This window comes from Pseudarthrobacter cellobiosi (assembly GCF_023913815.1).
In the GTDB taxonomy this organism is placed as follows: domain Bacteria; phylum Actinomycetota; class Actinomycetes; order Actinomycetales; family Micrococcaceae; genus Arthrobacter; species Arthrobacter cellobiosi.
This window is the reverse complement of sequence record NZ_JAMXBK010000028.1, coordinates 227,562-338,931: the sequence shown is the minus strand read 5'-3', so window position 1 is coordinate 338,931 and position 111,370 is coordinate 227,562. Positions and strand designations below refer to the sequence as shown.

The 111,370-nt window shown below is 64.3% G+C and carries 110 protein-coding genes, 7 pseudogenes and 1 riboswitch; of the genes and pseudogenes, 73 read left to right on the top strand and 44 right to left on the bottom strand.

The genetic code is table 11. From position 1 onward, the window contains the following. Positions 1-212 precede the first annotated feature (212 nt). Together NG701_RS19750 and NG701_RS19745 are read left to right on the top strand one after the other, a co-directional pair. Positions 213-1,280 (top strand): IS110 family RNA-guided transposase, encoded by a 1,068-nt coding sequence (locus NG701_RS19750; protein ID WP_252570185.1) that lies wholly within the window; start codon positions 213-215, stop codon positions 1,278-1,280. Between the two features lie 82 nt (positions 1,281-1,362). Further along, on the top strand, positions 1,363-1,938 hold the full coding sequence (locus tag NG701_RS19745; protein ID WP_252570182.1) for an SRPBCC family protein: 576 nt from the start codon (positions 1,363-1,365) through the stop codon (positions 1,936-1,938). Between the two features lie 76 nt (positions 1,939-2,014). Here the strand turns inward: NG701_RS19745 and NG701_RS19740 are convergent, their stop codons facing one another. Then, positions 2,015-4,255, bottom strand: a complete 2,241-nt coding sequence (locus NG701_RS19740; protein WP_252570157.1) for a S9 family peptidase — start codon at positions 4,253-4,255, stop codon at positions 2,015-2,017. A 494-nt stretch (positions 4,256-4,749) separates the two neighbouring features. On the opposite strand from NG701_RS19740, the gene NG701_RS19735 reads away from it, so the two are divergent. Both NG701_RS19735 and NG701_RS19730 read left to right on the top strand, forming a co-directional pair. Then, positions 4,750-5,163: a hypothetical protein gene (locus NG701_RS19735; protein ID WP_252570154.1), complete on the top strand. Its 414-nt coding sequence runs from the start codon at positions 4,750-4,752 to the stop codon at positions 5,161-5,163. Between the two features lie 146 nt (positions 5,164-5,309). Further along, positions 5,310-5,507 carry a hypothetical protein gene (locus NG701_RS19730; protein WP_252570151.1) on the top strand — a complete coding sequence of 66 codons (198 nt, stop codon included), beginning with the start codon at positions 5,310-5,312 and terminating at the stop codon, positions 5,505-5,507. 98 nt (positions 5,508-5,605) lie between these two features. Here the strand turns inward: NG701_RS19730 and NG701_RS19725 are convergent, their stop codons facing one another. Further along, a complete protein-coding gene (locus NG701_RS19725; protein ID WP_252570149.1) occupies positions 5,606-6,715 on the bottom strand; it encodes an LCP family protein in 1,110 nt (369 codons plus the stop codon). Positions 6,716-6,863: 148 nt separating this feature from the next. On the opposite strand from NG701_RS19725, the gene NG701_RS19720 reads away from it, so the two are divergent. Further along, positions 6,864-7,265, top strand: a complete 402-nt coding sequence (locus NG701_RS19720) for a hypothetical protein (protein ID WP_252570147.1) — start codon at positions 6,864-6,866, stop codon at positions 7,263-7,265. A 21-nt stretch (positions 7,266-7,286) separates the two neighbouring features. Here the strand turns inward: NG701_RS19720 and NG701_RS19715 are convergent, their stop codons facing one another. Beyond that, on the bottom strand, positions 7,287-7,928 hold the full coding sequence (locus NG701_RS19715; protein ID WP_252570144.1) for an arsenate reductase/protein-tyrosine-phosphatase family protein: 642 nt from the start codon (positions 7,926-7,928) through the stop codon (positions 7,287-7,289). 201 nt (positions 7,929-8,129) lie between these two features. Here NG701_RS19715 and NG701_RS19710 point away from each other — a divergent pair, with 201 nt between their 5' ends. Next, positions 8,130-8,828 carry a hypothetical protein gene (locus NG701_RS19710; protein ID WP_252570142.1) on the top strand — a complete coding sequence of 233 codons (699 nt, stop codon included), beginning with the start codon at positions 8,130-8,132 and terminating at the stop codon, positions 8,826-8,828. Positions 8,829-9,467: 639 nt separating this feature from the next. Here the strand turns inward: NG701_RS19710 and NG701_RS19705 are convergent. The 3 genes and pseudogenes from NG701_RS19705 to NG701_RS19695 all read right to left on the bottom strand — a co-directional run. After that, positions 9,468-9,837: pseudogene (locus tag NG701_RS19705) on the bottom strand (heavy metal translocating P-type ATPase); the annotation flags it as partial. A gap of 140 nt (positions 9,838-9,977) precedes the next feature. After that, positions 9,978-10,337, bottom strand: coding sequence for an ArsR/SmtB family transcription factor (locus NG701_RS19700; protein WP_252570139.1), 360 nt, complete (start codon positions 10,335-10,337; stop codon positions 9,978-9,980). Positions 10,338-10,341: 4 nt separating this feature from the next. Next, positions 10,342-11,571 (bottom strand): MFS transporter, encoded by a 1,230-nt coding sequence (locus tag NG701_RS19695; protein ID WP_252570138.1) that lies wholly within the window; start codon positions 11,569-11,571, stop codon positions 10,342-10,344. A gap of 231 nt (positions 11,572-11,802) precedes the next feature. Here NG701_RS19695 and NG701_RS19690 point away from each other — a divergent pair, with 231 nt between their 5' ends. The 6 genes from NG701_RS19690 (at position 11,803) to NG701_RS19665 (ending at position 17,641) form a co-directional block, all read left to right on the top strand. Then, the gene (locus NG701_RS19690; RefSeq protein WP_252570577.1) at positions 11,803-13,209 is read left to right on the top strand and encodes a DUF6421 family protein; all 1,407 of its coding nucleotides are present in this window, start codon (positions 11,803-11,805) and stop codon (positions 13,207-13,209) included. Beyond that, positions 13,206-13,937 (top strand): SDR family NAD(P)-dependent oxidoreductase, encoded by a 732-nt coding sequence (locus NG701_RS19685; RefSeq protein WP_308291923.1) that lies wholly within the window; start codon positions 13,206-13,208, stop codon positions 13,935-13,937. Before NG701_RS19690 ends, NG701_RS19685 begins: the two co-directional genes overlap by 4 nt. A gap of 286 nt (positions 13,938-14,223) precedes the next feature. Beyond that, a complete protein-coding gene (locus NG701_RS19680; protein WP_252570136.1) occupies positions 14,224-15,015 on the top strand; it encodes an ABC transporter substrate-binding protein in 792 nt (263 codons plus the stop codon). Further along, positions 15,012-15,986, top strand: coding sequence for an amino acid ABC transporter permease (locus NG701_RS19675; RefSeq protein WP_374208717.1), 975 nt, complete (start codon positions 15,012-15,014; stop codon positions 15,984-15,986). The genes NG701_RS19680 and NG701_RS19675 overlap by 4 nt, the downstream gene beginning before the upstream one ends. 17 nt (positions 15,987-16,003) lie before the next feature. Next, positions 16,004-16,771 (top strand): amino acid ABC transporter ATP-binding protein, encoded by a 768-nt coding sequence (locus NG701_RS19670; RefSeq protein ID WP_058932985.1) that lies wholly within the window; start codon positions 16,004-16,006, stop codon positions 16,769-16,771. Positions 16,772-16,972: 201 nt separating this feature from the next. Next, complete coding sequence (locus tag NG701_RS19665; protein WP_252570134.1) at positions 16,973-17,641, top strand: DsbA family protein; 669 nt, start codon at positions 16,973-16,975, stop codon at positions 17,639-17,641. Between the two features lie 42 nt (positions 17,642-17,683). Here NG701_RS19665 and NG701_RS19660 read toward each other — a convergent pair whose 3' ends face one another. The 3 genes from NG701_RS19660 to NG701_RS19650 all read right to left on the bottom strand — a co-directional run bounded on the left by NG701_RS19660 (position 17,684) and on the right by NG701_RS19650 (position 20,023). Further along, positions 17,684-18,430: a hypothetical protein gene (locus tag NG701_RS19660; protein ID WP_252570132.1), complete on the bottom strand. Its 747-nt coding sequence runs from the start codon at positions 18,428-18,430 to the stop codon at positions 17,684-17,686. Beyond that, positions 18,397-18,822 (bottom strand): hypothetical protein, encoded by a 426-nt coding sequence (locus NG701_RS19655; RefSeq protein WP_252570130.1) that lies wholly within the window; start codon positions 18,820-18,822, stop codon positions 18,397-18,399. The genes NG701_RS19660 and NG701_RS19655 overlap by 34 nt, the downstream gene beginning before the upstream one ends. A 115-nt stretch (positions 18,823-18,937) precedes the next feature. Then, positions 18,938-20,023: a DUF8462 domain-containing protein gene (locus NG701_RS19650; protein ID WP_252570128.1), complete on the bottom strand. Its 1,086-nt coding sequence runs from the start codon at positions 20,021-20,023 to the stop codon at positions 18,938-18,940. Between the two features lie 755 nt (positions 20,024-20,778). Next, a riboswitch (glycine riboswitch) is annotated at positions 20,779-20,876 on the top strand. A gap of 160 nt (positions 20,877-21,036) precedes the next feature. On the opposite strand from NG701_RS19650, the gene gcvP reads away from it, so the two are divergent. The 9 genes from gcvP to purU all read left to right on the top strand — a co-directional run bounded on the left by gcvP (position 21,037) and on the right by purU (position 32,584). Beyond that, positions 21,037-23,889 carry an aminomethyl-transferring glycine dehydrogenase gene (gene gcvP / locus NG701_RS19645; protein ID WP_252570126.1) on the top strand — a complete coding sequence of 951 codons (2,853 nt, stop codon included), beginning with the start codon at positions 21,037-21,039 and terminating at the stop codon, positions 23,887-23,889. Between the two features lie 22 nt (positions 23,890-23,911). Next, positions 23,912-25,024: a glycine cleavage system aminomethyltransferase GcvT gene (gene gcvT / locus NG701_RS19640; RefSeq protein ID WP_252570124.1), complete on the top strand. Its 1,113-nt coding sequence runs from the start codon at positions 23,912-23,914 to the stop codon at positions 25,022-25,024. A 78-nt stretch (positions 25,025-25,102) separates the two neighbouring features. Then, positions 25,103-25,486, top strand: coding sequence for a glycine cleavage system protein GcvH (gene gcvH / locus NG701_RS19635; RefSeq protein WP_252570121.1), 384 nt, complete (start codon positions 25,103-25,105; stop codon positions 25,484-25,486). After that, entirely contained in the window at positions 25,483-26,808 is a 1,326-nt protein-coding gene (gene glyA / locus NG701_RS19630) for a serine hydroxymethyltransferase (protein WP_308291946.1), read from the top strand. The genes gcvH and glyA overlap by 4 nt, the downstream gene beginning before the upstream one ends. A 170-nt stretch (positions 26,809-26,978) precedes the next feature. Continuing rightward, positions 26,979-28,376, top strand: a complete 1,398-nt coding sequence (locus tag NG701_RS19625; protein ID WP_252570119.1) for an L-serine ammonia-lyase — start codon at positions 26,979-26,981, stop codon at positions 28,374-28,376. Between the two features lie 13 nt (positions 28,377-28,389). Beyond that, positions 28,390-29,400, top strand: a complete 1,011-nt coding sequence (lipA, locus tag NG701_RS19620; RefSeq protein ID WP_252570117.1) for a lipoyl synthase — start codon at positions 28,390-28,392, stop codon at positions 29,398-29,400. A 27-nt stretch (positions 29,401-29,427) separates the two neighbouring features. Next, entirely contained in the window at positions 29,428-30,258 is an 831-nt protein-coding gene (locus NG701_RS19615) for a methylenetetrahydrofolate reductase (protein WP_252570115.1), read from the top strand. Then, a complete protein-coding gene (gene cycA / locus NG701_RS19610) occupies positions 30,248-31,729 on the top strand; it encodes a D-serine/D-alanine/glycine transporter (protein WP_252570113.1) in 1,482 nt (493 codons plus the stop codon). Before NG701_RS19615 ends, cycA begins: the two co-directional genes overlap by 11 nt. After that, the gene (gene purU, locus NG701_RS19605) at positions 31,730-32,584 is read left to right on the top strand and encodes a formyltetrahydrofolate deformylase (protein ID WP_252570111.1); all 855 of its coding nucleotides are present in this window, start codon (positions 31,730-31,732) and stop codon (positions 32,582-32,584) included. It begins immediately after the preceding gene. Between the two features lie 150 nt (positions 32,585-32,734). Here the strand turns inward: purU and NG701_RS19600 are convergent, their stop codons facing one another. Then, a complete protein-coding gene (locus NG701_RS19600) occupies positions 32,735-33,475 on the bottom strand; it encodes an ANTAR domain-containing protein (protein WP_252570109.1) in 741 nt (246 codons plus the stop codon). Between the two features lie 163 nt (positions 33,476-33,638). Here NG701_RS19600 and NG701_RS19595 point away from each other — a divergent pair, with 163 nt between their 5' ends. Both NG701_RS19595 and NG701_RS19590 read left to right on the top strand, forming a co-directional pair. Beyond that, entirely contained in the window at positions 33,639-33,896 is a 258-nt protein-coding gene (locus NG701_RS19595; RefSeq protein ID WP_252570106.1) for a type II toxin-antitoxin system Phd/YefM family antitoxin, read from the top strand. Positions 33,897-33,898: 2 nt separating this feature from the next. Then, on the top strand, positions 33,899-34,216 hold the full coding sequence (locus NG701_RS19590) for a type II toxin-antitoxin system RelE family toxin (RefSeq protein ID WP_252570103.1): 318 nt from the start codon (positions 33,899-33,901) through the stop codon (positions 34,214-34,216). On the opposite strand, the gene NG701_RS19585 is transcribed toward NG701_RS19590, so the two are convergent. Further along, the gene (locus NG701_RS19585; protein ID WP_252570100.1) at positions 34,201-34,935 is read right to left on the bottom strand and encodes a GAF and ANTAR domain-containing protein; all 735 of its coding nucleotides are present in this window, start codon (positions 34,933-34,935) and stop codon (positions 34,201-34,203) included. The two genes, NG701_RS19590 and NG701_RS19585, sit on opposite strands and share 16 nt — an antisense overlap. Before the next feature lie 35 nt (positions 34,936-34,970). Continuing rightward, the gene (locus tag NG701_RS19580) at positions 34,971-35,186 is read right to left on the bottom strand and encodes a hypothetical protein (protein WP_252570097.1); all 216 of its coding nucleotides are present in this window, start codon (positions 35,184-35,186) and stop codon (positions 34,971-34,973) included. A 180-nt stretch (positions 35,187-35,366) separates the two neighbouring features. On the opposite strand from NG701_RS19580, the gene NG701_RS19575 reads away from it, so the two are divergent. Both NG701_RS19575 and ppsA read left to right on the top strand, forming a co-directional pair. Continuing rightward, positions 35,367-36,185 (top strand): pyruvate, water dikinase regulatory protein, encoded by an 819-nt coding sequence (locus NG701_RS19575; protein ID WP_252570095.1) that lies wholly within the window; start codon positions 35,367-35,369, stop codon positions 36,183-36,185. A gap of 151 nt (positions 36,186-36,336) precedes the next feature. Then, positions 36,337-38,739: a phosphoenolpyruvate synthase gene (gene ppsA, locus NG701_RS19570; protein ID WP_252570092.1), complete on the top strand. Its 2,403-nt coding sequence runs from the start codon at positions 36,337-36,339 to the stop codon at positions 38,737-38,739. A gap of 408 nt (positions 38,740-39,147) precedes the next feature. Here ppsA and NG701_RS19565 read toward each other — a convergent pair whose 3' ends face one another. The 5 genes from NG701_RS19565 to NG701_RS19545 all read right to left on the bottom strand — a co-directional run bounded on the left by NG701_RS19565 (position 39,148) and on the right by NG701_RS19545 (position 42,018). Then, positions 39,148-39,474 carry a hypothetical protein gene (locus NG701_RS19565; protein WP_252570090.1) on the bottom strand — a complete coding sequence of 109 codons (327 nt, stop codon included), beginning with the start codon at positions 39,472-39,474 and terminating at the stop codon, positions 39,148-39,150. Continuing rightward, on the bottom strand, positions 39,450-39,713 hold the full coding sequence (locus tag NG701_RS19560; protein WP_252570088.1) for a type IV toxin-antitoxin system AbiEi family antitoxin domain-containing protein: 264 nt from the start codon (positions 39,711-39,713) through the stop codon (positions 39,450-39,452). The genes NG701_RS19565 and NG701_RS19560 overlap by 25 nt, the downstream gene beginning before the upstream one ends. Before the next feature lie 201 nt (positions 39,714-39,914). Continuing rightward, positions 39,915-40,766: a Fic family protein gene (locus NG701_RS19555; RefSeq protein ID WP_252570086.1), complete on the bottom strand. Its 852-nt coding sequence runs from the start codon at positions 40,764-40,766 to the stop codon at positions 39,915-39,917. Beyond that, positions 40,759-41,490, bottom strand: coding sequence for a helix-turn-helix domain-containing protein (locus NG701_RS19550; protein ID WP_374208716.1), 732 nt, complete (start codon positions 41,488-41,490; stop codon positions 40,759-40,761). The genes NG701_RS19555 and NG701_RS19550 overlap by 8 nt, the downstream gene beginning before the upstream one ends. 126 nt (positions 41,491-41,616) lie before the next feature. Continuing rightward, positions 41,617-42,018 carry a VOC family protein gene (locus NG701_RS19545; protein ID WP_252570082.1) on the bottom strand — a complete coding sequence of 134 codons (402 nt, stop codon included), beginning with the start codon at positions 42,016-42,018 and terminating at the stop codon, positions 41,617-41,619. Positions 42,019-42,243: 225 nt separating this feature from the next. On the opposite strand from NG701_RS19545, the gene NG701_RS19540 reads away from it, so the two are divergent. Beyond that, positions 42,244-43,470 (top strand): ATP-binding protein, encoded by a 1,227-nt coding sequence (locus NG701_RS19540; RefSeq protein ID WP_252570079.1) that lies wholly within the window; start codon positions 42,244-42,246, stop codon positions 43,468-43,470. Positions 43,471-43,633: 163 nt separating this feature from the next. Here the strand turns inward: NG701_RS19540 and NG701_RS19535 are convergent, their stop codons facing one another. Beyond that, positions 43,634-44,059, bottom strand: a complete 426-nt coding sequence (locus NG701_RS19535) for a helix-turn-helix transcriptional regulator (RefSeq protein WP_252570077.1) — start codon at positions 44,057-44,059, stop codon at positions 43,634-43,636. A gap of 174 nt (positions 44,060-44,233) precedes the next feature. On the opposite strand from NG701_RS19535, the gene NG701_RS19530 reads away from it, so the two are divergent. Then, positions 44,234-44,440 carry a hypothetical protein gene (locus NG701_RS19530; protein WP_252570076.1) on the top strand — a complete coding sequence of 69 codons (207 nt, stop codon included), beginning with the start codon at positions 44,234-44,236 and terminating at the stop codon, positions 44,438-44,440. A gap of 180 nt (positions 44,441-44,620) precedes the next feature. Next, complete coding sequence (locus NG701_RS19525; protein ID WP_252570074.1) at positions 44,621-47,149, top strand: AMP-binding protein; 2,529 nt, start codon at positions 44,621-44,623, stop codon at positions 47,147-47,149. Between the two features lie 64 nt (positions 47,150-47,213). Here the strand turns inward: NG701_RS19525 and NG701_RS19520 are convergent, their stop codons facing one another. From NG701_RS19520 to NG701_RS19490, 6 genes and pseudogenes are all read right to left on the bottom strand, one after another. Continuing rightward, positions 47,214-48,089: a F510_1955 family glycosylhydrolase gene (locus NG701_RS19520; RefSeq protein ID WP_252570072.1), complete on the bottom strand. Its 876-nt coding sequence runs from the start codon at positions 48,087-48,089 to the stop codon at positions 47,214-47,216. A gap of 80 nt (positions 48,090-48,169) precedes the next feature. Beyond that, positions 48,170-48,772 (bottom strand): DUF305 domain-containing protein, encoded by a 603-nt coding sequence (locus tag NG701_RS19515; RefSeq protein ID WP_252570070.1) that lies wholly within the window; start codon positions 48,770-48,772, stop codon positions 48,170-48,172. A 133-nt stretch (positions 48,773-48,905) separates the two neighbouring features. Continuing rightward, positions 48,906-49,400, bottom strand: coding sequence for a hypothetical protein (locus tag NG701_RS19510; RefSeq protein ID WP_252570068.1), 495 nt, complete (start codon positions 49,398-49,400; stop codon positions 48,906-48,908). 80 nt (positions 49,401-49,480) lie between these two features. Further along, positions 49,481-49,726 (bottom strand): annotated as a pseudogene (locus tag NG701_RS19505) (heavy metal translocating P-type ATPase); the annotation flags it as partial. Between the two features lie 432 nt (positions 49,727-50,158). Next, positions 50,159-50,857, bottom strand: a pseudogene (locus tag NG701_RS19495) (cation diffusion facilitator family transporter); the annotation flags it as partial. Then, positions 50,854-51,180, bottom strand: a complete 327-nt coding sequence (locus NG701_RS19490; RefSeq protein ID WP_252570066.1) for an ArsR/SmtB family transcription factor — start codon at positions 51,178-51,180, stop codon at positions 50,854-50,856. The pseudogene NG701_RS19495 and the gene NG701_RS19490, both read right to left, overlap by 4 nt. A 172-nt stretch (positions 51,181-51,352) precedes the next feature. Here NG701_RS19490 and paaA point away from each other — a divergent pair, with 172 nt between their 5' ends. The 9 genes and pseudogenes from paaA to NG701_RS19445 all read left to right on the top strand — a co-directional run bounded on the left by paaA (position 51,353) and on the right by NG701_RS19445 (position 58,776). Continuing rightward, positions 51,353-52,345: a 1,2-phenylacetyl-CoA epoxidase subunit PaaA gene (gene paaA / locus NG701_RS19485; protein WP_252570063.1), complete on the top strand. Its 993-nt coding sequence runs from the start codon at positions 51,353-51,355 to the stop codon at positions 52,343-52,345. After that, positions 52,342-52,710: a 1,2-phenylacetyl-CoA epoxidase subunit PaaB gene (paaB, locus tag NG701_RS19480; RefSeq protein ID WP_252570061.1), complete on the top strand. Its 369-nt coding sequence runs from the start codon at positions 52,342-52,344 to the stop codon at positions 52,708-52,710. The genes paaA and paaB overlap by 4 nt, the downstream gene beginning before the upstream one ends. Continuing rightward, positions 52,707-53,543, top strand: coding sequence for a 1,2-phenylacetyl-CoA epoxidase subunit PaaC (gene paaC / locus NG701_RS19475; protein ID WP_252570059.1), 837 nt, complete (start codon positions 52,707-52,709; stop codon positions 53,541-53,543). The genes paaB and paaC overlap by 4 nt, the downstream gene beginning before the upstream one ends. Beyond that, positions 53,540-54,055: a 1,2-phenylacetyl-CoA epoxidase subunit PaaD gene (gene paaD / locus NG701_RS19470; protein WP_252570057.1), complete on the top strand. Its 516-nt coding sequence runs from the start codon at positions 53,540-53,542 to the stop codon at positions 54,053-54,055. Before paaC ends, paaD begins: the two co-directional genes overlap by 4 nt. Before the next feature lie 9 nt (positions 54,056-54,064). Beyond that, positions 54,065-55,306 (top strand): 1,2-phenylacetyl-CoA epoxidase subunit PaaE, encoded by a 1,242-nt coding sequence (gene paaE / locus NG701_RS19465; RefSeq protein WP_252570056.1) that lies wholly within the window; start codon positions 54,065-54,067, stop codon positions 55,304-55,306. Positions 55,307-55,313: 7 nt separating this feature from the next. After that, positions 55,314-56,096 (top strand): enoyl-CoA hydratase/isomerase family protein, encoded by a 783-nt coding sequence (locus NG701_RS19460; protein WP_252570053.1) that lies wholly within the window; start codon positions 55,314-55,316, stop codon positions 56,094-56,096. Between the two features lie 342 nt (positions 56,097-56,438). Next, entirely contained in the window at positions 56,439-57,266 is an 828-nt protein-coding gene (locus tag NG701_RS19455; protein ID WP_252570050.1) for a DUF8462 domain-containing protein, read from the top strand. Between the two features lie 416 nt (positions 57,267-57,682). After that, a pseudogene (locus NG701_RS19450) lies at positions 57,683-58,120 on the top strand (2Fe-2S iron-sulfur cluster-binding protein); the annotation flags it as partial. A gap of 7 nt (positions 58,121-58,127) precedes the next feature. After that, positions 58,128-58,776 (top strand): annotated as a pseudogene (locus NG701_RS19445) (enoyl-CoA hydratase/isomerase family protein). Between the two features lie 142 nt (positions 58,777-58,918). On the opposite strand, the gene NG701_RS19440 reads toward NG701_RS19445, so the two are convergent. Further along, positions 58,919-60,742 (bottom strand): hypothetical protein, encoded by a 1,824-nt coding sequence (locus tag NG701_RS19440; protein WP_252570048.1) that lies wholly within the window; start codon positions 60,740-60,742, stop codon positions 58,919-58,921. A 199-nt stretch (positions 60,743-60,941) separates the two neighbouring features. On the opposite strand from NG701_RS19440, the gene NG701_RS19435 reads away from it, so the two are divergent. The 10 genes from NG701_RS19435 to NG701_RS19390 are packed head-to-tail and all read left to right on the top strand — an operon-like array spanning position 60,942 to position 74,730. Then, positions 60,942-61,433, top strand: a complete 492-nt coding sequence (locus NG701_RS19435) for a hypothetical protein (protein ID WP_252570045.1) — start codon at positions 60,942-60,944, stop codon at positions 61,431-61,433. Between the two features lie 9 nt (positions 61,434-61,442). Continuing rightward, the gene (locus NG701_RS19430; RefSeq protein ID WP_256475933.1) at positions 61,443-62,690 is read left to right on the top strand and encodes a glycosyltransferase family 4 protein; all 1,248 of its coding nucleotides are present in this window, start codon (positions 61,443-61,445) and stop codon (positions 62,688-62,690) included. Then, positions 62,687-64,450, top strand: a complete 1,764-nt coding sequence (locus NG701_RS19425) for a glycosyltransferase family 4 protein (protein ID WP_252570039.1) — start codon at positions 62,687-62,689, stop codon at positions 64,448-64,450. The genes NG701_RS19430 and NG701_RS19425 overlap by 4 nt, the downstream gene beginning before the upstream one ends. A gap of 59 nt (positions 64,451-64,509) precedes the next feature. Continuing rightward, positions 64,510-65,337: an ABC transporter permease gene (locus NG701_RS19420; RefSeq protein WP_252570567.1), complete on the top strand. Its 828-nt coding sequence runs from the start codon at positions 64,510-64,512 to the stop codon at positions 65,335-65,337. Next, positions 65,324-66,214 (top strand): ABC transporter ATP-binding protein, encoded by an 891-nt coding sequence (locus NG701_RS19415; protein ID WP_252570036.1) that lies wholly within the window; start codon positions 65,324-65,326, stop codon positions 66,212-66,214. Before NG701_RS19420 ends, NG701_RS19415 begins: the two co-directional genes overlap by 14 nt. A gap of 1 nt (position 66,215) precedes the next feature. Then, the gene (locus NG701_RS19410; protein ID WP_252570034.1) at positions 66,216-68,120 is read left to right on the top strand and encodes a glycosyltransferase family protein; all 1,905 of its coding nucleotides are present in this window, start codon (positions 66,216-66,218) and stop codon (positions 68,118-68,120) included. A gap of 14 nt (positions 68,121-68,134) precedes the next feature. Continuing rightward, the gene (wecC, locus tag NG701_RS19405; RefSeq protein WP_252570031.1) at positions 68,135-69,388 is read left to right on the top strand and encodes a UDP-N-acetyl-D-mannosamine dehydrogenase; all 1,254 of its coding nucleotides are present in this window, start codon (positions 68,135-68,137) and stop codon (positions 69,386-69,388) included. Further along, the gene (locus NG701_RS19400) at positions 69,385-70,203 is read left to right on the top strand and encodes a hypothetical protein (protein ID WP_252570028.1); all 819 of its coding nucleotides are present in this window, start codon (positions 69,385-69,387) and stop codon (positions 70,201-70,203) included. The genes wecC and NG701_RS19400 overlap by 4 nt, the downstream gene beginning before the upstream one ends. Further along, positions 70,200-72,482: a glycosyltransferase gene (locus NG701_RS19395; protein ID WP_252570025.1), complete on the top strand. Its 2,283-nt coding sequence runs from the start codon at positions 70,200-70,202 to the stop codon at positions 72,480-72,482. The genes NG701_RS19400 and NG701_RS19395 overlap by 4 nt, the downstream gene beginning before the upstream one ends. Next, positions 72,475-74,730 (top strand): D-glucuronyl C5-epimerase family protein, encoded by a 2,256-nt coding sequence (locus NG701_RS19390; RefSeq protein ID WP_252570022.1) that lies wholly within the window; start codon positions 72,475-72,477, stop codon positions 74,728-74,730. The genes NG701_RS19395 and NG701_RS19390 overlap by 8 nt, the downstream gene beginning before the upstream one ends. A gap of 100 nt (positions 74,731-74,830) precedes the next feature. On the opposite strand, the gene wecB is transcribed toward NG701_RS19390, so the two are convergent. Continuing rightward, positions 74,831-75,985, bottom strand: coding sequence for a non-hydrolyzing UDP-N-acetylglucosamine 2-epimerase (wecB, locus tag NG701_RS19385; protein ID WP_252570020.1), 1,155 nt, complete (start codon positions 75,983-75,985; stop codon positions 74,831-74,833). A gap of 396 nt (positions 75,986-76,381) precedes the next feature. Then, complete coding sequence (locus NG701_RS19380; RefSeq protein ID WP_252570017.1) at positions 76,382-76,954, bottom strand: YdcF family protein; 573 nt, start codon at positions 76,952-76,954, stop codon at positions 76,382-76,384. Positions 76,955-77,480: 526 nt separating this feature from the next. Between NG701_RS19380 and NG701_RS19375 the strand changes: the two genes are divergently transcribed. Further along, positions 77,481-77,936, top strand: a complete 456-nt coding sequence (locus NG701_RS19375) for an acyltransferase (RefSeq protein WP_252570015.1) — start codon at positions 77,481-77,483, stop codon at positions 77,934-77,936. Positions 77,937-77,976: 40 nt separating this feature from the next. Here NG701_RS19375 and NG701_RS19370 read toward each other — a convergent pair whose 3' ends face one another. Then, positions 77,977-79,782 carry a right-handed parallel beta-helix repeat-containing protein gene (locus tag NG701_RS19370; RefSeq protein WP_252570012.1) on the bottom strand — a complete coding sequence of 602 codons (1,806 nt, stop codon included), beginning with the start codon at positions 79,780-79,782 and terminating at the stop codon, positions 77,977-77,979. Positions 79,783-80,230: 448 nt separating this feature from the next. Here NG701_RS19370 and NG701_RS19365 point away from each other — a divergent pair, with 448 nt between their 5' ends. After that, complete coding sequence (locus NG701_RS19365) at positions 80,231-81,436, top strand: acyltransferase family protein (RefSeq protein ID WP_252570009.1); 1,206 nt, start codon at positions 80,231-80,233, stop codon at positions 81,434-81,436. 69 nt (positions 81,437-81,505) lie between these two features. After that, positions 81,506-82,183 (top strand): SGNH/GDSL hydrolase family protein, encoded by a 678-nt coding sequence (locus NG701_RS19360; protein ID WP_252570006.1) that lies wholly within the window; start codon positions 81,506-81,508, stop codon positions 82,181-82,183. Positions 82,184-82,305: 122 nt separating this feature from the next. Here the strand turns inward: NG701_RS19360 and NG701_RS19355 are convergent, their stop codons facing one another. Then, a complete protein-coding gene (locus tag NG701_RS19355; RefSeq protein ID WP_141141390.1) occupies positions 82,306-82,770 on the bottom strand; it encodes an Lrp/AsnC family transcriptional regulator in 465 nt (154 codons plus the stop codon). Positions 82,771-82,929: 159 nt separating this feature from the next. Between NG701_RS19355 and NG701_RS19350 the strand changes: the two genes are divergently transcribed. The 4 genes and pseudogenes from NG701_RS19350 to NG701_RS21490 all read left to right on the top strand — a co-directional run. Continuing rightward, positions 82,930-84,147, top strand: coding sequence for a thiamine pyrophosphate-dependent dehydrogenase E1 component subunit alpha (locus tag NG701_RS19350; RefSeq protein ID WP_252570003.1), 1,218 nt, complete (start codon positions 82,930-82,932; stop codon positions 84,145-84,147). After that, complete coding sequence (locus NG701_RS19345) at positions 84,144-85,256, top strand: alpha-ketoacid dehydrogenase subunit beta (protein ID WP_252570001.1); 1,113 nt, start codon at positions 84,144-84,146, stop codon at positions 85,254-85,256. The genes NG701_RS19350 and NG701_RS19345 overlap by 4 nt, the downstream gene beginning before the upstream one ends. A 2-nt stretch (positions 85,257-85,258) precedes the next feature. Further along, entirely contained in the window at positions 85,259-86,698 is a 1,440-nt protein-coding gene (locus tag NG701_RS19340; protein ID WP_252569998.1) for a dihydrolipoamide acetyltransferase family protein, read from the top strand. Beyond that, positions 86,699-86,860 (top strand): annotated as a pseudogene (locus tag NG701_RS21490) (helix-turn-helix domain-containing protein); the annotation flags it as partial. Between the two features lie 75 nt (positions 86,861-86,935). Here the strand turns inward: NG701_RS21490 and NG701_RS21535 are convergent. The 3 genes from NG701_RS21535 to NG701_RS19325 all read right to left on the bottom strand — a co-directional run bounded on the left by NG701_RS21535 (position 86,936) and on the right by NG701_RS19325 (position 88,390). Continuing rightward, positions 86,936-87,349 (bottom strand): DUF7793 family protein, encoded by a 414-nt coding sequence (locus NG701_RS21535; RefSeq protein ID WP_252569995.1) that lies wholly within the window; start codon positions 87,347-87,349, stop codon positions 86,936-86,938. Positions 87,350-87,597: 248 nt separating this feature from the next. Next, positions 87,598-88,023 carry a DUF302 domain-containing protein gene (locus tag NG701_RS19330; RefSeq protein ID WP_252569992.1) on the bottom strand — a complete coding sequence of 142 codons (426 nt, stop codon included), beginning with the start codon at positions 88,021-88,023 and terminating at the stop codon, positions 87,598-87,600. A 109-nt stretch (positions 88,024-88,132) separates the two neighbouring features. Beyond that, positions 88,133-88,390, bottom strand: coding sequence for a metal-sensitive transcriptional regulator (locus tag NG701_RS19325; RefSeq protein WP_252569989.1), 258 nt, complete (start codon positions 88,388-88,390; stop codon positions 88,133-88,135). A gap of 121 nt (positions 88,391-88,511) precedes the next feature. On the opposite strand from NG701_RS19325, the gene NG701_RS19320 reads away from it, so the two are divergent. The 10 genes from NG701_RS19320 to NG701_RS19275 all read left to right on the top strand — a co-directional run bounded on the left by NG701_RS19320 (position 88,512) and on the right by NG701_RS19275 (position 96,167). Then, entirely contained in the window at positions 88,512-89,132 is a 621-nt protein-coding gene (locus NG701_RS19320) for a rhodanese-like domain-containing protein (protein WP_252569986.1), read from the top strand. Further along, the gene (locus NG701_RS19315) at positions 89,129-90,028 is read left to right on the top strand and encodes a sulfite exporter TauE/SafE family protein (protein WP_252569984.1); all 900 of its coding nucleotides are present in this window, start codon (positions 89,129-89,131) and stop codon (positions 90,026-90,028) included. The genes NG701_RS19320 and NG701_RS19315 overlap by 4 nt, the downstream gene beginning before the upstream one ends. Positions 90,029-90,060: 32 nt before the next feature. Continuing rightward, positions 90,061-90,402 carry a rhodanese-like domain-containing protein gene (locus tag NG701_RS19310; RefSeq protein ID WP_252569981.1) on the top strand — a complete coding sequence of 114 codons (342 nt, stop codon included), beginning with the start codon at positions 90,061-90,063 and terminating at the stop codon, positions 90,400-90,402. A 33-nt stretch (positions 90,403-90,435) separates the two neighbouring features. Then, entirely contained in the window at positions 90,436-90,732 is a 297-nt protein-coding gene (locus NG701_RS19305) for a rhodanese-like domain-containing protein (RefSeq protein ID WP_252569978.1), read from the top strand. A gap of 64 nt (positions 90,733-90,796) precedes the next feature. Further along, on the top strand, positions 90,797-91,159 hold the full coding sequence (trxA, locus tag NG701_RS19300) for a thioredoxin (protein WP_252569975.1): 363 nt from the start codon (positions 90,797-90,799) through the stop codon (positions 91,157-91,159). Positions 91,160-91,268: 109 nt separating this feature from the next. Then, on the top strand, positions 91,269-92,675 hold the full coding sequence (locus NG701_RS19295; RefSeq protein WP_252569972.1) for an MBL fold metallo-hydrolase: 1,407 nt from the start codon (positions 91,269-91,271) through the stop codon (positions 92,673-92,675). A gap of 53 nt (positions 92,676-92,728) precedes the next feature. Further along, positions 92,729-93,028: an SHOCT domain-containing protein gene (locus NG701_RS19290; RefSeq protein ID WP_308292623.1), complete on the top strand. Its 300-nt coding sequence runs from the start codon at positions 92,729-92,731 to the stop codon at positions 93,026-93,028. Beyond that, positions 93,025-94,509, top strand: a complete 1,485-nt coding sequence (locus tag NG701_RS19285; RefSeq protein ID WP_252569969.1) for a multicopper oxidase family protein — start codon at positions 93,025-93,027, stop codon at positions 94,507-94,509. The genes NG701_RS19290 and NG701_RS19285 overlap by 4 nt, the downstream gene beginning before the upstream one ends. Before the next feature lie 31 nt (positions 94,510-94,540). Beyond that, positions 94,541-95,827, top strand: a complete 1,287-nt coding sequence (locus tag NG701_RS19280) for an MFS transporter (RefSeq protein ID WP_252569967.1) — start codon at positions 94,541-94,543, stop codon at positions 95,825-95,827. Between the two features lie 25 nt (positions 95,828-95,852). Further along, on the top strand, positions 95,853-96,167 hold the full coding sequence (locus NG701_RS19275) for a hypothetical protein (protein WP_252569965.1): 315 nt from the start codon (positions 95,853-95,855) through the stop codon (positions 96,165-96,167). Positions 96,168-96,353: 186 nt separating this feature from the next. Here NG701_RS19275 and NG701_RS19270 read toward each other — a convergent pair whose 3' ends face one another. Both NG701_RS19270 and NG701_RS19265 read right to left on the bottom strand, forming a co-directional pair. Continuing rightward, positions 96,354-96,725: a hypothetical protein gene (locus NG701_RS19270; RefSeq protein ID WP_252569962.1), complete on the bottom strand. Its 372-nt coding sequence runs from the start codon at positions 96,723-96,725 to the stop codon at positions 96,354-96,356. Positions 96,726-96,911: 186 nt separating this feature from the next. Beyond that, on the bottom strand, positions 96,912-97,052 hold the full coding sequence (locus NG701_RS19265) for a hypothetical protein (protein ID WP_252569959.1): 141 nt from the start codon (positions 97,050-97,052) through the stop codon (positions 96,912-96,914). A gap of 166 nt (positions 97,053-97,218) precedes the next feature. Between NG701_RS19265 and NG701_RS19260 the strand changes: the two genes are divergently transcribed. After that, on the top strand, positions 97,219-98,034 hold the full coding sequence (locus NG701_RS19260) for an MBL fold metallo-hydrolase (RefSeq protein WP_058931525.1): 816 nt from the start codon (positions 97,219-97,221) through the stop codon (positions 98,032-98,034). A gap of 23 nt (positions 98,035-98,057) precedes the next feature. Here the strand turns inward: NG701_RS19260 and NG701_RS19255 are convergent, their stop codons facing one another. After that, entirely contained in the window at positions 98,058-98,489 is a 432-nt protein-coding gene (locus tag NG701_RS19255; protein ID WP_252569956.1) for a hypothetical protein, read from the bottom strand. Positions 98,490-98,774: 285 nt separating this feature from the next. On the opposite strand from NG701_RS19255, the gene NG701_RS19250 reads away from it, so the two are divergent. After that, positions 98,775-99,077 carry an antibiotic biosynthesis monooxygenase family protein gene (locus tag NG701_RS19250; RefSeq protein WP_252569953.1) on the top strand — a complete coding sequence of 101 codons (303 nt, stop codon included), beginning with the start codon at positions 98,775-98,777 and terminating at the stop codon, positions 99,075-99,077. A gap of 14 nt (positions 99,078-99,091) precedes the next feature. On the opposite strand, the gene NG701_RS19245 is transcribed toward NG701_RS19250, so the two are convergent. Next, on the bottom strand, positions 99,092-99,454 hold the full coding sequence (locus tag NG701_RS19245; RefSeq protein WP_252569950.1) for a DUF805 domain-containing protein: 363 nt from the start codon (positions 99,452-99,454) through the stop codon (positions 99,092-99,094). 294 nt (positions 99,455-99,748) lie between these two features. Between NG701_RS19245 and NG701_RS19240 the strand changes: the two genes are divergently transcribed. Next, on the top strand, positions 99,749-99,892 hold the full coding sequence (locus NG701_RS19240; protein WP_252569947.1) for a hypothetical protein: 144 nt from the start codon (positions 99,749-99,751) through the stop codon (positions 99,890-99,892). A gap of 283 nt (positions 99,893-100,175) precedes the next feature. Here the strand turns inward: NG701_RS19240 and NG701_RS19235 are convergent, their stop codons facing one another. The 5 genes from NG701_RS19235 to NG701_RS19215 all read right to left on the bottom strand — a co-directional run bounded on the left by NG701_RS19235 (position 100,176) and on the right by NG701_RS19215 (position 103,346). Beyond that, positions 100,176-100,511 (bottom strand): LapA family protein, encoded by a 336-nt coding sequence (locus tag NG701_RS19235; protein ID WP_308291950.1) that lies wholly within the window; start codon positions 100,509-100,511, stop codon positions 100,176-100,178. A gap of 78 nt (positions 100,512-100,589) precedes the next feature. Continuing rightward, positions 100,590-100,766, bottom strand: coding sequence for a CsbD family protein (locus NG701_RS19230; RefSeq protein ID WP_104061730.1), 177 nt, complete (start codon positions 100,764-100,766; stop codon positions 100,590-100,592). Between the two features lie 125 nt (positions 100,767-100,891). Beyond that, the gene (locus tag NG701_RS19225) at positions 100,892-101,770 is read right to left on the bottom strand and encodes a LamG domain-containing protein (RefSeq protein WP_252569944.1); all 879 of its coding nucleotides are present in this window, start codon (positions 101,768-101,770) and stop codon (positions 100,892-100,894) included. Beyond that, a complete protein-coding gene (locus tag NG701_RS19220) occupies positions 101,767-102,612 on the bottom strand; it encodes a S26 family signal peptidase (protein WP_252569942.1) in 846 nt (281 codons plus the stop codon). Before NG701_RS19220 ends, NG701_RS19225 begins: the two co-directional genes overlap by 4 nt. An 83-nt stretch (positions 102,613-102,695) precedes the next feature. Next, a complete protein-coding gene (locus NG701_RS19215; protein WP_252569939.1) occupies positions 102,696-103,346 on the bottom strand; it encodes a hypothetical protein in 651 nt (216 codons plus the stop codon). 222 nt (positions 103,347-103,568) lie between these two features. Here NG701_RS19215 and NG701_RS19210 point away from each other — a divergent pair, with 222 nt between their 5' ends. Beyond that, positions 103,569-103,796, top strand: coding sequence for a hypothetical protein (locus NG701_RS19210; protein WP_252569936.1), 228 nt, complete (start codon positions 103,569-103,571; stop codon positions 103,794-103,796). 52 nt (positions 103,797-103,848) lie between these two features. Here the strand turns inward: NG701_RS19210 and NG701_RS19205 are convergent, their stop codons facing one another. Then, entirely contained in the window at positions 103,849-104,100 is a 252-nt protein-coding gene (locus NG701_RS19205) for a hypothetical protein (RefSeq protein WP_252569933.1), read from the bottom strand. 351 nt (positions 104,101-104,451) lie between these two features. On the opposite strand from NG701_RS19205, the gene NG701_RS19200 reads away from it, so the two are divergent. Both NG701_RS19200 and NG701_RS19195 read left to right on the top strand, forming a co-directional pair. Further along, on the top strand, positions 104,452-104,964 hold the full coding sequence (locus tag NG701_RS19200; protein ID WP_252569930.1) for a MepB family protein: 513 nt from the start codon (positions 104,452-104,454) through the stop codon (positions 104,962-104,964). 659 nt (positions 104,965-105,623) lie between these two features. After that, a complete protein-coding gene (locus NG701_RS19195) occupies positions 105,624-106,928 on the top strand; it encodes a MinD/ParA family ATP-binding protein (protein ID WP_252569928.1) in 1,305 nt (434 codons plus the stop codon). A 290-nt stretch (positions 106,929-107,218) separates the two neighbouring features. Here NG701_RS19195 and NG701_RS19190 read toward each other — a convergent pair whose 3' ends face one another. Then, complete coding sequence (locus NG701_RS19190; RefSeq protein ID WP_252569926.1) at positions 107,219-107,971, bottom strand: SDR family oxidoreductase; 753 nt, start codon at positions 107,969-107,971, stop codon at positions 107,219-107,221. 571 nt (positions 107,972-108,542) lie between these two features. On the opposite strand from NG701_RS19190, the gene NG701_RS19185 reads away from it, so the two are divergent. Continuing rightward, positions 108,543-108,881, top strand: coding sequence for a hypothetical protein (locus NG701_RS19185; RefSeq protein WP_308291921.1), 339 nt, complete (start codon positions 108,543-108,545; stop codon positions 108,879-108,881). A 92-nt stretch (positions 108,882-108,973) separates the two neighbouring features. Here NG701_RS19185 and NG701_RS19180 read toward each other — a convergent pair whose 3' ends face one another. Further along, positions 108,974-109,315, bottom strand: a complete 342-nt coding sequence (locus tag NG701_RS19180; protein WP_252569923.1) for a hypothetical protein — start codon at positions 109,313-109,315, stop codon at positions 108,974-108,976. A 120-nt stretch (positions 109,316-109,435) separates the two neighbouring features. Between NG701_RS19180 and NG701_RS19175 the strand changes: the two genes are divergently transcribed. Beyond that, positions 109,436-110,653: an MFS transporter gene (locus NG701_RS19175; protein ID WP_252569921.1), complete on the top strand. Its 1,218-nt coding sequence runs from the start codon at positions 109,436-109,438 to the stop codon at positions 110,651-110,653. Between the two features lie 88 nt (positions 110,654-110,741). Further along, positions 110,742-111,181: pseudogene (locus tag NG701_RS19170) on the top strand (MFS transporter); the annotation flags it as partial. Between the last annotated feature and the right edge of the window lie 189 nt (positions 111,182-111,370).

The window sequence follows — 111,370 nt, the reverse complement described above, 5'->3', positions numbered from 1 at the left end:
TGATGTGGGGGTCGGGTTGGTCTGACTCAGAGCCTGTCTGACGCTTTGGCTGTCTTTATTTCGATGCGTCGGCCGGCCTGGTCCCCGTCACTAATTAGTGATGCGTTCAGGAATGCCGTGCATGACTTAATAGGAGCCTGACTCCAGTCCCGTTACTGACTTGTCTGTTGGCATTCCTGAACGCTGACCCTCACGAAAGGGCTTCTTCCAGCATGCCGGAAAACATTCATAAAATCATCATTGGTGTGGACACCCATAAGGACTTCCACCACGTTGCCATTATCACGACGTTGGGTGCAGCGGTCGCGGACCGCCAGTTCCCGGCGACCCCGGCCGGGTACGGGGAGGTCCTGGACTGGGTGGCCGGTCACGGGCAGGTCCTGCGTGCCGGTGTGGAAGGGACGGGTTCCTATGGTGCCGGGCTGACCAAACGATTCCGGGTTGCCGGCATCGAGGTCGTTGACGTCATTGCCCCGGATAAGCAGGAGCGGCGTCTGCGGGGCAAGACGGACAAGATTGATGCGTATTCCGCGGCCCGGGCCGTGCTCGCCCAGCGCGCCACGACGGTCCCGAAGACCCGTGAGGGCCACGTCGAGGCGATCCGGGTCCTGCACACCACCAAGCGGCTGGTCATCAAGCAGAGCACCGAAACGATGAACCAGCTCAAGGGGCTGCTGGTCTCCGCCCCGGACACGTTGCGTGAGAAGCTGGCTGGCCTGACGGGCAAGCCACTTTCCCGTGCCTGTACGCGCCTGCGCGCGCTCAAGACTGATGACCTGGTGACCCAACACAGCAAGACGGCCCTGAAAGCACTCGGGAACAGGCATCTGGCGCTGCAGGCCGAAGCCGCGGCCCTGCTGAAGGACTACGAGGCCCTGGTCAAGGACTACGCCCCGGAGCTTCTGGCCGTCCACGGCGTCGGTCCCGACGTTGCTGCGGCCCTACTGACCGTGACCGGGGAGAACGTTGACAGGATCACCAGCGAATCAGCTCTCGCCCACCTCTGCGGCGCGGCTCCGATCCCCGCGTCCTCCGGGAAAACGAACAGAAACCGGCTGAACAGAGGAGGGAACCGGCAAGGCAACGCCGCCCTCCACCGCATCATTGTCAGCCGCTTGAAAGGCCACCAAGCCACCAAGGACTACATGACCAAATCCCTGGCCCGAGGGAAGGGCAAACGCGAGGCTATGCGGCTACTCAAACGCTACGTCTGCCGCGAAATTCATCCCATCCTCATCAAGATCCAACAACGCCACCAAACCCTTCAACAAGCCGCTTGACAACCATAGGAGCGTCGAGATCCGATCGATTGCTCCGTAACGGCCCTTTTGAGCGCTGAAAACGGCGGCTATGGAGCAACCGATGGGTTATCTCAGGCCATTGACTGCCTGCTGGGCCAAGGCCAAACTGGCGTTGTGCCTAGCTGCCGGCCATGCCGCGCTGGCAACAGGCGTGTCCGAGGAGAATCCGATGCCCACCGTGGAAGAAAACGTCTACATTGCCCGCCCGCCACAGGAAGTCTTCAATTTCCTGTCAAAGGGCGAAAACATTCCAGTCTGGGACTCCTCGGCGGTCCATGCCGAAACGGTCGGGACCGAGCCTGTTGCAGTCGGCACACGGGTCAAGGGCGTCAGCAAGGTGGTGGGCAGGAAATTCGACTGGACAACGGAGGTCATCGAATTCCAGCCTCCAACCCGCCTTGTATCCCGCTCGGTGGAAGGAAAGCTGGAATTCACTGTCACCAATGCACTCGAACCTGAAGGTGACGGGACCCGCCTGAACTTCCGGATCGATGCGGCATCTGGCCTGGGCGGGGTGTTCGGCAAGCTGGCCGACCGGTTCGTGGAACAAGCCCAGGCCCGGACTGTCCGCGCCAATCTCGCGACCCTCGCCGAGTTGCTCACTGAGCACCCCGAATACGGCCGGGATGACGGCTGAGCCGCGAGATCGGATCGATTGCTCCGTAACGGCCCTTTAGGGCGCTCAAAACGGCGGTTACGGAGCAATCGATGGACTACTTTAGGCCGGCCCCCGGGAGCAGCTCCGTAGCGCCCAGTGAATCGGCGATGAACGCGTAGTCCCACGCCCGCTCGCGCCACTGGACATAGCGCCCGGACGCGCCGCCGTGCCCGCCGTCCATCTCGATCTTCATCACCACAGGCTCCGTGCCGGTGGTCTTGTTCCGCAGCTCCTGGACCCATTTGGCCGGCTCCACGTACAGGACGCGCGTGTCGTTAAAGGACGTCACCGCGGCCACCTTGGGGTAAGCAACTGAATGCACGTTCTCGTACGGCGAGTACGACTTCATGTAGGCGTACACCTTGGGATCCGTAATGGGGTTGCCCCACTCCTCCCATTCCAGCGCGGACAGCGGAAGCTCCGGGTCCAGGATGGTGGTGAGGGCATCCACGAACGGCACCTGCGCCACCACTGCGGCGTACTTTTCCGGTGCGAGGTTGGCCACGGCACCCATCAGCAGGCCGCCCGCCGAGCCGCCCAGTGCCGCAATTCGGGACGGATCCACCCACCCGGATTTGGCCAGCCAGTCGGTGGCGTCCAAAAAGTCCGTGAAGGTGTTCTTCTTGGCGAGCTTCTTGCCGTCCTCATACCAGTGCCGGCCCAGCTCGCCGCCGCCGCGGATGTGCGCGATCACAAACACCACACCGCGGTCCAACAGCGACAGCCGCGCGATGCCGAAACCGGGGTCCATGCTCAGTTCGTAGGAGCCGTACCCGTAGACCAGGCCAGCCGCCGTCGAATCCTGTTTGACGCTCTTGTGCCGCAGCACAGACAGGGGGACCCGCGTGCCGTCCGCGGCGTCGGCCCATTCGCGGGTGGCCACGTAGTCGCTGCCGTCGTAGCCGCCCAGCACCGGGCTTTCCTTGCGGAGCAGCAGTTCGCCGGCGGGCTGCGCCGCGGTGGGCAGCACAAAGTCGTAGACGCGCGACGGCGTGAAGTAGGACGTGTAGCCCAGCCGGATGACCGGTGCCTCGTAGTCCGAACCGCCGACGCCGGACGTGTACAGCTCCTCGTCGAACGCCGGTTCCACCGGAGCTTCCTGAGCGGGCGTACCGAGGCCGGCCAGTCCCAGCACCTGGACGCGTTCGATGGTGTCCTTGCGGACGGACACAATCAGGTGCGTGGAGGTGACGCCGGCACCGTTGACGCGGACGTCGTCGGAATGCTCGACGACGGTGCTCCAGTGCTGCTCGGCCAGCGGCTTGGTGAGCTCGGCGGGGTCCGCCAAGGAGACCATGGAGTTGATGGCACCGCGGTTGTGCGTGAGCAGAATGCGCTCTGATTTTTCGCCGTCAGGACCGGTGAGGAGGAACGGTTCGGCCTCGTAGAGGACGCGCTCGTCCCGTGAAATCACGGTGGTGAGGGCCGCCGTCGGGTCATCAAAACGCAGCAGGCGGGTCTCGCTGTACTCGGAGCAGCCGATGCCCAGCACGAGGTGGCGCCTGTCAGAGGAGAGCTCAAAGCCCAGCCACATGGCGACGTCGTCCTCCTGGTAAATCACCTCATCGTCGGTGGCCGGCGTGCCCAGGACGTGGGACTTGACCTGGTACGGGCGCCACGACTCGTCCACCACGGTGTAGAAGATACGGGTGCCGTCGGGGGAGAAGCTGACGCCGTAGAAGATGTTCTCGATGACGTCCGGCAGGAGTTCACCCGTGCGGAGGTCCTTGATGTGGAGGGTGAAACGTTCGTCGCCGGCGTTGTCCACGGCGTAGGCGTAAAGGTGCCCGTCCACCGTGACGGCCGAGCCGCCCACCGAGAAGAACGGCTTGCCTTCGGCCTCAAGGTTGCCGTCCAGCAGCACTTCCTCGCCGGGGATTTCGACGCCGGCCTCCACGGCGGGGGGAGTCCAGTCGGCCACGGGGTTGCCGGTGTCCTGGGCGCGGACGCGGCACTGGATGCCGTACTCCTTGCCCTCAACCGAGCGGCTGAAGTACCACCAGCCGTCCTTGCGGTTTGGGACAGACAGGTCTGTCTCCTGCGTGCGGCCCTTGATTTCCTGGAAAATGGCCTCGCGCAGCGGCTCCTGGTGGGCGGTGACCGCCTCCTGGTAGGCGTTCTCGGCCTTCAGATGCTCAACCACCTCGGCGGATTCCTTCTCGCGCAGCCACTCGTAGTTGTCCACGAAAGTGTCGCCATGGTGTGTCCGCTCGTGCGGGACCTTCTTGGCCACTGGGGGCGCGGGGGAGGCGGCGGCGGACGAACTGGCGGAATCCTGCAGCGGAGTCTGGGTCATGCCTTCAATATATAGAGCCGCGCCGACAAAAAGGCCGCCGTTCGCTACCGGGGTAGCCCCCTCCTGCCACGTTGATCTTTCACTTTTGGTCCCTAAGCCGGGGGCAAAGCGACTGTAAGTGATAGATCAACGGAGCCGCCAGTCGGACGGGCCGCTAAGTTACCGGCCGGAACCCCTTGAACCATCCTCCGCCGGGTGCTAGAACGGCATTACCGGGAGGATCCGGACGCGTTCTTTTTCATCTGCCTCTTAGGGCGGTTAGCCGTTTCGGCACGCCACAGCGCCAGATAGCGCATCGGCAGTCTGCGGGCGACCCTTCCGATACGGTGGCCCCCGGCCTCGCCGGGGGCCACTTTTTGGCGCCCCTTGGCTTGCTGTTGTGGCTTGCCTGGCCGTGCTTTTGCGGGTTGCCACAGAACGCGGAGCGGGACCTTGACAGGGCGTCATTATCGCGGGGTAATTGTAAGCACTCTTAGTAACTTTTGGGGGCGATGATGCGAAACCTAATTCCGAAAGGCATCCTCCGGAAGGTGCTCCTGCCGCCCACGTACGGCCTGCACCTGACACGGGGAGCTGAGTTCACGGTGCTCTCCGTCGAAGTCTGGAGCACGTGCCTGGTGGCCAACATCCACGTGGAATCCGCTGCCGGGAGGGCCATCCCGGAAATTGCCATCGAAGACCATTGGGGCACGCTCTACACCTTGCGGGATTCAGCCAGAATAGGCTCCCGGAACCTGCAGGTATTCACCCCGTCCGTCCCGCCCGGCACCAGGAGCCTGACCATCAGGTCCACCGACGACGCCGATGCGCGCCTGGTGGTGACCTTCGCCGTCCCACTGATGCGGGAAGCCGGCCAAGCAGTCAAAGCGCCGGTTTCCCGCCCGGTCCGACTGCGCCGTCCGGCCTAGAAGCAGGCCAATCAAGAACGCACTCACTGCAGGGATTGAGAGAGCGTTCGGGAAATTTCTGCAGGAAGTGAGAGAGCGTTGGTGGGCGGGCAGGCGTATCCTGATCACGCAAAGGCGTACCCGCCCAGCGTGAGAGGGGAAGTTCCATGACCATCCCGCCAGTGCACGAACCAGAGCCGTTCCCGCCGGAACCAGGCCCGGACCCCTTTAACCCGGACCCCACCCATCCCGGCCACCCGGGACCGGACAGGCCCAGCCCCATCCCGACGCCGGAACCTCCCGGCCCGCTGCCAGTCCCGGATCCGGGACCGGCACCGCTGCGCCCGGACCCCACCCGGAGCTAAGTCACCAATGGAACGGCCCCCGGCATAGCCGGGGGCCGTTCCGCTTAGTTCCCGCTGGAGCCCGGCGCTCAGTCCCCGGATGCATACCCTCCCGCGTACTACCCGCCCGCGTACTCGGGCAGCCGGCCTTCGCGCATGGCAGCCGCCACCTGGGCGATCCCGCCATAGTCCGGGAACACCACCGACGCCCCTCCTGGTGCCGTGCCCACCCCGGCTGTCGGCAACGTGAGCGAAACAACGGCGTTGGGGTCGATGCCGCGCATCGCGTATGCCAGGACCGCCACGCCCACAGGATCAAAGCCCTGGTCCACGGTGAGGTAGCCGGATGCGAAATTCACCAGGGCCCGCACCGCAGTCACGTCGTGCAGGGCGCCGTCGCTGGTGAGCCGGGCGAGGATGGCGCGGAGGAACGTCTGCTGGTTCCGGACCCGCTGGAAGTCGCCGTCGACGAAGGCGTAGCGCTCGCGGACGAATTCCAGTGCCGCCTGGCCGTCGAGGTGGTTCACCCCCGGTGTGAAGACGTGCTGCGTTTCGTGAGTGGACTGGAACGGCACGGTGACGTTCACGTCAATTCCGCCCAGCCCGTCAGTGAGCGTCTTGAAACCGTGGAAGTCCAGCATGAGGGTGTGGTCGATGTGGGTCCCCATCAGGGACTCCACCGTCCGCGTGGCCAGCGGGATGCCGCCCACCTGCAGGCTGTCGTTGATCTTGGCGAAGCCGTAGTCGGGGATGCTCACGTACAGGTCCCGCATGAGGGAGACCACGTGCACGCTGCGGCGGTCGGCCGGGATGTGGACCAGCATGAGAGTGTCGGCGCGGTGGTCCTGCGATTCGCCCGTGGCTGCGGTGACGGCCGCCTGCTCCCTGGCATTGGCGCGGCTGTCGCTGCCGATCACCAGGATGTTCATGGGCGCCGCGGGGAGTTCCGCGATGGGTTCGGGCGGCGGGGGAGGGGCCGGCGCCGGTGGCGGTGGCGGTGTCGTCTCCGAAGGAGTGGGGGTGGCGGTGTCCGTGATGATGGGCGCCGGGGCTGCAACTTCCGCGGCAGGGCGGCTGAACAGCAGGGCGGACACGGCGACGACGGCCACCAGTACCAGCGACAGCACCGCCGCGATCACGCGGTGCCGTTTCAGCGCGGCAGGCGCAGCAGGCTCGGGGCCGGAAGGGGCCGGGCCGATTGGATCAGGACCGCTTGGGGTGCTCACCATGACTTAGTGTCCGCCCTCGGAACCGATTACGGCTACATCGCGGGGCGTGTCGTTTCCATGCTGTAACGTACGACGGCGGCGCGCCGGGTTCAGTGGAAAGCCCCGCAGTGCGGGGCGCACTAGGCTCTTGGTCAGAAACGGGATATCTGTGGGGGATCTGATGGAAAATACGAAGCCGGTTCTGCTTGTCACCAGCCGGGCGGCCTGGGAGAAGCAGTACGAGCGTTACAAGCGAATGGGCAAGCGGCTGAATACGGTCCAGGGGCTGCTCTTCATCCCATTCCTGGCCAGCCTGCTGTTTCTGGCAGGTGTGCTGTTCCCCCTGGTTGCAGGGGACATTGCCTTTGGCCACCCGGGCTACTACTGGTACCGCGCGGTAAGCGACATGGGGCTGCTGATCGGCGCCATATCCTTCGTGCTCTACGCCGTGTACGGCTTTCTTCACCGGCATTTGGTGCGCCGGGCTCATCTTGCCTTGGGGCTGAAGGCAGACGGCACGTTCGTGGAAGTGCGTGAAGTTACTCCCGAGGCGGCGCCGGCCCCTCGCTAGCGCCGGCTTGCCCGGGAGCGTTTAGGCGGGAGTGTTCAGGCGCGCGTGCCGCAGGATGGAAACGATGGCAGGGGCCAGTTCGTCCTCCATCTGGCGGTAGATCTCGGGGCTGCGCCGGTAGGGGTCGATGATGTCGTTTTCGGAAGAATCCGCCGGCAGTGACAGGTGCCGGACGGACGCGGCGCGCGCTGGCAGCCCCCGCCAGAAGGCGGTGTTGGCACTGAGGGGACTGCCGCCGTCGTCCGCTACCGGAACGTTTGCGGCAATGTCCGCACGCTCGTCCAGGACGTCGAGCATCCGGGCGAACTCGCGGATGGTGAAGGTGCGCTTGAGTAGGGAGGCGTCCAGCTGGAGCACTTCGCCGCGGTGGCCGGAGGTCATGGTGAGCACCAGGTCCACGCCGCGCAGGATCTTGCTGGTCAGCTGCCGCGAGACGAAACCGTCCGGGTTCCCGCCAAAAGTGCGCACAATGTCGCCGGACAGCGGCTGCATCGGATCGCCCACCATGGCCCGGGTTCCGGCGCTGGTGACCTCAAATCCGCCCGGCCTCACCTGGTCCAGCCCGGCCTGCAGCAGCCGTTCAGCCACGGGGGAGCGGCAGATGTTGCCGGTGCAGACCGTCAGGATCCTCACGGGTGCGGGGGCAGATGCGGGGGATTCCACGGAACTTCTCTTTCCAGCCGATGCGCCGGACCGGTGCGGCCCGTCGTGTCTTTCAACTTAACACGTGCGGGTGCCGACGCCCCCAGCACCGGATGCCGCCGTCGTGATTTTTCGAGTGAAGACCCATCCTTGGAGGCATGGTGGTACGAATCACACTTGACCACCGGGATTCCCCTGTGGTCGCCGACCAAGGAGTGAATCGTGAAACGGAATACAAAGTTAGTTTTTGGTGGTGCCGGTGTGGCACTGCTTGCGGCTGCGTCGCTGGGTGCCATGCCGGTAATGGCCCAGAGCCCAAAGTCCGCGGAGAAGACGGTCACGCTGAGAGCCACCCTCACGGAGCTTAACGGCTCCGGGGCTGCGGGCACAGCCACTGCTGTTGTCCGCAACCAGAAGATCCAGCACATCGAGGTCCACGCCACCGGGTTGACGCCTGATGCCCCGCACGCCCAGCACATCCATTACGGCAACCAGGCCCTGAACGAGTGCCCCACGCTGGCGCTGGACAGCAACGGTGACGGACGGCTGAATACTGTCGAGGGTGTTCCGGCCTACGGTCCGGTTGTGGTCTCGCTCAACACCACCGGTGACACCACCCCCGCCAGTTTCCTGGACGTTTCCCGGTTCCCCGTCTCCCAGGACGGCAGCTATGACTACAGCCGGGACAACATCGAATTTACTGATGTAGCCGGGACCGGCTACCCGGGTGCCGGCGGGCTCGGTACCGCCAAGCAGATCGCTGACTCCGTCCGCGAAGGCGAGGGCGTCCTGGTGATTCACGGGCAGGACTACGACGGCAACGGAACCTACAACTTCAGCGATCCTGAAGGTGCCAGTGAGCTTGACCCGAACCTCCCGGCAGAGGCCACTGACCCCGCCGCCTGCGGCGTCCTGCGCTAAGCGCGCACTTCCCCGCCCTGCGGGCCCCAGCAAGGCTGAAACCCCAGTGCCCTGCTTGGCCTGAAGGCGGCAATGAACAGCAGCAGGTAGGGCCGGCCCGCGGAGTGCGGACCGGCCTTTCCTGGTGCCTGACGTTCGGCGCCGGCACGGATCCGGACTTCTTCAACGTCAGGCCGGCCGCGCGGGTATTTGTTGCCTTTCCGTGCGGGCCTGCCCGTAGCGGGTGAGGCCACGCGGCTTATAGACAGACAGCACTGTGGCTACCAGCAGCGCGATCAGAGCTGCGCCGGCGTCGGCGACGAGTTGGATCCTTATCCCTGTCATGTTCATGGATCCAAGGTTCGAGGCTGACGCGATCTCCGCCATCCGGGTCACTGGCTGCAGATGCACGAGCAGCAGGACACTCGCCAACGACGTGATCAGGAGTTTGATCAGGACCCAGTAATGCCGGAAGAGGCCCCAAGCGGTCCCGAGGGCCTGGACTATTCCGGAGAGCAGCGAAGCCACACTTAGCGGAAAGATGACTATCCAGCCGATGACGTTCATCCCGAGATACGCTGCCCGGACCAGCGCGGCATCGGTGGCCGACAGCCCCGCGATCGCGAGAATCAAGAACGTAGCGACTGTTTGTTCCCGTCCGACGATGGCCCGTGCGACGGGGTGTTCACTGTCGGATTCCACTGCGGCAGCCAGGGCCAGCATGCGGTCAGTATCTTCCCCTGCAAACGGCGGCGATGTCCTTCAGGTCCGGTTCGCCCGTGGTCAGGGTACCGGTCTTCTCGAAGAGGACGACGTCGATGGTCCACATACGTTCCAGGGCCATCCGGTTCTTGATCGGCACCCCGGCCCGGGCAGCCTGTTCGGCGGAGATCGCGATGACCAGCGGGATGGCCAGGTCCAGGGCGTGCGGGCACGCGATCACCAAGACGGTGACGGTGCGGGTGACGGCCTCCGGGACGCTGCCCAGCAGCGTCCAGACGATGGAGGTGATGATGCCCGCGCCGGCGGCGGCCGGAATTGCACGGGCCTGGACAAACCACTTCACTGGCAACACCCAAAGAATACCCCCATGGGTATATTCTGCAATGTGCTAATGCCCACAGCTTTGGGGGAGCGGGCGGCCGTGCGCTCGCCTTACCGCCAGGACGGTCAGCCGTGGCTGGGTTCCCCGGTGACGGTGTGGTCGGCGTGGTTCAGGCCTTCCAGGACAAGCCGGGCCAGGTGGCCGTCCGCGATGCTGTAGACCACCCTGCGGCTGACCTTTTGCGTGCTGACGAGGCCGCTGAAGCGGAGTTTGGCCAGGTGCTGGCTGACGGAGGTCCGGGAGGCCCCGGTGCGATCCACCAGTGTGGTGACGTCGGCCGGTTCCTGCGTCAGGAGCCAGAGCACGTGCAGGCGGGTGGGATCGGACAGCATGCGGAACGTGGCGGTCGCGGCATCCAGCCGGCGGGCATCGGGGAGCCGGGGGTGGTGAAGGCTCGGTGTGTTGACGGCCTGGGCCTCTGCCACCGGATCACCCCTTCCTACTGGCCGGTTCTGCGCCGGTCCTGGAGGCAGTCGGCCAGAATTTCAGGGCCGCTGCTGTACTGATCATAGCCACCATAGCCAGGACGGCTGCGGCCGCGGGCTGGCCAGCGGAGGCGCCGATCCAGCCGGCTACCGGGTAGGTGACGATGAAGCACGCGTGCGAGAGGGAGAACTGGGCGGTGAAGATGTAGGACCGGGTGCTTTCCGTCGCGGAGCGGCGCAGCAGCCGGGCCGACGGGGTGCTGATCATCGAGGTCCCGGCCCCCAGGGCAACCCAGAGCCCCAGCAGCACGAGCCACGGCCCGGCAGTGGCCAGCAGCACAAACGTGCCGGCGAGGCCAAGGCCAAGAAGCGCGGCTCCGGACATCATCAACGAACGGTCCGTGATTCGGTCCAGCGCCCTGGGTGCACTCAGCGCGGCGGCCATCGAGCCGGCGCCGTAACAGGCCAGGGCGATGGCGACGTCGGCGTTGGATCCTGCGAACAGGTCCCGGGCGTAGACCACCGTGTTGACCAGCACCAGGGCTGTTGCGGCGGCCACGGCCAGATTCAATGCGAGGAGGCCGCGCAGTTCCGGCGTCTTCGCAAAGATCCGTGCCCCGAGCGTGGTCCGCCGCCAGAGTGATCCTTCCTGACGGGGTTCCGGTGTGGCTGGCAGTCTGGTGGTCATCACGAGTGCCGCTGAGAACATAAAGCCTGCCACGGTGCCGAGGAAAAGTTCGTGGAAGGTAAGTACGGACAGGAGTGCTGCGGCCAGGGCCGGACTGATCAGGGATTCCAGGTCATAGGCGAGGCGGGAGAGTGACAAGGCCCGCGTGTACTGCCGTTCATCGGGAAGCACCACCGGGATCAGGGACTGGAAGGCGGGCGTGAACGTAGCGGAGGCGCTCTGAAGGACAAAGACCAGCATATAGATTTGCCAGGCCTGATCCACCGCGGGGAGCATCAGTGCGATGCCTCCCCGGGTCAGGTCCGCGGCCACCAGGACCGGCTTTTTTGGCAGCCGTTCGACCAGTGCCGCCATGACGGGCGCGACGAAGACGTAGGCCAGCATCTTTATGGTCAGCGCTGTCCCGAGCACGGCCCCGGCCTGTGCTCCTGCAAGGTCGAACGCCAGCAGTCCGAGGGCCACAGTCAGCAAGCCGGTCCCCAGCAACGCAACAATCTGGGCTGAGAAGAGCTGCCGGTAGGCGCGGACGGCCAGAACTTCGATCATTAGGATCCCTCAATCGAAACAATATGTGCGTACTTATGCACCTATTGTAGACGGCTAAAACCCAATGCCTGCAGGGCCAACCTCGAACGGGTGCACGGGAGATTCTTGGTCACCAGCCCTATTTTCCAAACCTAGGCTAAGACTTGCTTACTGTGCTCCTGTTTTTAGATAAAGATGTCTTTCTGTTCACTAGTGTTACGCGGGTCACAGAGAAGGAAGGACGCCGTAGCAATGACAGCAACAAAAGCACAAAACGTATCCCGCTCCTCACTAGGGGCCCTGCTTGCCTCAAACTCGTCCTGGACCGAGCTGAAACGGGCCGCCGGAGAACTGCAGCAGATCCAGGTGAAGGACGGCTCGATACCTGATCCGGGGGACCATGACCGCGCCCTGTACGAGGTCGCCACGATCACGGCTTCAATCAGGGATTTGGCCCCCTCGTTCCCGCACGATGCGGAGTATCTGGCCCGGCTCGAAGTTGACTTCGAGCGGTGGGCTGCTTCCTCGTTCGGGGTCCCGGACTTCCTGGATTCTCTGCTCGCATTCCAGCCACAACAGCACCGAATCGACGGACTGCCGCATCTGGTGGTCTTCCCTATGTATACGCAGAACGGCAGCCCGAACCGCTTCGTGGAGGCCGTGCTGTTCGAAGTAGTGTGGCCGGAGTTCATCGCTGAACTCGAAGGTGCAGAGTATTCGAACCAGTTGTTCGTACCCATCCGCTTCATCGACTTCACACCAGGCTATGACACGAACTCGGCCGTGTTGTTTCCCGAGAGCGTAGCCGTTCGTGAAACCCCGCAGTTCACCTGGGGTGGTATTTTCGCGGATCGCGAGGCTGAGCGGTTCCGGAGGGTGGTGGCCGCAGCCAGCGACATCACGTCCCTCACTCTCCCCGACGGAGCGCGGCGGCTGCTTGAAGACCCTCAGCTGGCCTTGGAAACCTTCGTGATGTGGGATCTGATCCATGACAGGACGCACATGCGCGGGGATCTGCCGTTTGATCCGTTCATGATCAAGCAGAGGATGCCGTTCTTTCTCTACACCCTGGAAGAGTTGCGGTGCGATCTGACGGCATTCCGTGAATCCGTCCGTATCGAGAGGGATGAGAACGCGCCGCCGGAGGCGCGAAACCACGCGAAACTCGTCCAGTATGCCGTTATCTTCGACCGGATTTTCCGGTTCGCGATGACAGGAAACCGGGTCCGTAATTACGACGGCCTTGGCGGTCAGCTCCTTTTCGCCTGGATGCACCAGCACAAGGTGCTTCATTGGACGGACTCGAAACTGTCCATCGACTGGTCGGAAGCGCCCGAAGTAGTTATCGAACTTGGCAAGCGGATCGAGGAGCTGTACTGGCGTTCAATTGACCGCCCGAAAACCGCTCACTGGCTTGCGGCCTATGAATTCATCAGCGCGACAGTCACCCCGAACCCCGCATCCCTCTGGGCCAAGGGGCCCGAGGCGCTGGTCCTTAACGGCCCTCCTCGGGGCCTGACCGACCAGGTGCTTGATGACGAGTTCCCACTTTCAATGTTCTACGAAGCACTGGAGAAAAAGATGAGAAACGTCATCGAATCCACGGCCGGAATCACCGGCGAGCCCAACGGCGGCAACAGCCGCAAGGACGCGGCATGATGGCTCCCGACGGACCCAGGACGGTCATGGTGGCCGGCTCCACCAGCGAGGCCGGGACCGCCGTCGTATCGGCCCTCAGCGGCGCCGGATTCCGCGTCGCCGCCGTGGACCTGGACACTGAACGCGTGCAAAACCTCGCACAGTCCTGGCCCAACGTCACCGGCTACACCTGCAACCTCGCAGAACCCGCGGCCGTCGGGGAACTGGCGTCCTCGGTCCGCCGGGACCTTGGACCCCTCGATGGCCTGATCCACCTGGTGGGCGGCTGGCGCGGCGGCGACGGCATACCGGGGCAGGAGGACTCCGACTGGGACTTTCTGCACACCAGCGTCCTGACGACACTGCGAAACACCAGCCGCGCCTTCTACGACGACCTTGAAAAGTCCCCGGCGGGACGACTGGCCATCGTGTCTGCCCAGGCAGCTGCCAATCCCTCAGCAGGTGGTGCCGCCTACGCAGCGATCAAGGCCGCTTCCGAGGCCTGGACTCTGGCGGTGGCCGACGGCTTCCGCAGCTCACAATCCGGCAGCACGGACCACCGGCAGCCGCAGCGGTCAGCTGCCGTCGTGTTCGTGGTCAAGGCCCTCGTCGACGACAAGATGAAGGCCTCCCAGCCCGACCGCAAATTCCCGGGATTCACCCATGTGAAGGATCTCGGAGCCGCTTCGGCCGCCCTGTTCAGCAGGTCCGCTGCCGAACTCAACGGATTCCGCCTACCCCTGGTCTGATCTTTCACCTATCCCGACCCGGAAGCAGGTAGGGAGATCGACCAAGCGCCAGTACAGGCGCGCCCGCACGCCGACCTGCGTGCAGGCAGTCAGTCAGTCAGTCAGAAAACAATCCCATTCATGGGCCACACCAACCAAGAGGTAAACAATGTCGTTTTCTCCGTCCAAGAGGACAAAGGCACTGGCGAGTCTCGCCATCGGCCTTCTTTCTCTGACCGGTTGCACCAATGCATCACAGACCTCGGGGGGAGCTGCCCCGGGTTCCACTGGCTTTGATCCCGCCTCTGTGGCCAGGGACGATGCCCTCGCCGCGAGCGTCCCTGAGGCCATCAGGAGCAAGGGCACCCTCACGGTGGGTGCCGACACAACGTACGCACCTGCCGAATCCCTGGGCGGCGCCGATGGCCAGACCCCGGTGGGCTACAACGTGGATTTCGCCAAGGCCATCGGGGCGACCCTCGGCCTGAAGGTCAGGGTCCAGACATCGGAATTCACGGGAATCCTGCCCGCTCTCGGTGCCAAGTACGATCTGGGAATCTCCTCCTTCACCATCAACGCGGAGCGTCTGAAGGCCGTCAACATGGTCAGCTACTTCAATGCCGGCACGTTGTGGGCCGTCCAGAAGGGCAACCCGAAGAAGTTCAGCGTCGATGACATCTGCGGCAAAACCGTGGGGGTGCAGACCGGCACCACCCAAGAGGACCCCGACGTCTCCGGCCGGTCCAAGGCATGCGCGGATGCCGGAAAACCGGGCGTCAACGTCGTCACTTTGAAAACGCAGACAGATGTGACCACCCGTCTGGTGAACGGCAGCATCGACGCAATGGCCGCCGATTCCCCCATCATCGGCTATGCCCTCTCGCAGACCGGCGGCAAGCTGGAGGCCCTGGGCGATGTTTACGCTGCGGCACCGCAAGGTATCGCGGTCGCCAAGAGCGACACCGCCCTGTCCGAGCTCATGAAAAACGTCATGAACAAACTCATCAGCGACGGGACCTACGGGAAAATCCTGGACACCTGGAGCAACACCAAGGGCGCCGTCACGAAGTCTGAAGTGAACCCGGCGGTAGGCAATTGAGCACCCTCGCACCCACTGATATCACCGACCGCAGGACCGGTGCCGCGCACCGGAAACCGGAACTGATCGACGCCGTTCCGGTCCGCCATCCAGGCCGCTGGGCCGGCGCCGTCCTCATCCTGCTGTTCGCCGCGCTGCTGGGCCAGAGCCTGGTCACCAATACCAATTTCCGCTGGGACATCGTCGGCACCTATTTCATGGACGTGCTCGTCATCCAGGGCATCGGCTGGACGCTGTTGCTGACAGTCCTCTCGATGGTGATCGCCATCGTGCTGGCCATTCTCCTGGCCTTCATGCGCCAGTCGGACAATCCCCTGTTCCGCGGCGTGAGCTGGACCTGGGTCTGGTTCTTCCGCGGCACACCGGTCTACACCCAGCTGGTGTTCTGGGGACTCATTTCTGTTCTTTATCCCAAGATCGCCCTGGGGATTCCGTTCGGACCGGAACTGTTCAGCTTCAGCACCCAGGACGTGATCACCGCCTTCATGGCAGCGATCCTGGGACTGGGGCTGAACGAGTCAGCCTATCTGGCCGAGATTTTCCGCGCCGGCCTGAAGTCCGTCGACTCCGGCCAGATGGAAGCCGCCGAGGCCCTGGGGATGCGCAAGTCCAAAATCATGTGGCGGATCATTCTGCCGCAGGCCATGCGCGTCATCGTGCCACCCACCGGCAATGAGACCATCGGGATGCTCAAGACCACCTCGCTGGTGCTCGCGGTGCCGTTCACCCTGGACCTGACATTCGCAACCAACGGCATCGCCAACCGCAGCTACCTGCCCATTCCGTTGCTGATCGTGGCCGCCCTCTGGTACCTGGTGATCACCAGCATCCTGATGGTGGGCCAGTACTACGTTGAGCGCCACTTCGGAAAGGGCGTGGACAACATCGTCCCTGCCCCGGTCAAGCCGACCCCGGCGGCCGCCGCAGCCAAAGCAGCCAAAGCACCCAAACAAGAGGATGAGCTACCGTGACCATCACCAACGACCTCATGACGAAGGAGACCCTCGTCCGGATTGACGGGGTCCACAAGTACTTCGGAGAGCACCATGTGCTCCGCGGGATCGACATGACGGTCCGGCAGGGTGAGGTTTCCGTGCTGATCGGGCCGTCCGGGTCCGGGAAGTCCACGTTGCTGCGCTGCATCAACATGCTGGAAACCATCAGCGCCGGCCGGATCCACGTCCGCGAAGAACTGATCGGCTACCGCGAGACCCGCGGCCGCCTGCATGACCTCACCATCAAAGAGATCGCCGCCCAGCGTCGGGAGATCGGCATGGTCTTCCAGCGCTTCAACCTCTTCCCGCACCGTACGGCGCTGCAGAACATTATCGAGGCGCCCACCCAAGTCAAGCGGCAATCCAAGGTGAAGGCTAGATCACGAGCGATGGAACTTCTGGACCGTGTCGGTCTCGGCAACCACGCCAACCACTATCCCGCGCAGCTCTCGGGCGGCCAGCAGCAGCGCGTGGCCATTGCCCGTGCACTGGCCATGGAACCGGAACTGATGCTCTTCGACGAGCCGACCTCGGCCCTGGACCCGGAACTCGTGGGCGAAGTGCTCAGTGTGATGAAGGACCTGGCCAAGTCCGGCATGACCATGATCGTGGTGACCCACGAGATCGGCTTCGCGCGCGAGGTCGGAGACACCCTGACGTTCATGGACGGCGGCGTCGTCGTCGAAAGCGGCAACCCGCGTGACATCATCGCCAACCCGCAGCAGGCCCGCACCCAGGAGTTCCTCTCCAAAGTTCTCTGACGGCTCAACCCACGCGGTCCGGGCGTGATGTGCGAAGCGGATCATGCCCGGACCGGCATTGGTCCACGGCCGGATCACTCGAGCCATGCCTCGGCGACGCGTAGCGCGAATCGGAGTAGCCGCAGGTCAAAGACTCCGGCGCGGTGGCGCTCTGGCTATGATCGAGGTAGTGGGTTCTGAGCTGAGGGGGAACACTGGCTGATGAGTGCCGTTACTGTCGCGCGCAACGTCCGAGCAGCTATCTGGACCATTCTGGCGGTCCTTGTGGCTGGGGGCGTGATCTGGTTCGCCGTGTTTGCCGCAAACAAACCTGCCACGCCCGTGCCCCCGGCGTCCGCAGATTCCCAGGTGGTGAGGGAAGACAGCCACCGGCTCACCAGCCCACCGGCCGAGAAAGCCCAGCTGGTTGAGTTTCTGGACTTCGAGTGCGAGGCCTGCCGCGCCGCCGAGCCTTTGGTGACGGAGCTGAAGGAGGACTACGGGGACCGGATCACCTTCGTCCAGCGCTACTTCCCCCTGCCCGGACACCTGAACTCCGGCACGGCAGCGCTCGCTGTCGAGGCCGCCGCGCGTCAGGGCCACTACGAACCGATGGTCACGAAGCTTTTCGCGACCCAGCCCGAGTGGGGCGAAAAGCAGGACTCCCAGGCCGCCCTCTTCCGGACCTACGCGGAAGGCCTCGGCCTCGACATGGCCCGGTTCGATCAGGATGTTGCCGCCGAGGACACCAAGGAACGGATCCGCCGGGACATCGCGGACGGAAAAGCCCTCGGTGTTACCGGCACCCCGACGTTCTTCCTGAACGGCGAAAAACTCGTCCTCAACACCGAAGCCCAGTTCCGGCAGTTGCTCGACGACGCCGCCCGGTAGGGCTGTGGTTAGTGCCGTGCAACATCGGGGGTGGCGCCAAACTTAAGCCCGCAACTCCCGATCAATCCGTTCCATGCGGGCCCGCACCAACTGGAAACGCGCGTCCCCCGGACCGGTCAATCGTGCCAACACGGAAGCGGCGGCCATGTCGCCCGAGCCCATATCGCTGGCGCACCAGCGTGAGATCAGGTCGGCGTCTCCGCTTGAACGGACCGAGGCCGCAACAGCCTCATTCAATTCGTCACGCATGAGCTCAACCGCCAGGTTCGTCGAGCGGTTGAGCAGGCGGGCCGGGTACGCTGCCAACGCTTCGCCGAGGCGGCCGGCCCGCAAGTACCCGGCCACAGCGTCGGCGTCGGACACCACAGTCACGCCAGCGGCAAAACGGTACGGATTGGGCTCGACCACGGCACCCAGCACCGCACGAATCCGGTGCATTTCCGTCCGAATTGTCGCGGCCGCTCCGTCCTCGCCGTGCAGCTGGTAGGCCAGCTCTTCGGCGCTCCAGCCCTGCGTTCGCGAAGCCAGCAACGCCAGTATTTCGGCGCGGGGCAGCGTGATGTGAACGCCACGGTTGCCGTCGAGCTCTGCTGTCGGCTTGTCGCCGAGCAGCCGTAGGAACAGCGTGGAGGCGGTGCTGGGACGGGAATGCCCGACGGCGGCGCGCGGACTCAGTGCCGCCGTCGGGCCCGCGGTCCGCAACAGTTCCTCGGCGAGCCGCACGCCGCAGCGCACCATCCGCAGGCTGTCCGGCGTCACGGTGTCGATCGGCCCCGAAACATCCAGCATGCCCAGTCGTGGTGTGTGCGCACCAGCTGCTCGGCCGAAAACAGCTGGGCCGGGCCCCCGGTAATAAGCGCCTCGCTGATGGCGTTGGTGCCGATGCCGGACTCGGACCAGTCGGCACCTTCAACGAACTCCAGCAAGTCCGCCTGCCGCAACGCTGACCCGCTGCCGACCCGCCACAGCACCTCCCCCTTATGGTCGGTGACGATCAGCAGGTGACGGCCGGCTGCGGACTCATCGGCGAGCAGCTGGGACAACGCCGGAACCACGGACGCCAAACGGTGGTCGGCGCCCAAAGAACGGGCCTCGGACACATCATGCAGATGCGCGGGACTGTGCTGCTCGGGATTGATGCCCAGAGCCATGGAACGGCGCGGTGTTTGAGCTTCAGGCATCGCACCACACCCGCTGATCACCACCCGCTCAGGCGACGGCTGCGCCGACATGGCGCAGCCGTCTCTGAGGCATCGAGATCAGGATGATTCTTCACGTGATAGGCCGCGGACGGCTCTACCCTCGAAGGTGTTGGCGCAGTCCGGGGATGGCAAAGTCGACCTTCCCGTAGCCGGCAGACTCGATCAGCCCGGCTGCGATGAGCCTGTTCCGGTACTTGGAGACCAGATTGGGTTTGGAATTGATGATGTTCCCGATCTGGGCAGCTGACGAAGGGCCATCCTGCTGGGCCATCGCATCGAGGAACTCTCGGTCCTTGTCGGAGATGTCCGAAAGCGCCGATTCGACAACAACCAGGGTGTTTCGTCGAAGCGCGGCTGCGATGGCAGCGCGGACCGCGCTCTCATCCAACGTCCAGCCCGACTTACCAGCCTCCATCCAGAGGTAATAGCCGACGAGCTGAATAAGGAACGGGTAGCCCTCTGTGGCCGCCGCCGCCTCGCTGATCAGCTCCGGGGAGACGCCGATGCCTCCTTCGCTGAAAAGTTCCTGGTAGGAGGCGGTGACTTCGGCGACGGCCGCTTCGTGCAGGTTGATCCTGTCGGCCCGCCGCAGGAAGGTGGCTACACCTTCGTTGAGCAGATCGGACACGGCCGAGGGGAGGCCGGCGAAGATCAGGCCGATCGGCAGGCCGTCGCGAATGAAGTGTTGGACGTCGGCAGCCAACTGCGAGATTTCTGTCCGGTCGACGGCATGGATCTCGTCAATAGTGATGACCAGGCCCGTTCGTTTCGCGTCCAGCAGTCGCAGGAGTTCCTCGCCGGTCCGCCGCCAATCCGGAAAGCGTTCCTGCGGGAGTTGCGTGGTCAACCCGAACCCTGCGGCGGAGAAAGCCGTGATCTTCCGCGTTGGCGGACCGTCTCCGAACTCGTCGGCAAGGCGGAGCATGTCGTCGCCGATCTTTGCCAGGAATCCAGGATTGGCCGTCCGGGAGATCACGGCCCAACCGTGATCTCTGGCGATCGCCTCCGCAGCGCCGAGCATTACGGTCTTGCCGATGCCCCTGGATCCCGTAATGATCGTGAGCAGCCCCGGAGCCCCCGATCCCTGTTGCAGGCCGTATTCGAACTCGTCCAGGAGCCCGGATCGGCCGATTAGGTCCGGAGGCGTGGCTCCGGCGGTGGGCTTGAAAGGATTCTGCACAGACGGCCTCCGGGTGAAACCTGGTGAAAGTGGTGAAACTGGTGAAACTTTGGCCAGCTTAGCAGTCCAGGCTACTCGGCTGCTGAGCCGACGTTAGGGGCTGGTGACGATGACGAGTTGCCGGTGGCCCGCATGTTCGGGTTCGTCCATCCTCGACCCTTTGGTGCGGTACTTCGCATGATGGTCGATTTTCGAAACGCGTGCGCGCACGGCTCTCGTCTCTTCAACCGAGCTTTCAAACGAGCGCTCTCGCTCAAGGCACACAAGACAGATGGTGACTTGCTTGCACACCTGCTCGAGCCAGGCTTCACAGCCACGCCCAAACCGCATCAAAGGCTCTATATCTATGCGGCCACCCTGGCGTTCATGCTCCGGTCACACACGAGCGGCTCTGGCTGGCATTTGACCTTCAAGACTCAGGTCAGAAAGCTCGACATCGAGCTTCGAACGCCAGACGGGTCAACTCATCTCCCCGAACGTGAGCATGGGATTTCCCGCCCACTGGGCTGAGCTGGACATCTGGAAACCAACGTCCTGACTTTGACCGGCCCCGAACCGGCGCAAGCGACCTGCGGCAAACGTCCAGCCTGAACGATTTCTCATCGATTGCTCCGTAACGGCCCTTATGGCTCCTCAAAAGGGCCGTTACGGAGCAATCGATGGTCATGTGGCGCCGGAGCCGGCGGACATCTTGCAAGCAATCCAGAATCCGGCTAATCTGTGAGACGTGTCACGGACAAAGTGGCACAAGCTTTTGATCTGCGGCGGGAGAGTCCTGCCGGTACGTTCAGCAGGCGCCGTAGGAGCAAATCCTCTCCGGGAATCTCTCAGGCCCACGTACCGCCGCGGTTAGGCAACTCTGGAAAGCAGTCCGGCAACGGGCTCACCGACGGTGCAAGCGTCACCCTGCGAAAGCGGGTGGGCGCGGAAACTCTCAGGTCCCATACAGAGCGGGGAGGAACCCGAATCAATGTGGCGTACCCAGCGCGCCACCTGAATTATGGAGTTCCTTCATGACCATCCAGTCGTCCCCTTCCACCTTTGCCGATCGGCATATTGGTGCGCGCCGCCAGGCCGATATTGACACCATGCTCAAGGCCGTCGGCTATGACAGCGTTGACGGCCTCGTGGACGTTGCCGTCCCCGACTCCATCCGCCAGGCCAAGCCGCTGGCCCTCGAGGACGCCCTCAGCGAGGTTGAGGTTCTTGCCGAGCTGCGGAAGCTCGCGGCGAAGAACAAGACGGCTGTGCAGATGATCGGCCAGGGCTACTACGACACCGTGACGCCCGCGGTCATCCGCCGGAACATCCTCGAGGCCCCGGCCTGGTACACCGCGTACACCCCGTACCAGCCGGAGATTTCCCAGGGCCGGCTTGAGGCTTTGCTGAACTTCCAGACCATGGTCCAGGACCTGGTGGGCCTGCCGATCGCGAACGCGTCGCTGCTGGATGAAGCAACCGCGGTGGCCGAGGCCGTGCTGATGATGCGCCGGGCCAACAAGAACAAAGAGGCCCGGGACGGCAAGACGGTCCTGGATGCCGACTGTCTGCCGCAGACCATCGCGATCGTGAAGGGCCGCGCCGAGGCTCTCGGTTTCGAGGTGGAGGTCGCTGACCTGTCGATGGGGCTGCCCGACGGCGTCATCAACGGGATTGTCCTGCAGCAGCCGGGCGTGTCCGGCCGCGTCTTCAACCACGCCGACGTGATCGCGGCAGCCAAGGAGCGCGGCGCCCTCGTCACGGTCGCCGCCGACCTGCTGGCGCTGACGCTGATCACCCCTCCCGGGGAGCAGGGCGCGGACATCGCCGTCGGCTCCACCCAGCGATTTGGGGTGCCGCTGTTCTTCGGCGGCCCGCACGCGGCCTACATGGCGGTGGCGAAGGGCCTGGAGCGGTCCATGCCGGGCCGCCTCGTCGGGGTGTCCAAGGACGACGCCGGGACCCCCGCGTACCGTCTGGCGCTGCAGACCCGTGAGCAGCACATCCGCCGTGAGAAGGCCACGTCCAACATCTGCACCGCGCAGGCACTGCTGGCCATCGTCTCCTCCTTCTACGCCGTCTACCACGGCCCCGACGGACTCAAGGCCATCGCCGAGCAGGTCCACCACAACGCCCGCACCCTGGCAACTACGCTGAAGGTCGCCGGCCGCGAACTGGTCACCGAGACCTTCTTCGACACCGTCACGGTCCGCGTCCCGGGCAAGGCCGCCAAGGTCATCGCCGCCGCCGAAGCGCGCGGCATCAACCTGCGCCACATCGATGAGGACACCATCGGCGTCTCCGCTGATGAAACCACGACGACGGATGTCCTCTCCGCCATCGCCGTCGCCTTCGGTGCCGGTCCGGTGGTGGACGCGAAGGGCTTTGAACTGCCCGAATCGGTGCTCCGCACCTCCGAGTACCTGCAGCACCCGGTGTTCAACACGCACCGTTCCGAGACCCAGCTGCTGCGTTACATCCGCAGGCTTTCGGATCGGGATCTGGCGCTGGACCGGACCATGATTCCGCTGGGTTCCTGCACCATGAAGCTGAACGCCACGGCAGAGATGGAAGCCATTTCCTGGCCGGAGTTCGCCTCCATCCACCCGTTCGCCCCGGACTCCCAGACCGTGGGCTGGCGCGAACTGATCAGCGGGCTGGAGAATGACCTCGCGGAAATCACCGGTTACGACCAGGTGTCCCTCCAGCCGAACGCCGGTTCCCAGGGCGAGCTCGCTGGCCTGCTGGCGATCCGCGGCTACCACCTGTCCCGCGGCGATGACCAGCGCACCGTCTGCCTGATCCCGGCTTCGGCGCACGGCACCAACGCCGCCTCCGCCGTCCTGGCCGGCATGAAGGTCGTTGTGGTCGCCACCGCCGCGGACGGCAGCATCGACCACGCGGACCTGAATGCCAAGATCGAGGCCAACAAGGACGTCCTCTCGGCCATCATGATCACCTACCCCTCCACCCACGGCGTCTACGACGCCGACGTCACCGAAATCTGCGACGCCGTGCACGCCGCCGGCGGCCAGGTCTACGTGGACGGCGCCAACCTCAACGCCCTCGTGGGTCTCGCGCAGCCGGGCAAGTTCGGCGGCGACGTCTCGCACCTGAACCTGCACAAGACCTTCTGCATCCCCCACGGCGGCGGCGGCCCCGGCGTTGGCCCGGTCGCAGCGAAGGCGCACCTCGCGCCGTTTATGCCCGGCGACGCCAACAAGGCGGCGCACGAAGCCGGCCACGGCGTGGCCATCAGTGCATCCAACTTCGGGTCCGCCGGCGTCCTGCCGATCTCCTGGGCGTATGTGAAGCTCATGGGCGCAGAAGGCCTGACCGAGGCGACCAAGTCGGCGCTGCTCGCGGCCAATTACGTTGCGGCCCGCCTGAACGAGTTCTTCCCGGTCCTCTACACGGGCGAAGGCGGTCTCGTGGCGCACGAGTGCATCCTTGACCTGCGTGACCTGTCGGCCAGGACCGGCGTCACCGCGGAGGATGTGGCCAAGCGCCTGATCGACTACGGTTTCCACGCCCCCACCCTGGCTTTCCCGGTTGCCGGCACGCTGATGGTGGAGCCCACCGAGTCCGAGGACCTGGTGGAGATCGACCGGTTCATCGACGCGATGATCACCATCCGGAAGGAAATCGACCAGGTGGCCAACGGCGACTTCAGCGTGGAGAACAGCCCGCTGCGCCATGCACCCCACACCGCGTCCGCCGTCGTATCTTCCGACTGGACCCGCGAGTACCCGCGTGAGCAGGCCGCCTTCCCGGTCCACCACCTCAAGCAGGACAAGTACTTCCCGCCCGTCGGCCGCATCGACGGCGCAGCAGGGGACCGCAACCTGATCTGCTCCTGCCCGCCCATCGAAGAATTCGCGAACTAGTTTCGTGTGAAAGGCTTTCACAATGACTGAGAACTACACCGCTCTCTACGAAGAGCACAAGAAACTCGGCGCTTCCTTCACCGATTTCGGTGGCTGGCAGATGCCCCTGAAGTACAGCTCCGAGCTGGCCGAGCACCACGCGGTGCGCAATGCTGCCGGCCTGTTCGACCTCTCCCACATGGGCGAAGTCTGGGTCTCCGGCCTGGAAGCCGGCGCGTTCCTGGACTACGCACTCGTGGGCAAGCTCTCCGCCATCGCGGACGGCAAGGCCAAGTACTCGCTCATCTGCAACGCCGACGGCGGCATCATCGATGACCTCATCGTGTACCGCTTCGGCGACGAGAAGTACCTCGTGGTCCCCAACGCGGGCAACGCCCCCACCGTCGCCGTCGCCCTGGCCGAACGCGCCGCGGCTTTCAATGTAAAGGTGGAGGACGCCTCCGCAATCACCTCGCTGATCGCGGTCCAGGGTCCCAAGGCCGAGGCCATCCTGCTCAAGCTGACCGCTGAGGCCCAGCACGCACTGGTCACCGACCTGAAGTACTACGCGTTCAACGAGCTCACCGTGGCCGGCCACAACGTCATCCTGGCCCGCACCGGTTACACCGGCGAGGACGGCTTCGAGCTCTTTGTAGCGAACGACGGCGCCGCCTCCCTGTGGGCGTCCGTCGCCGAAGCGGGGGCCGAGTTCGGCATTGTCCCGTGCGGCCTCGCCTCACGCGATTCGCTCCGCCTCGAAGCGGGCATGCCGCTGTACGGCAACGAGCTTTCCCTCGAAGGGTCACCGTTCGACGCCGGCCTGGGTGGCGTTGTGGCGCTCAAGAGCAAGGAAGGCGACTTCGTGGGCCGCTCCGCCCTGGAAGCTGCCAAGGAAGCCGGATCAAAGCGTAAGCTGGTTGGCTTGAAGGGACTGGGCCGTCGCGCCGGCCGCGGGCACTATCCGGTGCTCAAGGATGGCGCCGTGGTTGGCGAAGTCACCTCCGGCCAGCCCAGCCCCACCCTCGGCTACCCGGTGGCGATGGCCTATGTCGACGTCGAGCACGCCGAGATTGGCACCGCCCTGGACATCGATCTGCGCGGCAAGGCAGAGCCTTTCGAGGTTGTCGCCCTGCCGTTCTACAAGCGCCAGAAATAGCCCAACGCTCTCTCACTTGATGCGGTGTTTGGGCCAACGCTCTCTCACTTGTTGCACTCCAAACTTAAGGAAACACACATGGCTAAGGTTGCCGCTGAACTGAAGTACTCCGCCGAGCACGAGTGGATCTCCACTGATGGCTCTGGGCCGTCCGTTGTTGGCGTGTCCGCTGTTGCCGCTGAGGCGCTGGGCGACATCGTCTACGTGGACCTGCCGGAGGTTGGCTCCACTGTGACCGCGGGGGAGACCTGTGGCGAGATCGAGTCCACCAAGTCCGTTTCTGACCTGTACTCACCGGTGACGGGCGAGGTCACAGAGATCAACGACGACGCCGTCGGCGATCCTGCACTGATCAACTCTGATCCGTACGGTGCCGGCTGGCTGTTCAAGGTCACCGTTGAGTCCGAGGGCCCGCTGCTGTCCGCCCAGGAATACGCGGAAGTAAACGGTGGCGAACTGTGAGCGCCGCTGCAGCAGGAACCGCCGTCTTTGAACAGGTAGTCTCCGCGAGCCTGGACACCGACCTGTCGGTGCTGGACCCGGAGATCGCCGTCAAGATCGACGACGAACTGGGCCGCCAGCGTAACGGCCTGGAAATGATCGCGTCCGAGAACCACACCGCCGTTGCCGTGATGCAGGCGCAGGGCTCGGTCCTGACCAACAAGTACGCCGAGGGCTACCCGGGCAAGCGCTACTACGGTGGCTGCGAGCACGTGGACGTCATCGAGCAGCTGGCCATCGACCGGGTCAAGGCCCTGTTCGGCGCCGAGTTCGCCAACGTGCAGCCGCACTCCGGTGCCCAGGCGAACGCCTCGGTCATGCACGCGCTGATCAAGCCGGGCGATACCATCATGGGCCTGAACCTGGCCCACGGCGGCCACCTGACCCACGGCATGAAGATCAACTTCTCCGGCAAGCTCTATAACGTGGTCCCTTACCAGGTCCGCGAAGACACCCATACCATTGACATGGCCGAGGTGGAGCGCCTGGCGCTGGAGCACAAGCCGCAGCTGATCGTCGCCGGCTGGTCGGCCTACGCCCGCCAGCTGGACTTCGCAGAATTCCGCCGGATCGCTGATCTGGTGGGTGCCTTCCTGATGGTGGACATGGCGCACTTCGCCGGTCTGGTGGCAGCCGGCCTGCACCCGAGCCCTGTGCCGCACGCCCACGTCACCACGTCCACCACGCACAAGACCCTCGCCGGTCCGCGCGGCGGCATCATCCTCTCCAACGACGCCGCGATCGCCAAGAAGATCAACTCGGCTGTCTTCCCCGGACAGCAGGGCGGCCCGCTGGAGCACGTCATCGCCGGCAAGGCCGTGGCCTTCAAGATCGCAGCCACGCCGGAGTTCAAGGAACGCCAGGAGCGCGTCCTCGCCGGCGCCAGCATCCTGGCCGACCGCCTGGTCCAGCCGGACGTCACCGCCAAGGGCATCAACGTGATCTCCGGCGGCACCGACGTCCACCTGGTCCTCGTTGACCTGCGCAACTGCGAGCTGGACGGCCAGCAGGCCGAGGACCGCCTCGCCGCGATTGACATCACCGTCAACCGCAACGCCGTGCCGTTCGACCCGCGCCCTCCGATGGTCACCTCCGGCCTCCGGATCGGCACCCCCGCGCTGGCCACCCGTGGTTTCGGCGAGGCAGCCTTCCATGAAGTTGCGGACATCATCGCCGAGGCATTGATTGCCGACGCCGACGCGGACCTTTCGGGCCTGCGTCACCGGGTCGAGGCTCTCGCCGCTGCCCACCCGCTGTACCCGTCTGTCGCCAACCTCGCGTAGTGGCGCCGGCCCGGCGAGCCGGAGTTTTCACGCGTGCTGCTCCTTCGTCGCTTTGACGCACGCTTTCGAAAACCCCGGCCCGCCGGCCCTGTGGGGGAGCCCGGGCGTGCGACAGAATGCACAGGATGCCCGGCTCGATCATTAGTAAATTACTTAGTTAGGAAACGCACATGGCCGTTGGAGTCTTTGATTTGTTCTCCGTCGGGATCGGGCCGTCGAGCTCTCACACTGTGGGGCCGATGCGCGCTGCCGCAGTGTTTGCCGAGGAGCTCACGGGCTCCGGCAGCCTGGACAAGGTGGCGGGGCTGCGGGTGGACCTGTACGGGTCGCTGGCGGCAACGGGCCACGGCCACGGCACCATGACGGCCATCCTGCTGGGCCTGGAGGGTTTCCACCCCGAAAAGATCCTGCCGGCCGAGGTGGAGGAGCGGCTCGCCGCCATCGCCGAAACCGGCACCCTCCAGCTCGCCGGTTCCGTGCCCCTGCCCTACGGCGTCAAGGACATGGTCCTGCGCCCGCTGACCGTACTTCCGCGGCACACCAACGGCATGACCTTCACCGTCACTGACGAGGCAGGCGAAACTCTGCACAAGGCCACGTTCTTCTCCGTGGGCGGCGGTTTCATTGTCCGCGAAGGCGAAGAGGACGCGGCCCTGAAGGAACTCGACGAGTCCAAGAAGGAGCTGCCGCTGCCGTTCCGCACCGCCGCGGAGCTGCTGGGCCGGTGCCAGTCCAAGGGCCTGTCCATCGGCGAGGTGATGTTCGTCAATGAGCTGGCCTCCCGGTCGGAGGCGGAGATCCGCGAAGGCCTGCTGCACATCTACTCCGTCATGGAGGAGTGTGTGGCAACCAGCCTCAAGCGCGAGGGGCTGCTGCCCGGCGGACTGAAGGTCCGCCGTCGTGCTCCCGACTGGCATGAGCGGCTGGAGAAGGAGGACAAGGACCGGGACGCGAAGTACTGGCAGGAATGGGTGAACCTCATCGCCCTGGCAGTGAACGAGGAGAACGCGTCCGGCGGCCGGGTGGTCACAGCACCCACCAACGGCGCTGCGGGCATCATCCCGGCAGTCCTGTACTACGCACTGCATTTCGCACCCGGCATGGACAAAGCCACGCAGGAAGACCGCGACGACGTCGTCGTCAAGTTCCTGCTCACGGCCGGTGCCATCGGGGTGCTGTACAAGGAACAGGCGTCCATTTCGGGTGCCGAGGTGGGCTGCCAGGGCGAGGTGGGATCGGCGTCGTCCATGGCGGCCGGTGCCCTCGCCGAGGTCATGGGCGGGACACCCCAGCAGGTGGAAAACGCCGCGGAGATCGCGATGGAACACAACCTCGGCCTGACGTGCGATCCGATCGGCGGGCTGGTCCAGGTGCCGTGCATCGAGCGCAACGCGATCGCGGCGGCGAAGGCCATCAACGCCGCGAAGATGGCCCTGTGGGGGGACGGTACACACCGGGTGTCCCTGGATGAGGTGATCGTGACCATGCGCGAGACCGGCAGGGACATGAGCTCCAAGTACAAGGAAACAGCCATGGGCGGACTCGCCGTCAACGTAGTGGAATGCTAAGGGAAGAGAACTGATGACACTGGCACCAGAAGGCCGGAAGCTGCTGCGCGTTGAGCAGCGCAACTCTGCAGTACCTGTGGAGCGGAAGCCGGAGTGGATCAAGGCGAAGGTCCAGATGGGTCCGGAGTATGTCCAGCTCAAGAACCTGGTCAAGAAGGAAGGCCTGCACACGGTGTGTGAGGAGGCCGGCTGCCCGAACATTTTTGAGTGCTGGGAAGACAAGGAAGCCACGTTCCTGATCGGCGGCTCCGAGTGCACCCGGCGCTGTGATTTCTGCCAGATCGACACGGGCAAGCCGTCCCCGGTGGACATGTTTGAGCCCACGAAGGTGGCCCGCTCGGTCCTGGCCATGCAGCTGCGCTACGCCACCGTGACCGGGGTGGCCCGGGATGACCTGGCCGATGAGGGTGTGTGGCTGTACGCCGAGACGGTGAGGAAGATTCACGAGCTGAACCCGGGCACCGGCGTCGAGCTGCTGATCCCTGACTTCTCCGGCAAGCCCGAGCACATTGAGGCGATCTGCGATTCCAAGCCTGAGGTCTTCGCGCACAACGTCGAGACCGTACCCAGGATCTTCAAGCGGATCCGCCCCGCGTTCCGCTACGACCGTTCCCTGGATGTCATCACCCAGGGCCGGAAGCTGGGCATGGTGACCAAGTCCAACCTGATCCTGGGCATGGGCGAGACCCGCGAGGAGATCTCCGAGGCGCTGCGGGACCTGCACGAGGCCGGTTGCGACCTGATCACCATCACCCAGTACCTGCGCCCGTCCGAGCGGCACCTGCCGGTGGACCGCTGGGTCAAGCCGCAGGAGTTCGTGGACCTCCAGGACGAGGCCAACGAAATCGGTTTCCTCGGGGTCATGTCCGGGCCGCTGGTCCGTTCCTCCTACCGGGCCGGCCGGCTCTGGGCCACCGCGATGCGCAAGAAGGGCTGGGAAATCCCCGCCGAACTCGCCCACATCGAGTCCTCCGGCAGCACCCGCCAGGAAGCCAGCTCACTGCTGGCAGCCCACGCCAGCTGACCGCCCGATATCAGGAAAGGACCGAAGATGTTCCCTACAAGGATCGAAATCATCCCCTCAACCGGGATCGTTGAGCAGGTCCAGGCCCTGGTTCCGCTGACCACCACGCTGACCATGACGTGCCTGCCGCACCACGGCATCGAGCGGACCATGCGTACCTCGGTGGAGCTGAGCACTCTCGGCTACACCGTCATCCCGCACCTGGCCGCGCGCAGCATCCATGACCGGGCCGAGCTGACCCGGATCATGCGGGACTGCGACGGCGCCGGCATCGGCGAAGTGTTTGTGATCGGCGGCGACCGGAAGCAGCCCGCGGGACCGTACGAGTCAGCGCTCCCGCTGCTCGAGGACATCGCCCAGTACACCGGCGGCCGGATGCGCGCCGGCGTGGCAGGCTACCCGGAAGGCCACCCCACGGTGGCCGCCCTGGACCTGATCGATGCCCTGCACGACAAGAAGCACCTGGCCACGCACGTGGTCACCCAGATGTGCTTCGACGCCCCCAAAATCCTCGACTACGCGGCGCTCCTGCGCCGTGAAGGCGTGGACCTGCCCGTCTGGGCGGGCGTGGCGGGGTCCGTTCCGCGGACCAAGCTGCTGGCACTCGCCACGCAGATCGGCGTCGGAAGTTCCCTGAAGTTCCTCAGCAGCAAGGGAACGCTGGCGGGCAAGCTGCTCAGCGGCGACCGCTACTCACCCCACACCCTGGTGGCCGGGCTCGAAAGCCAGCCCGGCATCGCAGGGATCCACCTTTACAGCTTCAACAACCTCGATGCGGTCCCCAACGAAGCGGGCCTCGCATCATCCCCAACGGCACTCCAGCCAGCACTGATTCGAGGAGCAGCACGTGAGTACTAAAACCGTCACCACCCCGGGCAACACACCCCATCTTGAGCGGCAGCTCAGCAACAGGCACATCCAGCTGATCGCCATTGGCGGCGCCATCGGCACAGGCCTGTTCATGGGCTCAGGCAAAACCATCTCGGCCGCCGGCCCGTCCGTCATTTTCGTCTACATGATCATCGGCTTCATGCTGTTCTTCGTCATGCGGGCCATGGGCGAACTGCTGCTGTCCAACCTGAACTACAAGTCCTTCAGCGACTTCGCCGCTGACCTGCTGGGCCCGTGGGCCGGCTTCTTCACCGGCTGGACCTACTGGTTCTGCTGGGTGATCACCGGCATCGCGGATGTCATCGCCATCGCCGCCTACTCGGAGGAACTCTGGCCGGGGGTGCCATTGTGGATTCCGGGCATCGCCACCGTGATCATCCTTCTGGTTCTGAACCTCGCAACGGTGCGGGCGTTCGGTGAGACCGAGTTCTGGTTCGCGCTGATCAAGATCATCGCTATCGCGGCGCTGATCATTGTTGGCCTGTTTATGATTTTCAGCGGTTTCCAATCCGATGCCGGCCCGGCCACCTTCACCAACCTGTGGAGCCACGGCGGCATGTTCCCGAACGAATTCATGGGCTTTGTAGCCGGCTTCCAGATCGCCGTCTTCGCCTTTGTGGGTATTGAACTGGTAGGCACCACCGCCGCTGAGGCCAAGGACCCGGAGAAGAACCTGCCCAAGGCCATCAACTCCATCCCCATCCGCGTGCTGCTCTTCTACGTAGGCGCCCTCATCATCCTGATGTCCGTCACGCCGTGGACCCAGTTCCAGGCCGGCCACAGCCCGTTCATCGCCATGTTCTCCCTGGCGGGCCTCGGCGCCGCGGCCACTGTGGTGAACCTGGTGGTGCTCAGTTCGGCCATGTCCTCGGCCAACTCCGGCATCTACTCCACCTCCCGCATGGTGTACGGCCTGGCCCAGGAGGGCGACGCCCCCGCCGTGTTCAGCAACCTGTCCCGCCGCAAGGTCCCGCAGAACGCACTGTTCCTCTCCTGCATCCTGCTGCTCTCCGGCATCATCCTGATGTACGCCGGCAAGGACATCGGCAAGGCGTTCGACATGGTCACCACGGTCTCCGCCGTCTGCTTCGTCTTCGTCTGGTCCATCATCCTGGCCAGCTACCTGAAGTTCCGTTCACGCCGGCCGCACCTGCACGACGCGTCCAAGTACAAGATGCCCGGCGGCATCCCCATGGTCTGGGTGGTCTTCGCGTTCTTCGCCTTCGTCCTGTGGGCACTGACCACGCAGCCGGACACGCTTGTGGCGCTCCTGGTCACCCCCATTTGGTTCATCATCCTCGGCGTCGCCTGGTTCATCCTGCGCAAGCGCCCGGCCCACCTGGCCCGCTACGCGGAGTTCCAGAAGGACCTCGCCGGCGAGAAGGTCGTGGCCGACGAGAAGGCCCTGGCCGACGCGAAGGCTTCGCGGGAGAACTAAGTGGCAACCGAACATGTTCTGACCGTCAACTGCGCGGAGTCCCCGGGGATCGTCCACGCGATCACCGGGTACCTGCTGGATCACGACTGCGACATCATCGACACCAAGCACTTCGGTGACCGCCAGGCTCAGCAGTTCTTTATGCGGGTGCATTTCGCAGCCGGGAACAAGTCCTTCAGCACCGAGGACCTGCGCGGGGATTTCGAGCCGCTGGCGGCTGAGTGGGCCATGAACTGGCAGCTGGAGCCGCACGGCCGCAAGCGCCGTGTGCTGGTGATGGTGTCCAAGTTCGGGCACTGCCTCAACGACCTGCTGTTCCGGGCCCGCACGGGCGATCTTCCGGTGGAAATCGTGGCAGTGGTCTCCAACCACACGGACCACGAGGACCTGGTCAAGTGGCACGGCATCCCGTTCTTCCACCTCCCGGTCACCAAGGAGACCAAGCCGGCGCAGGAAGAGCGCCTGCTGGAGCTCGTGGATGAGTTCGAGGTGGAACTGGTGGTCCTGGCTCGCTACATGCAGGTCCTCAGCGATGAGCTGTCGGCCCAGCTGACGGGCCGGACCATCAACATCCACCACTCGTTCCTGCCGAGTTTCAAGGGCGCCAAGCCGTACCACCAGGCCTATGACCGCGGGGTGAAAACCGTGGGCGCCACGGCGCACTACGTCAACGCGGAGTTGGATGAGGGACCGATCATCGCCCAGCAGGTCATCGACGTGGACCACACGTACACGGCCGATGACCTGGTGCGCGTGGGCCGCGACGCTGAGTGCAAGGCGCTGAGCAACGCGGTGCGGTGGCACTGTGAAGGCCGGGTAATGCTCGACGGCGGGCGCACGGTCGTTCTGCGCTGACCGTCCTCCTCGTCCCCAACTGGGTAGCGCTAACTGTCGATTTGAACCTTCAGAACGACAGTTAGCGCTACTTACATTCGGGGGAGTGGGGTGGGGTGGGGCCGCGCAACCGTGTGTGGCGCCCATTAATGCTCGACGGCGGGCGCTGCCTCAGGCGCGCTGCTGGAAGTGTGTGGGCGGAACCCCGCCCGGGAGCGTGCGCAGCATCCCTTCGGCGACGTCGCGGATGGTCAGGTTCCGTTGGCTCGATGCGAGCGTAAGGATCTGGAATGCCGCCTCGTAGGAGCACCGGTTCTGGCCCATGAGCACGCCGCAGGCGATGTTGACCGCGGTGCGGCTGGCCATGGCTGCGCGGAGATCCGCGGATTGGGCCAGGCCAGCCCGGACCTGCAGTGCCAGGACCAGGCTCCTGGCCGCCACCTCGGAGAACGCCAGCGCCTGGCTGGCGACAACCGGGGTGAACACGTTCGTTTCCGCCGAATACACCGTCAGTGCGGCCCGGTAGCCGCGTTCCAGCGGCAACGGCAAAGCGACAGCGGACCGGAAGCCGGCTGCCCTGAGAACGGCCTGGTACTCATCCCAGCGCTTGTCCAAGGAGTGATCGTTGAGAATGATGGTCAGGCGGCCGCCAAGTGCCCGTGAGGTGGGACCCCGTCCGGCGAGCTGGTCCCACCGGGAAAGGTCGCCGGCGGCGTCGGTGGTTGCCGCTGTGAAGGGCGTCCCGTCCGGCCGCACGATGGTCACGGTGCCCTCCACCTCGGAGCCGGCAATGTCGCTCACGGCGGGAGCCGCGATCTGGGCAAGGGCGCACGCCGATGCCGCTTCCGAGTGTCCGCGGATATCCAGCAGGACCCCCGAGACGCGCCAGTCCACCTGTTGATCGATCATCATGCCCCAGTCCCCCATGTGTCGGTACGCCCTTATCCTAAGAGCCCCTGCCGGGGTGGCACACGAGTAGTGAGTACTCGCTTTTTGCAGGCCCGCTGAAGATTTGGTTTTCTTACGTTTCGTACGTTCTTATACTTCTATACAAAACAAGTACTAGACTGTGACTATGGAAACTGAACCCAGCTCCGTCACTGTCGGAGCTCTGCGTGAGCATCTGCCCGACGTCGTCAATAGGGCGAACTACGGGCATGAGAGAGTCCAGATCACCCGCCACGGTAAGCCTGTGGCTTTTCTCATCGGCGTCGAGGACTTCGCACGCCTGGAGGAGCTCGAAGACGCAGTGGATCTCGCCGAATTCCGGGCCGCCAAAGCCGGAGACGATGGCCGTCGAGTGAGCCTGACTGAACTTCAGGCCGAACTCTAAACGTGGCCGGCTACGCGGTCGAATTCACCGCCGGAGCAGCCAAGGAAATCCGCAAACTGCAGACTGGTACGCGCAAGCGAATCCTGGCGTCTGTCGCGGGGCTGGCAAATGATCCCCGACCAGCTGGATGCAAGAAGCTCGCTGGCGAAGAGACGGCCTGGCGAGTCCGCATTGCTGACTACCGCGTTCTCTACGAAATCCATGACGACGTTCTGACCGTCCTCGTTGTGCGGGTCGCGCACCGACGCGAGGGTCTACAAGAGGTGACGTCTGCCTGGCTGACGCGGACAACACTGACCAAGCCTTACATGTCGAAGTAGGTGGTTGATCCCTCGCCCGAGACTTTCCGGACGATCTCGTCGGCCACGTCCCGGAGCTTCTGGTTCCGGTGGCTGGAGACCTTCATCAGGATGGACATCGCCTCTGCCTGGCTGCAGCGGTTCTGGGCCATGATGATGCCGCCGGCAAGGTTGATGGCGGTGCGGCTCATCATCGCCGCGCTCAGATCATCTGCGGCGTTCTCGGCGGTTCCCACCCTGACGGCGAGGCGGACGGCACTGCCGGCGACGGCGGCGAAACTGGCTGCCTCACTGATGGTTTCCTCGGTGAATACGCCAGTGGCTGGCGCGAAGAAGTTCAGGACGGCGGCCGCGTTTTCACCGATTTCGAGGGGGACGCCGAGGACGCTGTGGATGCCCTCCTCAATCAGGCGTTCCTGATAGGTCGGCCAGCGCGGGTCAGTGCGGACGTCGGCCAGCAGGACGGGGGTCCCCGCCCGCAACGCTGCGATGCAGGGCCCTTCGCCCACAGCCTGTTCAATGCGGTCCAGGTGGATGGCGCGCTCAGTGCTCCCGCCCACCGTTGTGGTTTTCCTGGCGCGCTTGAGGGTGACCCCGCACTCCACCGTTGCGCCAGCCGAGCGGCTCAGTGCGGCGGCGGCGATGATGGAGAACCCGCCCAGGAAGTCAGCCACCGATCCTGTGCCGATAATCAGGTCCTGCAGCTCGAGGATCAGCTCTTGTTCGGGCGAATTGGTCATGCCCAAATCTAGGCCGAACGGCGGGCGCTCACAAGCTAGCCGGCCGCCTGCGGGGCCGCCACTTTGATGATCTCCAGGGCGTCAGGATCCAGCAGCTTCCGCGTGCCGGTCCTCGCGTCCCGGATCCAGATCAGTTCCAGGGAATGTACGACGTCGGTCACCCGGCCTTTGTGGAATATCTTGCCGTTGTGCCACGCCTCGATGTGGTCGCCGGGTTGGATTCTTACCGTCTGCACCTTGTCAGTGATCATGCTGTGCCCCCTGCTGGTTGTCCCCGTCTGCCCAGCATGCCCCGACCAGGTTGCCGCAGTGTTTCTGCCGGGTAAAAGCCCGGTGTTTCGTCCCCACCCGCCCCCTTACCTCGCAAGCTCGGCCAGGGAACCCGGCGGGCGTGGGCCCAGCTCAACCACCGGATAGTGCAGAATTCCTTCATGACCAATGACGAGATTCGGCCTGTCTACTTCCTTTCGGACAGCACCGGCATTACCGCGGAAACGCTCGGCAACACCCTGTTGACGCAGTTCCCCGCGAACAACTTTGACCGCATCACGGTCCCGTTCATTACCACCGTCGAACAGGCCAGAACCGTGGTGGGCACCATCGACAAACTGGTCGCCACCGGTCCGCAGCCCATCGTTTTTTCCACCGCCGTCGGCGGCGACATCAGGCAGGCCATTGCAAAGTGCCGGGGGATCATCGTGGATCTCATCGGGACGCATGTGGGTCAGCTGGAGCGGGCCCTCGGCGCGCAGGCCAGCGGTGAACCGGGCAGGGCCCACGGCCTGGGCAACGCGGAACGGTACCAATCCCGGATGGCCGCCGTCGAGTATGCCATGGAGCACGACGACGGCCAGAGCCTGCGGGCGCTGGAAAAGGCGCAGGTCATCCTGGTGGCGCCGTCCCGCTGCGGAAAAACTCCCACGACCATGTACTTGGCGCTCCAGCACGGCATCTTCGCCGCGAACTTTCCGCTGGTGGACGAGGACTTTCAGCGCGAAGGGCTGCCCAAGCCGCTGCGGCCTTTTGTGGAGAAGTGTTTCGGGCTGTCCTCCAACCCCCTGCGGCTGAGCCAGATCCGCACCGAACGGCGCCGCGGCTCGCCCTATGCGTCGCTGCGGCAGTGCGGCTTCGAGCTGCGCAGCGCCGAGCAGTTGTACGTCTCGCACCGGATTCCGTACCTTAATTCGGCCACGGTGTCAGTTGAGGAAATGGCCGCCACCATCCTGCAGCGCATGAACCTGAAACATTAGAGAAAATTTTCACAATCCCTGTGTGGCGCACATCATGTTGGAAAGGTGCTCCGGACCTGTCACTGTAGACAGGATTCGCGCCCACCAACCGGCCACAGCCGCGCGCGGGGCGGCGCCCCCGCATGCCATCATCTGCAAAGGAGCAGCAATTATGACAACAGACATCCTGTGGTTCTCAGAACTCGGACTCAAGGACCTTGACCGGGTAGGCGGCAAAAACGCCTCCCTCGGGGAGATGGTGCAGAACCTGACCTCCGCCGGCGTGCAGGTTCCGGACGGCTTCGCCACAACAGCGGACGCCTACCGCAGCTTCCTGGCTGACTCCGGCCTGGACCAGAAGATCGTGGACCGGCTGGTCGGCCTGGACACCGACGACGTGACGGCCCTCGCCGCGGCCGGCCAGGAAATCCGGACCCTCATGCGTGAGACGCCGTTCCTGCCGGACTTCGAGGCGCAGATCCGGGACTCCTACCAGCAGCTGGTGGACAAGCACGGGGGCTCCGAGGACCTGTCCTGGGCCGTCCGTTCCAGCGCGACGGCGGAAGACCTCCCGGACGCCTCCTTCGCCGGGCAGCAGGAAACCTTCCTGAACGTCCGCGGCATCGAGAACATCCTGCTCGCCATCAAGGATGTGTTCGCGTCCCTCTACAACGACCGCGCCATCGCCTACCGCGTGCACCACAAGTTCGAACACGCCGAGGTGGCACTCTCCGCCGGCATCCAGCGGATGGTGCGCTCCGACGTCGGGGCCTCCGGCGTGATGTTCACCATGGACACCGAGTCCGGGTTCCAGGACGCCGTGTTCGTCACGTCCTCCTACGGCCTGGGCGAGGCCGTGGTCCAGGGCGCCGTGAACCCCGATGAGTTCTACGTCTATAAACCCGCACTGCAGGCCGGCCGCCCCGCCATCCTCAAGCGCGGACTGGGCGAGAAGGCCCTCCAGATGACTTACACGAACAGCCAGGAGATCGGCCGGACCATCGACTTCGTGCCGGTGGAGGCCTCCTTGCGGAACCGCTTCAGCCTCAGCGACGCCGACGTCGAGCAGCTCGCCCGGCACGCCGTCGCCATCGAGAACCATTACGGCCGCCCCATGGACATCGAATGGGGCAAGGACGGGACCGACGGCGGCCTGTACATCCTGCAGGCACGCCCGGAGACGGTGCAGTCCCGCCGGGCCGCGGGCAGCCTCAGCCGTTTCCGCCTCAACGGGACCGGCCGGACGCTGGTGGAGGGCCGTGCCATCGGCCAGCGCATCGGTGCCGGCAGCGTCCGCATCCTCACCTCGATCGACCAGATGGCCGCCTTCAAGACCGGCGATGTCCTGGTCGCGGACATGACCGACCCGGACTGGGAACCGATCATGAAGCGTGCCTCCGCCATCGTCACCAACCGCGGCGGACGCACGTGCCACGCGGCCATCATCGCCCGCGAACTGGGGATCCCCGCCGTCGTCGGGACCGGAAGTGCCACGGACGCCCTCTCCGACGGCCTCGAGGTGACCGTCTCCTGCGCCGACGGCGAGACCGGCACCATTTACGAAGGGCTCCTGGACTTCAGCGTCGAGGAAACCGCCATCACCGAGCTGCCCGAGGCCCCGGTCAAGGTCATGATGAACGTGGGTACCCCGGAGCAGGCGTTCACCTTCGCGCAGCTGCCCAACCACGGCGTGGGCCTGGCCCGGCTGGAATTCATCATCAACCGCCAGATCGGCATCCACCCCAAGGCACTCCTGAACCTGGACAGCCAGCCGGCGGACGTGGCCGCGGAAATCCGGGAACGGATTGCCGCTTACGACAGCCCGCGCGAGTACTACATCAAGCGCCTGGCCGAAGGCGTGTCCACCATCGCGGCGGCGTTCGCGCCGGAGCCGGTGATTGTGCGCATGTCCGACTTCAAGTCCAACGAGTACGCCAACCTCATTGGCGGACCGGCCTACGAGCCGCACGAAGAGAACCCGATGCTCGGCTTCCGCGGTGCCTCACGGTACCTGGAGCCGTCCTTCCGGGACTGCTTCGACCTCGAGTGCGAGGCCCTGTCGTTTGTCCGTAACGAGATGGGCCTGACCAACGTCAAGCTCATGATCCCGTTCGTCCGGACCATGGACGAGGCCCGCGGCGTGATCGAGCTGCTGGCGGAGAACGGTCTGGTCCGTGGTGAGAACGGCCTCGAGGTGATCATGATGTGTGAGATCCCCTCCAACGCGCTGCTGGCGGACGACTTCCTGGACTACTTCGACGGCTTCTCCATCGGCTCCAATGACATGACCCAGCTGGCCCTGGGCCTTGACCGGGATTCGGCGATTGTCTCGGGTGGCTTCGATGAACGCGATCCTGCCGTCAAGAAGCTCCTGAGCATGGCCATCAAGGCCTGCAAGGCGCGCGGCAAGTATGTCGGCATCTGCGGCCAGGGTCCCAGCGACCACGCGGACTTCGCCGAGTGGCTGGTCCAGGAAGGCATCGATTCCGTCTCCCTGAACCCCGACACCGTGGTGGACACCTGGCTCCGGCTCGCCGGCGCCACCGGCGCCACCGCCGCCACAGCCGCGAACTAAACGCACGACGTCGGCACCCAGGTTGGGTGCCGACGTCGTCCGTTAACGTCCGGCCGGGCGCTGCGCATATTCCTTGGCGCTAGCTGAATATCGGTGGCGCCAGGGAATATGCGGGTCACGGTCGGGTTTTGCGCGTCGAAATCCGCGGAACGCGTGCGACGACGGGGCACGCCAGCCGCTGCCAGCTTGCGTTCCAGCTTCCCGGGCTCCATCAGATCGGCCCAATCCCACCTCACCACGTTGAACCCAGTGGCCTGCTTCCAATAGAAGTCGGTGTAGCCACCAGGCCGTCCCTGTCGTGGATGGCTTGCTGCAGGACCGGGGCTTCGAAGCCGGCCACGTGGATAAGGGCGCGGCTGTAGGACTCCCCTGCGGAACCGGACAAAGGGTCCGCGAAAGCCACGGCGGTCAGCACCCCTCGCCCCGCAGCAGTGGGGAGTACATAGATCCGATACCTGCCTCCAGTTCAGCCGTCGTCACGGCAGGCAGCCGCAGGGTCCGGTCTGGTCGAAGCACACGGTCCAGGGGAGCGGCAGCTTCGGTGAAAGGCCTGAACGCCGCCAGGTCCAGGACAGTGCGGATGCGGCCGGTGACGAGCAGGCCCTCCCGCCGGACCACCATCAGACCCGCCGGCGCAGCAAAGTGGCGGCGGACTCCGGCACGTGACCGGCCGCCGTCGTTCTTCATGGTGAGGGCCTGGACCGGGTGGTTCAGGCCGATGGTGGTATTCCCCACACGCTGGCGGCGGAGTGCCTGGCGAAGACCGTGGGTTTCTCGAAGGTTTCCGCAGCTGCCTGGACGCGGAGGCGATACTGCTCCCACGGCTTCAGCCCCTTCCAGACCTGCCCGTCCGTGTAGACGCCGTGCCGGACGCGGACCAGGGAACCGGCCTTTACGCGCTTGGCAAGGTCATTCGGGGTCAGCCCGTGAAGGGCGCGGTCGCGGGCCAGGAGAAGCGGTGGAAGATCCGTCATGTAGCGAAGATGCCAGCTGCGCGCCCTCGGCGCGAGGGGTAGGTGCCGCTATGTGGAGAAGTCCTGGCGACGCGCTTGTCCGTTTCCGACCCTCACCCACCTCGGCGCAACCGGAATACGGACTGCGTAGAGGAATTTCCGCCTCGAAAACGAATTTACACGTCGAAATCCCCGGGTCTCGACAAGCTGGACCACCGGCGGCTAGCCTTCAGGCCGGCAGTCGAGGATGAACTCCATGAGCGACGTTGCGTCCGCGTCCGCGTAGAGCGTCACCAGGCTCTGATTGAACTCAAGTCGGCGGCTAAACGGAATGGAGATCGCGTCGTGCCCGGAGCTCAGCAGGACACCATTCATCATCAGCCGTGAGGTGCGCTTGTTGCCGTCGAAATAGAACTGGTGCCGGGTCCCGAAGCAGAAGTAGGCGACAGCCCGTTCTATCGGATTCTTCACCGTGGAAAGGAACGCCAGTCCGCGGGTGTATTCGGCCCGCAGCTCCTCCCCGCCATCTTCGCAGCCGGTGGCTTTGAAAGTGCCGGCTTCACCCAGGTTGACCCTTCCGCCGCCCCGCAAAGAACCTTCGCCACGGAAGTGCCCTGCCTCTATCGCCTCATGGGGTGCCACTATTCCGTGAAGTCGGTCTGATAAAGGCTTGGAAAGTGCGAAGGTCCCGTCCCGAACAAGGCCGTGGAGCAGGCGGGTGGACTCGGCCAAGGCCAGGACCTGTTTCTCATCGTCGAGCCGGTGTCCGCCGACGGTGACCCCTTCCAGGAGTGTTTGGACTTCCGGGAGGGTGTAGGGGTTGCCTTCCAGGGCGGCAGCGTCCCACACATGGCCAGCCAGCTGCGCCTCGAAGCGGGCGAGGGCGCGTGGCACCTCCATACCGGGCATTTCGTCCCAGGGTATGCCAGATGAGTCCCAGGAAAAGCCAAGCTCGTCCGTCTGGTCCTTCGCTGCCGACTTGAGCAGGCCGGGGGACGGTTGCGGGCCGGGTGGCCGGGGCGGCCGCTTCTTGTACTGGTTGGAGCCGACGCCCCATCGTGCCTGCTCAGTCATGGTGCGCCCAGTCTTTCGTGAGTTCCTCGGCAAGGTCATACGTGGCCGGCATCCCGTAGCAGTCGAGGATGATTTGGATCGGGTCTGCCCAGACGATCCCTTCGTCGTTCCACGCGCCGCCTTCGCTGGCGCCGTCGAAGGGGAGCAGGAGAACCTCCACCGCGGCCGAACCGGGGCGGTTGATGATGGACGCGACCCTGGCAGGATTCTCGACGTAAAGGATGATGGGCCCGGGCGTCCCTTCTGCCCCTATCCGTGCCGCGGCCGGTGCGCCGCTGGCGGCCCAACCCTTTCTCGTGGCGGCCACGGCCGAGCAGATGCGCAGGAAATTCCAGTCACTGGTGATCTCTACGGCGCCGGGGCGGAGGGGCGGGGGAGCGGCCGCACCTGCCTCTCTGGCGAGTGACCTGGGGCGAGGGGTTCCGTCAGTGCTGGCCCAGCGCATGAGTGTCTCGATCATTACCGCGTCCGCAGCCGGATTGGAGGTGCCGTCTTCAAGGATCGTGCGGGCAGCACGAAGCGCGCGTACATCGCAGAGCGGCTCAGTCCGGGACGGAAGCTGCAGGCCGGCGGCCGCCAGGATTCGCGTCGCCATGCCAAGGGTCGGGTCGATGTCGCCTTTCTCAACCCGCGTGACAGTGGAGGCCGACACTCCGGCTCGTCTGGCAAGCTCGCGGCGGGAGAACCGGGAGTCGCGGATCGCAACCTGGACCACGTTTTGCATATAAGCAATTCTATAGTTCCTAGTGCTTATATGCAATATCCACGCAGACGCTGCGTATGAGCAACAGCTGGTCCGTCGGTGATTGAGCTTGTCCTTCGGTGGTCGAGCTTGTCGAGGCCCAGGGTGTCAGCCCTGGTTGATGCGGATCATGTTGCCGGACGGGTCGCGGAAGGCGCAGTCGCGCGGGCCCCACGGCTGGACGATGGGTTCCTGGAGAACCTCGGCGCCTGACGCCCGGAGGGTTTCGAAGGTGGCGTCGAGATCGTCCGTGTTGAACACGAGCATGGGCATCACGCCCTTGGTGACCAGCTCCTGGATGGCGTCCCCGTCGGCCTGCGAGCGGCCGGCATGCGGCGGGGACAGGACAATCTCAAGGTCGGGCTGGGCGGCGCTGCCAAGGGTGACCCAGCGCTGTCCGTCCGAGCCGACGTCGTTCCGGACTTCCAGGCCAAGGGCGTCGCGGTAGAACGCGAGGGACTCATCGAGATCGTTGACGGTGACGTGTGCGTACTTCAATGAAATGTTCATGTCTCCCACGCTAGGGGAGTGGCAGCGGCGAGGCTTCTTCAATCCTGCTCGGTTTGCGCAAGGGCCGGGTGTGCTGCCGGGCCGCGGTGGCCGCCGTGGGCGTGGCTTTTACTTTCAGCAAAAAGGCGCGCGCCTGCAGGCGCGGGACTGGCCACCCAGACATGGTTACCGTAGCAAGTGTATTGATGGTTTATTAACTTTTAATAAAGCACTACTATTCTTGCTATGGACCCACTTGAGAACCCTTACACCCCGAACGCCGGCGCGAATCCGCCAGTCCTGGTGGGCCGCACCGATGAGCTTGCCTCATTCAAGCTTCTGCTGGCACGGCTGGCTCGGGGGCGTAGCGAGCAGTCCATGATCATCACGGGACTTCGCGGGGTCGGCAAAACGGTATTGCTCGGTGCCTTCCGTAAAGAGGCGATTTCCGCTGATTGGGCTGTGATCGAAATCGAGGTCAGCAAGCACGATGACGGAGACTTCCGGCGCCAATTGGCGGTGGAGTTCCGGAAAGCCCTCCTCGAGATTTCGCCCCGGGCAAAGTGGACGGATCGCGCTCGACGGGCAGCCGGAGTCCTGCGATCCTTCACAGTCTCCGTAGACCCCGAAGGTAAGTTCACGGCCGGCTTCGACGTTGAACCAGTGGAAGGTCAGGCCGATAGCGGTCATTTGGGGGTGGACCTCACAGATCTCTTCCTTGCCCTGGGTGAGGCTGCGCAGGACCATGAAACCGGCTTAGTGCTTCTTTTTGACGAGGTCCAGTTCCTGTCGAAGGTCCAACTGGAAGCCTTGATCGCCGCACTGCACAAAACGGTCCAGCGCGAACTGCCGATTACCCTGGTCGGGGCCGGACTGCCCCAGATCGCAGAACTTGCCGGGGAGGCTAAATCCTACTCCGAGCGACTCTTCAAATTTCCAAGAATCGAGATGCTCGACGACGACGACGCCATCGAGGCCATCACCCGCCCGGCTCTCGATAGTGGAGTGATTTTCGAGAAAGACGCTATTGCGGAAGCCGTGGCCCTCACGGGAGGCTACCCCTATTTCCTCCAGGAAATGGGATCAGCGGTCTGGAATCTAGCGGAAGATAACGTAATTACGGCCCGGGATGTGAAGGATGCTCACCGCTATGTTGAGGAGAAGCTGGACGGCAGTTTCTTCCGCGTCCGGCTTGACCGGACAACGGAGCTGGAACAGGCCTACTTGCGGGCAATGGCTCAGCTGGGGCCAGAACCCCAGCTGGCCAGCGACGTCGCGACCCTTCTAAATCGCACCTCCCAGCAAGTTAGTCCTACGCGGTCGCAGCTGATTGACAAGGGGCTGCTCTACACGCCGAACCACGGTTATGCGGCCTTCACCGTTCCGCATTTCGACCGGTTCATGCTCCGGGCCGTTCCGGAATTGAATGTGCCGGAGTTGCGTCAGCGACGAGGCAGGCATACCGCCGGCTGACCCCTGCGGTGGGGCCGGACGGCCCAATGATTGAGCTTGTCGAAATCCGTCACTCCTAGTTGATGCGATCATGTTGCCCGACGGGTCCCGGAAGGCATAGCCGCGCGGGCTCCGGTTGGACTAGCACTTGGTGAGCAGCGCTTGGCGCTCGATGTGTCACCGGCTAGGAGGAAGTTTCTTCAATCCTGCTCGGTTTGCGCGAGGGCCGGGTGTGCTGCCGGGCGATGCACGTGGGCATTGCTTTCACGGCGTGGTGTTCGCGGGCGCGGTAGGCGCTGGGCGTTATGCCGACGATCTCGGTGAACCGCGAGCTGAAGGAACCCAGGGACGTGGAGCCCACTTCCATGCACGCGTCGGTCACGCTGGCACCGGCGCGCAGCAGCGCCATGGCACGTTCGATCCGCCGGGTCATGAGGTAGTTGTAGGGCGTCTCACCGTAGGCGGCCTTGAACTGGCGGGAGAAGTGCGCCGCTGACATGAGGGCCCCGGCGGCCATGGTGGGCACGTCCAGCGGCCGGGCGTACCCGCGGTCAATCAGGTCACGGGCCCGGCGCAAGTGGGCCAAGTTTGTCAGCTCCTGCGGTGTCATGAGGCAAGTCTAGTAGCGCTCCACGCCCGGTGGTTGATCCTGTCCGCCCAGTGATTGAGCCTGCGAAATCCCCCGACGCGGAAACGGCATGGCGCTACGGAAACGGCCTGGCGACACCCGAAATGCTCGGGCAGCCGTGCCGGATAGACAGCTGCGCATGGAGCATACTAAGGCATGACTGACCGCGACGACTTCCTAGCCTGGGTAAAGTCCGCGCTTTACGAAGCGGAACTAGCCCTTCACAACGGCGATTCGGCCCCGCACCGGGCAATCTGGTCACGTAACGAACCCGTGAGCATCCTGGGTGCGTGGCGCAACGCCTATGGCCAGCATGAGCTGGACGGGCTGTTGTCGAGTGACGGTGCCAGGCGCGTCGCGTGAACCGGGTAGTGATCCGTTGCCGGGCGTCGAACCGACGTTAGGCACAGGCGGGACACGGCCTTTTACGCCAGAAGGTGGAGAAATAGGGTACGTTTTGTTTTCTTAATTCACCCACGCCCGGTGTACTCTTCCAAGGTTAGGCTTCCCTAAATCGCCGAAGACTCCTATGGACCACACGCTATGAGCACCCAACTTGACCTTCAACGCCTGTCGTTTGCCGCGAACCTCGCGAATTACGGGGACAGGACTGCCGTTGCCACCAGCAATGGTGTCTTGACGTATCGGGAACTGGCCGACCGGGTTGAGGAGGTGGGCCGGCGACTCGGTAGCGAACGTCGCCTGGTGGCCCTGACGGCCGGTAACGATGTTGAATCCCTGGTGGGTTACCTGGCGGCCATGGCGGCCGGTCATCCGCTGATCCTCCTGCCCGCGGACAAGCCTGCCGCCCTGGAGTCCCTGGTCGCGGCCTACGATCCGGACGTTATCCTTAGTTCCGCGAACGGCCGGACAGTATTGGAGGAGCGACGGCCTGGCACCGGACACACCCTGCACCCGGACCTGGCCCTTCTGTTGAGCACCTCAGGTTCCACCGGTTCGCCCAAGCTTGTGCGGTTGTCCTATGAAAACCTCCAGGCGAACGCAGAGTCCATCGCGGAATACCTCGGCATCACCGAGTATGACCGGGCTATGACCACGCTGCCCATGTCCTACTGCTATGGACTGTCAGTGATCAACAGCCACCTGCTGCGTGGTGCCAGCCTGGTCCTGACCGATCTGTCCGTGGTGGACCCCTGCTTCTGGGATCTGTTCCACCGCGAGGGTGCCACATCGTTCGCAGCCGTTCCCTACACCTTCGAGTTGCTCGAGCGGGTGGGGTTCGCCGCGATGAACCTGCCCAGGCTCAGGTATGTGACCCAGGCTGGCGGCAGGCTCGGCCCGGACCTGGTCCGGCGTTACGCAGAACTGGGCGCAAGGAGCGGCTGGGATCTCTTTGTGATGTACGGCCAGACGGAGGCCACGGCACGCATGGCCTACCTCCCTCCGCGGCTGGCGGGTACGGCGCCCGGGGCCATCGGAATTCCCATCCCCGGCGGCGCCTTCCGGATAGACCCGGTCCCTGGACTGGAGCATGGGGAGCTGGTCTATTCAGGGCCCAACGTGATGCTGGGTTACGCCCAGACGCCGGAGGACCTCGGCCTCGGGCGGACGGTGGATGAACTCCGCACCGGAGACCTGGCACGCCAGAACGCAGACGGACTGTACGAGGTAGTGGGACGGCGCAGCCGGTTCGTCAAGATCGTCGGCCTGCGCGTCGACCTTGGACAAGTGGAACGGATCCTTGCAGATCTTGGTATTCAGGCGGCGAGCGCCGGCACGGACCAGGGACTCGTGGTCGCCGTCGAGGGTGAACACGACACTGCGTTGCTGGGCAAGATCCTCCCCCAGGGCATAGGCCTGCCCCGCGCTGCCCTGCACGTCCAGGCGGTGCCGGAGCTCCCGCGTCTGGCGTCCGGCAAGCTGGACTACCCGGCCGTCCTGGCGCTCGCCAAACCCACAGTTCAAGACCAGCCTTCCAGCGCGAACTCCGGAGCTGGCCCGCGGGACAGTGTGGTGCGCATTTTTGAGGACACGCTGGAGCTGGACGACATTTCCGACGACGACACGTTCGTTTCGCTGGGCGGGGACTCGCTTTCGTATGTGGCAGCGTCGGTGCGGCTTGAGCAGGCGTTGGGGCATTTGCCCCCGGACTGGCACATCACCCCGGTGGGGGTGCTTGGGGCCCGCCATGAACAGCCGCGGCCGCGGAAGCGCCGCATGTTCGCCCGGCTTGAAACCAGCATCGTGCTGCGGGCGGTCTCCATTTTCCTGATCGTCAGCACCCACATCGGATTCCTGCACTGGCAGGGTGCCGCCCACGTGCTTATGGCTGTGGCGGGGTTCAACTTCGCCCGGTTCCAGCTGTCCGGGGAACGTATGCCGCGGCTGCGGAAACAAGCCGCCAGCCTGGCCAGGGTCATGATCCCCAGCATGGCCTTCATCGGCTTCGCCTACCTGATCACCGACAGATACAGCCTGGAGAATATCGTCCTCCTCCACGCCATTATCGGGCCCGAGGAGGTGACCACCCGGTCGCATTTCTGGTTCATCGAGGTGCTCGTCTACCTGCTGGTCAGCATGACGGCGTTGCTCGCCCTGCCCTGGGTCAGCCGGGCCGAAAGGCGCTTCCCGTTCCTCTTTCCGCTGGTGCTGCTCGCCGCCGGACTCCTTACCCGGTATGAGCTTTTTGAGCCGGGAATTCCCCACACGACGCCGGCCCTCTGGCTCTTCGCGCTGGGATGGGCGGTTGCCAGGGCCCGTCACATCCTTCAGCGAGGCGCCGTCAGTGTCGTTGCCGCTTTGACTATCCCGGGGTTCTTCGACAACCCCGCCCGTGAACTGACTGTCCTGGCCGGGATACTCCTGCTCCTGTGGCTGCCCAGCCTTCCCGTCCCGGCCGGGCTCCGGCGCCTCACCGTTCTGCTGGCCAGCGCGTCCCTGCACATCTATCTGGTGCATTGGCTGGTCTACCCGCTGCTGGTTGAGCTCAGCCCCGCGCTCGCCGTCGTGGCCTCACTGGCCGCAGGCTCCGCGTACTGGGCACTCTGCAGCCTGGCGCCGACGGCCATCGGCCGCGCCAGAACCTGGAGATTGAGCCCGTCGAAATCGTGACGCTCCCGCCCCGCCGGCGGCCCCTCCCGGACATTGAGTCCGCACTGAACGGCGGAAGGTGGGGCTATCCCGCGTCCGCAGGCCGGAATGTCGTTCCTCCGTCCGTGGAGACAACGATCCCGTCGGCGGTAGCGGCCCAGATCCATGGTCTGCCGTCGGCGCCCTTGACTGCGGCGATTGCCATGACCTGGGCGTCGATGCGGCCCATTTTTGTCCAAGTCTCTCCGGCATCGGCAGAGTAGTGCACCGTACCGTCGGGTTCAACGCCCACAGCCTCGGCTGGGTGCGCGAACGCGGCGAACTGAACTACCGGGCCGTCTTTCACAGGCTCCCATGTGCTGCCGGCGTCGGTGGAACGCTGGACCCCGTCGGGCGTGGTCGCCAGGAGGGTTCTGCTGCCCGGATGACCGGCGAGGACGGCGGGGGCGAAGTCAGCGGGAATAGTGTTCCAGGTCTCGCCGTCGGCGCTGGTCCGCAGTGTCCCGTCGAAGGCCACGATCCCCGCTTGGGTGGTGGTCATGGCATGGAAGTCCGATTCACCCTGGCGCGAGAGCTGCTCCCACGTAGTGCCGCCGTCGGAGGATTTGAGCAGGCCCATGGGGTTGGGCAGGTCGGAGCCGGGCCCCGGGTGGCCCGAAGCGTAGAAGACCCCGTCGGCGGGGCCGGCGGTGAATCCCATCAGGTCGTTGGTGCCACCGATTTTTTTCGCCGGGCTGGTGGTGACGTCGAAGAGGCCGTCGTGGGTGGCGAGCAGTACCTGGCCGGTGTCACCGCTGACGGTGAGTCCGTGGACGTGTGCGCTGGGAAGGGGGCTCCCGGCTGCCGTCGTGTGCGGCGTGGTCTGGTTTGTCGCCGGTGCGCAGCCGGCAATAGCGAGAAGGGTGGCCGCGGCGCCGGCCAGGACTGCGCCGCGTCTGATCATGTGGGAGAGGAAAAACATGGCTAACTCCAAAGGGTGAAGGGAAATCAGGGACAATGTGGCGCCGGCCCGGTCAGGCCGGCGCCAACGTGATCGACTCGTCAGAGCGTGGTGAGGAGGCCCTGCATTTCCTTGATTTCCGCTTCCTGCGCAGACACGATTTGGTTGCCCAGGTCCACGGCATTGGGGTCTTTGCCGCCGGTCTTTTCAGTGTTGGCCATCATGATGGCGCCTTCGTGGTGGGCGATCATCTGCTTCAGGAACAGTTTGGCGGCCCCGGTGCCCTGCGCGGCGTCGAGTTCCTTCAGCGAGGCGTCGTCCAGCATGCCGTCCATGGAGTGCCCGGCGTGGCCGGAGGCCATTTCCGTTGGTTCGTTCCAGTCATCAAGCCAGCCGGTCATGGTCCGGATCTCCGGGCCCTGCGCTTCCTTGATTTTGGTGGCCAGCGCGGTGACGGGGGCGGGGATGTCCTTTTTCGCGAGGATCATTTCTGCCATCTCTACCGCCTGGGCATGGTGGGGGATCATCATCTGGGCGAACGTCACGTCAGCGGAGTTGTGTCCCGCTGACGGTGCCGGTGCGTTGCTGGAGCTGCCGTGGTTCATTCCGGGCGTGCTCCCGGATCCGGAACCGGATGAGCACCCGGCCAAGGCAATGGCAGCCGCAATGGCCGTTGTTGAAAGGGTCAATAGCTTCTTATTCATGGGAAGTCAGGTCCTTCAAATCTCGACCGCAGGGGGCCGGTGAGCGGGGGAGCATCCTTGCAGATGCCGGGAAGCGTCTGTTGGGCTCGCTTCATGACGGGGCTGTGCCGTGGGGACGGCGGTGTGCCCAGTTCTACGTCCGGCTGATGGACAGCTCACCCGGTGAAGGACCGCCGGGCAGATAGGCGTAGGAAGAACCGACCGTGTCGGGCAGCCCGCCATGGCCATCCAGGGTTCGGGTGCCCTGCGCGGGTTCAGGGGCGGCCAGTGTCCCTGTCTGGGCTGAGGGGGTGCATGCTGCGCTCATCGCCTGGATGCTGGCGCAGTCAGCAGAGCACGTGCACGACGCCGGGCCTGCGGCAACAGCCTCAGAGCCCCGATGTCCCGCGGCCGCCGCTGTTGTTGAGGCAACCGGTTCCGCGTGGGGCGCCGTGGTTTTGTGGTTGGCGTGCCTGTCCCCGACACTCACGGCCGGGGCCGGTGTGTGCCCGGCGGCGGGGGAGTGCATGGAGTGATTGCCGGTCATGACGTGCATGCCGAAAATCCCGGCGAGGATGGCCAGGATGGCGGTGATGATGCCGGCGCGGAGCAGGAACGCCGTGACGGGGCCGCGGAGCACTGCGGTCATGGCGTTCCTCCTTCCGTGTTGGTCTGATCCGTCTTCAAGGCTACCGTCCGGGTCCTTTCCGGCCGGTCAGCGCTTCTGGTTCAACGTACGCGGGAGGGATTGAGTTTCACCCTCCGCAGCAACTGCGCATTCAGGGCCACCACGATCGTGGACGCTGACATGAGCACGGCACCGGCCGCGGGCGAGAGCACCACCCCGGCAAACGCCAGGACGCCGGCGGCCAGCGGCACCGACAGGATGTTGTAACCGGTGGCCCAAATCAGGTTCTGCCACATCTTCGCGTAGCTCGCCCGGGACAGGTCCACCATGGACAGCACCGCCTGCCCGGACATGCCACTTCACTGACAACACCCCAAGATATACCCCCTGGGGGTATGTCAGTCAAGAGATCGCGCGCCGGTACTCCGAGGGAGGTCGGATCGCAGGCCACGGCCGGTCAGTGCCTCCACTACCTGGTCGATGGTCGGAGCGCCTGCGAGACCGCCGGGGGTGGGGTAGATCCGGCACGCGAGTTCACTCGTCGGGGTTCCGTTAGGGAAGATGTCGGCCCCGTCTGCAGTGATGGTCGGCGAACCGGCAAATCGGGTCCCGGCCGTATCTGCCGGAGTCCTGATGGACCGCAAATTGACCGGGATGTCCCGGCGCCCCATGGCGACGAGGGCAGCTTCCACCTGCTTGAGTGCTTTTGCTGTGTTTGGGCAGTCATCGATGTGGAGTAGTTCTATTCTCATGTGGTCCCTGTCCGGCTCGCCGGTGCACGGTTCAGGGGCGGCGCAGCAATCATCAGCTTTCCCATCGCGTCCTGCCCCGGCTCGGGCCCCGGCCCGTGGGGCGGCACAGCAGGCGTCCCCTTTCCAGGCGTTAATGCCCTCACGGACGGCGATCCCGGCGATGACCAGCGCCGCGCCGGCATCCGCCCACCACCATCCCAAGGCGCTGTTGAGGACCAGGCCCACCAGCAGGGCGGCGGAGAGATAGGTGCACAGCAGGGTCTGTTTCGAATCTGCGACGGCGGTGCGGGAGCCAAGTTCACGGCCCGCGCGGCGTTGAAGCCAGGACAGGGCGGGCATGATGGCCAGGCTTAGGGCGGCGATCACGATGCCCGGAGTGGAAGGCTGTGCCTCGCCGCCTCCGGACAGTGACCTGACCGAGTCCGCGGCGACGAACAGCGCGAGGGCGAAGAAGGATATCGCGATGATCCGCAGGGTTAGGTGTTCGCGCCGTTCCGGGTTCTTCGCGGAAAACTGCCAGGACAGGGCGGCCGCGGAAGCGACTTCAATCACCGAATCAAGGCCGAAGCCGATGAGGGCCGAGGAGTGGGCCACGTTGCCTGCCCAGAGCGCGACGGCGGCCTCGACGACGTTGTAGGTGATGGTCGCGGCCGCGAACAGCCGGATGCGGCGGCCCAGGACGGCACGGCGGGCGGGCGTAGATGCAAGCTGAACCGTGGTGGTCATGTCAGGCATGTCCCGTCCGGGGCGCAGCAGGCAGGATCCACAGCCAGCACCACACCGAGCAGATCCCTGATCGCGTGGCCCAGCCTGGCGTCAGCGAGCTCATACCGGGTCCGCCGGCCATCCGGGACAGCCGCCACGAGGCCGCAGCCCCGCAAGCACGTCAAGTGATTGGACATGCTCTGCCGCGAAACCCCCAGCAATTCGGCCAGGTCCGACGGGTACGTGGGCGCATCTGCCAAGGCCAGCAGAATCCGCGCCCGGGTAGGGTCGGAGACCGCGTAGCCGAACCGGGCCAGCACTGGGGCATGCGTAAGGGTTTCCATAAGAGCCAAAGTACATCAGTGCGTGTATTCAGGCAATTATGTATTGCGGCCGTATCGGCTCCAACCTGATTGAGCCCGTCGAAATCTTGACGCCCTCCGCACTCCGCGCATATCCTGAACGAACGGTCGGTAAATAAATGCGACCAATCCAGGCAGGTGCATAGGAGCAACCATGGAAGCCAACGCCCAGCGCGACACGGACAGCCAGGCCAAGGACCGCCAAGACGCGGACGGTCAGGCCAACTTTGACCGCGTGATCGCCGAGGACTCCCGCATTGAACCAAAAGACTGGATGCCGGACGCCTACCGCAAGACCCTCCTGCGCCAGATCTCCCAGCACGCCCACTCCGAGATCATCGGGATGCAGCCGGAAGCCAACTGGATTTCCCGCGCCCCGAGCCTGAAGCGCAAGGCCATCCTGATGGCGAAGGTCCAGGACGAGGCCGGCCACGGGCTCTACCTGTACTCCGCCGCCGAGACGCTCGGTCAAACAAGGGACAAGATGATGGCCGACCTCATCGCCGGCAAGGCCCGCTACTCCAGCATCTTCAACTACCCGGCCCTGACCTGGGCGGACATGGGTGCCATCGGCTGGCTGGTGGACGGCGCCGCCATCTGCAACCAGGTGCCGCTGTGCCGCGCCTCCTACGGCCCCTACGGCCGCGCCATGGTGCGCGTCTGCAAGGAAGAGTCGTTCCACCAGCGCCAGGGCTTCGAGATCCTGCTGGAGCTCGCCCACGGCACCCCGGAGCAGAAGGAGATGGCGCAGGACGCCGTGAACCGCTGGTACGCCCCGGCGCTGATGATGTTCGGCCCGCCGGACGACGATTCGCCCAACTCCCGCCAGTCCATGGCCTGGAACATCAAGCGCTTCAGCAACGACGAACTACGCAGCCGCTTCGTGGGAATGATGGTGGAACAGGTCCGCGTGCTGGGCCTCACCCTCCCGGACAGCGAGATCCGCTTCAACGAGGACACTAAAAAGTGGGAGCACGGTCCGCTGGACTGGAACGAGTTCCACGAAGTCCTCGCCGGCCGCGGCCCCTGCAACGCCCAGCGCCTTGAGCGCCGGAGGGAAGCGCACGACGACGGCGCCTGGGTCCGCGAAGCAGCCGCGGCGTACGCAGCAAAGCAGTCACTGAAGACAAAGGAATACGCAGCATGATCCCCACCGACTCCCCAACCTCGCAAGCTCGGCCAGGGACCCCTGTCGGCGTGGCCCCAGAGGTGCTCGAGCCTGCCACCGACCGCAACGCCTGGGGCCTGTGGGAGGTCTTCGTCCGCTCCAGCCGCGGCCTCTCCCACGTCCACGCCGGGTCCCTGCACGCGCCGGATGCCGCCATGGCCCTGCGCAACGCCCGCGACCTCTACACCCGCCGCAACGAGGGTGTGTCCATCTGGGTGGTCCCGGCCGACGCCATCGCCGCCAGCGACCCCGACTCCAAGGGTTCGTTCTTCGAGTCCCCGCAGGGCAAGGACTACCGGCACGCCACGTATTACACCAAGAGCGAAGGCGTGAAGCACCTGTGAGCAACGAATCCACCACCCGCATCACCCCCGGCAACGCCCTGCGCCCGGAGGACATCGCCTTGGAGGTCCGCACCGGACTGGCCAAGCCCACAGAGGACGTGGCCGAGTACGCGCTGCGCCTGGGGGACGACGGCCTGGTCCTCGCGCAGCGCCTGGGCCACTGGATCTCCCGCGGCCCCGAGCTGGAGGAGGACGTGGCTCTGGGCAACATCGCACTGGACCAGCTGGGCCATGCCCGGAGCTTCCTCACGTACGCGGGCGGCGCCTGGGACAAAACCGAGGACGAGCTGGCGTATTTCCGACGGGAGCCAGAGTTCCGCTCCGCCCACATCTTTGAGCAGCCCAACGGCGACTTCGCGGCCACCATCGCCCGGCAGTTCGTGGTGAGCTACTACCAGTTCGATCTCTACCGCCGCCTCACGGAATCCACAGACGCCACCCTGGCCGCCATCGCCGCCAAGGCCGTGAAGGAAGTGGACTACCACCGGGACCACAGCGCCCAGTGGGTCCTTCGCCTGGCCGGCGGCACCGAGGAATCCCGTACCAGGATGATCCAAGGCCTGAAGCAGATGTGGCCCTACGTCGCCGAGCTCTTCCAGGACGACGAGCTGACCACGCGCCTGGCTGAAACCGGCGCCGCAGTCGAGCCTTCCAGCCTGCGCGCAGACTTTGACCGACTGACCGGGGAGATCCTGGCCGAAGCGGGGCTGGGAGTGCCGGACGGGCCGGCTGCCCCCGGCGGCGGTCGGCACGGCCGGCACTCCGAGCACCTGGGCTACCTCCTCGCGGAGATGCAGGTGCTCGCCCGGGAGTACCCCGGAGCAAGCTGGTGACCGCCGTGGCCGTCGAGCAACTGACAGAGCAGCAGCAGGTGTGGGACATCGCCGCCACGGTCTGCGACCCGGAAATCCCCGTGCTGACCATCGAGGACCTGGGCATCCTCCGCGACGTGCAGGTGACAGACGAACAAAGTGTGCGGGTCACCATCACGCCCACCTACTCGGGCTGCCCGGCCATGGACGCCATCCGCGATGACCTGAAAAAAGCGTTCGCCACAGAGGGCTACACAGCAGAAGTGGACCTGGTGCTCGCCCCGGCCTGGACCACGGACTGGATGACGGAGGCCGGCAAGGCCAAGCTGCAGGAGTACGGCATCGCCCCGCCGTCGGGCATGGCAGCCGCCGCCCGCCACGCCGGGCCCATCCGGCTCAAAATGGCCGTGAAATGCCCCCAGTGCTCCAGCCTGAACACCAAGGAGCTCACCCGGTTTGGCTCCACGTCCTGCAAGGCGCTGTACGTCTGCAAGGACTGCCTGGAACCGTTCGACTACTTCAAAGTCCTGTAAGGAAGCCCCATGCCTGTTGTGCGCCAGACCGCCGCCGAATCGGCGCTAGCCAGCGGCCGCCGTCGTCCGTCCTTCCACACCCTCACCGTCGCGGAGGTACGCCGGCTGACCGAGGACGCCATCGAAGTGACCTTCGGAGTACCCCAACAGCTCGCCGGCCAGTTCGATTACCTGCCCGGCCAGTACGTGGCCCTGCGCACCACGCTGCAGGATGAGAACGGCGAGCCGCATGAGGTGCGCCGCAGCTACTCCATCTGCGCCGAACCGCGGAGCTTCCCGGACGGCAGCAGCGAGATCCGGGTGGCCGTGAAGCAGGACCTGGGCGGGCTGTTCTCCACGTGGGCCAACGCGGAGCTGAAGGCGGGGGACACCCTGGACGTCATGAGCCCCATGGGCGCGTTTGTGTCCAAGCACGGCCGGGACGGCAAGGCCGTGGAGCAGAACGTTATGAACTCCATGAACCACCCGGAGGAGCTCGCGGGGGAGGCAGCCTCCAATGGGGCGGGCACCTTTGTGGCCATCGCGGCGGGGAGCGGCATCACCCCGGTGATCGCCATCGCCCGCACGCTGCTGGCGGCCAACCCGGAGACCCGCTTTGACCTGATCTACGCGAATAAGGCCGCCATGGACGTGATGTTCCTGGAGGAGCTGGCGGATCTGAAGGACAGGTATCCGCAGCGGCTGGCCATCCACCACGTGCTGTCCCGCGAGCAGCGGATCGCGCCGCTCCTCAGCGGGAGGATCGACGCCGAAAAGCTCCAGCAGCTCTTGGGCACCGCCATCCACGCGGACGATGTGGACGAGTGGTTCCTGTGCGGGCCGTTTGAGCTGGTGCAGTTGTGTCGGGACACCCTGGCCGAGCGCGGCGTGAAGCCGGAGCACGTGCGGTTCGAGCTGTTCACGTCCGGCAAGCCGGACCGCCCGGAGGGCCACGCCGGCCGGCCCGTGGTGGTGGATGAGTCCCAGGAGACGTACAGGATCACGTTCAAGCTGGACGGCCTGCAGGGCGAGGTGGCCAGCCCCACGCACGCCCGCGAGTCAATCCTGAACGCGGCGCTGCGGGTCAGGGCGGATGTGCCGTTCGCGTGCGCCGGGGGAGTGTGCGGCACGTGCCGCGCCAAACTGGTCACCGGCACCGTGACCATGGACGAAAACTACGCGCTGGAGCAGGATGAACTGGACAAGGGGTACGTCCTGACCTGCCAGAGCCACCCCACCAGCAAAGACGTAACAGTCGACTTCGACGTGTAAGGAACCCATGATCTCCCTCTCCATCGCCAACAATGTCGCCGAAGTGATCCTGGACGCGCCGTACAAGCTGAACTCCCTTGACGAGCAGGCGCTCGCGGATTTAACACAGGCGTACGACGACGCCGCTGCCGCCGCCTCGCGCGGTGAGGTGCGGGCGCTGCTGCTGAGGGGAGAGGGCCGCGCCTTCTGCGCGGGCCGGGACATTTCGGCCGTGACACCGGAGACGGACGACGCCGAGGCATACCTGGGTGGGCTGGTGCAGCCGTTGCTGAAGAGGATGAGCGCGTTCCCGGCGCCGACGTTCGCCGCGGCACACGGTGCCTGCCTGGGCGTGGGTCTGGGGCTGCTGCTGGCCACGGACGTGGTGTACGTGGCGGAGAACGCGAAGTTCGGCTCGCCGTTCGCCAAGCTGGGCGCGACGCTGGATTCGGGAGGGCACTGGTACTTCACCGAGCGGCTGGGCATGCACCGGACGTTGGATCTGATCTACACGGCCGAACTCATCTCGGGGACGGAGGCCGTGGCGCAGGGGATGTTCAGCCGGGCTATGCCTGCGGATGAACTTCTGGAAAACACCCGGGCAATTGTGTCGAAGGTTGCCGCAGGGGCCACGGGCGCCTTCACGGCGAGCAAGGAGTTGGTGGCGCACATCCGCGACCAGCGACTGGGCCTGTGGGACGCCATGGCCGAGGAAAATGCCGAGCAGGCCCGGCTATGTAAAACCGATGATTATGCCGAGGGCTTCCGGGCATTCCAGGAGAAGCGGGCACCCGTCTTCGAAGGCCGGTGAAATTTTTCCGGACAAAGGGGGCAGGGTGAAGCCGTTCGAGCCCTTCGATGCTGGAACGCAGTGCGTCCGGCGGCGTCGCCGAATATTGCTCCGCTGCCGGCGTCCACTCGCACCGTCTGCCGCGCAGCGACACGAGGTTCAAGCATGCGCAGGACGTGATGAGCATGCGCATTACTTGATGGGCATTGGTCTACGAGCCTTGGGGCGCGACCGGAACGCTTCGCCCTCTCCTTGCTGCCCTGGTGTGTTCTCACGCCGCTGGTAACGAAAGATATGGCCTTATAACAAAAACTGTTATATATCGTTAGAAGTAGGTCAGCCTGGAGCTTTCTGCAGAATGCCTTGAACAGCATCGGCAACATCTCAGCGAGTTTGGGGGTTGCCGGCGTCTCCGCGTCGGTGACGACCAAACAAGGGCGCGCCGATTCAGGCAACCTGGACATCGACCTCGAGGAACTTGTCGAGGATGTATCACTCGCGATGCGAAAAGCCAGGGGCGGGTTCGGCTTGTTCATTGACGAAATGCAAGACCTGGACGAAGAGCTCCTGACCATACTGTTGTCCGTTCAGCACCTTGCGGGCCAGCGCGGATGGCCTTTTTACATCATCGGTGCGGGCCTACCCAACCTGCCCGGCAAGATCTCGGAGGCCAGGACCTATGGTGAGCGGCTGTTTCTCTACAGGACCATAGGCCAGGTCAATGAAGAGGCCGCCTCGGAAGCCCTCGCCTTGCCCATCAACAGGCTTGGCGCCTCCTTGGCGCCTGATGCGCTGTCACTCCTGCTCTCTGCCGCGAACGGCTACCCCTTCTTCCTTCAGGTCTACGGACGCGCCGCCTGGGAAGCCGCATCGGAGAAGATCATCAGCGCTGACGACGCGCACGTGGCAGTCCGCCACGGCACCAACGACCTGGACCATGGCTTCTTCGAGGCCAGATGGCAGCGTGCCACCAATGCAGAACGCCTCTACCTCAGGGCTATGGCCCAGGACAGCGATACCCCTTCCTCGACTGGAGAAATCGCCGAACGCCTTGGTAAGTCGACCAGCAAACTTGCCGTCATCCGCTCACGACTCATCGCCAAGGGTGTCGTGTATGCACCCGAATATGGCTCTATTCAGTTCACGGTGCCCGGAATGGCTGCCTTCATCGGGCGCCAGACCGAGGACTGACATGCGCTAGTTTTAGGGCTCGGCTGATTCAGGCGGGTCAGCGTCCGGCGCCAGGCGGCCAAGGAGCTACGTAGGCAATCACGTGTGCAGGGGCGGAAGAGTCCTGAAGCCCGACGTGTTCGTCGGCTCCGGCACCGTCGAAGCCGGCTGCAATGCCATCGTCGGCCAACGCCTCAAACTCTCCGGCATGCGCTGGTCCGGGTTGCAGCATTCCTGTGTTGAATCCTGGGTCCGTGACAAGTCCCAGCGGGCACTACGCGCAGTGAGGGGGCTGACGCTTGGATTGGCTTGCTGGGGGCTGCCGGCAGACCATCGTGTCGGAGACCTGCTCATTTTGGGTAGTGATTCCCTTCGCCGGTCATGGTGGTGGGGGCCGGTGATTTCGAACCAGGCAACGATCGCCCCGGCCCGCACGTCCCGGAGGCCTGGTGCAGCTGTGCCGGGACACCCTGGCCGAGCGCGGCGTGAAGCCGGAGCACGTGCGGTTCGAGCTGTTCACGTCCGGTAAGCCGGACCGTCCGGAGGGCCACGCCGGCCGTCCCGTGGTGGTGGACGAGTCCCAGGAGACGTACAGGATCACGTTCAAGCTGGACGGCCTGCAGGGCGAGGTGGCCAGCCCCACGCACGCCCGTGAGTCCATCCTGAACGCAGCGTTGCGGGTCCGGGCGGATGTGCCGTTCGCGTGCGCCGGGGGAGTGTGCGGCACGTGCCGCGCCAAACTGGTCACCGGCACCGGCACCGTGACCATGGACGAAAACTACGCCCTGGAGCAGGATGAACTGGACAAGGGGTACGTCCTGACCTGCCAGAGCCACCCCACGAGCAAAGAAGTGACAGTCGACTTCGACGTCTAAGGAACCCATGATCTCCCTCTCCATCGCCAACAACGTCGCCGAAGTGGTCCTGGACGCCCCGCACAAGCTGAACTCCCTCGACGAGCAGGCCCTCGCTGATTTAACACAGGCGTACGACGACGCCGCTGCCGCCGCCTCGCGCGGTGAAGTGCGGGCGCTGCTGCTGAGGGGAGAGGGCCGCGCGTTCTGCGCGGGACGGGACATTTCGGGCGTGACGCCGGAGACGGACGACGCCGAAGCGTACCTGGGCGGGCTGGTGCAGCCGCTGCTGAGGAAGATGAGCGCGTTCCCGGCTCCGACGTTTGCCGCGGCACATGGCGCCTGCCTGGGGGTGGGGCTGGGGCTGTTGTTGGCGACGGACGTGGTGTACGTGGCGGAGAATGCGAAGTTCGGCTCGCCGTTCGCCAAGCTGGGCGCCACGCTGGATTCGGGCGGGCACTGGTACCAGGGAAATTGTGACGAAGGTTGCCGCCGGGGCCACAGGCGCCTTCACGGCGAGCAAGGAGCTGGTGGCGCACATCCGTGACCAGCGGCTGGGCCTGTGGGATGCCATGGCCGAGGAGAACGCCGAACAGGCGCGGCTCTGCAAGAGCGCGGACTACGCCGAGGGCTTCCGGGCGTTCCAGGAGAAACGCGAGCCAAAGTTCAGAGGGTAGCCATTTCTAACTTCACGCCTTAATTGCATGGTTCCTTTGGCTATGGACTTGGATGAAGGGTTTCGTCAGCGTGCTGACACAGACTTAACGAACTTCGGGCCTTCGCGAAAGCGGGGCCCGAAGATCGAATGGTGCGCGGTGTTTAGTAGCTGAAGCTCAGGACAGTCACTGTACCGGCCGTTAATGCTATGGACTGCTCGGTGGATCCGTACTTGAAGCCGGGAACCGTGAGCCGCTGCGATGCCGGCACCGGACCGGTCGCAACGCCGTCAATTACGGTCTTCTTTTCGGCCTCGTAGCTGGGACCGGTGAGTTGCGCCATGGTTCCAGTAACAGGCCTTCCCGGTAGCGTGAGCGTCACTTCAGTCTGCGAAGCCACTTTGGGGTCGTTCTGGTTGACTACCACCACTGTGGTGCTGCCGTCGGGATTCTTCAGAGCGTAGTTGTACACGAGGCCCCCTCCGGAACTCTGCAACTCAAGGAACCTCCCATCCTCAAGATCCGAAACTATGGCGAGTCCCAAGAAGTTGGCGTGCCCCGTGTACTCGCCATTCGGCTTGAGGTACGGGCCGTCGCTGCAGAGCACAGACATGGGTGGGCCGCCTGTGCAGGTCTGGAGGGAGCTGTGAAAGCCGATCCGGGTGATACCCAACTTGGCAGCGTTGAGAACATAGTCCGCTGTCCATAGGGCTGAGGCGTGGGTACGGGAGGTTTCGTTCGATCCGGGGCAAGCAGCGATGCCAGTCTCCGGAAGCCACGTTTCAAGTCCTGCTTCCTTGGCCGCTGCGATGGCAGCTTTCTGGTAATCCTCTCCACGCTGATGCATCAGCGGTGACATGAGGTTCGCCAGGGTCGGTGAGGCTTTGGGGTCCACGGAGCCGTCACAGCTGTAGAGCGGATAGTTGTGGAAGGTGAAGATTTTCTTCTGCGGAATATCAGCAGCGATGAACGGCCGCCACCAGGCCTCGCTGTACGTGCCGGGACCAGCGATGGGAACGTTGGGCGCCAAGGCGAATATTGCCTTGGCATATGCCTTCAGCTCTTGGACAAAATTTTCGGGTGTGTAACCGCCGGTACGAACGCCATTTGTTCCGAAACCATTTGGCTCGTTGCCGATGGTCACGCCTAGCAGCCGATCTCCCAATATTTCAGTCGCGCTCTTCACCATATCGGCGGCACGTTCCGGGTTGTAATGCCCCAGGTCCACGGTCAGTGCCACGCGTGCATCCGTTGCTTCCAGTAGCTTGTTTAGGCGGGTCAGGTCCTGTGGACCGACCGCACGTACGGGATGCGCTTTATCGCCGGTGTAGTTACTCGGAATTGCCTCACCTGTCGAGGTCCAGAAAAAGCGGCGGTCCACTGCGTTGCCTCCGAAACGCAACACTGGCCCGTCCACCTCGGCCAGGAGTCCCACTAGGGATGCGTTCTCCGCGCTCAGCAGAGGGTCAGCCAAATCAGTTGCTTCCAGAGAGATCCCGGTCATACCCTGCGGCAGCGCAGTGCCTGTCTCTTGGTCAGCGACCCGGATGGTCAACGGTTCAACCTTTTGCAGTGGCGAACCAGCTGGCGGTCCGGCCTGTTCGTAGTACGTCACTGCAGGTGCGGGCGCCAAGGACTCAGTGGCACTTGGGGCAGGCGCGGCCACGAAGCCTGGTTCAGGGTCCGTCGGCCCCTGTATGGCCATCGCAAAGAAGATGGCAGCTGCCACTACTACCGCAACGGCCAGCACAATAAGCGTCGCTTTGCTCTTTCCGGTCGACGGCGAGCGGCGCGGACCAGATGCGCGGTCTTGCGGCAAAGTTTCAGGGGCTGTCATGCGCGGGTATTCTCCAAGGTCAGAACGATGAAAGCCCAGCTTAGCGACTGGGAGCGGTTGATGAACTTCGGGTCGGTCCGGCATCCAGTAAGCTAGGAACGTCAAATTCCTTGACTTGACTTGGTTCGCCTGGATGCGCTTGAACTGCATTCGCGGCCACGTAACAACTTTGTCCGAACAACCGTACGCCATGGGGGGCACGAATATCTTGAGCGCGAAAGGAACCGTCACTAAGACGCACAGGTTTCCACGGAGAGCGGCCGGAATACTTCTGATCCTCTCCTGTTCGTTGCTTGCACCTCTGCAGCCCGCCTTCGCCGAGGATGGGCCCGTGTTGCCGGATCCTGCAGTGACCGCTCTTCCAGTGCCCAGCCCCGGCCTGCCGACTGAAGAGCCGGTGGCGCCTCCTGAGGAACCCGTACCTACGGAAGAACCTGCGCCTGCGCCTGAGCCCATCCAGCCGGCGCCGATCGAGCCTGCCGCCCCGCCGGCGATTCCCGTTGACGTTGTCCCGGTTCCCCCTGCTGCCGTGGTCCCCGCGCCAGCGGACGACCTGGCTGTGACGCCGGCACCCGCCGAACCAGCAGTCCCTGAACCGACGGTTGTGCCGTCATCGGAAACCGAGACAGCAGCAGCAGTCCCGCCCTCTCCCACAGCATCGGCCACGCCAGCGCAGGAGCAGAGCCATGCGAGCCCGGTCCAGGCCGTGGTCTCGGTCGCAACCGGGAGTCCGCTGGGGGTTCAGCTGTTGACGGTGGCCCTGCTCGTAGGCGCCGGGTTCGCTTACTTCAGGGTCCTCGGTTCCAAGGGCATGCGGACCCCGTCCAGGTCCGCAAAGTAACCGCGGGCCATGGTGGATATCGAAGATCACCCCGAAGAGTTGCGCCCAAAATTGCGAGTGACCCTCCTAACTCATTCCTACTGGCCGGAGAGTAGCCCGCCGCAACGTAGGTGGAGCGCGTTGGTAGGCGAGTTCCGGAAGCAGGGATGGGAGATCGACGTCGTGACTCCCGTTGCCCACTCACCCGGCGGCAGCAGCAAGGCATTCCCAGGCACTGCCGGGAGGACCTTTCGTTCCCAGACCGGCCCGCACGGCGAAAAGATCCGCCGGGTGCCGTTCCTGCCCCATGGGAAGCGGCATCTTTGGCGTCTGGTGGACCAGTGCTTCTCAGCGCTCTGGACCGTCCCGGTAGGCATGCTCACCCGCAGGCCCGACATCGTGGTCGTCACGGTGCCGAGCCTTCCCATTATGGCCGCCGGTTACATCCTTGCGCGGCTCCGCCGAGTTCCACTCATCCTGGAGATGCGGGACGCCTGGCCGGATCTTGCCCGGGACGCACGCCTGGTCCGGGGGAACGTTAAGAGCGCGTTCGAAGTCTTCGCAGATTTCGTCCAACGCCGTGCCAACCTCGTGGTGACGGTGACGGAAGGTTTTGCCGACGTGCTACGCAGCCGCGGGATACTGAACGTCGCAACCATTTCCAATGGACTGCACGTGACTTCGTTGCCGGCGCTGTCGGCGCCTCCGATGCAGCGCGAAGTGTTTGAGGCCCTGTACTTGGGGAATCACGGCGACAGCCAGAATCTGGAGACCTCCATCCGGGCCAGCGCCATCGTCGGAAGCCGCATGCACCTGCACATGGTGGGGTATGGCTCACGAAGGTCCGCGCTGCAGAAGCTTGCCCTTGAGCTCGGTGCACCCGTGACATTCCACCCGTCTCTGCACGGCCAGGATGTCCTGGACCGTTATGCCTCCGCGGACACCTGCATCGTTTCCCTGCGCGATGACTGGAAGTCGTTCGAGACCACAATCCCTTCCAAGACCTATGAGGTTCTTGCACTTGGCCGCCATGTTACGGCCGTGGTCCGCGGAGAGGCCGCGCGAGTTGTAACAGAGGCGGAGGCCGGAGATATCGTCGCAAACCATCCCCAGGCCCTCGCGGACCTCTGGCACGGACTGGCGGAGGACCGAAGCCGGCTGGTCCGGACAGGTGCAAGCCGCGCATGGGTGCACCACCATGCAGACTACGGCATCCTTTCCCAGCGCTACATGGAGCTCATCCGTGGCTTGCTGTCCCGGAACGGCCGGGCCGAATGACGCCACTGTTCCGCAATCTCGGCCTGACCGGCCGGGTGGTGGCTGACAACCTGGCGGATGACCCCTTTCAGTTTTTCCTTCAGGCCTCCCGCCGGCTTCCGGCGAAGTTCGTCACACCAGCCGCGCGGCTGCTCATCGCTGCAGCCCCGGCGGGCGCAACGGCCATCCCCGTCCTGGCGGCCGAGTTGCTCAGCGGTGACTACGCCGGACTGCGACGGCGCCTGCAGCTCGCCCTGGAGCGGGGTGCATCGCCCCGCAAGGCCGCGAAATTGGCGGATATCTCGCTGGCCGCGAACGATCCCGCCGGCGCGGATCAGTTCCTCGCTGTCTCCTCGGGTGCCAAAGGCCACGCCGCTGCACTTGCCCGCCGTTTGTGGTACGTCGGGGCTGTCAGTGAAGCCACCGCGGCGCTGGAGAAGGAATCCGCACCCGGGACCAGGCCGAGCAGGCAACGCGCACGCCTGGTGTCGGAACAGGCCCTGCTTCGCGGCTGGGCTCCTGACCTCCCTGCAGCAGTGATCGAACCGGTCCCCAACCGTGTGCTGCACCTGCTCACCAATTCCCTGCCGCACACCCAGAGCGGGTACGCCCAACGTACTCATTCCACTCTGGTGGCCCAACAGGACGCTGGCTGGGAAACACTGGCCGTGACGCGCCTGGGTTATCCCGTGCTGGTGGGGAAGCTGGGCGCCGGCCAGGAGGACCTGGTGGATGGCGTCCGGTACCGGCGGCTGATGCCTGCCCGCCTTGCGGACACCCCGGCGGGGCGCCTTCAGCAGCAGGCAGAGGAGACGCTGCGGTTGGCCCAGGAGTTCCGCCCCAGCATCATCCACACAACCACGCACTACGTCAACGGGCTGGTAGCCCGGGCCGTGGCCGAGTCCTTGGGGATCCCGTGGGTATACGAGGTCCGTGGGCAGCTGGCCGACACCTGGGCGTCCACCCGGGGCCCCGAGGCGAAGGATAGCGAGCGTTACAAACTGTTCCAGGACCGCGAGTCCGACGTCATGCGGTCAGCTGACCTCGTGATCACACTGGGGCAGACCATGAAGGAGAACATCGTGGCCGCCGGCGTGCCGGAGGAAAAGATAGTTGTCGCCCCCAACGCGGTGGGCGGGGACTATCTGCTGGCGCCACGGGACGTGAGCGAGGCCCGCAGCCAACTCGGGCTGGAACAGGACGCCCAGATTATTGGAACGGTCAGCAGCCTGGTGCCGTATGAAGGGCTGGACGACCTGATCGCTGCTTTTGCACTCCTGGCCCCGGCAAATCCGCAGCTGCGGCTGCTGATTGTAGGCTCCGGAGTATCCCTTCCGTCCCTGCAGGACCAGGCGCGCAGGACCGGGTTTGGCGATCGCATCGTCTTTACGGGGCTGGTGCCCCGGGATCACGCCAGGGCTTACCACCAGGCTTTGGATGTCTTCGTCGTACCGCGCAAGAATCTCGATGTAACCCGTTCTGTGACACCATTGAAGCCGGTGGAAGCACTGGCGAGTGCGCGGCCGGTGGTGGCAAGCGCGCTTCCAGCGCTTGCCGAGATCGTCGACGACGGCCGCACCGGGCTGTTGGTGCCGCCGGAAGACCCGGCGGCCTTGGCACATTCCTTAGCCTCCCTTCTTGCAGACGCGCCCTTGCGGCGGTCCATGGGAACGTCCGGGCGGGAACATGTGCTGAGCACCCGCACTTGGGCAGCAAACGCGGCCGCCTGTGTGCAGGCATACCGCGCCATCGCAACAGAAAAATCTAGGAGAGCCCGCTAGTGTCCGCTAAGAAGGCCAAACTGCCGGCTCCGGCGGCCATCCAGCCGCTGTCCGTGGACATGCGGAAGCTGTCCCGTGTGGGGTCCAGGCCCGGCTTCCTTGACTATCTGGTCCAGCTTTGGGACTTCCGCCAGTTTATTTTTTACGATGCCCGGGCGAGGGTGCAGAGCGGCACCCGGCGCGACCGGCTCGGAAGCGCCTGGCTGCTGCTGAACCCGATTTTCAACGGGCTAACGTATTACCTCATTTTTGGCGTCCTGCTGCAGACGAGCCACGGCATCGACAATTTTATTGGCTACCTTGTGGTGGGCATCTTCCTGTTCCAGTTCAGCTCCGGAGCAATCACCGCGGGTGCCCGCTCCATACGCAGCGGCAAATCCGTGGTGCAGGCTTTCAACTTCCCCCGCGCTGCCCTTCCCCTGGGCGCGAACCTCCGGGAGGTGCTGTCCGCGGTTCCCTTGATTCTCGGCATGCTGCTGATCATCGTAGTGTTCCCGCCGGCTGAAACCATCTCGTGGTATTGGCTGCTGGTTATCCCCGCGGTCCTCCTCCAGGGAGTCTTCAATCTGGGCGTCGGCATGATCCTGGCGCGAGTCATAGCTAAGGTCCACGATGTGACGCATCTTCTGCCATTCGCCCTCCGCGCCTGGATGTATGCCTCGGCGGTCTTTTACTCCTACGAGCGTTTTATCACCGACCCAGTCCTGCTCGAGGTGATGACGCTGAATCCACTGTTCAACGTCATCGACATCGTTCGGAGCTGCGTGCTCTATGACACTTTGCCCACCTGGGAATCATGGGCAAGCCTGGCCTGCGTGGCGCTGGCCGCCCTCATGATAGGGATGTTCTTTTTCTGGAAGGGAGAAGAAACTTATGGTCGCGATTGATGAGGCCCACTTCCTCGACGGTCCGCCATGCGTCGTGATCGACAAAGTCGAAATGACTTATCGGGTTGAATCCTCGGATGACAGGTCCGGTTCCTCCCGCGGGCCCCGGGGCGCCCTCCGGAAGCTCCTGCGTAGACCCAACCTGGTGACGGTCAACGCATTGAAAGAGATCTCACTGGTGGTGGAGCGCGGTGAATCGGTAGGGATTATCGGCCGCAATGGCTCCGGAAAGAGCACCATGATGAAGCTCATCAGCGGGCAGCTGGCGCCCACGAAGGGCGGTGTGTTCGCCTCGAGCACGCCCATCCTGCTGGGCGTCAACGCTGCGCTTGTGCCTGAGCTGTCGGGAGATCAAAACGTGGTGCTCGGCTGCCTGGCCATGGGTATGGATATGGCACAGATCGACGTGCAGTTCGAAAGCATCGTAGAGCTCTCGGGCCTGGATTCCGCCATCTACCTCCCCATGAAGTCGTATTCCTCAGGCATGGCCTCCCGGCTTCGCTTCGCGATCGCAGCTGCCGTCAACCCGGAAGTTCTCCTGGTGGATGAGGCGCTGAACACGGGGGACGCCCAGTTCAGCAACCGCAGCAAGACACGGATGGACGAGCTAAGGGCCCAGGCTGGCTGCGTGTTCATCGTCAGCCACAGCCTGGACACCATCCGGGACATGTGCAGCCGCGTGATCTGGCTGGATAAGGGCGAACTGATCATGGACGGGACACCTGAGGAGACAACGCAGTTGTATCAGGATTTTTCGTCTCAACTTTCCAAAGGGAACCACATCAGCGCAGAGCGGATCAAGGGCGAAGCCCGGGCGAACCTTATTGCCACGCAAATTTTGGAGCGGGCCAGCGGCCGCCGGACGGAAGGACGCTGAGATGGCCGTGGTGACGGATGTCCGCACAGCCCTATGGCATCTGCGCGACGGCGGGCTTGGCCAGGTCAAGGAGTGGCTGCGGCGCCGGGAAATTACAGGTCGGGGCGGTGGCCGTTCCGACACAAGATCTGCCCGTATCAAAGCACGGCGGGATCAAAACGAACCGCCCTCGTTTGCCCCGCACCGGGTTCCCGATCGGGCCCCCCGGCGGAGCGATCTCCGTGTGGGCGTCATCCTGGACGACTTCTCGGCCGCTGCATTTTCCTTCGAGTGGAACCTCCTGGTCCTTCGAAAGGACGTGTGGCTCCAACAGTTGACCGAGACCAAAATCGATTTCCTGTTCGTGGAATCGGCGTGGAACGGGAACCAAGGTTCTTGGAAGTTCCAATTGACGGGTACCTCAGGGCCCAAACCGGAGTTTCTGGCACTCATGGACTGGTGCCGTGAGAACTCCATCCCCACCGTCTTCTGGAACAAGGAAGACCCACCGCACTACGATGACTTCCTGCCTGCAGCGCGGCGGTTCGATGTGGTGTTTACTAGCGACTCTGACCGGATCCCCGCTTACGTGGCCGATTTGGGGCATGACCGGGTAAGTGTGCTGCCGTTCGCAGCCCAGCCGGCCATCCACAATCCCATCCGGACGAGCCAGGACCGGCACTCGCGCGGGGTTGCCTTCGCAGGAATGTACTTTGCGCACAAGTATCCGGAGCGGCGCCAGCAGATGGACATGCTCCTGACAGCGGCACGGAATGCCGGCAGCCAGTCCGGACCGGAACTGGAGATATTCTCCCGCCAGCTCGGAGGGGACTCGAACTACCAGTTCCCTGTGCCTTTCAGCGAGCACGTGGTCGGGATGCTGGACTATGCGCGGATGCTGACGGCCTACCGGGACTACAAAGTGTTCCTCAACGTCAATTCAGTGGTGGACTCGCCCAGTATGTGTGCGCGCCGGATTTTCGAGATCACCGCTTCCGGAACGCCCGTGGTATCGGCTCCCAGTGCCGCCATTGGACGCTTTTTTGAGCCGGATGAAGTGCTTGTGGCCGGTACTGAACAGGAGGGTGAACATCAGATCCGGATGCTTGCCCGCAGCCCTGAACTCAACGACCGCGTAGTCCATAAGGGGCAGCGCCGCATCTGGGCTGGGAACACCTATGCCCACCGGGCCGAGGAAGTCGTTGCCTCGGTGCTGCCCGAGCGCAGCCAGGCAGTGGCACTACCTTCGGCCAGCGCCCTGGTTTCCACCATCCGGCCGCACCAGCTTGAGCACGTCTTCGCGACCGTGGGCAGCCAGGTCGGCGTTGACCTCGAACTGGTGCTGCTCACACACGGCTTTGAAGCCGACGATGCCCGGCTGCGGGAGCTGGCTGGACAGTATGGAGTCCGGCGTTACCAGATCCTAACCGCGGCACGCGAGGTGACTCTCGGACAATGCCTGAATATGTGCGTCAACGCGGCTTCAGGGGACGTACTGACCAAGATGGACGACGACGACTACTACGGACCAAACTATCTCGCGGACTTGCTCCACGCGCTTGATTTCTCCAAAGCCGAGGTTGTCGGGAAACTTGCCCATCACATGCACTTCGCCTCCAACCAGGCCACCGTCCTGCGCATGCCGCAGTTGGAGCACACTTCCACCCGGATTGTTATGGGTCCTACCATCACTGCCCGGCGGGAAGTCTTCGAGGCCCATCCTTTCGAGCCGGTCAACCGTGGAGAAGACACGGCCTTCCTGAAGGCCGTGACAACCGCGGGCGGTTCCATATATTCAGCTGACAGGTTCAACTTCTGCCAAATGCGGAGCGCCGAGGGTCACACCTGGGACGTCGCAGACGAAGAGCTGGCTGCGTCTGGCGAAATCAAGTTCTTTGGGGATCCCAAAGAACACATCACCGTATAAAAGGGGAAACGAAATTGACAGCTATTGAAACTGTTGCCGTCATCGGCCTGGGCTACATCGGGTTGCCCACCGCTGCCATCCTGGCCACGAACGGCATCAACGTCGTCGGCGTCGATGTTAACCAGCACACTGTAGACGCGGTTAACCGAGGCGAAGTCCCCTTTGTGGAGCCGGATCTCGCCGTGCACGTTGCTGGCGCTGTGAGCCAGGGCCACCTGAAGGCCGCTATAGATACGCCCGCAGCACAGGCTTATATTGTTGCCGTTCCCACGCCCTTCCGCGCGGACCGTACGGCTGACCTCAGCTACATTGAAGCAGCGGCCCGCGGGATAGCACCGCAGCTCCAGGGTGGCGAACTGGTCATTCTTGAGTCAACGTCCCCGCCCCGCGCAACACGGCATATGGCCGACGTCATTCTGGCGCTGCGCCCTGACTTGTCCCTTGACGGCGCAAACGATGCGCCGGTGGTTCACTTCGCCCACTGCCCCGAACGCGTGCTCCCGGGCAGGGTCATGATCGAACTGGTCACCAACGACCGGATTGTGGGCGGAATTACCGCGGAAGCTGCCACCTTGGCCAAGGACCTTTATGCCGTGTTCTGCCAGGGAGAAATCCTGATCACTGACGACGTCACTGCCGAAATGGCCAAGCTCGTGGAAAACTCGTACCGCGACGTCAATATCGCCTTCGCAAACGAACTGTCCGTCATCAGCGAAAAAGTCGGCATTGACGTGTGGGAACTGATTCGCTTGGCCAACCATCATCCCCGTGTGAATATCCTTCAGCCTGGCCCGGGCGTCGGCGGCCACTGCATCGCTGTTGATCCGTGGTTCATTGTGGCAGCAGCACCCGAGGAGGCCCGCCTGATCCGGACTGCCCGCGAAGTCAACGATGCGAAGCCCGAGTGGGTCTTTCAGCAGATTCTTTCCGCACTGGAAACCCTTCCCGCCACTGCCGAAGTGGCCGTTCTTGGCCTTGCGTTCAAGGCCAACATCGATGACCTCCGGGAATCTCCTGCTATCGAAATTGCCGTTCACCTGGCTGAGGCCATGCAGGGCAGGAAGATCAACATTGCGGAGCCTCATATCGAACAGCTGCCCCGACAGTTGGCAGGCCGCAGCAATGTGGAATTGATGTCCATCGAGGAATCGATCAAGCGTTCGGACGTGGTGGTGGTTCTCGTGGACCACGACGACGTCAAGGCTGTGTCATCGGATTCCTTGGCCGGCAAGACAGTGGTAGACACCCGCGGGGCGATCCTCGCATGACTTTTGCCTTCGAAAACCTCACCCTCGGCATTGACAGGCTCATCGGGCTCGACGCCGCGACTCCTCTGACGGCGAACGAGGTGCTTCCCGGACCCGCGCTGGTCATTGCCGGGGCTTCCGCGTCGACAACAGAGCTTCGCCACGCTCCGTCAGACGCGCTGATCGCCCGGAGTGTTGAGGACTTCCGTTCCATTCAGTTCGTTGAAATCCAGCACTTCGTCGTCACAGCTGATGGGTTCAGCCTGGCGCTGGAACTCCTGGAACCGGGCCACCTGAATCCCGCTTCCCACATCGTCTGGAGCCTGGACCTTCCTCTGCTTGAGTCATTGGAGCGGCTGAATGCGATTGGCTTGCCTGAAACCGTTACGGTGCGCAGTATCGGCGGTGACATGGAGAGCTCGGTGGTCACCACGGCGGGAGGCTCCGGCCTCAGCCTCGACTTCGATGGCTTCAGGGCCGGCCTGGAAGCGGGTGCAAAGCTGGCGGGGGGCGAGGTCCAGGGTAACCGCTCTGACGGAGACTCCGAGACCGACCATGCATTAGCCTTGCTACGCCGTAAGCACCTGAGCGTGCTTGAAAGTTTGTCTCCCGTGGACGCTGCAAAACCGGTGGCGGGTTTGCAGCCGGAGACCCCGGCAGCAGACGCCACCCGGCTCGAGAATGACCTGATCCTTCTGAAGCGGCGCTACGACGCGTTGGACCGAAAATATACCGCCCTGTCGAACTCACGCCTGGGTGCGCTTACGCTCCGTCTCTGGGCCCGGAAGAATCCGCGCCAAAACAAGGCCATCTCAGCGAAGGACGGCGATAAGTGAACCAGCCCATCGAACCAAATTCCCCTGCCAGCTTCGATGTGGACTACGGCGCCACGATGCTTCTGGACAGAAAATCCCGCGAAGCCGAAATCCTGGCGCTCCAAGTCTCGTTGAAGGACACTGCTCCTGTCGCCGACCAGGCTTCCAGTGACCTCACGCACGGCGTGAGTGTCGTGATGCCGAGTTTCCTTGGCCGGGACCGCATCGCGTCTTCTCTGCAGTCATTAGTCGAGCAAACGCTGGATCCCGCTTCATTCGAGATCATTCTTGTCATCAACGGTGAGGATGACGGCACTTACGCCCTCGCCGCTTCCATGCGCGACAGCAATCCGGCCCACCAGTTCAGGATCCTCTATCAGGCCCGGCCTAGTGCAGGTGCCGCTCGGAACCTCGGCATAACTGCCGCAAGGTTCGAGTACCTGACTTTTGTGGACGATGATGACTACGTTGGACCGGCTTTCCTCGCCGAACTGCTGGGCGCTGCTGCTCCGGACTGCGTGTCCATTGCGCCGATCATCAATGTTTCCAGTCTGGGCGAAGAGGATCCCCTGAATGCGTTGAACGTCCAGATATCCGCTCGCGGAAATAAGACATTCGACTTCAAAGCCGTTAGCAGCATCCTGGGTTTCAATGCCTGCAAACTGATCCCCACTACGGCCGCCAAGGAGATCACGTACTCCGAAAGCCTCAGAAGCGGTGAGGACATCTGTTTCATGGCCCGCCTGGCCGTGGACAACAGCTTTAATGCCATCGTTGCTTCCAATGACGCCTCGGCCGCGTACTTCCGGGTCCTGCGGGACGAGTCCATTTCCCGGCAGCCACTCGATTTCGACTTCGCAGTCCAACAGAGGCTGGAGGTCATTCACGAGCTCGAATCAATGCGGAGCTGGGACTCTGCACCGAACGACGTACTGTTGACGGGGCTGATGCGTTCGCAGGCTAATTTCATCAGGCGCTACGTGGATGGGAATCCGGCAGACCGCCAGCAGGTTGTCCAAACAATAGAATCCTTCAATCTCAAGGACTTCCCTTGGTCCAGGATTAACCAGGGAACAGCCCGTGACCTCGTGGTGAGCTACTGCTTTGCCCCTTACTCTGACACGAGCGCCGTTATCGCCTCCAAGGCGATCGTTGAACGGGGCAAGGTTGTTGATGTCATCTACAACGACATGTCATCGGTCCGCAGAAAAGACGCTAATCTCGAAACGATTGCCGGTCGTCTCATCGACACCGCCACCGAAATTCATGCCCCGGCATCCTTCTCCGGATGGACGCAGATTTCTGAATTCGTCAGCAAGGGCATAATCGTTGCCGACAGGCGGGATGCACTGATTGGCGGCTACGAAACGCTCTACAGCAGGGTGCTGTGGCCCGGCTCGCACTTCTTGGCCGCCCTGTTCAAGATCAGGCACTCAGGCGTCAAATGGACGGCGGAATTCTCGGACCCGCTAAGTACCGACGCAAACGGAATGCCGCGTTCAGGGGAACTCGTCCGGGACGACATGTTCGAAGTCTTTAACCGGGCAGTCACAGCCAAGGGCTTTGCCACCCTAGAGACCGACAGTCTCTTTACCTGGTGCGAATATCTGACTTACATTCTGGCGGATGAACTGATCTTTACGAACGAAAACCAGCTCGCCTATATGCGGAACCACGTTTCAGATAAGAAGCTGAGACGGATCATTGAAAGCAAGTCCGTGGTGCGGGTCCATCCCACGCCGCCCGCACGAAGCTATGAGGTGCTGCCATCAAAGTACGCGCTGTCTGAATCGGTGGTCAACGTCGGGTACTTTGGCGCCTTCTACGAAAACCGCGGTCTTAATGAAGTTCTGACGGCGCTCTCCAACGTGTCGCCCGATGTCCGCCGAAAGTTGCGTCTCCACGTTTTCACCAACAAAGCCGACGACGTCGCCCGCCAGGTCCAGGAATGCGGCCTGACCGGAGTGGTCAAGGCCCAGGGGTACCGGCCGTACCTGGAGTTCCTGAACCTGGCCTCGCAGTTTGATGTCCTGCTGGTTAATGACGTCGAGCGGTCCGGAGAGATGTCCATCAATCCCTTCCTCCCGTCGAAATACTCGGACTACCTCGGCACAGGCCGGCCGGTCTGGGGCTTAGTGGACGCCGCCAGTTCGCTCAGCACCAAGCCGCTGGCTTACAAGTCCGATGTGGGGAATTCCGTTCAGGCAGTCCGCGTCCTGGAAGACATCCTCCAGGACTGGCTGGCCGACGGCATTGGATCCGAGACCGTGGAGACAGTGAACCCAGGTCACAATGGATGAGAGCATCTGGGATAGCCAGCACGGCGTTCCCATCTACACGTGGGACAGCATCGAATCATCGATGGTGGTCACCGACGGATACAGGGGACACCGGGCCCGGCATATCGTCCGGGCCAAGGGAACGCCGGAAGACTTCCTCAACATAAGCTCGCTGTACGTTCCCGGGGAATCCAACGTCCTCATAGTTCCCCTGCATGGCGCCCTGGTGCGGGAGAACGTTACCCTGCCCCGGTTCGAATGGCAGGCGGCGTTGGCGCACCGTCCTGACCATTTGCTTTTCCTGGCGGACACGACGCTCGATCATAGCGATGTGCTGACGCTTGCTTGGTACATCGGGACGCAAAAAGATGACCTAACCCGCAAGCTCGCCACCTACATTAGGCATGTTGCCAAGCAGCTCGGCATCGAAACTATAGTGCTTCTTGGATCGTCGGGCGGTGGCTACGCTGCGATTTCAATCGGTACATATCTGGAAAATTCCTGCTCGATTGCGTTCACACCGCAGACGAACGTCTGGGACTTTACTCCTGGCCACAGCAAGAACCTGATGAATGAGGTGTTTCCGGAGTTTGAGTCTCAGGAAGCGCTGAATGACGCGTTTCCCGAGCGTTTCTCTCTGTTGGAGCGCTACGCGCGGCTTCCCCACAAAAACCGGTTTATCTATTTCCAAAACTCGGGTGACCGTGAGCATGTGCTCAGCCACAAGAAACCTTTTGCCGAGTTCCTGGGCGTGCGGCTCCCTGACGGCCGCACATTCGACCAGTCGGGTGTTTTCGTCACGATGTACCACGGGGACGGGCATGTCCGGCCTCCCAAGGAGCGGCTCGATCCGCTGATTGACCAGGCCATCGAGTCCCTGGAGTCGCCGGTCAAGACACCGGTAAGGACGGCGGGGCTCACCGGGAAGCTCTTTGATCATGAATTCAACAGGGGCGACAGCTCTTTTCTCCGGGTACCGCCGGAACTGAACTCCTACTACTTGGTGTCGAACCCACCGCTGCGACCCGAAGCGGACAACCTTGCCTACACCCCGGACGGTGTTCCGCTGCGGATCATCGAGGGCAAAGACTACGACCATCCAGTGCTTCAGGCCCAGTTCATGCTGAAGCAGATCAACACGTTGCGGCGAACGGAGTCGCCCGAGCACCGGGAGGTGCTTGCCGCTACCGTGCGGAGGCTTGCGTCCTACGCTGTGGAATCCCGCGATGGTTTGTATTTTCCATACAACTTTGAATGGAACCGGGGAAAGCAGCAGCCGCCTTGGTACTCTGCCATGTCTCAGGGACAGGTGCTTTCGGCGGTTGCGCGGTTGTATGAGCTGGACCCCAGGGATGAATACCTGGAGTTTGCCCGCAAGGTCTACCAGAGTTTTCTGAATTTGCCCGATGATCAGAATCCCGATGCGCCCTGGGTGGTCGACATAGATTCAGAGGGCTTCCTGTGGCTGGACGAATATCCGTATCCAGGGCAAGGAAAGTGCGTGATCAACGGGCACCTATTCGCCGCATGGGGCCTTTACGATTACTGGCGCGTATTCGGCTCTAATGATGCCCTGAAGCTGGCCAATGCAGCATTGGCCACTACAAAGCGCTATATCTGGAAGTCCCGAAACCCGGGCTGGTCGTCCCATTACGACATGACGGTGTTTTTTCTGATACGCAACTATCACCAGACGCATATCTCGCAGATGGAGACCACGTATAACCTCACCGGCGATCCTTTTTTTCTGGCGATGGCGGACCTGCTGGAGAATGATTTCCCAAGTTATCAACGCAATGGATCGCTGTACCTGGGAGCCGGCAGCCACACTTTGTTCAAGGCCGACAACACAGCTGTTCCCACCAAGCTCACTGACTCGAAAGTGCTGGAGCTAGCTGCAGCAGTCTCGGTGAACTTTGCCGTCAGAACCAAAGTCGAAACAGCTGACGGGATTTGGCTCCGCATCTCCCAGGGTGAACACGAGAACTGGTGGGTTAATGAAGAAGCCGGCCGTGCCTTTCCGAGGCTTTGCCTGGACAAGCATCACTACGCGCGGCACCGCAAGATCATTGTGGGGCCAGGAATGCTCTCGCATCACCAGTTCAACCAGTGGGGTTCGCCGATTGATGTTCAAAAACTTGAAATCACGAGTCCCACCGTCGTTGAGGTCAAAGCGAAGGCCCTTTGGAACGGCGTCTGGCACTACGAGCTAGCGGAAGTGCCTGGTTCTTCCCTCGCAGGGCGCTGGGTTAGGCGCGACACCGTGTAATCAGTTGAACCGACAAAGGCCCGTGGTCCTGCCTGGAATGAATGTGCTTAGCATCCACCAGGGTCAGGTCCACGGGCCCGCGTTGCCTAGGCCACACAAGTCAGACGGCGACTGCCATGCCGAACTCGCCGATCCGCTGTCCGACGCCAAGCAACTCACCCAGAGCAGCTACAGTGCGCTCTGCTGCCCGGCCGTCGCCGTACGGGTTCACTGCGTTGGCCATGCTGTCGAAGTGCTCCGTGTCGTTCAGCAGGCGGTGCACCTCTTGAACGATTCGTTCCTCATCCGTGCCGATCAGGGCCACGGTGCCGGCATCGACAGCTTCCGGCCGTTCGGTGTTGTCCCTCATGACGAGGACGGGCTTACCCAAGCTCGGCGCTTCTTCCTGGACTCCGCCGGAATCGGTAAGCACGATGTGCGAGAGGGACAGCATTCGCGTAAATTCTCCGTAAGCCAGCGGCTCGGTCACAATCACATTGTTCTTCCCCTCGATAGCCGGAAGTACTGCTTCACGGACTACAGGGTTCCTGTGTGCAGGAAGGACTATGGTCAATTCCGGTTCTGCCTCGGCGATCCGGGCCAAGGCCCTACCCACCCCGCGCATTGCGTCGCCCTGGTTCTCGCGGCGGTGGGTGGTTACCAGCAGGATCCGCCGTCCGCTGGCGGCCAGCTCCTCGAGCTGCGGGTCGGAGAAGGGGATGTGCTTGTCGACTGTGGTCAAGAGGGCGTCGATCACGGTGTTTCCGGTGACCACGATGTCGTCCTCGCAGATGCCCTCGGCAAGGAGGTTCGCTTTGCTTGTACTGGTAGGGGCCAAATGGAGGCTGGCAATCTGGCTGGTGATTTTCCGGTTTGCTTCTTCCGGGAAGGGGGAAAGCAGATTGCCGCTGCGAAGGCCGGCCTCAACGTGGATAACAGGAATGCCGTGGTAGAAGGCGGCAATGGCTCCGGCCGTTGAGGTCGTCGTGTCGCCCTGGACGATCACGGCGTCGGGCCTGCTGGCCGTAAAGAGCTTGTCAAGGCCGTCCATGGTGCGGGTCATGATCGCGGACAAGGACTGCCGCTGCTGCAAAATATTAAGATCATGGTCCGGAACGATGCCAAAAAGTTCGTTGACCTGGTCCAGCATCTCGCGGTGTTGACCGGTCACTGTCACTATGCAATCGAAATCAGCGGACTCCTGAAGGGCAATGACAATGGGCGCCATTTTAATGGCCTCCGGACGGGTGCCGAAAATCGGCATAACGGTAGGCATGGATTCCCCCAGGTAAGGCAGCAAGTGACTCCCTGATGCTACAGCAACCCAACTTGGAGAGGCTTATTTGCTAAGACCTTGAGGTTTGGTCACGTAGCAAAAATCAAAGAAAGCGCCAGCGCAGGAATGCTGATGGAGACCAGAATCACAAAGGTGAGCGCCATTACCCGCTTCGTGCGGTGGCTGGCTTTCCGGCGCGCCGGCGGCGCTGGAAAAGGCCCGGTGATGGGGGCAGGGGGAAGTCTCGAGGCTGGTACGTCTCTGCGGAAACGGCGCTTGCGCATATGCCGAGGGGAGGGCGAAAGAGGCCCCAAGGGCTTGGCGGCATCCACTTGTCCTTCGCTCCTCACCGCAGTTGGGACAAAACCTGGCTGTGCAATTCTTGCACCCGGCATCTTATTCGGCGCATTCCGGGCGCAGTGCTGAATCCAGCAGCCCGCCGGTTTCCACGGCAAACCTTTCCACCCACTGTTTCAAATTGAAGTCTGGAGTGGAGCCGACCAGGCCGATGTCCGCCGTCGTACATTGACCGATCAGCACCCCGGCGCGCGCCAAGTGATAGCGCGAGGTGACTACCGTGATGCTCGTCCAGCCTTTGGCGGCCACCAAACTGCCGATGGCGCGGGCCTCGCCGCGGGTGTCTTTCTCGTCAAGGCTAAGACACAGCAGAGAGCCTTCAAGACGGGGGGCGTTCTCCTGGCAAAGCGCGTCGGCGCTTGCGTTTCCCGGCGTATCGGTGTGCGAAACCACCAGTACCGGAATGTCCAGCGACTCCCTCAGCTGCTGGGCCGCAGGAAGCCGCTCCGCGCTGGCCCCTCCCAGCATGATCACCGCATCGGTTCGTACGGCCGGCGGAAAGTGAACATTGAAGAAGAGCTGGAAGGCTGCTATCAGCCAAAGCGCCATGGCCACTAGAACTGCGGCGAGCAGCCGGCGCACGAAGAGCACAACGGCAACGGAATCAGGCACGGTCCAGTCTGGCACGATTTTCCCTGTTTGCAGTAAAGGGATCCAAGTAGCCATCCCCCCGAAATGTGAGTACTCACTACAGTTAACATCGCGAGGGAATCGCTTGAATATTGGTTCATGCCCACATACACCGTTGTACCCCAGGCGTTGGAACACCGCTGCCAATGTTGTGGTGATTTGGCAGAAGCCGTGTTCTGTGAGGCTTGCGAGCTTCACGAGGGCTCGCCAAGAGAATCCCGTACCTAGGCGGCCTCTGGGCCGCGTTGTGATCCGCAGCCGGCCCTGGACGTGCAGAACTGCCGGGGCGAGCAACAGCAGCTCCTGATAGTGTTCGGACGTGTTTACGAGACGTAAGAAGTTCCTGGATGTCCTGGCGTCTGAAATCGCCGACCTGCGTGAGCAAGCTGCACGCGCCGAAGCTACCGTGGCCGACTTACAGTCGGAGCTGGGTTTAGTCCGCGATGCGCAACTTGGGGGTTCCCCAGCCACGAAGCTAGCCGAATTCCCTCTTAGCAAGCATCCGTACGTGACCCTTGAAGACGGGGCGAGTATTGCCCCCGGCGTCCGCATTATGGCGCCGAGCCCCGAGTATGCCGTCCACCTAGGCAAACACGTAAAGATATACCGGGGCAACGAGATTCTCGGGCCGGTATCTATCGGCGATCGGTCGTTCATTAACCGGGACGGTTACGTAAGGTCCAAGGTGACGATCGGCTCGCGTGTTGCCATTGGTGCTTACTGCCGGCTTGTGACCGACAACCATGAGCTTGGCGGCCCGGCCCAGCGGGCGGGAAAGCTAATTCTCGCGCCCATCATTATCGGTGACGGAGTATTCATCGGGGCAAATGTCACCGTTATTGGCGGGGTTACCATCGGCGCGGGCTCAATTGTTGGGGCCGGCGCAGTGGTGGTGAAGGATGTTCCGCCAAACTCTGTCGTTGGGGGCGTTCCAGCCCGGGTCATTCGCACACTGGAGGCGTAGGAGAGAACTGACCTGTCGGTCGTGGTAGCCGCCGCGGCCGCTATACGGCAGCATTCCCCAGCGATTTCCAGACGCCAGGCTTACCAGCGGTCACGCATATCCAGCCGATTGTCCCCCCGGCTTTGGGTGTCCGGTTGTACGCCACATCACCCCGGCTGTGGCTCATATTCGGCTGCTCCGTGGAAGGGACCGCGGTGGTCCAGAAGACATCCCCCGACCCAGTGCCGGAAGCCCCGCGGTTCATCGACACAACCATGTCGTCGTACGCTTCCGAATAGACGGCCGCACCACCGTTCAGGGACGCATTGCCCCGGTACACTGAACCCTTGCTGGTTGAGGTGGCTCTCACGCAGCCGCCGGTCCCGGAAGTAGGAGCGTTTACATTATCGTGGACGTGCGCTCCAGGGGAGTCATTCTGAATCATCCAGACGCGCGCCACCCCGTTCGCGATGTTTCCGGCCACAACGATGCGGGCGCAGCTTGAAAGAATCCGCATCCCGTTACCGGCGCCGTCGATTCCTTTGAGGATGTTGGACAGGATGTTCACATCGCTGGAGCCGGTCGCCCAAATGCCTGCGGAACCACCTTCCACAGTGTTCCCTTGCACCTTGCAGTGGACCATGTTCGCAACATAGATTCCCACAATGGCGGTACCGGAACGGACAACGTTGTCGAGGATCTGAACGCCCGTGCTTTTCTGGGGCTGCCCTGACGCCTGGATACCGGTGAAGTATGTCGAATCCAGAACATTTCCCGAAACGAGAACGCGGTCCGAATGGATCACATCAATGAGAGCTGCTGCGGTTCCGGCTGGTGCCGGTCCAAGGTGTGTGTAGGTGTTATCCGTTACTGAGCAATCCGAGCCCTGGACTTTAATTGCCCGCCGGGAAACCGTCTCGATCAGGTTGCCGGAGATGACTGCGCGGGCAGTGAGGAATGGGGAGAGGCCAAAGAGGATCTGAATTGCGTCACCCTCTTCGCCCAGTATGCTCGAGATCCGGTTATGCCGAACGATGTTGCTCCCGGTGGCCGCAGACCGGCTGGTCACAAGGACCGCCCTTGAAGCTCCCACGGAGTTCCCCGTGACCTTGTCACCTACAGCTGTGACGTTTGCAATGACGTTGCGTTCAATCAGGACGCCGCCCTCCGTTTCGACCCGGATAGCCGTGGCCCCGCCCGCTTCCGACCGGAAGTTCTCCAGTAGTCCGTCGACCAGCTGGCAGCCTGCCGCAGTCACTCGGGCACCGACAGCAGCTTTGTTGCCGCCGTCGAAATGTATCGACGCTGTGGTCCCCGGCCCGGTTACCGTCAGCATCGTCATCTCGGGCGTGTCAGCCCGGATGATTCCGCTGCCGGTGAGGTGGACGCGAGGGCTGGCGGAGGTGAGCCCGGAAACAAGGCGGTATCTCCCGGACGGGAAGAAGATTGTGCTATCGGGCAAAGCGGCGTTCAGAGCTGCCTGCAGGGGCGGGGAATCATCGGCTACGCCGTCCCCTGCCGCGCCGTAGTCCTTGACGTTCAGGAATAGTTCGCCCTTGCGTACGGGCTGCCTGCCCGCTGAGTCCAGGGTTGCGTAGGTGGCTGAGAGTTCCGGCAGTTGGGCCAGCGGGATCTTCGACTCAAGGTCAAGGGTCGCTACTCCTGACGCCGTGCCCTTTTCCGTCAGCGGCACATAGAGGTTGGGCAGGGTGGTATTACCGGGCGCGGCAGCGGCGCCGTTTGCTCCGAGGGCGGAGATAGCAGAAGCACCGGTAAGCGCCGTAAGAAGTGTTCCGAGATTGAGGAGCTGACGCCGCCGTAGCACGGCCGGAATCTCGCGCGGCGGCTGTCCTTCGTTTCGCATCATGCTAGCCATGACTGCACGCCCGCCCAATTGACCCAGCGTCCTCGGGGGTCACCAATCTCAGAGTCAACACTTGTGCCTCTCCAATTCACAATCGTTGTCCCTAGAAGCTAGGTTCTTCGAATCTCATAAACCACAGTGGAGGCTACGTGTCTTATTGAGCAGCGACCACTTGGATCACAGTCACGGAGCAAGTAGCCCGCGATGACTTCGTACTCGAGTCGGCGGAGTCGCCGCAGTGCCTGCTTCAATGCCCCCGGGGTTTGCTCGGACACTGCGGCCATCGCGGCGGGAAGCGGGATCACGCCGGTGATCGCGATCGCCCGGTGGGTCTTTGACTCCCCGCGCAGGTCGACCTCAGAGCGTGACGAGACGATCCGATCCCACCGCGTCCAGCTGGCGTCCAGCCGGCAGTCAGCCGGGCTTATGGACTCTTCCATATGCTTGCTGAGTGAATTTTCGGCCAAGTACGGGACCCCTGACCATGATGGAACGCCCGTTGCCGCCCGAATCTGGGCTGATGTCCGGGCGGCAGCACGCACTCGATGGCCTGCGTACCATCGCGGTAGCTGGCGTTTTCCTCTTCCACACCGTCACCGGGTTCGCCCCCGGCGGATCCATTGGCGTGGACGTTTTCTTCACGCTCAGCGGCTTTGTCATCACGCTCCTGATCATGAAGGAGTACCGCTCTACGGGCCGGCTGCGCCTTGGAGTCTTCTACGCCAAGCGGCTGGCCCGGCTTTGGCCGGCGCTGCTGGTTCTTTGTGCTGTGGTGGTTATGGTCGGCCTGGTCTTTCCGTCGTCTGGGTGGGGCGGCCAGGCAGCCGATGCCATTCCGGCGGCCGGCTACGTGATGAACCTGTCTAACTTCGGGGTCTTCGGTTCCTCCACCGGCGGCGGCGCGCTGAGCCCCACCTGGACGCTCGCCGTCGAGGAGCAGTTCTACCTGGTCTGGCCGGTCCTCCTGCTGGTGATGCTGCGGTTCTGGAAGGTCCGGACCGTCGCCTGGATTACCGCCGTCCTGGCGGCGGGGTTCCTGGTTTCGCGGTTCTTCCTGGTATCAGGCGGGGCATCGCTGGCCCGGATTTACAACGGACCGGACACCAGAGCCGACCAGCTGCTGCTTGGTTGCACCTTGGCCCTGGTGTTTGCGTCGGTCAGGCCAGGCTCCCGGTTCCATGCCTCCCTGCAGGCAGGTGCACGCTGGGGCGGTCCTGCAGCAGGGCTCGCCCTGGTGGTCGCCGTGTTCACGTTCAAAGAACCGGATAAGCCCGGCCCCTGGTTTGATGTCTTCTGGACCGCCGGTCCCACCGCCCTGGCACTCCTGGCCGGGCTGGTGATCGGATCGCTCGTCCTCCGGCCAGCCGGCCTGGCCTCAAGGGTTCTGAGCCACCCCTGGCTGGCCAACCCCGGCCGCGACTTGTCCTACGCCGCCTACCTCTGGCACATGCCCGTCTATCTCCTGCTGATTCCCCTGGTCCCCTTGCCCTGGGTGCGTGTGCCGCTGGCGGCAGCCCTGACCGTGGTGATGGCCTACCTGTCATTCCGGTTTGTGGAGACGCTCATCCGCCAGTGGGCCTCCAGAAGGCTGGATCCCGCCGTCGTCCAACGGGCCCCGGAGCCCACGCGGGAATTGGAGCTGGCCGGACGTATCTAAACGCGCTGAGTTTCTCCGCCACGACGCCGGTAGGATGTGCCTGGTGACGAGAAACGGCGGAGACCCAGCGTGACCAAGCAGGAATGGATCAAGTACGGTGCACTTTTTCTGCTGGCGGTGGCGGCTTTCGGGGTAGCAGGCATCGCCCTGACGAATCCGCGCGGCCCAGACGAAGCCGCAAGCCCTGTGACGGCAAGCTCTCCGGTGGCCACGCCCACTGCCACGGCGTCCCCGACGCCCACAGCCACCGCAACGGCCCAGCAACTGAAAATTCAGCTTCCCGCCCAGCCGGTCCTCCTGATTCTCGGCGATTCGTACACTGCCGGTGACGGCGCGGACCGGCCAGGCCAGGGGTGGGCGTACGTTGTTGCCGGCTCGCTCGGATACCCCACCAACATCGACGGTGTGGGCGGAACCGGCTTTGCATGGGGCGGCGGTGCGCAGGACAACGAGGCTCGTGAGTACGAAGTCCGGTTGCGGGAAGCCGCTGAGGATCCGGGCTTCGTCCCCAACGTCCTCATACTGCAAGGCGGCCAGAACGACGCCCTGATCACCAGCCCTGATGAAATTCAAACCGCCACGGCGCAGACAATCGAGGCGGCCCGCAGGTTGTGGCCCGGGGTCCAGGTAATTGCAAGGTGCGAACAGCGCCGTCCGCGCCGGGGCCGCAGCCGCCGGTGCTCCGTTCATCGACGCCTACGAGGCCGGCTGGTTCACGGGTGCCAACAGCCCGGGATTCGACTTTGACGGTGCGCACCCGAACACCGCCGGCCACGCGCATCTTGCTGAGAAGTTCCTGGAGTCCTGGGCCACGCTGATTCAGTGAGCCGCCTTCTGCGGACGCGGCGATGCCTCTTGGCCACTATCTACTAGCGCGTATCAACATCCTCGAACACTAGAAAAGTCTGCGTGTCCTGGACGCCCGGCATGGCCTGCAGCTGGTCGAAAATCACCCGCCGCAGGTCGGTGTTGTCGATGGCGCGCACCAGCAGGATCACATCAAAATCGCCGCCCACGAGCGCGATGTGATGGACCTCCGGGATCGCGCGGAGCTGCTCGCGCAGCTCACGCCACGAATGCTGGCTCACCTTCAACGTCACGTAGGCGGAGGACTTCAGCCCGGCCTTGATGGGGTCCACCAGGGCCGTGAATTTGGTCAGCACGCCTTCGCCGGTCAGCCTGGCAATGCGGGTGTACGCGTGGGCCCGGGAGATGTGGACATTCTCAGCCACCTGCGTCACGGACATCCTCCCGTCCCGGGTGAGTTCGGCGATAATCCGGCGGTCGACGTCGTCCAGCGGCACCTCACCGGACTCTCCTTCAAGTCGTGCCAATTCGTCCACCGCTCCCGCTCGTTGTCCAGATCACATTTCAATTCGTCTTCCAGGGTAGGTCCATCCGGCGGAACCTTCCACGATTTAGCGAACTACTGGATACGAAACTTCCTCGAGGGCCATACTGGAACCGACTAGTGGCTACAGAAGGACGGACCAATGACGATCTCCGCGGACCACCCTGCGCCGGACCAGGCCCAGCGCTTGCCGGCTGAAGACGCCGTATCCGAAGCGGTGCGCAAGTTCGGCATCACGGTGGAGGACTACATGCTGCCCGCCCGCCACCAGATCCAGATGGTGGATCCGGACGGGCGGCTCATGGCAGAAAGTGAGCAGGGCACCGAACCCGGCCACGAGTACCCGTTGCCCGGCGATGAGGAACTAATGGCCGCTTACGAGCAGCTCGTCGTCGGACGCCGCGTCAACGACCAGAACTCGGCGCTCGTCCGCCAGGGCCGTATGGCCGTGTACCCGTCCAGCCACGGCCAGGAAGCATGCCAGGTGGCAGCCGCACTCTGCCTCTCCGACGGCGACTGGCTGTTCCCCACCTACCGGGACGCAGTGGCGGTCATGGCCCGGGGAGTTGATCCCGTGGAGACCATGACCATCTTCCGGGGTGACTGGCACAGCGGCTACGATCCGGCCAGGCACAAGGTGGGCATCCAGTGCACGCCGCTCACCACCCAGCTGCTGCACGGCGTGGGTGTCGCGCACGCCGCAAAGCTCCGCGGCGAGGACACCGTAGTCCTGGCGATGTGCGGGGACGGCGCCACCAGCGAGGGTGACTTCCATGAGGCCCTGAACTTCGCCGCCGTCTTCCACCTGCCCGTTGTCTTCTTCGTCCAGAACAACAAGTACGCCATCTCGGTGCCGCTGGCGCACCAGTCCGTGGCGCCGTCGCTCGCCCATAAGGCAGTGGGCTACGGCATGGCCGGCGAACGGGTGGACGGCAACGACGTGGTGGCCCTCCTCGCCGTGCTGGACCGGGCCGTGAAGCTCGCACGGGAAGGTTCCGGGCCGCTCCTCGTGGAGGCTCACACGTACCGGATGCAGGCACACACCAACGCCGATGATGCCACCCGCTACCGGCAGGACAGCGAGGTGGCCGAGTGGCTGGCCAAGGATCCCATCAGCCGGATGAAGACGTACCTCACCGGGCGTGGACTGCTGGACGACGACGGCGCCGCGCGGATCGCGGAAAAGGCGGAAGCAGTTGCCTCCCAGTTGCGGGACGGCCTGGGCGAGGACGTTCCGGTGGACCCGCAGGAGCTCTTCCGGCACGTGTTCTCGGTGCCCACACCGCAGTTGAAGGAGCAGTCAGCCATGCTGGCCGACGAGCTGTCCCGCGAAGCGTCGTCTGAGGAGTCGCCGAAATGAGTCCGACCATCACCACCTCGTCCGAGGCGAATGGCAACGTCAGCGCGGCAACTGCCCGGGCTGCGGCGTCCGCCGCTTCTGTAGCTGAAGCTTCCGGGCTGCAGCCGGTCACCATGGCCAAGGCACTCAACACGGCCTTGGCGGATGCGATGCACGCCGATCCGTCCGTCCTGGTCTTCGGCGAGGACGTGGGCCTGCTGGGTGGGGTTTTCCGTATCACGGACGGTCTCACCAAGACCTTCGGGGAGCAGCGCTGCTTCGATACGCCGCTGGCCGAGTCCGGCATTGTGGGCATGGCCGTGGGGATGGCCATGAACGGGATGCGGCCGGTGGTGGAGATGCAGTTCGATGCGTTCGCGTATCCGGCGTTCCAGCAGATTGTCAGCCACGTGGCTAAGATGCACAACCGCACCAGGGGGACCGTGAAGCTGCCCATGGTGATCCGGGTTCCCTATGCCGGCGGGATCGGGGGAGTGGAGCACCACTGCGACTCCTCCGAGTCCTACTACGCCCACACCGCGGGCCTGAAGGTGTTCACCCCCGCCACCGTGGCCGACTCGTACCGGATGCTGCGGGAGGCCATCGATTCGGACGACCCCGTCATGTTTATGGAGCCCAAGAAGCTCTACTGGTCGAAAGACCTGGTGGACCTTGAGGATCTCCGGGCGCAGCACTCGGCCAACGCGGCAGCTGGGACGTCCTCGGAAGGCCGTGCCGCCGTCGCCCGTTCCGGGACCGACGCAACGCTCATCGCCTACGGACCGTCCGTGCCCACCGCACTGGCGGCAGCCGCCGCTGCTGCGGAGGAGGGGCGCTCGCTGGAAGTCATCGACGTCCGCTCCATCGTCCCCTTCGACGACGAGACCGTGTGCGCGTCCGTCCGGAAGACCGGCCGGGCCGTGGTGATCGCCGAGGCGCATGGGTTTGCGTCCGTGTCCTCCGAGATCGTGGCACGGGTCCAGGAACGCTGCTTCCACTACCTCGCCGCACCCATCCGCCGCGTGACCGGATTTGATGTCCCGTACCCGGCGCCGAAGCTCGAGCACTACTACCTGCCCGGCGTGGACCGTATCCTCGACGCCGTAGACGACCTCCAGTGGGAGAACTGACCATGAGTGAACCGAAAGTATTCCTGCTCCCTGATCTGGGCGAAGGCCTGACCGAAGCCGAACTGGTCAACTGGCTGGTCTCGGTGGGGGATGAGATCCGGGTGGACCAGCCCATCGCCGAAGTGGAGACGGCCAAGTCCGTGGTGGAAGTACCGTCCCCGTATGCGGGCACTGTGACTCAGTTGCACGGCGAACCCGGCCAGACGCTGGACGTGGGCAAGCCGCTGATTTCCGTGCTTCCGGTTGGTGCGACGGCGCCGGCGCCGGTGGTCGAGACTGTCGAGACCAAGCCTGCCGAAACCGGCGCAGCGGACACGTACCGCGAAGAAGAGAAGGCCGGGTCCGGAAATGTGCTGATCGGCTACGGGACGCCCGGCGGCAGTGGCGCTGCCCGTCGAACCAGGGCTCCCCGCGCGGTGGTTTCGGCAAGCTCAACCGACGACAAGCCGGTGGTTGCGCCTGACGCCCAGAAGGCGGCCGATGACCTGCTGCTGCTCCGCACGAGGGTCCCCGGGAAACTGGGAGCCGTCATTTCTCCGCTCGTCCGGCGCATGGCCCGGGAACACGGCGTGGACCTGGGCGACATTCACGGGTCCGGCGACAGCGGGCTGATCATGCGCAAGGACGTTGAGGCCGTGATCCATCCGGCGGTTGAGGTTTCGGCAGGCTCAACCACCGAACGCCCGGTGGTTGAGCCCGTCGAAACCCAGTGGGCTGTCGATTCCCGCACAGGTCTGGGCATCTCCTCCCGGACACCCGTCAAGGGTGTCCGGAAGGTCGTGTCCGCCAACATGTCCCGCAGCCGGTCGGAGATCCCTGAGGCTACCGTCTGGGTGGACGTGGATGCCACGGCGCTGGTGGAACTCCGGGCAGGCCTCAAGAAGTCTGATCCGCACAATACGCCTGGCCTCCTCGCGTTCATCGCACGTTTTGTCACCGCTGGGTTAAAAAGATTCCCGGACCTGAACACCCGCATCGAAACTGCTGCCGACGGCTCCCAGGAGATCGTTGGCTTCGCCGGAATCAACCTGGGCTTCGCTGCCCAGACGGACCGCGGACTGATGGTCCCGTCCATCCGCAACGCGGACAAACTCAGTGCCCGCGAACTGGACGTGGAGATCCGCCGGCTCACCGCCGTCGTACGTGACGGCAAGGCGACGCCGGAGGAGCTGGGTAGCGGCACTTTCACACTGAACAACTACGGTGTTTTTGGGGTGGACGGTTCCGCAGCCATCATCAACCACCCCGAGGTGGCGATCCTGGGCGTCGGGCGCATCATTGACAAGCCCTGGGCGGTGGAGGGGGAACTCGCGGTCCGTAAGGTCACCGAACTGACGCTGACGTTCGATCACCGCGTGTGCGACGGCGGCACAGCAGCCGGATTCCTGCGGTTTGTAGCCGATGCGATTGAGAGGCCGACGTCCATCCTCGCCGACATATAGGTGGCCTTGCTGGACGAAACCGCAGAGCTGTTGGGCGAGCACCTGAAGCAATGGAGAATCGTGCTTGGCCTCAGCCAGGAGCTGGCCGCGGACCGGGCTAATCCCTCCATGCCCACAGTGCGCCGCATTGAACGCGGCGACACGGGCGTCAGGCTGGGAAGCGTCCTGGCCCTGACGTGCGCGCAGCTGCCAGGTTTCGTCCCAGTTGCAAGGAGAACGACCCTACCCTCAGTTGTATCAATGGGCAGTGTCTCCCAGCAGCCAGCTCATTGCTTCGCTCCTGTAAGTGAAGAACTTCGTGGGGGCATGGGGCGCGTTGATGCCAAGGAAAAAGTTAGCAATGACTCGATCTACCGGGCTGGAACCGAGTAGGGCGATCCGTGAAGCCGCGCACGGGATGGACCATACGGCGCGCGCTTCGCGGCTGACAGTTTCCGTAGCAGCCATATCGACCAGCATGGGATGATCGACGCCGTTGCAGACCTCGTTGACCATCGCCATCGCTGCCCTGGCGTCGGCTACGTCGATTTTGGCGTGGGGCGTCCAGATTAGATGGACGATACCGTCGCCTCGGAGCTCGACAGAGCCTTTTCCTCCTTCTAGTGGAGTTCGCCGCACTCGATGGCCTTCCGTATTGGTTCTGGACCCCATGATAGTCGGCACCAACGCGGCTGCTACACCGGCCCCGGCGGATGCCGGAAGCAAGGCCTGTACTTCTCACGGACCCTTCCCCGCAAGCCTCTCCGATGCGAACTGCGGCCCGTAGGGCCAGACCAAAATAGTCCTGCGGCCAGGGGATCGGTTCTGATACGAAGGCCCGCACCCCATCACCTGGCTTATCTGGCCAGGCTCAACCCGGGCACAGGCGTCTCTGCATTTTGCAAGTGCCTACACTTTGGTCAGTTGGAGATGTCTTTTGCATCGCTGAGCCCGGCGAGGGCTTTGCGAAGTCGGGCATCGGCTTCGTCCGCGACCTCCCGGACGGCCGGGCTGTCGCTGAGCTGGACCATGGTTTGTGGGTCGATGGCGTCGATGGTGGTTTCGTGCGCGTTCTTGCCTCGTCTGACAACGACATTGCATGGAAGCAGCGCACCGAGTTCCGGCTCGGCTGCGAGGGCGCGGCTCGCCAGGGTGGGGTTGCAGGCGCCGAGGATTACATAGTCGCCGATGGCGTCGGCGGCCTCGGTGCCGAGTTTGGCCTCAAACGTGGAGCGGACGTCGATTTCCGTCAGTATGCCAAAGCCTTGTTCACCGAGCGCCTCGCGGGTGCGCTGGACAGCGTCCTCCCAGGACAGCGGGACGGTAACAGTGTGGGTATAGCTCATGAGCCTGCTCCTCATATGTCGTTACAGATACGGCCGGTTCAGGTTGGGGGCCGCGCCGGGGCAGTTTGGGGGGAAACTGCCCCGGCACGGGGTCTGGGGTCCCTGCTTTTCAGGCGAGGGAGAGGAAGAGCTTTTCCAGCTCTTTTTTGTCCATGGTGGTGTCTTTACGGACGATGCACTGCTCAAGGCCGCTGGCGATGATGGCGAACCCGGCCCTGTCCAGGGCCTTCGAGACTGCCGCCAGCTGGGTGACGATGTCCTTGCAGTCCTTCCCTTCCTCCAGCATGCGGGTGACGGCGGCGAGCTGGCCCTGGGCGCGCTTGAGGCGGTTGACCACGGGGGTCAGTTCAGTCGAGTCGAGTTGCATGAGGTCTCCAAAGGTGTGGGGGTCTAGCATCAACTATATACCCCCTAGGGTGTTTTGCATACCCTCTAGGGTATCTGCAATACTGGGTGGGGTATCCACCAACCCCTCTCGAGAGGCCCCCATGACTTCCCTTTCCCCATCCACCGCCATTACCGCCCTGGCGCCGGAGACCTTGCGCAGCTGGGTCGCCGAGCATCAGGACCTTGTGGTCATCGACGTGCGCTCTGCCGCTGAGTTCGAGTCGATGCACATCCGGGGCTCCTATAACGTCCCCCTGCCACTGCTGTCCGAACACACCGACGAACTGGCCGCCCGCCTCGGCAGCCGCGTCGTCCTCGTCTGTCAGTCCGGAGCCCGCGCCGAGCAGGCGCGTCAGCGCCTCGCCGGTTCCGGCATCGATACGGCCTACGTCCTGACCGGCGGCGTCCCAGGCTTCGCAGCGAGTGGTGGCGACGTCGTCAAGGGCAAGGACCGTTGGGACCTGGAGCGGCAGGTCCGCCTCGCCGCCGGGTCCCTGGTGGTTCTGGGCCTTGCAGGGGGTAAGTTCGTTTCCCCTAAGATCCGGACGCTGGCCGGCGTCATCGGCGCAGGCCTGACGTTCTCCGCGGCCACCAACACCTGTGCCATGGGCCAGGCCATCTCGGCGATGCCATGGAACAGGGCCGCCAAGGAGCCCACCCGCGAAAGCGCAATCCTGACCCTTCCTGTCGCTGACGCCCAGGAGGAGGTCAAGGCCTCATGACCGCCACCCTGATCCTGGTCCTTGCCCTGTCTGTAGTGATCGGGCTCTCGCTCGGCGTCCTGGGCGGCGGCGGATCGATCCTGACCGTCCCGATCCTGGTCTACGTGGCCGGGTTCGATGCCAAGGAAGCCATCGCCGCTTCGCTCTTCGTCGTCGGCGTCACCTCCGCTGTCAGCGTGCTCAGCCACGCCCGCGGGGGCAGAGTGATGTGGCGGACGGGCCTGATCTTCGGCGCAGCCGGGATGGCGGGCGCGTTCGTCGGCGGCCTCCTGGGCGGACATATCCCGGGCCAGGTCCTGCTCATCGCCTTTGCGGTCATGATGGTGGCCACGTCCGTGGCCATGCTTCGCGGCCGGAAGAAAAAGTCCGACGACGGCGCCACGCCGGTCAAGCATGAACTACCCCTGGGCAGGGTGCTGCTGGACGGGGCCGTCGTCGGGCTCGTGACCGGCCTGGTCGGCGCGGGCGGCGGATTCCTTGTGGTCCCGGCCCTGGCACTCCTGGGCGGCCTGCCGATGTCAGTTGCCGTCGGCACGTCGCTGGTAGTCATCGCCATGAAGTCCTTCGCGGGGCTCGCCGGATACCTCACCACCGTGCAGCTGGACTGGGGCATTACCCTCGGCGTGACTGCTGCTGCCATCGTCGGTACCCTTGCCGGCTCCAAGCTGGCCGGACGTATCCCGGAAGCTGCGCTGCGGAAGGCCTTCGGCTGGTTTGTCCTCGCGATGGGAACCTTCGTCCTTGTCCAGCAGGCCCCAGCCGACCTGAGGTGGTTCATCACCGCCGGCGTCGCAGCCCTGACGGCAGCGACCGCCGGCGTCTGCTGGTTCTTCATCAGCTCCTGCCCCCTGCGCAACCGTAGCGGCCGGCGTCGAAACGTTCCCTCCCCCGCCTGAACCCCACCATCACCCCAAGCAAGGAGAACACCATGGGCCTCATCAGCTCCCTGAAGAAGGCATTCAGCAAGCCCTACAAAACCATCACGGTCGCCGAGGCCAAGGAACTCCTGGCCTCCGGTGCCGCCCTGATCGACGTTCGTACCGTCCAGGAATGGCGCTCCGGACGGGCACCGCAGGCCAAGCATGTCCCGCTGGACAGGCTCCAGACCAGCACAACCGGAATCCAGAAAACCCGGCCCGTGATCGCCATGTGCCAGTCCGGGATCCGATCCGCTTCCGCCGCCCGCCTGCTTGCTGAAAAGGGCTATGAGGCATATTCCCTGCGCGGTGGCATGGGCGCCTGGCGCCAGGCCGGGGAACCCGTCCGCTAAGGACAACAGCCCCACTATCCGAAGGAACAACCGATGACTGAAATCACCGTCAACGAAGCCGACCAGCGCCGATCCACTGACCGGATCCTCGATGTCCGCGAGGACTTTGAAGTCGCCGACGGCATGATCGCGGGAGCGCTGCACATCCCCATGGGGCAGCTGCAGGCACGACTGTCCGAGCTGGACCCCACAGTCCCCGTCATCGCCGTCTGCCGCAGCGGCAACCGGTCCGCCGCCGTCGCGGACGCACTCAACGGTGCCGGCTTCACCGCCGACACCATGGCCGGCGGCATGATCGCCTGGACCCGCGCAGGCCTCCCCACCACCTGACCCTCCTGCTGAAGATCAGCATCCAACCCTCCACGACACCATCCGGAAGGACACGAACCTCCTCATGGCAACCATCGATATCACCGAACAGAACTTCGCCGAAGCCCTGGCGAACAACGAGATCGTCTTCGTTGATTTCTGGGCAGCCTGGTGCGGCCCCTGCCGCATGTTCGCCCCCACCTACGGTGCCGCCGCCGAACGGCACCCGGACATCACCTTCGCCAAGGTCGACACCGAAGCCGAACAGGCCCTCGCCGCCGCGGCCAACATCACCTCCATCCCCACCCTGATGGCTTTCAAGGACAAAACCCTGGTCTTCTCCCAGCCCGGAGCGCTCAACGCCACCGGACTCGAAGAAGTCATCCAGGACGTCAAGAACCTGGACATCGACAAGCTCCGGGCCGGCTCAGCGCAGCAGCACCCCTAACATCCCAACGAAAGACAGCCGGCACACCCCGCATTGCAACATACCCCCAGGGGTATTAGAATTGATGCAGGAACAGACACCAAACTTCCCCTCATGAAGGAGAGCACCAATGCTTATCGAGCGCATATACGACGAAGACCTCGCCCAGGCCAGCTACCTGATCGGCTGCCAGGCCAAGGGAGAGGCGATTGTGGTGGACGGCCGCCGCGACATCGCCGTGTACCAGGACCTTGCCGAGAAGAACGGCATGAAGATCGTGGCCGTTACCGAAACCCACATCCACGCGGACTACCTCTCCGGGACCCGCGAGCTGGCCGCAGCCACCGGGGCAAAGATCTACGTTTCCGGCGAGGGCGGCCCTGACTGGCAGTATGAATTCGACGGCGAAAGGCTCTACGACGGCGACACGATTGCCTTGGGCAATATCAGCATCAAGGCAGTGCACTCGCCGGGCCACACGCCCGAGCACTTGTCGTTCCTGGTCACCGACGGCGCATTCAGCGACCAGCCGGGCTACCTGCTCTCCGGTGACTTCGTCTTTTCCGGTGACCTGGGCCGTCCGGACCTGCTCGACGAGGCAGCAGGCGGTGTTGACACCCGCTTCGAGGGAGCGAAGCAGCTGTTCGCCAGCCTGCGGGACAAGTTCCTGACCCTGCCGGACTACGTCCAGGTCCACCCCGCCCACGGCGCCGGCAGCGCCTGCGGCAAGGCCCTCGGCGCCATCCCCTCCTCCACCGTCGGCTACGAGCGCCTCTACGCCTGGTGGGGACCGTACCTCGCAGCCAATGACGAGCAGGGCTTCATCGACGAACTCCTCGACGGCCAGCCCGACGCCCACGCCTACTTCGGCCGCATGAAGCGGGAAAACCGTGAAGGACCTGCCGTCATGGGTGAGCGCACGCCGCTGCCGGAACTGGACCCGGCCGACGTCGCGAAGGACCTCGCCGAGGACACCGTCACGTTCATCGACACCCGCCCCAACACCGAAGTCCACGAAGGCACTGTCACTCGCTCACTGAACGTGCCGGCCGGCAAGTCAGTGGCCAGCTACGGCGCCTGGGTGGTCAACCCGGAAACGGACAAGAACCCGCTGGTCCTCCTGGCATCCGACCAGGAAGCCGCGCAGGACATGTGGGACCACCTGGTCCGCGTCGGCATCGACAACGTCGCCGGCTACCTCACCAGCATCGACGGGCTGCCCACGACCACCCCCCAGCTGATCAAGCCCGAGGAACTCGACGACTTCGACGCCGCCATGGTGCTGGATGTCCGCAACCGCACCGAGCACACCGCCGGGCACATCCCCGGATCCCACCAGCTCAGCGGCGGCCGCGCCATGTGGCACCTCGATGAAATTCCGGCCGAGGGCACCATCGTGAGTTACTGCCAGAGCGGTGTGCGGAACTCCGTCGCGGCCAGCGCCCTGCGCCGCGCCGGGTACGACGTCGTCGAGCTCGACGGCAGCTACGCCGCCTGGGACGCCTGGCAGAACTCCCGTCAGTCAGCCAAGGCCTAGAACCATCGGCATCAGCGCGTCCCGGATAACCTGCGGTCAGGAACGGCCTGGCCGTGTACGAAAGAGACGAGGAACCCTTCATGATGAACGGCTTTGATATGGGCGGGATGGGGCTTGCGTGGATCTTCTGGCTTCTGCTGATCGCAGGCGGGGTCATGCTCGCCGTGGTGCTGGTCAAAGCCTTCACCCGCAACGGCGGCGGTAACGCGCCCACCGATGGGCAGGGACCACCGCGCACGGGTGCGGGCCCTGCCCGGGCCAAGGAGATCCTTGAGGAGCGTTACGCCCGCGGGGAGATCAGCACCGAGGAATACCAGGAACGGCGACGGATTCTGGAGGAGGACGGCCGGTGAGGCCGCTGACACGCCGGCAGCTGCTGGCACTGGGTGCGGTCGGGGCCGGCGCTACGGCTGCCGGCGGCGCCGGGCTGTGGCTGACCACCGGCAACGGACCCGGATACACCGGGGGTGAGGACCTGACCGAACCCCAGGTGCTGGCCAGCCGCGACCGGGTGCTGGAGCTGGACCTGACCGCCGCGCCGGCACGGGTCCGGGTCGGCGGGCGGGATGCCTCCGTCCAGGCGTTCAACGGCTCACTGCCCGGTCCGACCCTGCGGGTCCGCGCGGGCGACACGATCCGGGTCACACTGCGCAACGGGCTGCAGGCTCCCACGAACCTGCACGTGCACGGACTGCACGTCTCCCCACAGGGCAACAGCGACAACCCGTTCGTAAGCATTGACCCGGGCGGGTCCTTCGACTACGAGTTCACCCTGCCCGAGGACCACCCGCCTGGTACCTACTGGTACCACCCGCACCGCCACGGACACGCCGCCGGCCAGGTCGCCGCCGGCCTCTACGGGGCCATCGTGGTGGAGGACCCCGACCCGGTCCCGGTCACCCGGGAGCGGGTGCTGGTGGTCTCCGACCTGTCCCTCGACGCTGCCGGCAATCTCGCCGAGGTGGACCAGATGCAGCAGATGATGGGACGTGAGGGAGAGATCGTCCTGGTCAACGGGCAACTCCGCCCGCAACTGCGCGCCGCGCCCGGAGAGCGGGAGCGGTGGCGGATCATCAACGCCTGCCCCTCCCGGTACCTGCGCCTGGCACTTGACGGACAGCAGGTCCGGCTGCTCAGCAGGGACCTCGGGCGCCTGCCGATCCCAGAGGACGTCACCGAAGTGGTTCTCGCCCCCGGCAACCGCGTAGAGCTGCTCGTGGAAACCCGCGACGGGTCCGCCGCCCTCACGGCTGCCGCCCTGGACCGCGGCAGCATGAACGCCATGATGGGCGGGGCCATGAGGGGCGACAACGAATCCGGTGGCGGCCCGGTCGAACTGCTCACCCTGGCCGTCTCGGGAAGCGCGGGCACTGACCCCGGGCCCGTGCCCGAGGGCCGGCTCCTGCGCGATCTACGGAACGAACCGGTCACCGCCGCCCGCACCCTGAACTTCGCCATGGGCATGAATGGAACCATGGGCGCGGGAATGGGCGGCGGACAGGGCACGATGATGGCCTTCACCATCAACGGACGGGAGTTCGACCCCGAACGGCTCGACGAGACGGCCGCAGCCGGGACCGTGGAGGAGTGGACCCTGACCAACTCCAGCCCCATGGACCACCCCATCCACCTGCATGTGTGGCCCATGCAGATCGTCCAGGACGGCGACCGCGACGTGACCGGGCCCAGATGGCAGGACGTGGTCAACGTCCCCGCCCGCAGCCAAGTGAAAGTCCGGGTGGCATTCGACGACTTCGCCGGCCGCACCGTGATCCACTGCCACATTCTGGACCACGAAGACCAAGGCATGATGGCCACCGTCCAAGCCCGCTGACCGGCACCCCTAACACTGACAGGATCCGCCAATGGCCTTAGACAACACCCCCTCCCGCCAGCAGCCTCGGACAACCGAGGTCATCACGTTGGGACTGCGGCAGAACCTGGCCCAGTTCATGCTCCTCGTCGCCGTCAACGCCCTGGTGGGCGGCACCCTCGGCCAGGAACGCACCGTACTGCCGCTGCTCGCCGGACAGGTCTTCCACCTCGATGAGTACACTTCCGCCCTGACCTACATCCTGGCGTTCGGTCTGGCCAAAGCCGCCACCAACTACTTCGCCGGAACCCTCTCGGACCGCTACGGCCGCAAACCGGTTCTGGTCGCCGGCTGGCTCATCGCCCTCCCCGTCCCCCTCCTGCTGATCTTCGGGCCTTCCTGGGAATGGATTGTCGCCGCGAACGTCATCCTCGGTATCAGCCAGGGCCTGACCTGGTCCACCACCGTGATGATGAAAATGGACCTCGTCGGCCCCGAACGCCGCGGCCTGGCCATGGGGCTGAACGAAGCAGCCGGCTACCTCGGCGTCGCAGGCACCGCACTGGCCACCGGTTACATCGCCTCCACCTACGGACTGCGCCCCGGGCCCTTCCTGCTCGGCGCAGCCTTCATCGCCGTCGGCCTCGGCCTGTCCGTGCTGACCATCCGCGAAACACACCACCACGCCAAAGCCGAAGCCGCCGGGCACGTTCCGGTCCACGCCGGCAGCCATGCCGGACTGAGCAGCAGTGCCGTCTTCACCCTCACCAGTTTCCGGGACAAGTCACTCTCCTCCGTCAGCCAGGCCGGGATGGTGAACAACCTCAACGACGGCCTCGCCTGGGGGCTGTTCCCTGTCCTGTTCGCCGCCGCAGGGCTCAGCATCGAACGCATCGGCATCCTCGCCGCCGTCTACCCGGCAGTCTGGGGCGCCGGTCAACTGATCACCGGCGCGCTCTCGGACCGGATCGGGCGCAAACCGCTGATCGCCGGCGGGATGCTCGTCCAAGCCCTGGCGCTGGGTATGGTCGCCCTCGGAAATGACTTCGGAACCTGGCTTGCCGCCGTCGTCCTGCTCGGTGCCGGCACCGCCATGGTCTACCCCACACTGCTTGCAGCGATCGGCGATGTCGCCCACCCCGAATGGCGGGCCAGATCAGTGGGCGTCTACCGGCTGTGGCGCGACGGCGGGTTCGCCGTCGGCGCCCTGCTCTCCGGCATCATCGCCGACGCCTACGGCATCCCGGCAGCCGTCGCCGTCGTCGCCGGCCTGACTGCGCTCTCCGGCATCATCGTGGCCGCACGGATGCGAAGCAGCGACCACCGCGGCCAGGGATGAACGAGTGGAACCACTTCAAGGATGGATGACCGGGATGCCCAGGTCGGTCAGGCTGACCCGGCATGAAGCGGTCCAGCGAATCCGGATCGTGGATGAGGCCGTCTCGCGCTGGCTCGAAGACGCACTTGCATGCGGTGTCAGCCCCGACGCGCTGGACTTTATGGCGAAAGCCTTCGAGGGAGAGCGCCGGGCTCGCGCCACGGACCTGTACGACAGCAGCCCAACCACCATCGACCTTGCGGCAGGCGGCCCGGCAGGGCTGCCCGGTGAAGTCTGGGTACATCCGCACACCAGAAGAAGGCGGTTCGTCGAAGGGCATTTCAGGCGCCGGGCGCAGTAGGGAGGCGACGCGGACAAACTCAGTGCAGGTGAACGGGACGCGGAGAACCGCCGTCCCCCCGCCGTCGAACGAGAGGGCAAAGTGACGCCGGAACGCCTCGTCGCATCGGTAATTGAGAGATCGAGGCGCACACGCCCGATGCCTTTCTTGCGGATGTTCTGCCTGAGCCGAACGGTCGTAGCGCGGTCAGTGGGTGACGAGCTGTTGCGCTCGCTGGTGTGAGACGCCAAGTACCGCGCCGATGTCGCGGACGGTGACACCTTGCCGCTTCAGGACCATGGCCGCCTCGTGGCGTTCCTTGGCTGATGCCGCCTTCAGCTCGTCGGACCTGGCAGCTAGCTCACGCGCTTCGCGGAGATGGGCTGCGACTTCAGGCGTGTCGAAGGTGACCTCGACGTCGAAGTCGGATTCGGGGCGTCCCGTGATCATGGCCGCCAAATCGCGGACCATTTCGGGGATCTCGGCGACGGTGCGGGCCTGAGTGGTCAGCCCGTCGATTTGGGTGGATTCCAGGTACCAGAACCGGCCGTCCCGGCTGGCCGTTACTTCGAGTTTCATTTGGTGTCCTCTCCCTTGGCCTGCTTCATGATTTGCTTGGCGAGCTTCTCACCGATCTCATTGTGCAGTCCGCTTGAGCTGGTTCAGGAGTTCCCGGCGCTTCATCACGAGAAAAGTCTATAGCGGACTAGGCGATGCCGTCTAGTCCGCTATAGACGGTGCCTGGGCGAGCTGTGCACCTCCGCGTCAGACGGCTTCCTCTGCATGCTCAGCGCACTGCACCGTCGCGATCAGCCGGCCACCGCCGTCGGCCTTTACATAGTGGGTCACGTGGTTCGTGATCCTGCCGCAGTGATCACAGAAGCACGCGTGTTGTTTTGTCTGCATAGCGAGATGTTACGCAGTTCGATGGATTTAAGGCGAAATCCCGGCTAGGAATGTGGATCTCCACATGCGGCCCGGACCGCGTCCCGCATCCCGGAAACTCCAAGGCCCCGCGGGTAGAATCGGGGCCAAGAAGAACGCAGTCGCTTTCCGGAGGTACGGAGAAACAATGTCAGAATGGCTCGACGTCGGCGCGGACAACTACGTGCTGGTCACCGAAGGATCACTGCTGAACACCGGCCTGATTGTGGGCTCCGAGCGGGCCATGGTGGTCGATACCGGCTGCGGGCCGCGGCAGGGGCGCGAGATTCTGGACGCGGTGCGGGAAAAGACCTCTTTGCCCCTGGTGGTGGTCAACACGCACGCGCACTACGACCACTTCTTCGGCAACGCCGTCTTCGCATCCGACGGCGCCACCGAGTTCTGGGCGCACGAAAACTGCGCCCAGGAGATCGACGACCACGGGGACCTGCAGCGCCGGTTCGTGGGAACGCTGGAGCCGGAGATGTCCACGGGTGAGGGCGAGAACGTGGAACTGGTGGTACCCAACGCCATCGTCAAGGACCAGCCCGTGCTGGTGGACCTGGGCGGGATCACCGTTACCCTCTTCTACCTGGGCCGCGGCCACACCGACGGCGACCTCCTGGTGGGCACGCCCACCACCCTCTTCGTGGGCGACCTCGTGGAGCAGGGCGCGCACCCGTCCTTTGAGGACTCCTACCCGGAGGAATGGGCCGACTCCCTGCGCCACATCTCCGCGCTGCGCCACCGGTACGAGTTCCTGATCCCCGGCCACGGCCAGCCCTGCAGCGACCAGTTCGTCAAGACCATGGCCAACACCATGACCACCGCTGTCCGCCAGGCCCAGCAGTCCATCCGCGAAACCCCCACCGACGCCACCAAGGCCATCCCCGTGCTGCCCTACGGCCCGGAGCAGTCACGCTGGTTCATCAAGCGCCTGCAGGAGACGCGGCCGCTGCACTAGGGCGCGCCGTCGTCGTTCACCCCTTATTCAGGCACATCCATCTGGAAGCCGCAGGAACAACGCAGGACCTGAGCCGTCATGTACACGCCGACCTCGTCTTCCTGCTGCCCGTCCGAAAGGCCCGGGACCCTGAGCCGCCGCACCTCCGAGCCGATCTTTTGCATCGGCAGCCCGCAGTGGACGTAGTGCCCGCCGAAGACCAGGACGCCCTTGGGGCTGTGGAGCCGGCTAAAGACCGCGGCCACGGCAGCCACGTCCGCCCGCCCGACATGGTGGAGGTTGCAGGCGTCGCAGGAATACCCCACCTCCAACAGGACGTCCGACGGCGGGCTGACGGCCGTGATGGAGTGCAGCGTCAGCATGCCGTCGGTACCGCAGCGGGCGCAGGCAATATGACCGCCGTCAGTCGGCCCTTCGGCCCGGTTATCGCCGGGCCCCGGGGGATGGATGGGCATCGTCAGGCGGCTGCGGGGCGGCCGGCCAGGATGGTGGCTTGATCAAGGAACTGGCTGAAGTGCGAGGCGGCCATGGCGGGCTCTCTTTCGCTGTGTGCATTCCGGCCGCCGCGCTGCTACAGCGGCAACTCCAGACGTCCCTGCACCGGGCGAAAGGGGATTCATCAACTGAAGTGATATATGCCACTTTGAACTTAGCATGCCTCCCGCGAAGTCCAGCGACCCCTCCCACGGACTGTGCCTCACCTGAGCCCCTGCCAGCGAGACCTCAGGCATGATTGTTGGGTGATCACCGAACATGCACTGCCCTCCCTCCGGCCCGGCATGGAGGAGGACTTCGAGACTGCTTTTGGCACGGCAAAGTCGATCATTGGCTCCATGCCAGGATTCCAGGGCCTCACGCTTTCCCGTTGCATCGAGAACCCGGCCACGTACCTGCTGCTGGTGGAATGGGCGCGGCTGGAGGACCATACCGAGGGCTTCAGGGGATCGGCCGAGTACCAGGAATGGCGCGCGCTCCTGCACCATTCCTACGCGCCGTTCCCGACGGTGGAGCACTACGAGCCTGTTGTTGTTCTGAACCCGTGAGGGCTTCCGCGGCGCTACGGCTTGGACGGCTCCGACATACGGATGGCCATAACGATCAGGCCAGCGATCGGGATGAGCAGCCAGAAGAGCTCCGTCCACCGGCGGCCGGCATCACGGAGGCGGCGGACGCCGACGGCGAGCGTGGGGATCATCGTGCCGATCACCCAGAGCGAGGCAAGGCTGGAGCCGACGCCGATCACCCCGTTGGGGGTGGCCACGTTCAGGGCGCCAAGGCCGCTGGTTACCAGTGCCACGAAGAGGATGAACCACCAGAACTCGGCCACGCCGGCGCGGCCCCCAAACTCGGCGTACTGCCGGAAGCCCGCGAGGATCGCATCGCCGAACGATATAGTAGGGTGCCCTGCAGCCTGAGTCATGACCGGATTCTACCGCCGCGCATGGTCTGATCCGAAGGGACGCCCGGGTCGATGCCATGTTGATCCAGGACATGACAGCGCCGCGCCCACCCGCGCCGGCGCCACGCCGGCAGGACCGGCGGGACGCGCAGCGGCGACCGTCCCGTCGTCGTGCGTTACGTCTTTTTTGTGGCGAGACCGGCAAACCCGGGATTCCATCTGGACAGTCAACCGCATCGCGCCTCCGGCGGCCACGGAGGTCACATTGGGCGTGACTTGAGCAAAACCTTGAGCCTGTGTTCATAGCCTTGCGGCATGGGTAAGTATGGGGGTAAACAGTACGCGCGCGACACACGGAGTGAGCTCCGCCGTCGCCGATTTCAGGCGGTTCCCTACGTTGCGCTGGCCGCCCTGGCAGTGGCCACGGCAGCGGTGGTGGTGATCGCGCTCAAGGGGTGAGCGGCTGCTGCCCTATTCTTCGGGCAGCGGTGCAGATTAGGTATCCCACATGGCGTGCCATCCCTGGCATGTGAGGCTTCATCAGCCGGCAGTTCGAAGAATAGCCAGTCGGGAAGCGCCGGAACAGCTGCTAGGGCGCCTTCTCAATTCCTTGGTTCTGTCGGGACGCCGAGAGAACCAAGGAAGTGAAATGGCCGAATTCTAGGCGACGCGTTGTGTATGAGGAGCGCGCGGGCAGGGGCGCGAGGGAACAGGCAACCTGAATTCGCACTGAGGGTCGCTCTCAGGCTGTTTGCGGTGGGATCTGTTCGTGGCGGTGGTGGGATCTGAGTTGGATGATCCGCCCGGCGCCTGCCACGGCGACCAGGACCCCGCCGCTGACGGCGGCGATAAACAGGGCCATGCCCAGGGAAATTGTCCCGTCCAAGCCAAAGAACCTGACCCTGACGTTGTCCTGGTTCTGCACGATGAAGGCGATGAGCAGGATCAGCAGCATCAGGGTGGCCACGGTGGCCACCCAGATCATGCCTGAGCGGGTTACTGCCGGCCGATTCGCAACGGCCGGAGCGGGCCCGGGGCCGTGCACCGGCTCCGGCGGCGGAATCGGTTCAGCATTCATGAGGTGTCCCCTCTTTGGTTCCCGTGGACATCCCGGGCTGGTCCCGGGGCCAGGGCTGGGAAGGCCCCGGGTTTCGGGTCAGTGTTTCTTGAAGGCGTCTTTGATTTTTTCCCCGGCCTGCTTCAGGCCGGCCTTCGTCTGGTCGGTCTTGCCTTCGGCTTTGAGGCTTTCGTTGCCGGTGGCCTTTCCTGCGGCTTCCTTGCCCTTGCCGCCGGCTTTCTCGGCGGCGTGCCTGATCTTGTCACCCAAACCCATGATGGCTCTCCTATCCATGGCCGGTCCGCCGGCCCATGCCGGCGGGACACTTTCATCCTATCGCCGGGCGAACAAGGCGAACAAGGCGAACGGGCGAGGGCGATAACATTCACTCGGCACCGTGGTCAGGGCCGCCCCGCGGTGTGGTGGGCCGCTATCTGCGCGGGGGTGAGTGCGGTGGAGTAGGCGGCGGCGTACCTCATCCTGCCTGTGAAGGCATGGTTGGACGGTTCGTTGGGGCCCCAGCCGGCGAGGTTGTTGTAGCCGATGCGCCAGAACCCGCTGAACGTTTCGCCGGTGGTGGTGGCGGGGTCCTGCGCGGCGAGCTGGCCGTCGACATAGAGTTTCATCCCGGCCGGAGACAGGGTCGCTGCGACGTGGTGGGGTGCCCCGTCGTTGTAGCTGCCGGGGGTGGTGATGACTTTCACGGTGCCGGGGTAGACGCCGAAGACGAGCTGGCCGGCGTTGTTCATGAAGATGTGCCGGTCATAGGTCGTGGAGGTTCCGGTGGCGGTGTTGCCCCAGCCGATCAGCCGCCCGCCCGGGGTGGTGGTCCTGAACCAGACCTCCAGGGTGAAGGTGTTTGTGGAGGCCCGGGCGATGGGGCCTCCTGCCGACACGTACGTTGATGTGCCGGTCAGGGCGTAGGATCCGCCGGCGTCCCGGGGGGTGCAGGGCCGGTTCGCTGAGGTGGTGTCGGAGCTCATGGTGCCGCGGTAGGTGCCGGGGTTGTTTTTGCCGGAGAAGTCCGCCGCCATGGCGGAGCCGGAGGGTTCGGCGAGGCGGTAGGCGAAAATTGCCGCAGCCTTGTCCGCTGCCATGGCGCCGTGGCAGGTGAAGTAGGGGGCCGTGCCTGCGGTGTTGGTGCTGTTCGTGACCCGTGCCTGATACCCGCCGGAGGTGGGAGGGGTGGCCAGCGCGGCCAGGCCGATCACCAGGGCCAGGGCGAGGGCGGCGGCGGGAAGGGCCGGGCGGAGCCGGGGTCCGCCCTGTTGCGTGGTCATCCGGGCACCCGGGCCGGTGTTTCCTGAGGGCCGCCGGAGCGCAGGCCCCGTCCGAGGACCCAGAAGACGGGCAGCAGGCAGAGGAGGGCGGTGATGATCCATCCCCACCAGGGCAGGTCGGCGGAGGAGGAGAGGTGGTAGTAGCCCTCGCCGTCGGTGGCGGTGAGTTCGCTGACCTGGCCGCTGGACAGCTCTGCCGTGGTGCCGTGCTCGGCCCGGACCGTGATCGGCAGCAGGCCGGTGGAGGCGACACTGGCCCGCGTCCCCGATTCGTCCGTGGTGACTCCGAGCAGGGTGAGGCCGATGAAGGGACGGAGCAGGATGACTGTGAGGGAAACGACGGCGCAGGCGCCGAAGAGCCGGACGGGTCCCTGCCACGGCCCGCGGATCCAGTACCTGGTCACGGCCCACACGGTCAGGCCTCCGGCCAGCAGCAGGGGCACGGCCTTGACCAGCCATCCCCAGCCGGGCAGGAGCGTGGCCACCCCGAGAATATTCAGCGGGGTCAGGACCCAGGGGTCGTCGGTTCCGTTGATGTCCCCGCGGGTGGTGATGCCCCCGGCCTCGTCGATCCCGGCGATGCGGTGGGTGTAGACCGTTCCGGGCCGCCCGGGCGGGGTGAAGGTGATGACTTCCCCGGTGTGCAGCGCGGACGCGGGCACGGGTTCGGACAGGACCAGGGAACCGACGGGTGCGCTCTGGCCCATGGAGGGGGTGGAGACAACGAACCAGCGCCAGCCGGCCAGAAAGAACAGGACCGCCACGATTACGAGCCCCGCTGCCAGCAGGGCGGCGGCGGGCAGGGCCATGCCGCGGACCCGTCGCCATGCCGGAGTCGCCATGGGGTTTCCTTTCCGTGCGGGGACGCGGGGCGGTGCCTGCGCCGGCATGACGTCATCCGGCACAGGCACCGCACCGTGTGTTTTTAGCTGGCGAAGGCCCAGGTGAGCGGCAGTGATGCGGCCAGGCCCTGGTAGGTGTTGTCTGCCGTCGTGTCGAGGGTGACCTTGATGGTGACCGGGACGCTCACGCCGGCGGCCGGGGCCGGGGTGATGCTGATCGCGGGCGCCCCGGCGAGGGTCGCGGCGGTGCCGTTGAAGATGGACGTGCCGCCGGCGGTGATGACGACCTTGAGCTTCGCGCACAGGTCCGTCGCGGTGCCGTTGACGGCGCCGTTGTTGGACTGGGCACACGCTGCGCCGGGGGTCAGGGTGAAGGTGCCGGCGTTGGCCGTGCCGATGTTTTTGATCGTGATGTCGGTGCTGACGACGTTGCCGGGCACCAGAACCGTGCTGCCGCCGAACTTGTTGATCGTCGCGCAGGTCGCGGTGTTCGTTCCGACGCCGCCGGCGCCGGAATTGGACGTGCAGGTGACGGGGGTGGTGCCGGTGGATTGTTCCTGCATCACCAGGGTGCCGGAGCCGGCGGTGTTGGCGCTGTTGGTGATGCTGGCGGCGAAACCGGAGAGCGTCCCGGTCAGTGTCAGGGACAGCAGTCCCGCGCCGGCGGCGGCGGCGATGAGAGCCAGCGGAGCGATGCGGCGGTTCTTCTTGGCGGGCATGGTGGAATCGTTCATGGCAGCTTCTTTCAGGAAGTCGTGATCAGACAGAAGGACCCCGCCGGGGCACCCTTGCGACGTGGTCCCCGGCCTGTCCATGGCGCACAGGTATCCGGTGATGGTTCACGAATATCCGCTGATGGCGGTCTAACCTGCGCCGTCCATGAATGCTCGGCCCGGTAACCGGGCCCGACGGCTGCACCGCTGGCGCCCGACGAACATTACCGGCCGGTAACCCCGTTGCCCAATTGGCTCGCCGCACCGGCACCGGACATATCCCACGGTCCCCGCCGGCAGACAGCCCTCCAGGCCGGCCTGCGGTCGGCACTGACCGCCCCGCACGATTCTGAACGGGGCTCCGCGGCCGCCACCGCCGCCTTGCTCAGCGATGACCACGGCATCATCCTGGCCCGCCGGATCCTGGACGCAGCCCGAGCCATGCGCGATTTGTGCGGAGGTCGCCGCTGAGCCGGGCTCCGCTCCCTTCCGGGGCACGGGATGGGGCAAATCGCCCGGCTGCTCACGGTTGTACGGAGTCAAAGAACCGGTACTCCGGGGGATCGGTCCGGGCCTCGTGTGCCTTGGCCTGGATGAAGTCACGGTCGTCCTGGGAGAGCACCGTCTCGCCGTGCCGGTCACCCTCGTCGGTTCCGCCGGTCTCCTTGCAGATGGTCGCTGTGATCGTGCGCGGCAGGATGAGGCATCCCGGGTGGTCGATGAGCCACTGCTGTGTGGCGTGATCGAGCCGGTCCCACTGGTCTTTGATGTTCATCCCCATGAATGCTGCCTTCCCGAGTGAACGCGTATTGAGGGCCCCGGCGTCGCGCCGGTACCCGGTGTGCGCTCAGGGTACGCCCCGCCGGCAGACGAAGGACAGGGCCGCGGGACGGAGCCGTGCACCGCGGCCCGTCGAACCGTCCCACCAAGGCACGCCGGCTGCGCACAGGCACCTGTTGCCTCATTGGGGACTAAAGATATCGGTCGTTTGTGAATCCGAGGATTCGTTGCCCAGGATCCTCTTTCCGGAAGATGTGCACGTGCGGATATCGTCGGGGTGGTGAGGGCTGAGCTCTCGCGCGCAGCCCCGTCGCTCCTGTCGGGGATTCGTTTCGATGGGAGTTCTATGTCTGGTGTTCAGGTCCATCCGGATGTCGCCATGGTGATGAGGGTTCTCGGCGGCCTCGGCCTCGCCTGTTCCCCCGCCAAAGTCGAGGCCGACAACGCTGAGTACGGTGCCGCGATCTCGGCAATCGGTCGGTCTCCGGTTCGCTTCAGGGTCGGAAAGCTGACCCCGACGAAGGTGGGCTTGTTCGTGACGGTGTGGCGGCGCTCTCTCGATGGGTCGACCGAACCTCTGCCTGCGGAGGAGGACCCCGACATGCTCGTGGTCTGCGTGGGGGAGGATTCCCGGGTCGGAGCATTCGCGTTTCCGAAGGCCGCGCTCGTCAAGCATGGCGTCGTGTCTGTTGGCGGGGCCGGAGGCAAGCGAGGATTCCGCGTCTATCCGCCATGGTCAGCAACGACGAATCGGCAGGCGAAAAAATCCCAGCAATGGCAGTGTAATTACTTCTTCGAGATGGCTGACGGATCCGCCATCGATGCGCAGCGAGCCATTCGACTCCTCGTTGAGGCCTAGCTAGGAGGAGCGCTGGGGAATAGCTGCGAGACGGAAACCAATCTTGTCCGGAGGGATCCATCTGGTGACCGGAAGCATGCCCACCGCGCCGCGCCGTTGACGCGATTTGTCAATCCCGTGACGGAGCGATAACGTGACCTCTGATCGCATGGGGGATCACTCTAACGTTCGGAGACCGTTGTGGCTCTCATTGACTATGTCCTGGCGCTGTGCGCACTGTTGGGCACACTGTTGATTCCCTTTCTTGCGATGTACCACGTGCTGCGCCGGAAGCGACGCGCAGTGCGGGTGACCGCCACGAGGAGTATCCGCCGCTAGCCATGCCCTATATAGATATCAACCCGCATAAGGGCCGCCCCAAATGGCAGGCCTATGCCATTCTGGCCGTGCTTCTGGTCCTCACCGGCGCCGTGGTGATTGCCGCGCTCACCCGCGGCTGACCTCGTAATTCTGCCCAGCGCCTAGACTTACTGATTGAATCAGTCCGTAAAGTGCCGCAGAAACCTTGTGCCGAAAGTCCTGGGGAGACAGACATGCCCGATCCGGCGGATCAGAACGCACGCCCCATCGCAGAAGATGCAGGGCTACCGCAACCGCCCCGGCGACGCCGTGACCTCCGTCGCGCCGACGGTGTGCTTTCGGATGCCCAGACAGGAACCATGCCAGCCGTAACGCCAGATCTTTCGAGCACCCCCGACGCCGGCACCCCGGTACCGCGCCGCAGTTCCTGGGCGGAGGCGGCGGCCGCCGCCGACCAAGCCAGTCCCGCGCCTTCCGCCCCCATCACCTCTGCCCCCATCACCTCTGTCCCGGCGCCCACCCGCCGGCCCGCCAGGCCGCCGGTGACCCCGCTGCCGCAGGCGACGCCGCAGGACGGGCAGCCGGCCGAGCCGGACTTTGGCACCCCCGCATTGGCGTACGACGGCGACGAAGCCGCGCCGCCGTCGTCGTACGTTCCTGAGGAAGCACCGGAGCCGGCACCGGCGTTCCGGCGCATCCGCCCCACCACCGCGGACATCATCGCCGACAGCCCCATGCCCGACTTCATCAGCTCCCCGGGCCTGTTCGTCAAGGAGCAGAAGCCCCGGCCGGTGGGCGGCGTCCGCGGCGCCCTCTACTCGCTCACGGGCGGGGCCTGGAACATGGGCCCGAGCGCCAAGCAACGCGAGGAAGACGAGCTGGGCCGCCGCATCTCCCGCCAGCTGCAGGGCAGCTACAACACGGCGGTGCTGAGCCTCAAGGGCGGCATCGGCAAAACCTCCACCACGGTGGGCGTGGGCCTGACGCTGGCCGAATTCCGCGGCGACCCGCCCTGCGCCATCGACGCCAACCCGGACTCCGGCGACCTCGTAGAGCGCGCCCTCGGCGAGGGCATCTACCAGCAGGCCAGCCCGCGCACCATCACCGACCTGCTGGCGAACATCGACGGCGTTGACTCGCTCACCGGGCTGGCCCGGTACATGCACCACGCCGGCCGGCTGCACCTGATCGCGGGGGAGCAGGACCCGGAGGTCTCCGACTCGCTCACGGCCGCCGAGTACCTGCGGATCCGCAAGCTCATCTCCAACTACTACTCCGTGGCCCTGACCGACTGCGGCACCGGCGTGACCCACAATGCGATGAGCGGGATCCTGCAGTCGGCGGACAACCTGATCATCGCCGCCGGCTATGCGGTGAGCGGGGCCAAGCGTGCCCGCAGCACCCTGCACTGGCTGGCGAGCCACGGGTACGAGGACCTGGCCCGGAACGCCGTGGTGGTCATCACCGACAAGGACGAGGTCTCCTCCCGCGTGGACAAGGACGCCATCGAGGAGCACTTGGCCGGGATCTGCCGCCAGCTCATCGCCGTCCCGCACGACCGCGGCGTGGCCGACGGTGACCTGGTAACCCTGGACGTCTTGAAGCCGGAGACGCGGCGGGCGTACAAGGAGATCGCGGCGTCGATCGTGGACGGGTACCGGTAGCTTCTGTCTTGCCCCCGCCTCCCCAACTAGGTAGCGCTAACTGTCGTTATGAGGGCTCGAAACGACAGTTAGCGCTACCTACTTTTGGGTGGGCAACAATCTTGACTGAACGCACCGTGCCATCTTTGGCTGATCCTGAGCATCGGTCACTAGCGTCAGCGCATCAGCCATATGAAAGGTGCGTCAACGATGACCATTCTTGAATACCTCACAGGCCTGGCAATCATCCTCGGGTCCCTTATGGGCACCATGGGACTCTCCGCAGCGGTCATGCGTCACCGGCAGCGCCTCTAGGCAACTGGACGCCTGGTTTCCAGCCAGTCGTGGTATGTCTGGCGTCCGACGGCGGAGCCGGCCGCCGGGACCAGGTCACCGCGACGCATGGCTTGACCCATGGCGCCGGGTGCCGGTACCTTCACGACCAGCTTCCGCTGCCCGGATTTCCGCAAGTATTTGTGGACCAGATCCGCGAGCTGCTCACGACGGGGCCCGCCAAGATCAGCAACCCGTCCGCGGGGTCCCTGCTCTGCCGCGTCCACCAACGCCTCAGCCACTTCCCGCGCTGCGACCGGCTGAGTGATCATCTGAGGAACCAGGACCACCGGGCCAATCGACGCGGCGCTGATGGCCATGGGCACAAACTCGTGGAACTGAGTGGACCGCAGGATGGTCCACGGCACTTCTCCGTGCCGGACGGTATCCTCCTGCGCGAGCTTCCCGGCGTACAGCCCCGACGCAGCCCTGTCGATGCCTACGATCGAGAGCGCAATATGGTGCCTGCACTGAACCGCCACTTCGGCTGCGAGCAGGTTCCGGGTGGCGGCAGTGAAAAAGTCCACGGCCTTCCTGGTGGAAAGCGTCTGGATTCCGGAGACATCAATAACGGTGTCCACACCGTGCAGGGCTTCGTGCAATCCGCGGCCCGTGGACAGGTCCACGCCTTCTGATCGTGTCAGGCTGGTGACCCGGTGTCCGCGGTCCCTGGCAATGGAGACGACATGTTGGCCAACGGTCCCGGTACCTCCTGGAACGGCAATGTACATGCTCAGATCTTATGGCCAATGGTCAGCGGCACTGAAGACAGGTAGCCGCTACTCGTGTGCGCGTGTGCTGTACATCCCTAGTCTCGGACCATGGAGCGAGGAAATTACCGAAGAGTGCGGCGGCGCGGGCGGGCACGGCCTACCGAACGAGAGATCCAGGGGCTCGTTGCCCTGATCGGTGACTTGGGCCCAGAGGCGGTCAGCCGGAAGGTTGCCGTTGTCGCGCCCGTCTCCGGATTCGGCCTCTTGCGTGAATCGCTGCGGAAGGTCCTGAACAAGGGATCCGGCATTCGCTGACAGCCGGGGTGAAGTCGGTTACTGACAGGCTCAACCACGGGATCCGTCAGAAGTCCCGGTGAATTGCGTGTGACAAAAGTTGTCTGGTGGCTGAAGTGGGGGCGTCCTGTTGTGGATGGCCGGGTAGGCGCTTGGGGTGTGCGCGACATATCTGAGTTCAAATGTTGCGCACATCACATTCGTTGCCTACTCTGGATGAGGCTGCAGAGGCGCGGCCATTGGCTGCAGCGTCGCGGCCTCCCCGGCTGCAGCGTCGCAGCCAAGCAAGGAAGGCATGATCATCTTGTCCGAAAAGCTCAGCATTCTCGTCCGTATAGATCTCGACCACGCGAAGGCCCAGGTCCTCGCCAAGGGCCACGTCACCGTTCACAGCATCCAGGCCCTCTATGTGGTGGTGAAACGCGCAAACGCTTTGAAGCACAACCTGGACCTGGAATTGGACGTGCGCAACGCCCGCGTGGATCCCGAAGCCCTGCGGCAGCTTCAGGTCTGCTCCGAGACCCATCACCTGCCCGCCAGGATTGACCCGCAGCAGACGCACTGCACGCTGAGCATCCTCCCGCCCCGCCGCGTCACCGCCAAAGCTGCCGAGTTCAGCCACGCCGCAGCCTGACCCACGCCCTTAGCGCGAACTCCCTTTAGCACGCCCTCTTCTTAGCGCGAACGGGCGCCACAACGCGCTTGAAGGAGGGCCGCCGTCGGGGGTTATCCGACGGCGGGAATCCCGCCAGCCAGCTCCGCCGCCGCCGCGAGGGCCCAGCGGTCGCTCTCCGGCTCGAAGAAGACCACCATGGATGAATCGGCTTCGCGGGCCTCGTCGAGGGCGAACAGCAGGGCATCCTCCAGATGCTGCGCGTGTTCCAGCCGTTCGGGAAGCGTGCCCGGAAGACCGCCGTCGTCAATGACGACGTGGGCCTTGCCGTCCACGATGACCTTCAGCGCAAAACCCTGGTCCTCATGAAGGGACCCCCGGGTGGATGCGATTTCCGTGACTTTGTCGGCCCGGACCAAACCGTTGTTGATGGTGCGGATCCACACTTCACCCATGAGACCTCCTTGGCTGAGAGGGGCAGGCGGAAGCGCCCCACAAGGCAAACGTTAGTCCTCGCGGGGCCGCTTGTGACCCCCTAAAAGCTGGCGAATTTCCCGCGGCATAAGATAAATCTGATGACTTCGCCAGGAACCCCACAGCCGTTCAACTTCCGAAGCATCGCCATACCCGCGTTCGGACCGGCGCTGCTGTTCTGCATCGGCGAAGGCGCGGTCCTCCCGGTGGTGGTCCTCTCCGCCCGTGACCTCGGCGCCTCGGTGGCGGTCTCCGCTCTGATCGTCACGCTGATCGGGCTCGGCTCGTGGTTTTTCAACCTGCCGGCCTCCCTCATCACCCTCAAGTTCGGCGAACGCTGGTCCATCGTCGGCGCCGCGGCTGTGGGTGCCCTGGCGCTCGCGGCCGCCGCCATGTCATCCATGATTCCCAATGGACTGTGGCTGCTCGCGGTGGCGATGGCCGTCGTCGGGATGGCCGCCAGTGTCTTCAGCCTGGCGCGGCAGAAGTACCTCACCGAGGCGGTGCCCGTCCAGTTCCGGGCGCGGGCGCTGTCGACGCTGGGCGGGGTCAGCCGGATCGGCGTCTTCATCGGGCCGTTCATAGGCGCCGGCGTGATGCAGTTCGCCGGGATCGCCGGAGCGTACTGGGTGGGGGTGGTGGGCATGGCGGCCGCCGCCGTTTTGGCGGTAACCATCCCGGACCTGGTGGTCCCGCCAGCGCCCGACGGCGGCCACAAGGGTCCGGAGCCGACGCTGCGGAATGTGGCGGTTTCGCATGCCCGCGTGTTCCTGACGCTGGGGGTGGGGGTCCTGCTGCTGAGTGCGCTGCGCGCGTCCCGCCAGGTGGTGATCCCGCTGTGGGCGGACCATCTGGGCATGGATCCGGCCCAGGCTTCCGTAATTTACGGGCTGTCCGGGGCGATCGACATGCTGGTGTTTTACCCGGCCGGCAAGGTAATGGACCGCCGCGGCAGGCTGTTCGTGGCCATCCCGTCCACCATCATCATGGGCATCGCGATGCTGCTCATTCCCATGTCTGCGTCCTTTGGCGGGCTGCTGCTGGCGTCGCTGCTGATCGGCTTCGGGAACGGCATCAGCTCCGGACTGATCATGACCCTCGGCGCAGACTTCTCGCCCGACCGCGGACGCGGCCAGTTCCTGGGGCTGTGGCGGTTCATCGCCGATGCGGGATCAACCGGCGGGCCCGTCCTGCTCTCCGGGGTGACGGCGCTGGCCACCCTGGGTGCGGGAGTCTCGGCCACCGGTCTGCTGGGGTTTGCTGCAGCTGGTGTGTTCGCCGTTGTGCTTCCGCGGTTGCGGCACCGGCGGAACTACTGACCCTCTCTCCTTCGCTGGATCCACGATGTCCTTCCCCGAAGCTGCTGACCGGTGCATTCGGCATCATTATCACTACCGGCCAGGTGTCACACTCACCAGCTTTAAAGACCGGTCACTCTCCGCGGCCAGCCAGGCGGGCCTGGTGAACAACCTCAACGACGGCCTCGCCTGGGGCCTCTTTCCGGTCTTGTTCGTCAGCTTCGGGCGGGCCTGGCAATTGTTGCGGCAGCCCACAGCTTCGGGCCCTGGCTCGTCGCCGCAGTCCTCCTGGGACTCGGAACGGCCATGGTCTACCCCGCCCTCCTGGCCGCAATCGGCGACGTCGCACACCCAACCTGGCGGGCCCGCTCTGTCGGGGTCTACCGGCTCTGGCGTGATGGCGGCTTCGCCATCGGGGCGCTCCTGTCCGGTCTCCTCGCTGATCTGTATGGGATTCCCGCAGCCATCGCCGCCGTCGCCGCACTCACCGCCGCATCCGGTTCAGTCGTCGCCGTCCGAATGCGCGCCAACGATCATACGACGAGGTAGAAACTGCCCTTCGCCTAGTACAGCAGCCCACACGATCCCGCATGGACGCATAACAGTCAGAGGACACAGTCCATCGGCAGTCACGACACATATCGACAGCACAACGCCGCCACGCACCGCCAAAATCCACAGCCAGAACCCGGCCCAGGACGCTGGCGGCCGCATAGCCCCAGCATCTGCCTATGGAGA

Bases quoted from the DNA above. Each gene is read 5' to 3' on its own strand.
- NG701_RS19750 (WP_252570185.1), top strand. From the start codon at position 213: ATGCCGGAAAACATTCATAAAATCATCATTGGTGTGGACACCCATAAG.
- NG701_RS19745 (WP_252570182.1), top strand. From the start codon at position 1,363: ATGGGTTATCTCAGGCCATTGACTGCCTGCTGGGCCAAGGCCAAACTG.
- NG701_RS19740 (WP_252570157.1), bottom strand. From the start codon at position 4,255: ATGACCCAGACTCCGCTGCAGGATTCCGCCAGTTCGTCCGCCGCCGCC.
- NG701_RS19735 (WP_252570154.1), top strand. From the start codon at position 4,750: ATGCGAAACCTAATTCCGAAAGGCATCCTCCGGAAGGTGCTCCTGCCG.
- NG701_RS19730 (WP_252570151.1), top strand. From the start codon at position 5,310: ATGACCATCCCGCCAGTGCACGAACCAGAGCCGTTCCCGCCGGAACCA.
- NG701_RS19725 (WP_252570149.1), bottom strand. From the start codon at position 6,715: ATGGTGAGCACCCCAAGCGGTCCTGATCCAATCGGCCCGGCCCCTTCC.
- NG701_RS19695 (WP_252570138.1), bottom strand. From the start codon at position 11,571: ATGATCGAAGTTCTGGCCGTCCGCGCCTACCGGCAGCTCTTCTCAGCC.
- NG701_RS19690 (WP_252570577.1), top strand. From the start codon at position 11,803: ATGACAGCAACAAAAGCACAAAACGTATCCCGCTCCTCACTAGGGGCC.
- NG701_RS19685 (WP_308291923.1), top strand. From the start codon at position 13,206: ATGATGGCTCCCGACGGACCCAGGACGGTCATGGTGGCCGGCTCCACC.
- NG701_RS19670 (WP_058932985.1), top strand. From the start codon at position 16,004: ATGACGAAGGAGACCCTCGTCCGGATTGACGGGGTCCACAAGTACTTC.
- NG701_RS19665 (WP_252570134.1), top strand. From the start codon at position 16,973: ATGAGTGCCGTTACTGTCGCGCGCAACGTCCGAGCAGCTATCTGGACC.
- NG701_RS19660 (WP_252570132.1), bottom strand. From the start codon at position 18,430: ATGCTGGATGTTTCGGGGCCGATCGACACCGTGACGCCGGACAGCCTG.
- NG701_RS19655 (WP_252570130.1), bottom strand. From the start codon at position 18,822: ATGCCTGAAGCTCAAACACCGCGCCGTTCCATGGCTCTGGGCATCAAT.
- gcvP (WP_252570126.1), top strand. From the start codon at position 21,037: ATGACCATCCAGTCGTCCCCTTCCACCTTTGCCGATCGGCATATTGGT.
- gcvT (WP_252570124.1), top strand. From the start codon at position 23,912: ATGACTGAGAACTACACCGCTCTCTACGAAGAGCACAAGAAACTCGGC.
- gcvH (WP_252570121.1), top strand. From the start codon at position 25,103: ATGGCTAAGGTTGCCGCTGAACTGAAGTACTCCGCCGAGCACGAGTGG.
- NG701_RS19625 (WP_252570119.1), top strand. From the start codon at position 26,979: ATGGCCGTTGGAGTCTTTGATTTGTTCTCCGTCGGGATCGGGCCGTCG.
- lipA (WP_252570117.1), top strand. From the start codon at position 28,390: ATGACACTGGCACCAGAAGGCCGGAAGCTGCTGCGCGTTGAGCAGCGC.
- NG701_RS19615 (WP_252570115.1), top strand. From the start codon at position 29,428: ATGTTCCCTACAAGGATCGAAATCATCCCCTCAACCGGGATCGTTGAG.
- NG701_RS19600 (WP_252570109.1), bottom strand. From the start codon at position 33,475: ATGATGATCGATCAACAGGTGGACTGGCGCGTCTCGGGGGTCCTGCTG.
- NG701_RS19595 (WP_252570106.1), top strand. From the start codon at position 33,639: ATGGAAACTGAACCCAGCTCCGTCACTGTCGGAGCTCTGCGTGAGCAT.
- NG701_RS19585 (WP_252570100.1), bottom strand. From the start codon at position 34,935: ATGACCAATTCGCCCGAACAAGAGCTGATCCTCGAGCTGCAGGACCTG.
- NG701_RS19580 (WP_252570097.1), bottom strand. From the start codon at position 35,186: ATGATCACTGACAAGGTGCAGACGGTAAGAATCCAACCCGGCGACCAC.
- NG701_RS19575 (WP_252570095.1), top strand. From the start codon at position 35,367: ATGACCAATGACGAGATTCGGCCTGTCTACTTCCTTTCGGACAGCACC.
- ppsA (WP_252570092.1), top strand. From the start codon at position 36,337: ATGACAACAGACATCCTGTGGTTCTCAGAACTCGGACTCAAGGACCTT.
- NG701_RS19560 (WP_252570088.1), bottom strand. From the start codon at position 39,713: ATGACGGATCTTCCACCGCTTCTCCTGGCCCGCGACCGCGCCCTTCAC.
- NG701_RS19555 (WP_252570086.1), bottom strand. From the start codon at position 40,766: ATGACTGAGCAGGCACGATGGGGCGTCGGCTCCAACCAGTACAAGAAG.
- NG701_RS19550 (WP_374208716.1), bottom strand. From the start codon at position 41,490: ATGCAAAACGTGGTCCAGGTTGCGATCCGCGACTCCCGGTTCTCCCGC.
- NG701_RS19545 (WP_252570082.1), bottom strand. From the start codon at position 42,018: ATGAACATTTCATTGAAGTACGCACACGTCACCGTCAACGATCTCGAT.
- NG701_RS19540 (WP_252570079.1), top strand. From the start codon at position 42,244: ATGGACCCACTTGAGAACCCTTACACCCCGAACGCCGGCGCGAATCCG.
- NG701_RS19535 (WP_252570077.1), bottom strand. From the start codon at position 44,059: ATGACACCGCAGGAGCTGACAAACTTGGCCCACTTGCGCCGGGCCCGT.
- NG701_RS19530 (WP_252570076.1), top strand. From the start codon at position 44,234: ATGACTGACCGCGACGACTTCCTAGCCTGGGTAAAGTCCGCGCTTTAC.
- NG701_RS19525 (WP_252570074.1), top strand. From the start codon at position 44,621: ATGAGCACCCAACTTGACCTTCAACGCCTGTCGTTTGCCGCGAACCTC.
- NG701_RS19520 (WP_252570072.1), bottom strand. From the start codon at position 48,089: ATGTTTTTCCTCTCCCACATGATCAGACGCGGCGCAGTCCTGGCCGGC.
- NG701_RS19515 (WP_252570070.1), bottom strand. From the start codon at position 48,772: ATGAATAAGAAGCTATTGACCCTTTCAACAACGGCCATTGCGGCTGCC.
- NG701_RS19510 (WP_252570068.1), bottom strand. From the start codon at position 49,400: ATGACCGCAGTGCTCCGCGGCCCCGTCACGGCGTTCCTGCTCCGCGCC.
- NG701_RS19490 (WP_252570066.1), bottom strand. From the start codon at position 51,180: ATGGAAACCCTTACGCATGCCCCAGTGCTGGCCCGGTTCGGCTACGCG.
- paaA (WP_252570063.1), top strand. From the start codon at position 51,353: ATGGAAGCCAACGCCCAGCGCGACACGGACAGCCAGGCCAAGGACCGC.
- paaB (WP_252570061.1), top strand. From the start codon at position 52,342: ATGATCCCCACCGACTCCCCAACCTCGCAAGCTCGGCCAGGGACCCCT.
- paaE (WP_252570056.1), top strand. From the start codon at position 54,065: ATGCCTGTTGTGCGCCAGACCGCCGCCGAATCGGCGCTAGCCAGCGGC.
- NG701_RS19460 (WP_252570053.1), top strand. From the start codon at position 55,314: ATGATCTCCCTCTCCATCGCCAACAATGTCGCCGAAGTGATCCTGGAC.
- NG701_RS19440 (WP_252570048.1), bottom strand. From the start codon at position 60,742: ATGCAGTTCAAGCGCATCCAGGCGAACCAAGTCAAGTCAAGGAATTTG.
- NG701_RS19430 (WP_256475933.1), top strand. From the start codon at position 61,443: ATGGTGGATATCGAAGATCACCCCGAAGAGTTGCGCCCAAAATTGCGA.
- NG701_RS19425 (WP_252570039.1), top strand. From the start codon at position 62,687: ATGACGCCACTGTTCCGCAATCTCGGCCTGACCGGCCGGGTGGTGGCT.
- NG701_RS19420 (WP_252570567.1), top strand. From the start codon at position 64,510: ATGCGGAAGCTGTCCCGTGTGGGGTCCAGGCCCGGCTTCCTTGACTAT.
- NG701_RS19415 (WP_252570036.1), top strand. From the start codon at position 65,324: ATGGTCGCGATTGATGAGGCCCACTTCCTCGACGGTCCGCCATGCGTC.
- NG701_RS19410 (WP_252570034.1), top strand. From the start codon at position 66,216: ATGGCCGTGGTGACGGATGTCCGCACAGCCCTATGGCATCTGCGCGAC.
- NG701_RS19400 (WP_252570028.1), top strand. From the start codon at position 69,385: ATGACTTTTGCCTTCGAAAACCTCACCCTCGGCATTGACAGGCTCATC.
- NG701_RS19390 (WP_252570022.1), top strand. From the start codon at position 72,475: ATGGATGAGAGCATCTGGGATAGCCAGCACGGCGTTCCCATCTACACG.
- wecB (WP_252570020.1), bottom strand. From the start codon at position 75,985: ATGCCTACCGTTATGCCGATTTTCGGCACCCGTCCGGAGGCCATTAAA.
- NG701_RS19370 (WP_252570012.1), bottom strand. From the start codon at position 79,782: ATGATGCGAAACGAAGGACAGCCGCCGCGCGAGATTCCGGCCGTGCTA.
- NG701_RS19350 (WP_252570003.1), top strand. From the start codon at position 82,930: ATGACGATCTCCGCGGACCACCCTGCGCCGGACCAGGCCCAGCGCTTG.
- NG701_RS19345 (WP_252570001.1), top strand. From the start codon at position 84,144: ATGAGTCCGACCATCACCACCTCGTCCGAGGCGAATGGCAACGTCAGC.
- NG701_RS19340 (WP_252569998.1), top strand. From the start codon at position 85,259: ATGAGTGAACCGAAAGTATTCCTGCTCCCTGATCTGGGCGAAGGCCTG.
- NG701_RS21535 (WP_252569995.1), bottom strand. From the start codon at position 87,349: ATGGGGTCCAGAACCAATACGGAAGGCCATCGAGTGCGGCGAACTCCA.
- NG701_RS19330 (WP_252569992.1), bottom strand. From the start codon at position 88,023: ATGAGCTATACCCACACTGTTACCGTCCCGCTGTCCTGGGAGGACGCT.
- NG701_RS19325 (WP_252569989.1), bottom strand. From the start codon at position 88,390: ATGCAACTCGACTCGACTGAACTGACCCCCGTGGTCAACCGCCTCAAG.
- NG701_RS19320 (WP_252569986.1), top strand. From the start codon at position 88,512: ATGACTTCCCTTTCCCCATCCACCGCCATTACCGCCCTGGCGCCGGAG.
- NG701_RS19315 (WP_252569984.1), top strand. From the start codon at position 89,129: ATGACCGCCACCCTGATCCTGGTCCTTGCCCTGTCTGTAGTGATCGGG.
- NG701_RS19310 (WP_252569981.1), top strand. From the start codon at position 90,061: ATGGGCCTCATCAGCTCCCTGAAGAAGGCATTCAGCAAGCCCTACAAA.
- NG701_RS19305 (WP_252569978.1), top strand. From the start codon at position 90,436: ATGACTGAAATCACCGTCAACGAAGCCGACCAGCGCCGATCCACTGAC.
- trxA (WP_252569975.1), top strand. From the start codon at position 90,797: ATGGCAACCATCGATATCACCGAACAGAACTTCGCCGAAGCCCTGGCG.
- NG701_RS19295 (WP_252569972.1), top strand. From the start codon at position 91,269: ATGCTTATCGAGCGCATATACGACGAAGACCTCGCCCAGGCCAGCTAC.
- NG701_RS19280 (WP_252569967.1), top strand. From the start codon at position 94,541: ATGGCCTTAGACAACACCCCCTCCCGCCAGCAGCCTCGGACAACCGAG.
- NG701_RS19275 (WP_252569965.1), top strand. From the start codon at position 95,853: ATGACCGGGATGCCCAGGTCGGTCAGGCTGACCCGGCATGAAGCGGTC.
- NG701_RS19270 (WP_252569962.1), bottom strand. From the start codon at position 96,725: ATGAAACTCGAAGTAACGGCCAGCCGGGACGGCCGGTTCTGGTACCTG.
- NG701_RS19265 (WP_252569959.1), bottom strand. From the start codon at position 97,052: ATGCAGACAAAACAACACGCGTGCTTCTGTGATCACTGCGGCAGGATC.
- NG701_RS19260 (WP_058931525.1), top strand. From the start codon at position 97,219: ATGTCAGAATGGCTCGACGTCGGCGCGGACAACTACGTGCTGGTCACC.
- NG701_RS19255 (WP_252569956.1), bottom strand. From the start codon at position 98,489: ATGCCCATCCATCCCCCGGGGCCCGGCGATAACCGGGCCGAAGGGCCG.
- NG701_RS19245 (WP_252569950.1), bottom strand. From the start codon at position 99,454: ATGACTCAGGCTGCAGGGCACCCTACTATATCGTTCGGCGATGCGATC.
- NG701_RS19240 (WP_252569947.1), top strand. From the start codon at position 99,749: ATGGGTAAGTATGGGGGTAAACAGTACGCGCGCGACACACGGAGTGAG.
- NG701_RS19235 (WP_308291950.1), bottom strand. From the start codon at position 100,511: ATGAATGCTGAACCGATTCCGCCGCCGGAGCCGGTGCACGGCCCCGGG.
- NG701_RS19230 (WP_104061730.1), bottom strand. From the start codon at position 100,766: ATGGGTTTGGGTGACAAGATCAGGCACGCCGCCGAGAAAGCCGGCGGC.
- NG701_RS19225 (WP_252569944.1), bottom strand. From the start codon at position 101,770: ATGACCACGCAACAGGGCGGACCCCGGCTCCGCCCGGCCCTTCCCGCC.
- NG701_RS19220 (WP_252569942.1), bottom strand. From the start codon at position 102,612: ATGGCGACTCCGGCATGGCGACGGGTCCGCGGCATGGCCCTGCCCGCC.
- NG701_RS19215 (WP_252569939.1), bottom strand. From the start codon at position 103,346: ATGAACGATTCCACCATGCCCGCCAAGAAGAACCGCCGCATCGCTCCG.
- NG701_RS19205 (WP_252569933.1), bottom strand. From the start codon at position 104,100: ATGAACATCAAAGACCAGTGGGACCGGCTCGATCACGCCACACAGCAG.
- NG701_RS19200 (WP_252569930.1), top strand. From the start codon at position 104,452: ATGTCTGGTGTTCAGGTCCATCCGGATGTCGCCATGGTGATGAGGGTT.
- NG701_RS19195 (WP_252569928.1), top strand. From the start codon at position 105,624: ATGCCAGCCGTAACGCCAGATCTTTCGAGCACCCCCGACGCCGGCACC.
- NG701_RS19190 (WP_252569926.1), bottom strand. From the start codon at position 107,971: ATGTACATTGCCGTTCCAGGAGGTACCGGGACCGTTGGCCAACATGTC.
- NG701_RS19185 (WP_308291921.1), top strand. From the start codon at position 108,543: ATGATCATCTTGTCCGAAAAGCTCAGCATTCTCGTCCGTATAGATCTC.
- NG701_RS19180 (WP_252569923.1), bottom strand. From the start codon at position 109,315: ATGGGTGAAGTGTGGATCCGCACCATCAACAACGGTTTGGTCCGGGCC.
- NG701_RS19175 (WP_252569921.1), top strand. From the start codon at position 109,436: ATGACTTCGCCAGGAACCCCACAGCCGTTCAACTTCCGAAGCATCGCC.